Below are 115,343 nucleotides of genomic sequence, written 5' to 3'. Positions count from 1 at the left end.
GATATTTTGTAAAATAGGAAAGAAAACTGATCAATGTTAATTATTTTAAAAATTTATTAGCAAAATCAAAATTAAAAAAATATATAATAGAAAAGAGGAAAATGTAATGTACGATTATTTAGTAGTTGGTTCTGGTTTATATGGAGCAATATTCGCCCACGAGGCAAAGAAGGCAGGAAAGTCAGTGCTTGTAGTAGATAAAAGACCTAATATAGCAGGTAATATCTATACAGAGAAGCAGGAAGGCATTAATGTACATAAGTATGGTGCACATATATTCCATACCAATAATAAGAAGGTGTGGGAATATATCACACAGTTTGCTGAATTTAACAGATTTACTAACAGCCCGGTAGCTAATTATAAGGGTGAATTATATTCAATGCCTTTTAATATGTACACATTCAATAAAATGTGGGGCGTTGTTACTCCTGAGGAAGCTGCTGCAAAGATTGAAGAGCAGAAGAAAGAGATAACAGGCGAGCCTAAGAATCTTGAAGAACAGGCTATATCACTTGTTGGCCGTGACATATATGAAAAACTTGTAAAGGGTTATACAGAGAAGCAGTGGGGAAGGGACTGCAAGGATTTACCAGCATTTATTATTAAAAGACTTCCAGTAAGACTTACATTTGATAACAATTATTTTAATGCTTTATATCAGGGAATTCCAATGGGGGGATATACAAAGATGGTTGAGAATATACTTGATGGCATTGAAGTAAGATTAAATACAGATTATCTTGAGCATAAGGAAGAACTTGATGCACTTGCAGACAAGGTTGTATACACAGGTCCTATTGATGCTTATTTTGATTATAAGCTTGGAACACTTGAGTATCGCTCAGTAAGATTTGAAAATGAGACACTTGACAAGCCTAATTTCCAGGGAAATGCTGCTGTTAATTATACAGATAGAGAGACTCCTTGGACACGTATTATTGAGCATAAGTGGTTTGAGTTTGGTAAAGATGAAAATGGCAATGACCTGCCTAAGACTATTATAAGCCGTGAATATTCATCAGAGTGGAAGCCGGGTGATGAACCTTATTACCCAGTAAATGATGAGAAGAACGGAAAGCTATACGAGGAATATAAGAAGCTTGCGGATGCCGAGGATAAGGTTATATTCGGTGGAAGACTTGGCGAATATAAGTACTATGATATGGATGCTACAATTGCCTCTGTACTTGATAAGTGTGAGAGTATTTTTGGAAAGTAATGGTTACATTGTGAATGAAAAATAGAATTGTAAAGTTGGATATAGCTAGGACATTTGCGATACTATGTGTGATTTTATGTCATTGTAGTGAAATGACATATTTTAATGACATGGTAGTTCTTAAAAATTTAAAAATTACATCTAGAATATTTATGATGGGTACATTTACAATTGGCAGGTTTGGAGTTTCAATATTTTTATATCTTTCAGGTGTATTACTGCTTAGGAAAGTAATAGAAAAAGATGAAGATATATTTAAGTTCTATAAAAAAAATTTGCTGCCTTTAATTGCGGTTAATGAAGTCTGGCTTATTATATATAAAATATATGAAGTATTTGTATTAAAGCAGGTATTTAATTTTGTAGATTTTATAAAAGAATTATTGTTATTTAAAAATTCATCAATGACTAATATGTGGTATATGCCTATGATAATTGGAATATATATTGGTGTTCCATTTTTGGCTAAAATTGTAAAAACATTTTCTTTTAAATCAATTTTACCTATTATGACAGCTACATTCATTTTCTGTTATATAGAGCCGCTGTTAAATGTGATAGCCAGAATTTCTAATAATGGACAGACTTTCGGCTCCGAAATGAGCATACCATATATGGGAGCAATCTATGGATTATATTTACTGGTTGGATATTACATATATGATAATCAGGTAAAAATAAAAAAGATAAGAAATTGGCATTTAATTTTAACAGCTATATTGAGTTATGTTGTAATTATGTGCTTTGAGGTGTATTCATTAAGTGATAAATCACATTATATATATAAAGTGTGGTACGATTTTCCGTTTTTATTAATATGCACTGCTTGTTTATTTACTTTATTTACAAGGATTGATGATAATGTTATAAATGAGAGGATATCTAATATATTTACTTATATAAGTAGAATAAGTATGGGTATATATTTTGTACATATTATAGTCATTATGACTAAAATAAAATATATGGGACAAATATTTGCAAGCCTTTCATTAGAAACAGCATTTTTAACAATTATAACAATAGTACTATCTGCTGTTATTGTAGGGGTGTTGAGCAGAAATAAATATGTTGCCCGATATATATTTCTCATTAAGCATTAGATAAAGAATATTTAAGAATACTAGGTTGTCAAATGTTTAAATACGTTCTATAATTTGGAGGTGGATATGAATAGCAGACTGCTATATATGGATAATTTAAAAGGAATCTGCATATTATTAGTTGTATTTTGCCATTATACGTTATTATCAGGTAGTTCAGTAGTTGGTAATGCTATTATGACATTAGCGTGGGCAGCAGTACCTTGCTTTATGATGATTACAGGGGGATTGTTGTGCAGGAAGAAGTCTGATTTTGATTGGAAGAAATATATAAAAAGATTAATTACGTTATATGTTGTTATAATTTTATGGAGAATAGTATATATTCTAATTTATATTGTAATGAATGGAAATATATATACAGGTAAAGCTATAATAGCAGGAATATTCTTTATGTCGGATGTTAATGGAATTAATATGGACGTGTTTTGGTATATGAAGGCCTATCTGGTTACATATATGATATATCCTGTCATATGGTTCTTATTAATGAATTGTGGGAAAAAATATATGCTTAACATAATGGTGGTAACGGGATTTTCAGGTATATTTATTCCAACAATGAATATGATTGTAACACATTATATTAATTTTTCTATATATGATGCTGCTTACCTGACACCGTATTTGAATTATCCGTATATGATTTTCTATTTTGTTCTAGGTGCTTTTCTTTTAGAATATAGGGAAATGATACATATTAAAATTAAAAAGAATATGCCAATAATATTATTTGTTATTGGATTTATGTTGTTATTTATTGTTAAGTATAAGGAAACTGGTTCGTTTAGGTGGAATAATATTTATATTTCCAATGGTTATAATAGAATATCAACATTAATAATGTCGGTAGGACTTTATCTTTGCTTCGATTTCTATTGTGATATAAAGCTAGGGCTTGGTAAATTAATAGGACAATCAACGATGGGAATTTATTATATGCATTATATAATATTAGCTGTGTTTGATAAGTATTTATATTCTGGTATAGGGATTGAATATTATTCTACTATAGCCAATAGTTTAAAAACGATAATTATTACATTTATATGTATTGTATTAACAATAATCATAAAAAAGATTCCATTTATAAAAAAGATGGTTGTATAAATTTTTGTTTTAAGGGTTGTTAAATACTATATATATTTTTGCTAAGGAGGTTTTATTTTGAAAAAATTATTAATTGGTGTAGGGCTTGCCTGTGGTTTAATGTTGTTATGTAATATCAATGCTTTTGCATATGATGAAAATTCAGACATTATAGAGCAGGGGAATGAATGGGTATACGTTAAGAATGGCGTTGTTCAGTATGATTACACTGGCATAAGAGATAATTGTAATGGCTGGTGGAGAATAGAGAATGGTGTAGTTAATTTTAATTATACTGGTTTAGCAGACAATGAGAATGGCCGCTTTTATATAGAAGATGGCAAGGTTAATTTTGATTTTACAGGAATAATACAGGATGGAGGAAATCTTGTATATGTAGAAAATAGTAAAGTCAGATATGATTACACAGGAATAAAACAGTATTATAATGAATGGTTATACATAAAAAATGGAGTAGTTGATTATAGTTATACAGGAATAGCAGAGAATGAAAATGGCTGGTGGAGAGTTGAGAATGGAGTAGTCAATTTTGATTATACAGGATTGGCAGATAATGAAAATGGTCGTTTTTATATAGAAGATGGCAGGGTTAATTTTGATTATACTGGATTTATGCAGGATGGCAATGATTTAGTTTATCTCATAGAGAGCAAAGTCAGATATGATTATAACAGTATAGAAGATAATAATGGCGAATGGTTATATATTAATAACGGCAAAGTCGATTATAGTTATACAGGAATAGCTGAGAATGAGAATGGCTGGTGGCGAATAGAAGGCGGTAAGGTTAATTTTAATTATAATGGATTGGCAGATAATGAAAATGGCCGCTTTTATATAGTAAATGGACGAGTTAATTTTGATTATACAGATGTAATACAAGATGGTGCTGACTGGGTATATATAGAGAACAGCAAAGTCAGATATGATTACACAGGAATAAGAGAGAATATCAATGGCTGGTGGAGAATAGAGTCAGGTATAGTCAATTTTAAATTTACAGGTATTGCAGCGAATGAGAATGGTGAGTTCTTTATAAAAGATGGCAAGGTTGATTTTAGTTATACAGGAACAATTAATCAGGATGATTATATGTATAGTGTAAGAGAAGGCTGGGTTGTATCTAAAGACAATATATCTGAAAAGATTATGGGTGTAGATGTGTCACACCACAATAATGATAATAGCGAAGGTGTAATTAACTGGGCAGAAGTAGCTAATGCAGGTTATAAGTTCGCTATGGTTAAGGTTGCAGGAAGATCTACAGGTGCTGATGGTAACTTATACACTGATTCATATTATGAGGAGAACATACAGGGAGCACTTGCAGCTGGAATGCAGGTTGGAGCATATTTCTTTTCACAATCTATGTCAGTTGAAGAAGCTGTTGAAGAAGCTAACTATATTTGCGATTTAATTGCAGGTTATAATATTACATATCCTGTTGTATTTGACTGGGAGACAACATCAGGTTATAGAACAGAAGATTTACGCAGCAATAGTGAGCTTCGTACTGCTATGAGCATAGCATTTTGTGATACTGTTAAGAGCAGGGGGTATGACCCAATGATATACATTAACAAGTATGATTATCTTAACTATGTTGATACAGATAAGTTATCATCAAACTATGATATATGGCTTGCATGGTACTGGAATGATTATTATGAAACAGGCGAATTATGGCATGAAGGTGACGATGTGCCAGATATCGGTTATAAGTACAGAATATGGCAGTACACAAGTACAGCGAGTGTTCCTGGTATAGCAGGTGGTTGTGATGTTAATATTGCATATGGAACAAGATAAAAGAATTTTGAATAAATAGATTATAAACTGGTTTATGTTAACTTATTTTTAATAATCAGCATTTTTACTGAATGTTTAGTGGAAATGCTGGTTATTAAAAGTCAGTACATAGACCATTTTTTTTGTTTACTTATACTCTCGTATATAATATACTGTATATAAGATTAGACTTACCTGTATACGTGAATAAAAGTATAAGAATTTTACATAAAGATATTGATTTAATAAAATTTGGTGGAAATTAATATTGTTACATAAGACAATTATATGAAAATTAAAAAATAGAAACGGAGGAATTATATGGCTGATAGCAATATTAAAAGAATTGTTCAACAGCACTAAGTATTATGCTTATATTTGGGACAGTAAGCATCACACCGGCACAACAGGTGTCGGGCAGTGGAGTACAGGAGTTAGCTGTGTCAACACGTCATTATGCTAATTATGTAAGGGTTGATAAGTGGAATGGCAGAATATACACTATTCAGCCGATGATTCTTATGACATAGCATTAACAACAGATAATAATGGCTCATATGTATACAATGGTGTAAGATATAACATAGTAAATGGACGGGCATACAGAGTATAAAAGAAAAGAGGTACAATATGAACAAGAAATATGTAAGTAAAATATTAGCGGGTATTCTTGCGGTTAATATGATTGTCACATCATCATCATTAACATTTGCTACTGATAATGACAGCAAAGATGCGTATCTGAATTATCAGAATGAAACAGCAGATATTAATGAAAATTATCACGCAACAGGTTATAGGGAATTAGATGAAGAATATCAGATAATACCAGATGTCCTTAATGATAATTATTCTTATATAGATGGAACAGAGATTACAAAGGCAGCTGCATATCCAAGCACATATAAAACTGCTAATCTTCCTGATGTAAGAGATCAGGGGAGTTATGGCGTATGTTGGGCTTTTTCTACGATATCATTGATAGAAACTAATCTTATAAAGAAAGATCTTGTATCTAGTGATATAGATTTATCAGAATTACATCTTGTAAATTATACATATAATTGCGTTAATGACCCATTGGGTGGACTTGAAGGTGATATTAACAAGTTTGATACATCACATGGTTCGGTTATGCAGTATGGTGGTAATGTAGAGATGGCAGCTAATTCACTTCTCGATTGGGAAGGTGCTGTTAACGAGGATGTTGTTCCTTACACAACAGAGTATGTAAGACAGGTTGAAAATAATCAGTTGGATGATTCACTTGCATATGGAAAGGATGTTGCACACGTCCAGAATTTTTACAGAGTAAACACGACAAGTAAGGAAGATATTAAGAAAGCAGTTATGGATTATGGTGCTGTATCTATATCATACTGGTCAGATCAGAGTAGTAATTGGAGTACACAGTATTATAATAGTTTAACAGCAGCATATTATTGTCCAGAAGGCCACACAACCAATCATGCGGTGAATATTGTAGGCTGGGATGATGATTATTCATCAGATAATTTTGCAACTAAACCGGAAGGTAATGGTGCGTGGATAGTAAGAAATAGCTGGGGCAGTGAATATGGTAAAGATGGATATTTTTACTTATCTTACTATGATAAATCTATATATTCAGTAGGGTATACACTTGAGGCAGAGCTTTCAGATAATTATAATAATAATTATCAGTATGATGGTGCGATGCTTTATGGATATATGGGATACGCAGGTTCTAATAAATATTCTAATATATTTGAAGCCAAAGCCAATCTGGGTGGAAGTGAGAATATTAAGGCTGTTTCATTTATGACAGGAAGTTCTACTAATCTTAATTATACAGTTAGTGTATATACTAATCTGTCAGATGATGCTAATCCAGAAAGTGGAACGCTTGCGGCACAGAAAAGCGGTGTTACAACATATGACGGAATGTATACAGTTGTGCTTGACAGTTCTGTGAATATTAATGAAGGGAAAAAGTTCTCAGTTGTTGTAGAAGTTAATAGTAATTCAGGCAAGACATCATATTTAGCATATGAACGCAGTATGCAGTCTGGTGAGGCAGGATATTGGTGTACAGCATCAGTCAAGGCTAATCAGAGCTTTATAAATAGTCCTTATAATGGTTGGAATGATTTTAGTAATAAATCATATGGTGGTAACTTTATTATTAAGGCATTTACAGACAATGAAACAACAACTGTGGATGTTGAAAAAGTAAGCCTTAATAAGAGTGCAACAACATTGACAGAAGGTGAGAGCGAGACATTAACAGCTACAATAACACCATCAAATGCAACTGGTGATAAGACAGTAAAGTGGAGCAGTAGTAACGAGGCAGTAGCAACTGTGGACAGTAACGGAAAGGTAACGGCGAAGAAAGCTGGAACAGCAGTAATCACAGCAACAAGCAGTAATGGAAAGACAGCAGGCTGTACAGTAACAGTAAAGCAGAAAGAAATAGCCATAACAGGAATAAGTCTTAACAAGAGCACGACAAGCTTAACAGAAGGTGAGAGCGAGACATTAACAGCTACAATAACACCATCAAATGCAACTGGTGATAAGACAGTAAAGTGGAGCAGTAGTAACGAGGCAGTAGCAGCTGTGGACAGTAACGGAAAGGTAACAGCGAAGAAAGCTGGAACAGCAGTAATAACAGCAACAAGCAGTAATGGAAAGACAGCGGGCTGTACAGTAACAGTAAAGCAGAAAGAAATAGCCATAACAGGAATAAGTCTTAACAAGAGCACAACAAGTTTAACAGAAGGTGAGAGCGAGACATTAACAGCTACAATAACACCATTAAATGCAACTGGTGATAAGACAGTAAAGTGGAGCAGTAGTAACGAGGCAGTAGCAGCTGTGGACAGTAATGGAAAGGTAACGGCGAAGAAAGCTGGAACAGCGGTAATAACAGCAACAAGCAGTAATGGAAAGACAGCAGGCTGTACAGTAACAGTAAAGCAGAAAGATACATACACTGGTTTAAGAGATGTTAATGGAACGCTTACATATTTTAATAATGGACAGGCAGATAAGACATATACAGGCTTTGTAAGCTATGCAGGGAATAATTATTATGTAATAAACGGAGTAGTGGATACTTCATATACTAATGTTACATATGATGGAAAAGACTGGTTATATGTAGAAAATGGAAAAGTAAGATATGACTATACAGGTATAAGACCTAATGAAAATGGCTGGTGGCGAATCGAGAATGGTAAAGTTAATTTCAATTACACTGGAGTAGCCGAGAACGAGAATGGCTGGTGGCGAATTGAGGGCGGCAAAGTTAACTTTGATTATAACGGAATAGCTGAGAATGAAAACGGCTGGTGGAAAATCGAAGGGGGCAAAGTCAACTTTGATTATACAGGAGTAGCCGAGAATGAGAATGGCTGGTGGCGAATAGAAGGCGGCAAAGTCAACTTCGATTATTACGGGGTAGCTGAGAATGAAAACGGCTGGTGGAAAATCGAAGGGGGCAAAGTCAACTTTGATTACACAGGAATAGCTGAGAATGAGAATGGTTGGTGGCGAATAGAGAATGGTAAGGTCAATTTTAACTTTACAGGAGTAGCCAGCAATGAGAATGGAGAGTTTTATATAGAAAATGGTAAGGTAGATTTTTCAAAGAATGGTTCATATGTATACAGTGGTGTAAGATATAATATTATAAATGGCTGGGCATATAGAGCATAATTATAATATATTGTATTTTATATAATAAATAAGGTTGACAGTTGATTGTTAACCTTATTTTTATGAGATTTAATTAATCAATGTGTGTTATGAAAGTGTGTATACAAGTCGATATATTTAATGAAAGTTATTCAAGTTAGGTGAAAAACAGAAGAAAACGAGGTATAAGTATGAGAATTAAGAAACTATTAGCAGTGGTATTGGGTACTGTACTTGCCATAAGCTCATTTAGCTATACATCCTGGGCAGCTGGAGATGATAATAATAGTTCATCAGTGGAAAAATTCCAATTTGTTCCAGGGTATGTAGCAAGTGAACTTGATGGCAATACTCCTGTATATGAAGACTATGGTATGGCAAGAATGTTAAGCGAATTGCCTGCTAGCTATCCGTCAAGTGTTGAAGATATTAAAAGCAAATATCCTGACAATCGTAATCAGAATCCATATGGAACTTGTTGGGCATTCTCAAGTCTGGGACTTGCAGAATTCGATCTGATTAATGATGGAGCAGCTGATAAGAATATAGATTTAAGCGAATTGGCATTGGCATATTATACATACAATTCTGTAACTGACCCACTTGGTGGAACAGTGGGGGATACAGCTAAATATTATAATGAAAATTCAGATTATTCATATCTTAATAGAGGCGGCAATTATCAGTATTCATCAAGAAGACTGGCTCAATGGATAGGAGCAACAGAGAATACAGTTCCTTACAGCAAAGCGAACGACACAATTAAACAAGGACTAAGTGGTGAGTTCGCATATAGTTATAAAGATGCCCACCTTCACAATGTATATCAGATTAATATTAAAGAGAATACATCAGGTGTTAAAGAAGCAATTATGGAGCATGGTGCTGTAGGTGTTATGTATTATCATTCAGATTATAATATGTCATGGAGTAGAAAGAGTGACTGTTATACTTATTATGACACAGCTCGGGCAGGTGGTGGTCATGCTGTTATGATAGTTGGATGGAATGACAATTTTTCCAAAGATAATTTCGAGGGACTTAAACCTTCGAATGATGGAGCATGGCTTATAAGGAATAGCTGGGGTTCTTACTGTGATTATTTCTGGATGTCATATGATACGTTTTCTTTAGAGAATACAGCATGGGTATTTGATTTTGTTGCAAATGATGGCTTTGACAATAATTATCAGCTGGATGGAGGTATTGAGACTTATAGATCATCTAATGTATTATCTGGAGCTAATGTATTTACAACACAGAAAAAATCTGGAATTGATTATGAAGTATTAAAGGCTGTATCTGTATCAATGTCACAGGCAGCAGATGTAAAATATACTGTTGATATTTATACTAATCTGACTAATCTTAATAATCCACTTAGTGGAACTAAACAGGTTACAGCAACGACTACTGGTTATACACAATATGCTGGTATATATACAATAGAGTTGAGTAATCCAATTAAGCTTGCTCCGGGAACAACATATTCAGTTGTTGTAACGACAGATAAGGCAGCACTTGATAGAGAAGATGCTACAAGTATGGCTACAGGAGAAAAACTCGAAACTATAATATGGGACAGGAGAGTTAGTCAGTTTGATGGAAAGAGTTTTTATAAAGAAGGAAATGTATATAAATACTCTCCTAATAATTTTTGTATAAAAGCATTTACATCTAATGGTAAAGAAGCTGATACTAATGTGCCTATTGAAAGTATACATGTTAATAAGGATACTATGTCATTAACAGAAGGGGAAAGTGCGACATTAACAGCAACAATTAGTCCTTCTAATACAACATTAGATAAGACAGTAAAGTGGAGTAGTAGTAATACAGCTGTGGCATCAGTAGATAGTGCAGGAAAAGTGACAGCAAAAAAAGCAGGAACAGCAGTAATCACAGCTACCAGCAGCAATGAAAAGAGTGCGAGCTGCACAGTAACAGTAAAGCAGAAAGATACATACACTGGTTTAAGAGATGTTAATGGAACGCTTACATATTTTAATAATGGACAGGCAGATAAGACATATACAGGCTTTGTAAGCTATGCAGGGAATAATTATTATGTAATAAACGGAGTAGTGGATACTTCATATACCAATGTTACATATGATGGAAAAGACTGGTTATATGTAGAAAATGGAAAAGTAAGATATGACTATACAGGTATAAGACCTAATGAAAATGGCTGGTGGCGAATAGAGAATGGTAAAGTCAATTTCGATTACACTGGAGTAGCCGAGAACGAGAATGGCTGGTGGCGAATTGAGGGCGGCAAAGTTAACTTCGATTATAACGGAATAGCTGAGAATGAAAACGGCTGGTGGAAAATCGAAGGGGGCAAAGTCAACTTTGATTACACAGGAGTAGCCGAGAATGAGAATGGCTGGTGGCGAATAGAAGGCGGCAAAGTTAACTTTGATTACTACGGAGTAGCCGAGAATGAAAATGGCTGGTGGAAGATAGAAGGTGGCAGGGTCAACTTTGATTACACAGGAATAGCCGAGAATGAAAATGGCTGGTGGCGAATAGAGAATGGTAAGGTCAATTTTAACTTTACAGGAATAGCCAGCAATGAGAATGGAGAATTCTATATAGAGAATGGAAAAGTAGACTTCTCAAAGAATGGTTCATATGTATACAATGGTGTAAGATATAACATTGTAAATGGATGGGCATACAGGATTTAATGTTTATTTGCTTTACATTATAAAAAGTTGTATAATCAACAAGAATAACATTTGATAATATATGAGGAGAATTACAATGAATAAGCAGGAAGCAATTAATGCATTAAAAGAACACAATCAGGAGCAGGTAATTAAAAGACTTGAGGCTCTTGATGAAGTTTCAGCTAAGAAGCTTATTGCACAGGTTGCAAGCATAGACTGGAGTGTTGTTGAAAGCATTAATCACAAGGCAGAGGACAATTCATCTGATAGAAAAGTAGAGCCTTTGGAAGCTGTTGAGATAAAGGATATTAAAGCTAATAAGGATAAATATACTGCTAAAGGTATAGAGGCTATCAAGGCTGGCAAGGTTGCCGCAGTATTACTTGCAGGTGGACAGGGTACAAGACTTGGACTTGATAAGCCAAAGGGAACCCTTAATGTAGGTATTAATAAGGATTTATTCCTTTTCGAGCAGTTGATTAATAACTTATTAGATGTAGTTAACCAGTCAGGTGCATATGTGCCACTTTATATTATGACAAGTGATAAGAACAATAATGATACAGTAGCATTTTTTGAAGAACACAACTTCTTTGGATATGATAAAGACTATGTTAAGTTCTTTATTCAGAGTATGGCACCATCTGTTGATTATAATGGTAAGCTTTATATGGAAAGCACTGACAGTCTTGCAATGTCACCTAATGGCAATGGCGGCTGGTTTACATCACTTATTGATGCAGGACTTGATAAGGATATGGAAAGCAAGGGCATTGAATTGGTAAATGTATTTGCAGTAGATAATATTTTACAGAGAATTGCAGACCCATCATTTGTAGGTGCAACAATACTTTCAGGTGCAGATTGTGGTTCAAAGGTTGTTAGAAAATGTGCACCAGACGAGAAGGTAGGTGTAATGTGTAAGGTAAACGGACACCCTTCAATTATTGAGTATTATGAGATGTCAGAAGAACTTGCCAATATGAGAAGAGAAGATGGTGAGCTTACATATGGATTTGGAGTTATTCTTAATTATTTATTCAGCTTTAACAAGCTTGTTGAGATAGCGAACAGAAAGCTTCCATTACATATAGTAGAGAAGAAGATACCTTATATAGATGAGAATGATAACCTTGTTAAGCCAGAAACACCTAATGGCTATAAGTTTGAAAAGCTTGTTCTTGATATGGTTGAGATGATGGATAATTGTGTTCCATATGAAGTTGAGCGTAATTATGAATTCGCACCTATTAAGAATAAGACAGGTAAGGATTCACTTGAAAGTGCAAGGGAATTACTTAAGGTTAATGGAATAGAATTTTAAAAGGTTTCTATCTGTACATATAATAAATGAGGCTTCCGTATAATAGGGAGGCCTCATTTATTAATATTAACCTATACCCAGCTGACATTATTCTAATATAAGGGGAGATATATATGATATGTAGTAATTGCGGAGCTGATATAAGCAGTAAGGATATTAAGTGTCCGTATTGTGGTGCTATGCAGTATGAAGCCGCAGAGAAGAAATATATGAATGACTTATATAAGATTAACAGTGATATGGATAATCTTGATAAGAATGTGAGAAGATATGTATGGCATAGTATAGCCAAAAGTATTGGATATGTATTAATAGGAACGGCTATTGCACTTATGCTTGGAATATTAATAGGACGTAATGATTATATGCGCTACAATAATTCCAAGAAAGAGCGTGAAGACATACATAAAGCTATGGAGTGGTATGATGAGAATTCAGCCAGGCTGGATGAGTTGTATACTCTTCACAGATATTCAGAAGCCAAAGATATAATCAGCAATTATGAGGGTAATTCAAGCCTGTTAAGAAACTGGGAACATTATAATTTTATAGAGATATATGATTGGTATTATGATTCGTTTTCAGATATATATATAAGGGTAACACAGCAGGATAAAGATACAATAAAGGAATATGAGTTTAAAAGAGGTTACAGGTATGCACTTGACCTTGTATATATGAAAGAATGTAAAGGGGCATATTCTAACAGAAGTTATATGACGTGTTCTAAGGATGACAGACAGATAATAGATATGTGGGTAGATAATGCCAGAGATTACCTTATTAATTATGTCGGTATGTCAGAAGATGACATTAAACAGCAGTTAGATGACATATATGTTGATGGTTACTATGACTATACACTTGGACAGAAATATGAAGACAAATATTATGAGGATTGGAGTACAAGATGAAATGTAATAATTGCGGAGCACCACTTCAGTTAGACCAGAAGTTCTGTCCTAATTGCGGATCTCCTAATGAACAGGGGTTAAAGCACGCCAATGATATGGAGAACTATAATAAAAAGTTCAACAGGACAAGAAGCAAGGTAATAAGTAACAGCAAGTGGTTTGTAAAGAATATAACACCGATTGCGGTAGTGATGTTATCGGCAATAGTTCTTGCGGCAGCTCTTATTGCGAATAACTCAATGTTTGGCTATCGTGTTACTGAAAGAGATAATAAGAGATATAATAAAACCCACAATGATGAGATACAGGTACAGCTTAAAGAATTATTGGATAATGAAGATTATGGAACACTTTATGAATTGTATAATTCAGCAGACCGCCTGATTATGACTGATGATAATAAATATGGCTGGAGCAGCTTTTACACGGTTGTATATGACTATCTTGAAATAAGAAAGGCAATATGCGGTGTGAAAGAGGCAGATGATTCTTCTTCATCTTATTCGTGGGACGATAATCTTAACAGGGCAGCGAGAGCAGTGGTAGATTTAGAAGACACTATGAACAGGGTGTTATCGTATGATACAGGTAAAAGCAAGGAGAGTATTTCTTATATAGAAAATGTATATAACAAGGCACATTTGTTTATTAAAGCCTATTGTGATTTTACAGATGAAGACATTGCTGGATTGCCGGATATGAATCAGACAGAGGTGATTACACTTCTTACAAGGAGGTTGTACGGATAATGGCAAAGAAGAAATTTAATCCATTTGTGCTGTTGTATGTTATTTCAGGAATATTGCTTATAATATCAATAGCTCCAATAGCCGATACGGCACGTGATATATACAGTACCAAGGGAAGGTATTCTGGTTATGAAGAAGAGAGTCTGTTTAATGATTTTATGGAAAAAGATTATTCAGGACTTGTCAAAAAAATTAATTATAATAAAGGTATAGGTAAAAGCATATCAGATGATGAACAGGATTATTATACATTTGCTGAATGTTATGACTTTGCTGTTGATTATTATATGTACATAAAGCTTGGAGATACTGCTAAGGCGGATAGGCTTAAAGAACAGTATGAGGTTAAGGCACAGACACTTAACAGAAAAATATTTAAAGAAGCCATTGAAACAGTTAAGAATACATATATGGCTGTTTCTTGACATTGGATAGGGGCTTGGTTATTATATAATATATTAAAATTAGGAGGTACATATGGTTGTTTTATTAGCAGGTGGAGCTGGATATATAGGTTCACATACAGCAGTTGAATTACTTAATGCAGGACATGATGTTGTTATAGTTGATGATTACAGTAACAGTTGTCCTGAATCTATAAAGAGAGTGGAAGAGATAACTGGAAAAAGTATTGTATCTTATGAGGCTGATGTTAAAGACAAAGAAGCTATGACTAAGATATTTGCTGATAATAAGATTGATTGTGTAATACATTTTGCTGGACTTAAGGCAGTTGGTGAGTCAACAAGACTTCCAGCCAAGTATTACCGTAACAATATTGATACAACACTTACACTTCTTGAGTGTATGAAAGAAGCAGGAGTTAAGAAGATTGTATTCTCATCTTCAGCGACAGTATATGGAGAACAGAAGCCTCCATATGTTGAAACTATGCCAAGAGGTGCATGCTCTAATCCATATGGATGGACTAAGGCTATGATGGAGCAGATTCTTACAGATTGTGCTAATGCGGATTCAGAGCTTACAGTTATACTTCTTCGTTATTTCAATCCAATTGGAGCACATCCATCAGGTAAGATTGGAGAAGACCCACAGGGAATTCCTAATAATCTTATGCCTTATGTATCACAGGTTGCGGCAGGAAGAAGAGAGCAGCTTACAATATTTGGCGGAGATTACGATACACCAGACGGTACTTGTAGAAGAGATTATATACACGTTGTAGATCTTGCCTGCGGACATCTTAAGGCTGTTGAATATGCACAGTCACATAAGGGTGTTGAGATATTTAACTTAGGAACGGGAACTCCTTACAGTGTACTTGAGATAGTTAATGCGTTTGAAAGTTCAACAGGTGTTAAGATTAATTATGTGATTGGTGACAGAAGACCGGGAGATTTACCTGATTCGTGGGCTGATGCCTCTAAAGCGGCTAAGGTTCTAGGCTGGGAAGCTAAGAAGACACTTGAAGATATGTGTAAAGACAGTTGGAACTGGCAGAGCCATAATCCTAACGGATACAGACAGTAGAATATATAGCGGCGTAATATAGTGTTAATATTAATATTGCTATTACAATATCGCGATAGTTATATAATTATTGGATATTGGAGAGTGTTAATATATACTATGTGCCGGAGTTGATAGAGCATACATATTATAAAGTATAGTATGCTCTATTTTACTATAAAGGCAGGTGAGTGTATGAACTCGATTAATATTTATAATCTCACAAGAGTTAGTGATAATGAGGATTTTGCTGAGTATGAATATATTTTGTCGGGGAGAAAAGATTTTCAGAGGACAAGGATAAGAGAGAAAGAGTCACTTATTATTCTTGTAAGGGAATTGATTAAAGCTGGTGCAAGGTTAGAGGATCTGGATAACTATTTCTATTCATATACGATTGCACATATAAGCAAGGAATTTGATTTATTAAGGATTTCATCTAACAGAAAAAGTATTCTTAATATAGAACTTAAAAGTGAAGATGTAGGAGAGGATAGAATAAAGCAGCAGCTTGTAAGAAACAGATATTACCTTAGTCCAGTAACTACTAATATATATTCGTATACATTTATTCTAAATACCAATACATTATATAGATTAGAACTATGTGACGATACATATACACTTGTTATGGCTGATTTTACAGAGCTTGTGGCTGATATAAGAATGATAAAGAAGTGTATGAAATACAATATCGAAAGTCTGTTCAAAGCTAAAGACTATCTTATATCGCCAGTTAATGCACCAGAAAGGTTTGCAAGACACCAGTATTTTCTTACGAACCAGCAGGAGGCTATGAGCAGGAAGTTCCTTAACAGCCTTATTAATAATAGTGAAGTAAGATATTATTCAATAAAGGGTGAAGCTGGAACAGGAAAGACACTTCTTCTGTATGATACAGTGCGTAAGCTTCCAAAAGAACTATCTAAATGTATAATACACTTTGGCAGAAGGACACCTAATATAGATATATTGCAGAATACCATTAGTAACACTACAATAATAACCTCTAAAGAATTTGTCAATGAAGATAATATCAAAGATTATGATTATGTGCTTGTAGATGAAACACAGCGAATGCACGATGACCAGTTTGAGTGGCTTAAGGAATGTAATGCCAGCAGGATTATTATGTTCTATGACTGTGACCAGGTATTATCAAGACATGAACAGTTAAGGGCAATGGACAAAAGAATAGAAGAATTATCAGAAGTGAAATATTTTCTTTCAGATAAGATAAGAACCAATCCAGAACTTGCGGAATTTGTGCGTAATTTATTTGATCTTACCAAGCACGGCAGGGGCTATGAGTATGATTGTGTAACAATTGCCTATGCCAACAGTATTAATGAATTTAAAAAGCTTAAAGCATATTACAGGGCAAAGCAGTACATTTACATAGATTATGAGAAGTCATATAAAGATATTAATGAAAGATATAAGACAAGGCAGTTCAATGCCTACCGTTATATAGGAAAAGAATTCGATAAGGTGCTTACAGTTATAGATGGCAAATTCCGTTATAACGAGTACGGGGAATTAGTTGCTGATGTAGAAGACAATACTGATGATATATTAGAAAAGCTTCTGTATCAGGGGGTTACAAGAGCAAGAGATAAGCTGTGCATAATTGTACTTGATAATAAAGAAGTATTTGAGAAGCTGCTTGAGATAAAGAGTGGAATTAACAGAGAATATATAGACTGATTAACAGGCACGAAGCCTTCCTTTAAGAATAACATATATTAAGGATATATCTTGCTTAAAGATGTATTCTTACACAAGGTATATCCTTTATATGTATATAAAGGAGGTGGTATGTCTTATGATAAAAAGTCCGAAATTTACACATAGCAAGAAGGACAATAATAAAGCACAGGGCAGAAGTACACATTTAACAGCTATTGTTGTATCGCTTGTTCTTAGTATAATAATGATTACCATAAGCGTGTTTAATGTAAGTGCAGTTGTGATAGATGTAAGCAGTCACGATGGTCTGATAGACTGGAACAGGATAGAGGAGCATGTAGAAGGTGTCATAATAAGAATTGGTTATGGTAATGATATTGAAGGACAAGATGATAAGCAGGCAATCCGTAATATGAATGAATGTGAGCGGCTTGGAATACCTTATGGTGTATATATATACAGTTATGCACTTACAAGTGATGAAGTGACATCTGAGATTAATCATACACTAAGAATGTTGCAGGGGCGAAGTCCTGTCCGTGGCGTATGGTTTGATATGGAAGATGCAGACGGATACAAGGAGAGTAATGGACTTGATGTATACAAAGATGGTGAGCTTTTAACGGATTTTTGTATACAATTTATTGAAGCTATGGATAAAGAAGGCTATAAGACAGGCGTATATGCTAACTATAATTATTATAAAAATGTACTGAATTTGGAGCGGCTTGCGAATACCAGAGGTTTTAATATGTGGCTTGCACACTGGGGTATAGAAGAACCTGGTATGGATTGTATGATGTGGCAGTTTGGAGCATACTTAATAGATGGGCACGAATTTGATGGCAATATATTTTATGCAGATTACAGCTCACCATTTAAAGATAGACCAGATACAGACGATAACGGAGAGAATATAGAACGTATAGATAAAGCTGCTGGAAGTTCTGCAATTGAAGCAGTAAATGTTGATACCAATGTAAATGTAATCTACAGGGCACAGATTAGAGGCAGTTACTGGCTTCCTGAGGTAGTTAATGATGAAGATTATGCAGGAATACAGGGGACTGGAATAACTGGAATAACCTTATCAACTGATAAAGGTTATGCTGTATACAGAGTATATGCCGGTGGCAGGTGGCTTTCATATGTTGACAGCAGAAATTCAGATATTAATGACTATTATAATGGTTATGCAGGAAATGGAGCTGAGATTGAGGCGGTTGAAGTGTATTATTATACACCGGCATCATTGCTTATAAATGAAGCGACACCATATGCAACATTAAAAGACGGAAGATATCATTATGCGTACTACAGGGTAAGCAGAAAGAATATGGATTATTATTCTTATCAGACAGACAATGAAACAGACAATGGACAGGACGGTTATGCAGGCATTATAGGCAGGAAGATAGACCGGTTCCAGATAATTATAAAATAAATATTTATGGATACAGAATATTTGGCATAATATTTACAATATTGGCAATATTATAAGATGATAAGTCAGTACATTCTTTATAAGAAGTGTTCTGGGGTGTGCTGACATAGTATTGTATAGGCCAGGATTTTTATGAAAGGTCAGGAATATTGTAAAGGAGTCAGCACATATATGAGTGAAGATAGTGATAATAAAGATGGACAGGTTGTGCTTGAGGATAAAAATGGAAAGAAGATTAAGCTAATTACAATAATAGGTGAGATAGAAGGACACGATAATCTTCCAGCTGCAAGCAAGACAACCAAGTATGAACATCTGCTTCCACAGCTTGCTGCGGTGGAAAATGATGATGCAATAGGTGGAGTATTATTTTTAATGAATACGGTCGGAGGAGATGTAAGTGCAGGGCTTGCATTGTCCGAAATGATTGCGTCAATGCACAAGCCAACGGTATCTCTTGTTATAGGAGATTCCCACAGTATAGGTGTTCCTCTTGCTGTAAGCACAGATTATTCATTTATTGTTCCAACAGCTACAATGATAGTACATCCGGTGAGAATGAATGGAAATATAATAGGTGCAAGACAGACTTATGATTATTTTGAACGCATACAGAAAAGGATTGTCTCATTTATTGCAAGAAAAAGCGACACAAAAGAAAAAGAAGTAGAGAATATGATGATGAATACAGAAATGCTTACAAAGGATCTGGGAACAATTCTTGTAGGAGAAGATGCAGTGAAAGCCGGGCTTATTAATGAAGTAGGCGGAATAAGCCACGCATTCAATAAGATAAAAGAGCTTATGAACAAAGAAGAGTAAATAAAAGGCAATCAACATATGCGGAACAATAATAGAAGACAATGAACATATACAGAAGAATAAATAGAAGAACAATAAAGATATGCAGAATAGTAAACATATGCAGAAATGAGGATTATGATGACACAAAGCACACAGCCAGATAACAAATGTAATATATGCCCAAGGCGTTGTAATATTGACAGAACACATAATAAAGGTTATTGTCTTATGAATGATAAAATTATGGCGGCAAGGGCTGCACTTCATATGTGGGAAGAACCCTGCATATCAGGAGAGCGTGGAAGTGGTGCTATATTCTTTTCGGGCTGTACATTAAGATGTGTATTCTGTCAGAATCACGATATAGCTTCTGCAAAGGTTGGAAAGGAATTATCTGTAGATGAGCTGAGCGATGTTATGCTTCGTCTGCAGGATAATAAGGCTGATAATATTAATCTTGTAACGCCAACACATTTTACAATTCCAATAATAAAGGCAATAGAAAAGGCAAGAAATAAAGGACTTAGAATACCGGTTGTATACAATACAAGTGCATATGAAAATGTTGAAACATTAAGAATGTTAGATGGCATAGTGGATGTATATCTGCCGGATTTTAAATATATGGACAGCAGGCTTTCACAGCAGTATTCATATGCTGCAGATTATACAGAAACTGCGAAGAAAGCATTAGAAGAAATGATAAGACAGACAGGTAAGCCGGTATTCTTTACAGCAGAAGATGAACTCGTAAAAGAGGGGTATGTTGAAGAGCAGATTATGAAGAGAGGTGTCATAGTAAGACATCTTCTTCTGCCTGCGTGTGTGAAAGACTCCAAGGCTGTAATCAAGTACCTGTATGATACATATAAAGATGACATATACATAAGCATTATGAACCAGTACACACCGATAAACAGAATTAAGGAATACGATAATCTTAACAGGAGGGTCACTAAGAAAGAATATGATGAGGTTGTAGATTATGCCATTGAATTAGGTGTTGTCAACGGCTTTATACAAGAGGGCGGTACAGCAGATGAAAGCTTTATTCCAGAATTTGATTATACTGGATTATTATGATAAAGTATAAGACAGTTGAAATGGAGGCATATTATGCGATGTGAGAGTGGTAACCCTTGTATTATGGGGTGTAACAGGATAGAAAATGGATATAATTTTGCTTATGATTGTAGTACGGATACGGATATAAAACTATGCTTTTTTGATAGGGATACTCTTGAATTAAAAGAGGAAATTCCGTTAAAAAAAAGAATGGGGACAGTATATTCTGTATGTGTGTGTGATGATAATATAGAGAGAATGTTGTATTGTTACAAGGCTGATGATGAATATATTGTTGATCCTTATGCCAAGGCGGTTACAGGCTGTGAAGTATTTGGAGTTGAGCAAGAAAATACATTACATTTAAGTCCGGTAAAGCTTGAAAGCTTTAATTGGGAAGGTGATGTGCCACTGCATCTGCCATATAATGACTGTGTTTTTTATAAGCTTAATGTGCGTGGATTTACAAAAAGCAGGTCATCAAAGGTAAAGGCAAAGGGGACATTCAGGGGGATTGTAGAGAAAATACCATATCTTAAGGAACTTGGTATTACTACGCTTGAATTTATGCCGGCATATGAATTTGATGAGGCATACAGATTTCCTCAATTCATAGACAGCAGTGAATATTTAAGATATGGTGTGATAAAAGGAAGCATTTATAATAATACTGTTACTAAAAAGGCAGAAAAGCTTAACTGCTGGGGCTATACCAAGGCATTTTATTATGCACCTAAGGCATCTTACAGTATACCAGCAGAGGATAATATTAGTGAAAAGGCAGGTAAATATAATGATTACACGACAGAATTCAAGAATATGGTAAAATGCCTGCATAATAACGGAATTGAAGTTGTGATGGAATTCTTCTTTGACGGTGTTAAAACGGCATATATTCTTGAATGCGTGAGGTACTGGGTAAGGGAATACCATATAGACGGAGTGCACCTGTACTGTGATGAACATTCCCTAAATGTGCTGGCAGCAGATCCACAGCTTGCAGATACAAAGATAATTACTGTCGGCTGGAATTCAGACAGGGGTACATATAAGCATATGGCAAGCTGTAATAATGATGCACAGAATACGATAAGGCGTTATTTAAAAGGTGATGAGGATATGTTAAGGCCATTTATTAATATGGCAGGTGCTAATCCATATAATGCTGCGGTTATCAATTATGTGGCAAGTAATAATGGCTTTACACTGTATGATCTGGTGAGCTACGACCGCAAGCATAACGAGCTTAATGGCGAGAATAATAGAGATGGTGAGAATTATAATTTCAGCTGGAATTGCGGCGAAGAAGGCAGTACGAGAAAGCTTAAGGTAAGACAGTTAAGAATTAAGCAGATTAAAAATGCTCTTGTTATGGTTATATTATCGCAGGGTACGCCGCTTATTCTTGCGGGAGATGAATTTATGAACACCCAGCAGGGAAATAATAACCCTTATTGCATAGATAGTGAGCTTTCGTGGGTGAACTGGAGAACAAGCAATGATTCAATGCAGATATTGGAATGGACTAAGAAGCTTATTGGCTTAAGAAAGAAATATGGTATTCTTCACAGCAGGGAAAGTCTTTCGTTAAGTGACTCCAAATCATTAGGTTATCCGGATATGTCATATCACGGAGGCAATGCGTGGTATGCTGATATGGAGAATTATTGCAGGCAGATAGGAATTATGTATTGCAATTCCTACGCAGATGATAAGTCAAGAAGCCTTATATACATAGCTTATAATATGCATTGGGAAAAGCACAATCTTGCCCTGCCAAAGGTTGAGGGAAGCAGCAACTTTAAGATAATAGCAGCCACGAATGATGGGCAGGATAAAGCATTTATTGATAAAGAAGCAAGAAGCGTCTGTGTACCGGAAAGAAGCATAGCAATCCTTGTGGCAGAATATCAAGAAAAGAAAAAAGCCAGAATTATTAAGAAAAGATACTAAAAGTTATAATATCCGGAAAGGAAAAAGTTAAAATGGATTACACAAAGCTTAATGAATTAAAGAGCCAGTATGGAGATTATGAGGAAGTATTTAATTCAGGAGATTATGATAAAGCGGCAGATATACTTATGAAGGTGTTAGATGTCATAGAGCTTGAATACGAAGATAAAAGAAAAGCTGGTATGCTGGATAATGATCTTAATGTAAGAAAGTCAGAAGGTACGGATACAATATGGCTGTGTACTAATCATATTATGGAATATTATATATATGCGTGCTATTTTGAGCCACAGCAAGAAATACTTATGCCAGAGCTTCCAATTGCAGAATATTACAGGACTTATGCTGATTTATGCGTGAAGCTTCAAAAGTACAAGAGGGCAGAAGACGCCTATAAGAAAGCACTATGCTGGAATCCGGTTGATTTGGATTCATATCTTGGGCTTGCAGAATGTTACAAATACCTTAATATGATGTCAAGATACCTTGATGTCACTAAGCAGGCATATAGATTTTGCTGTACAAGGGCAACTATGGCAAGGTATTACAGAAATATGGGCTTTTATTATCTTTCATCATACAACACAGATATGGCAAAGGCGTGCTACACATACAGTAATATCTATTACCACACAGATAATGCAGATTCAGAGCTTAATTATATAGAAAATGCACTTAAGGAAGCCAAAGATAAGGGCGTAACTAAGGATGATAAAGAATATGATATCCGCACAATGCAGGCAATGTTTGATAAAGAAAATGTTGAGCCGGGCCCGGACTCTAAGACGATCGGTATTGTATACAGGGTTGGAGAGTTAATGCTTAAGGATAAGGAATATGCACTTGCAAAGGATTGTTTTTCTATTGTATATGATATAACTAATGAACAACAGCTTGAAGGAGTACTTGCAGAGTTAGACAGATGTCTTGAAAATGCGTAATTTATGAATTAAGCTTATGAATTAAAATCGTTATGTGCACAAAGCAGGAACAGAAATGATGATTAAAATGGAGAAGAATATGGATTTAAAAAACAAGTATGACAGCATAATATTTGACCTTGACGGAACATTATGGAACTCATCAAAGCCTATATGTGAAGCGTGGAATATTATATTAGACAGACATAAAGAGATAGTAAGAGAGCCTATAACAATAGAAGAACTGGGACAGTGTATGGGACTTCCTATGTATGATATTGCGGCAAAGCTGTTTCCTGATGAGAAGGAAGAAGTAAGAAATGCACTTATGGACGAGCTGTGCGAATTTGAAAATGGATATCTTGAAAAGATGGGTGGAGTGCTATTTCCAGAGCTTGAGGCAACACTTAAAGAGCTTAAGACAAAATATCCATTGTATATAGTAAGCAACTGTCAGGACGGATATATTGAAGCATTTATAAAGGCACATAAGCTTGAAAAATATTTTAGTGATACAGAGTGCTGGGGCAGAACAAGAGCACCAAAGGCAGTAAGCAACAGAACACTTATAGAAAGAAATAATCTTAGCAATCCGGTATATGTCGGTGATACAGCAGGTGATGCCAATGCGGCAAGGGAAGCTGAAATAGACTTTATATATGCCGAGTATGGTTTTGGTGAAGTTGAACCTTCTTTATATGTTGGGGTAATAGACAGCTTTAAAGAGCTTAAAGATATTCTTTTGTAATTATATTACCTGAAAAGTAACCTTGAGTGGCTAAAGACTATATTTAAAAAAATTCTGCTATAATTATTTTATGTATTAATATTAAGGTATTATATATTTTGTACGATATATTATTCGTAAATAATAAGCCGTAAGCTTATACGGCTGACCAATGAAATATATAATAACACGGATGTTAAATATACGCTACGGATGGCACTTTTTATCAGTGCCATCTTTTTTTGGAATGTCCAGGGAGGTAAGTATGAATACACAAGATAAACAGATTAACTCAGCAGTAAATAGCTGCCGTATGGCATTGTACAACAATAATAAATCCAAAGGCACGAGCAAAACTACAAGGCTTATCAATAATCTTTTTAAAAAGTATAGAAAAGATTATGCAGAAAATGAGGATAAGAGTGCTAAGATTGATACATTATCTATAGGTTTGCAGTTAAAGGAAGCGGTTGATTCTATATTTGACCCGACAACCGGAATGAGTGAAGAAGAAAAAAAGAAATTCGTACAGAAGCTGTACCGTAAGTTAGAGTCAGGTAAGAAGCTTAGTGCAGACGAAATGCAGTATTTAAGAAAGAACGACCCTGTGACTTATGCCAAGGCGGCAAAGGTTCAGGTATTAAGAGAGTCGTTAAAGAAACAACTTAAAAGTGCTACGTCAAAGGAAAAAGCGGCAGACATATATACACAGGCTATGTCAAGAATAAGTGAGGATGACCCAGCCAGGAAAGAAATTATGGCAGCATATGATGATGTATATAAGGAGTTCAGAAAGTCTGATGAGTATAAAGCACTTCCTAATACAGAGAAAGAGGCAAAGGAAAAGGCAGCTAATAATAAAAATAAAAATGCACAGGGCTGGGAAGAAAAAGAAGATAATGATACAGAAATGCCCATTGGAAATATTGATGAAGTGGAAAAATTGATGTAGTGGAAAAATTTGATTTTTGGGGTTGACGTATTGGTTAGTTAGTGCTATCATAACTTCAACATTTTAATACACTAAAGTCTGCGAACAAGATAGTACTTTATGAAGGAACATTACAGAGAGCCGGCGGTGATGGAAAGCTGGTATGGGAGTCATAAAGGAATGGGCTTGGGAGATGCACAGATTAACAGCGTAACAGCCTAGTAGTCTGTGACGTGTCCTCACGTTATAGAGGGAGGATATAATAGTATCCGATAATGAGATAAGTATATTTTAATAACATTATATGTATAACAGCTTATAGTTATATTATAATTATAACACTGTATATGATTGCCATATATGCTGTATATACATATAATGGTAATATGAATTATTCGGTTTCACTTAAAGGCTTGTAAAGCATTTGATGTGTATATAATATGCACAGCATAAGTGATATAATATATTATGATATGTAGTTGAATGTACTTGTGAATAAGGGTGGCACCACGAGATTTATCGTCCCTGACAGGAATGTCCTGTCGGGGACTTTTTTGTGTGATAGGAATCTCTTTACATAATAAATTTTAAGCGATAAGAAAAAGTCTGATATCTGACAGGAAGATTAATAAGAAGTGAGGATTGGTGTATGAGAAGATTAAAAGCATACAAAAAGACAGTAAGTATTGTTAATGAATCAGCTATTGAGCTTTATAAGGGGCTTGGAAGAGAAAAGAAGGGCTTTCTTATGGAGAGTAATGATAAGGAAAATGGCAGATACACATTTATGGGAGTTGACCCACAGGAGGTTATCCAGTCAGATAAGGACAGTCTTGTAATTACTAAATCAGACGGAAGCAGGGAAGTAAGAAAAGGTAATCCGCTTGTAAGATTAAAGGAATATTTCGATGAATTTGAAATAATAAAAGATGCAGAAGAACTTGAATTCATGGGAGGACTTGTTGGAAGTCTTGGATATGATTATATAAGATATACAGAGAATCTCCCAGATGATAATGAAGATGAGATAGGCATAGAAACAATACAGCTTATGTTAGCTTCAAAGTTCATAGCAATCGACCACGAGGCTGAAACATTTACAGCAGTAGTTCTTGATGAAGATAGCAAAGAAGGCAGAGCAAGAGCATTAAAGGAAGCTGAGGAACTTATAAAGACAGCAAGAGAAGGCGTTGGTAAATATCATAACGAAGAGATTGATATGGAGCTTGATGGCCAGATTGTGAAAAAATCGGACACGATAGATGAATACAGCCAGAAGGTTGAGAAGATTAAGAATTATATAAAAGAAGGACACATTTTCCAGACAGTATTATCACAGAGATGGACAGTCAAGACAAAACAGACAGGTTTTAATCTTTACGAGAAGTTAAGAAAGCTTAACCCATCACCATACCTTTATTATTATAATTTTGGGGATTTTGAAATAATAGGAAGCTCACCAGAGATGATAGTAAAGCAGACAGATTCTAAAGTATATACCTGTCCTATAGCTGGAACAAGAAGACGTGGGAGAACTAAGGAGGAAGATATAGCATTAGAAGATGAGCTTCTTAGTGATGAGAAGGAAAGAGCAGAACATGTAATGCTTGTTGATCTTGCAAGAAATGACTGTGGTAAGATAAGTGAGTTAGGTTCAGTGAGAGTTTCAAAGTTTATGAATGTGCAGAGATACTCACACGTAATGCATATAGTATCGTTGGTAGAGGGAAGAAGAAATGGAGAATATCATCCTCTTGACCTTGTATCATCATTCCTTCCAGCAGGTACATTAAGCGGAGCACCTAAGATAAGGGCTATGGAGATTATAGATGAATTGGAAACTGTAAGACGGGGTCTTTATGGAGGAGCAACAGGTTACCTTGATTTTGGCGGTAATATGAATTTCTGTATTACAATAAGAACTATGATAAAGAAAGGTGACTATGTATATCTTCAGGCAGGAGCTGGAATTGTAGCAGACTCTAAGCCAGAGCTTGAATATATGGAGTGCTGTAATAAAGTTATGGCACTTGCCAAGACACTTGTTAAGGAGGAACAGTTATGATTCTTTTAATTGATAATTACGATTCATTTACATATAATCTTTATCAGTTTATAGGTATATTTAACAATGATATAAAGGTAGTAAGAAATGACAAGATAACAATAGAGGAGATTGAAGCGTTAGATCCAGAGTCAATAGTTATATCTCCCGGACCTAAGAGCCCTTTAGAGGCAGGCATAAGTGTTGAGGTGATAAAGCATTTTACAGGTAAGAAACCTATACTTGGCATATGCCTTGGACATCAGAGCATAGGTGTTGCATTTGGTGCAACAGTTTCATATGCCAGGCAGTTAATGCACGGCAAGCAGTCAGAGGTTATTCATAATGGAAGCAGTATATTTGAAGGAATTCCATCGCCTGTAAAGGTTGCAAGATATCATTCACTTGCGATTATAGAGGGTACACTTCCAGATGAGCTTGAGGTAATTGCAAGAACTGATGACGGAGAGATTATGGCAGTTAAGCATAGGAAATATCCGGTTGTCGGTTTACAGTTCCACCCTGAATCAATATATACTGAACACGGAAAAAGAATGATAGAGAATTTTGTTAATGGCAATATCTGATTAATAAATGTGTAGAAATGGAGATAATATGATTCTTGACGTTATTGTAGAAGATAAGAAGAAAAGACTTGTAGAACATAAAAATGCTATAAGTGAAGAGGATATGAAGCAGGAAGCACTTAATTTAAAAAGACAGAGCATAAGTTTTTATGATGCCTTAAGAAAGCAGGGTTTATCAATAATAGGAGAGTTTAAAAAGGCTTCTCCAAGCCACGGAAAGATGGATAATAAGATAGACCTGACTGAAAGAATAAGACAATATAGTGAGAGTGCAGATGCTATATCGTGTCTTACAGAGGAAGATCATTTTAATGGAAGCACAGAATATCTTAAGCAGATCAGAAGCCTGACTAATCTTCCGATTATAAGAAAAGATTTTATAATTGATGAATACCAGGTATATGAAGCTAAAGTTATAGGTGCAGATGCAATTCTTTTGATAGCCGCAATACTTGATGATAAGACATTCAAGAAGTTATATGATCTGGCATACAGTCTTGGACTTGATGTGCTGTGTGAAGTTCACGATGCGGAAGAAATGCAGCGTATGATAAATCTTGATGTTAAGATTATTGGAATTAATAACCGTAATTTAAAGACATTTGAAGTTAATCTTAATACGACTAAGAAGCTTTCAGATATGGTGACACCTAAGATGAGAGAAGAAGGAAAGATTCTTGTATCTGAGAGCGGGGTGGAAGGCAGTGAAGATGTTAAGCCGCTTGCTGACAGCAGGGCAGATGCGTTGCTTTGCGGAACAGTGCTTATGGAAGCACTTAATCCTAAAGAGCTTATAAGAGAATTTAAAGATACATACGATAAGGAGCTTTTAAAGGCAAAAAAATAGCTTCTCCTGTTGAAGTGAAGATATGCGGGCTTACAAGTGAAGCAGACGCGGGACTTCTTATAAAATATGGTGCTGATTATGGCGGTGTTGTTGTATTTTATCCAAAGAGCAAAAGAGATGTAACAATAAAAGAAGCTAAGATAATAGTTGATATATTGAAAAAATCAGACATAAAAGCTGTAGCTGTTACAGTATCACCAACAGTGGAACAATTGTATAAAATACAGGAAGCAGGTTTTGATTATATTCAAATTCACGGCACACTTGAAAAGGCTGTATATGAGGCAGACACAATTCCGATTATAAGGGCAGTTAATATATCAGATAACAATAATGCAGATAAAACTGACGACATAATTAATACAGTTAAGGAACAGGTTGAAAAAAGTCAGAAGCTTGATAAAGTTGCTGGAATACTTCTTGATGCAGGTGTTCCGGGTTCGGGTAAGACGTTTGACTGGAACAGTATTAAAGAGCTTGAGATAACAGAAAAGAAGTTATTTCTTGCGGGGGGGCTTAACAGTGGCAATGTTGCGGCGGCAGTTAAATGCGTACAGCCTGATGTTGTTGATATAAGCTCTGGTGTTGAATATGAAGATGTGCTTATTAAAGGCAAAGATGAAAGTAAAGTCAAAGCATTTATAAATGCTGTTAATAATTAACAGTGTAGATTTATGGTATAAAGCCAGAAAAGCTTATCAAAGCTTGCTGGGTGTAATATTTAATTAAAGGAAAAGAGGAACAATTATGCAGGATAACAGATATTATGGAGAGTTTGGCGGACAGTATGTGTCTGAATCATTAATGAATACACTTAATGAGTTAGAGAAGGCATTTGATGAGGCTATTAAAGATCCTCAGTTCATAAAAGAATATATGTACTATCTTAAAGAGTATGTAGGAAGAGAAACACCTTTATATTATGCAGAGAGAATAAGCGAGAAGTATGGTGCTAAGATATATCTTAAAAGAGAAGATTTAAACCATACAGGAGCACATAAGATTAACAATGTTATAGGTCAGATACTTCTTGCTAAGAGAATGGGAAAGACTAAGGTTATAGCTGAGACAGGTGCTGGACAGCACGGCGTTGCAATAGCTACAGGAGCAGCACTTTTTGGAATGGAATGTACAGTATATATGGGTGCTGAAGATATAGAAAGGCAGTCACTTAATGTATTCAGAATGGAAATGCTTGGTGCAAAGGTTCAGGCAGTAACGACAGGAAGTGCAACACTTAAGGATGCAACTAACGAAGCTATAAGAACGTGGGCTGAGAGAGCGGAGGATACATTTTATATAATCGGTTCAGCTGTAGGTCCTCATCCATATCCTAAAATGGTTAAAGAGTTCCAAAGAATAATATCAACAGAGGCAAGAAAACAGATATTAGAAAAGGAAGGACGACTTCCTGATGCAGTAGTTGCCTGTGTTGGCGGCGGTTCTAATTCAATAGGAATGTTTGCTGATTTTATAGATGATAAAGATGTAAAGCTTATCGGTGTTGAGGCAGGTGGACTTGGAATAGATACAGGAAAGCACGCTTCTGCTATGGCACTTGGAGAACCGGGCGTTCTTCATGGAATGAAGTCATATTTATTACAGGATGAGGCTGGTAATATCAAGCTTGCCCACAGTATATCAGCAGGTCTTGATTATCCGGGTGTAGGTCCGGAACATGCATATTTAAGAGACTCAGGAAGAGCAGAATATGTATCAATTACAGATGCTGAGTGTATGGATGCGTTAATGGAACTCTGCCGGATGGAAGGTATTATTCCAGCAATAGAGAGTGCCCACGCACTTGCCCACGTATTTAAAATGGCACAGGGAGAATACAAGGGAAAGATTATAGTAATGTGTCTTTCAGGACGTGGCGATAAGGATGTTCACACAGTAAAGAAATATCTTAATGGAGAGGAGACTAATAAATAATGAATAGAATAGAAGAAAAAATGACAGCCTTAAAGAATGAAGGAAGAAAGGCATTTATCACATATACAACAGCAGGGCTTCCAGATATGGAAACAACTAAGAAGATTATGTTCGCACAGCAGGAGGCAGGCATAGATGTTATGGAGCTTGGAATACCATTTTCTGACCCTGTAGCAGACGGACCGGTTATTCAGGCAGCATCTTATGAAGCAATACAGAAGGGTGCAACCTTAACAAAGATATTTACACTTATGAAAGAGGTAAGAAAAGAAGGACTTACTACACCTGTAGTGTTTATGATGTACTATAATACAGTTTACCATTACGGACTTGAAGAATTTGTCGAAATGTGTGCAGATTGCGGAGTGGACGGTCTTATTATACCAGACCTTCCATATGAGGAGCAGAAAGAGATTAATGCAGTGCTTGCAGAAAATGAAGCTGCACCAATTCTTATACAGCTCGTATCACCGGTATCTAAGCAGCGTATACCTATGATTGTTAATAATGCAAGAGGCTTTGTATACTGTGTATCACAGATGGGTGTTACAGGTAATGGTGCTAATTTCCATAAGCAGATAAGAGAGTATCTTTTGGAAGTTAAGAAGAACAGCCCTGTTCCGGTTATGATGGGATTTGGAATAAGAACAGCCGGGGACGTAGAGCCGCTTGAGGATATTATTGATGGTGCAATTGTTGGTTCACATTTTATCACTCTTATGAAAGAGAATAATTATGATGAAAATGTTATCAAAGAATATATAAGCTCTTTCAAGAAGGAGATGAATGAGTAAATATGGTTGTTAGTCTTGTAAGAACAGCGATACAGACAAAATGCAGATATGATAATGCCAGAATGACAGGAAATTATGAATGTGCGTATGCACTTGGTATTTTAACAAGTCAGGAGGGTGTTGAACCAGAAGGCACAATAACTGAATTAAAAAGCGTGTATGATAAGGTTATAAGTGGTATTTCAGCTATCCAGACTGACGATAAGAAGATACAGCAGTTAATTGCAATAACGTCTGATTATGAGGTTACAGATAAGTTTGATGAGCAGATGAATGAACTATATCATATGGGATACAACGATAAGAATATTTAAGCAGGTCTTGACTTATTAGGGTATATGAGGTATATTCTACAAATGTAATTAATTTATGAAGGATAGGTGGATGTTAACGATGACAGAATTGGTTAAGGTTGCAGACATTAACAAAGCACATAAGAATCCAATAGCTGAATTAGTTCAGATAGCATGTAAGTTTGACAGTCATATTGAGATTGAGGGCGAAGGAAAAAACATTAATGCAAAAAGTCTTATGGGGATTATGGCATTTGGATTAAAGGAAGGCATCGAGGTTAAAGTTACAGCTACTGGCAGTGATGAGAGTAATGCCACCGATGCAATTAGGAACTTTTTAACTTGTAATGATTAATTTATGGAGGATTTGATCATGGAAACTAAGGACATTTTTGGTAACGAGGCTAAGACAGAAGTTAAGACAGCAAAGAGTGCAGATGTTAAGAAGACCACTACAAGAAAGACACCTGCAAAGGCAGCAGCAAAAGAAACTGTTAAGGAAACTAAGAAAGAAGCAGCTAAGACTGTTGAGACAGTAAAGAAGGCAGCCGGGGAAACTAAGGAAGCAGCCAAGAAGGTTGAAGCTGATGTAAAGGCAACAGCTAAGAGTGTAGAGGCAGAAGTTAAGACAGCAGTCACAGCTAAGAAGGCAGCAGTTAAAAAGACAGCTTCTAAAGCAGCAGCTAAGACAGCAGCTAAGGCTGTTAAGGAAGTAAAGGCAAAGAAGCCAGCCATTAGAAAGACAACTAAGGCAGCTAAGAATACTTTTGATAAGGAGTTATTCTTCCAGTATGCTAATAAACAGGTTGATGAGGAAACTCTTGTTGCAAGAATAGTTGAAGATGCTAAGGAACAGAATGTAGAGATTAAGGAACTGAAAATGTACTTAAAGCCAGAAGATAATGCATGTTACTATGTTGCTAACGGCAATGTTGCAGGACGTGTTAATCTCTATTAATTCCAATTGATACATAATGTTAAAGGACTGTGGTGTATGTATGATGCCACAGTTCTTTTTTGTTCTTTATAAAGAATTTTAAAAGAAAATATTTTGAAAAAATTGTCGAATTGATGTATAATAATACTCAAGTTGGTAAAGTACACAGAAATGAGGAGTTATATGTTTGAAGTTAATGAAAAAGTTGTTTATGGAGTTGTAGGTGTATGTGAGATTGAACAGATAGGCAGACCACCTATAAAGGGAATTGACAAAGATTATTATTTTCTTCAGCCTGTATATGACACTAAAGGTATTATATATTCGCCAGTTGAGAATAACAAAGTTATGATTAGGAGCATAATTGGCAAGGATACCTGTATCAAGCTTATTGACCGTGCTAAGAATTGTAAGAAGGATGAGGCACTCAATGAAAAGATTCACCCATCCAGGTATGACGAGATGGTTAAATCACAGGACGTTATACAGCTTATGCACCTTGTAAGAGCTTTGTTTAACATAAAGAATGACAGAGCAAAGGAGTTAAGGAGAATGAAGTCGGCAGATAACCGTATGCTTGCAACAGCAAGAAAGCTTCTTTACGGAGAGATAGCAGCGGCTATGAATGAGGACTACACTGCAATGTCAGAGCAGATGGACAATTATCTGTCAGTGCTTTGATTTTAATCAGAGAAATCCTGTTTGATTAAATAATATATTTTATCCAGTGTTTTAGATAAATGTAATTAATGGTAACATTCAATGATTGCATTTTATCAATAACACTGGTTTTTTTATTTTAAAACATATATAATAATATTATTATGATAAAGCTTGATTTCGTGAATTGATAATTGACATTTTTTTAACATATTGCTATCATAGTGCAATACGCATAAAAGCAGGGATTGATTACGGCATAATTTAGTCAGACTTTTATTGACAATTAAATATTCACATAGTATGTAATAAGCTATTGTTATGGCTTGGCATATGTGAACAGCTTTATTAGCTCATATTAAATCAGGGAGGTTAGCAGTGAAGGACGTTAGGGTTATTGAAGTGAAAAAAAGCGTGTTTGAAAGTAACGATGAACGTGCCGCTCTTTTAAGAAAAGATTTAAAAGATAAAGGTGTATTTCTTTTAAATCTTATGTCATCACCGGGGGCAGGAAAGACAACAACTCTTACAAGAACGATTGAACAGTTGAAAGATGACTTAAGAATAGGCGTTATGGAGGCTGATATTGATTCAGATGTTGATGCAATAACAATTGCTGATACAGGTGCTAAAGCAATACAGCTTCATACTGGTGGAATGTGTCATCTTGATGCTGATATGACAAGACAGGGAATTGATGAGCTTGACGATAGTGATATTGATCTGGTAGTTCTTGAGAATGTCGGAAATCTTGTCTGTCCGGCGGAGTTTGATACAGGTGCGGTAAAGAATGTTATGATTCTTTCGGTACCAGAGGGTGATGATAAACCGCTTAAATATCCCCTTATGTTTTCAGTGTGTGATGTTGTGCTTATCAATAAGATTGATGTTATGGAATATTTTGATTTTGATATTGAACAGTGCAGGGAATATATCAGAAGAAGAAATCCTGATGCTAAGGTAATACCTGTCAGTGCCAAGACAGGTGAAGGAATATTAGAATGGACAGACTGGTTAAAGAACCAGGTTATTGAATGGAAAGAAGCATAATCATAATGAGCATAATTATTTAACGTGAGCAACGAAGATAAAAGCCTTTATAAGGTGGAAAGGACAATTTATGGGTAAAGAAGAATTTAAAAATCCTCATCCGGAACTTCCGGTAAGAGAGCCAATACTTAAGCTTGGCAAGATGATAACAGACAGAGTGCCAATTAAGCTTGGCTTTGAAAAATTAACAGCAGATAGTCCGGAATACTGGGGACTTGCACCAATATGTACAGATGAACAGGCCAATATAGCATTAAAAATGGGTGTCCGTAAGCCTAAGACACTTAAGCAGATGGTGCAGATTACAGGAATGGACGAGAAAGAACTTGAAAAGCAGCTTGAGCAGATGTCTTTTAATGGTCTTTTGGAATATAACTGGGAAAACCCACAGCACGAGAAGCAGTATGTTCTTCCAATGTTCGTACCAGGAAGTGCTGAATTTACTAATATGAATTCCACAGTTCTTGAAGAACATCCAGAGATGGGACGTTTTTTTGAGAGAATGAGCCGTCTTCCATTGGAAAAGATTACTCCTATGGTGCCACCAGGGGGTGCAGGAATTGGTATGCACGTTATTCCGGTAGAGAAAGCTATTGATATGAATAACGAGGCAATATCTTTAGAGAAGATATCATACTGGCTTGATAAGTATGATGGCAAATATGCAGCAAGCCCATGTTCATGCCGTAAGTCAAGAAAGACTTATGATGAAGGCTGTGCAGATGATCCAGAGGATTGGTGTATAGCTGTTGGTGATATGGCTGATTATGTTGTTGAAACAGGCAAGGGCGGTCATTATATCACTAAGGAAGAAGCACTTGAGATATTCAAGAAGGCTGAAGACAATGGTTTTGTTCACCAGATTACTAATATTGACGGACAGGACAAGATATTTGCTATATGTAACTGTAATGTTAATGTCTGTTATGCACTTAGAACATCGCAGTTATTTAACACACCTAATATGTCACGTTCGGCATATGTTGCCAAGGTAACTAAAGAGAACTGTGTAGCCTGTGGCAAGTGTGTTGAATACTGTCCGGCAGGAGCTGTAAAGCTTGGACAGAAGTTATGTACTAAGGACGGAAGCGAGATTAAGTATCCTAAAATGCCACTTCCATCAGAGCAGAAGTGGGGACCACATATGTGGACAGAAGATTACAGGGATAAGAACCGTATCAATTGTTATGATACAGGTACAGCACCTTGTAAGACAGCCTGTCCAGCACATATAGCTGTTCAGGGTTACCTTAAGATGGCAGCTCAGGGAAGATACAAGGATGCACTTGCACTTATTAAGAAGGATAATCCATTCCCAGCAGTATGTGGACATGTATGTAACAGAAGATGTGAGGATGCCTGTACAAGAGGAACAATAGATGAAGCTATTGCAATAGATGAAGTTAAGAAGTTTATTGCAATGCAGGATTTAAAGGCAGATACACGTTATATACCAGAACCAGTAGTTCCGGCAACTAAGGGATATTTTGATGAGAAGATTGCTATTATTGGTGGTGGTCCTGCCGGACTTTCGTGTGCATTCTATCTTGCACAGAAGGGTTACAAGCCAACTGTATTTGAGAAGAATAAGAAGGCTGGTGGTATGCTTGTATATGGTATTCCATCATTTAAGCTTGAAAAAGATGTTGTTGAGGCTGAGATAGATGTTATGCGACAGATGGGCGTTGACATTAAGACAGGTGTTGAAGTTGGTAAGGACATCACTATTGATGAATTAAAGAAGCAGGGTTATAAAGCATTTTATATAGCAATAGGCTGTCAGGGTTCAAGAAAAGCAGGAGTTGCAGGCGAAGATGCCAAGGGCGTTATGTCAGCAGTTGACTTCTTAAAAGAGGCTGGAAGCACACACGAATTCCCACTTGAAGGTGATGTTGTTGTAATCGGTGGTGGTAATGTTGCTATTGACGTTGCAAGAACAAGCACAAGAGTTGGTGATTACAATGTATCTATGTTCTGTCTTGAGGACAGAGCTAATATGCCAGCTTCAGAAGAAGAAATAGAAGAGGCTGTAGAAGAAGGCGTTAAGCTTGACTGTGGCTGGGGTCCTAAGGAAATCCTTACAGAAAATGGAAAGGTTACAGGAATTGTCCTTAAGAGATGTACATCAGTTAAGGATGCAGATGGAAGATTTAATCCTCAGTATGATGAGAATGATACTAAGACAGTTAAGTGCAGTCACGTATTCTTAAGTATAGGCCAGACAACAATCTGGGGCGATTTATTAAAAGGCACAAAGGTTGAGATAGATGGCGTAAGAGTTAAAGCTGACAAGCTTACATACCAGACAACAGATCCAGATGTATTTATCGGTGGAGATGTATACACAGGACCAAGATTTGCTATTGATGCAATTGCGGCTGGTAAAGAAGCTGCTATATCAATCCACAGATATGTACAGCCACACAGCTCACTTACAATAGGACGTAACAGAAGGGATTTCATAGAACTTGACAAGAATAACATCAAGGTAGAAAGCTATGATAATTCTTCAAGACAGATACCTGGAACAGATAATTCATTTGACCATAAGAAGTCATTCAGAGATGCTAAGCTTACATTTACAGAAGAACAGGTTAAAGCAGAGACAGCAAGATGTTTAGGCTGTGGTGCTTCTGTAGTAGACCCTAACAAATGTATTGGCTGTGGTATATGCACAACTAAGTGTGAATTCGATGCAATACACCTTAACAGGGATTTACCAGAATGTAGTACAATGAGAAAGAGTGAAGACAAGCTTAAGTATATACTTCCTTATGGAGCTAAGCAGGCTATAAAGATTAAGTTTAAGAAGAAATAAACAACCTTATAGCTGGATAACAGATAATGATAATTAGTAATAATTATATTAAGCTATAGTAATAATGACATAAGGATAATTTCCTATGTAGATAAGAACAACTGCAATATAATCAGGCTGTACAGCCTTTGCGGCTTTTGGCAGCGATTGTATTGTGGTTGTTCTATTTCTATCCTATAGTGTATTATGGTATAGATAGAAAAATCACAGAGAAAGGAGCAATTACCTCAATGCACGAATTAGGCGTAGTATTTCACATAATAGACGATTTAAAAGAAGTAGCCGCGAATAATGAAATATCCGAGATAACTAAAGTTGTATTAGAACTTGGCGAAGTATCCACCGTAATAGACTCATACCTTACAGACTGCTGGAAATGGGCGGTAAAGAAGGAAGATTTATTAAAGAATTCTGAGCTTGTTATAGAGAAGATAAATGCAGTTACTTACTGTGAGGACTGCAAGGCTGAATATGAAACGGTAAAATATGGAAAGATATGTCCTGAATGTGGAAGTACACATACATATCTTTTGCAGGGAAGTGAATTTAACATCAAAGAAATAGAGGCGTGTTGACATTTTTAGCTGGTAATATTATGATTAAACAGATTGAGATTATAAGAAAATAATATATTATGCTATAATAAGATATGTTATGCTGATTAATGGCGGAATTTATATCGGTTAAATAGATTGTTTTCTTAGGATATAGAAAGGATTACTACTATGAGTAAGGAATTGGAAAAGAACTACAATCCCTCAGAGATAGAGGACAGATTGTACCAGAAGTGGCTCGATAAGAAATATTTTCACGCAGAAGTAAACAGGGATAAGAAACCATTTACTATTGTAATGCCACCACCTAATATTACAGGAAAGCTGCATATGGGTCACGCACTTGATAATACAATGCAGGATATTATTATTCGTTTTAAGAGAATGCAGGGATATGAAGCATTATGGGTGCCAGGAACTGACCACGCAAGTATTTCGACAGAAGTAAAGGTTACCAATGCCTTAAAAGAAGAAGGAATTGACAAGCACGAGCTTGGAAGAGAAGGCTTTCTTAAAAGAACATGGGAATGGAAGAAAGAATATGGCGGAACTATCACAAGCCAGTTAAAGAAGATTGGTTCATCTTGTGACTGGGACAGAGAAAGATTTACAATGGATGATGGCTGTTCTAAGGCGGTTCTTGAAGTATTCTGCAAGTTATATGAAAAAGGTCTTATATACAAGGGCTCAAGAATTGTAAACTGGTGTCCTGTATGTAACACATCTATATCAGATGCAGAGGTTGAACACGAGGAGCAGGCAGGACATTTCTGGCATATCAATTATCCTGTAGTTGGTGAAGAAGGAAGATATGTAGAGATAGCTACTACTCGTCCAGAGACACTTCTTGGTGATTCGGCACTTGCTGTTAATCCGGATGATGAAAGATATACAGATCTTATTGGAAAGGAAGTATACCTTCCACTTACAGATAGAAAGATACCTGTTATCGCAGACAGCTATGTTGATAAGGAATTCGGAACTGGTGTTGTTAAGATTACTCCGGCTCACGATCCTAACGATTTTGAGGTTGGTAAAAGACATAACCTTCCAGAGATTAACATACTTAATGATGATGCTACAATTAACAATCTTGGCGGAAAGTATGCCGGTATGGACAGATACGAAGCAAGAAAAGCTATGGTAGCTGACCTTGATGCACAGGGACTTTTGGTTAAGGTTGAAGACCACGTTCATAATGTTGGTACACACGATAGATGTAAGACAACAGTTGAGCCTATGATTAAACAGCAGTGGTTCGTTAAGATGGATGAGCTTATCAAGCCAGCAGTTGAAGGCGTTAAGAATGGTGATATTGAACTTGTTCCAGCTTCTATGGATAAGACATATTTTAACTGGACTGATAACATAAGAGACTGGTGTATATCAAGACAGTTATGGTGGGGACACAGAATACCTGCTTACTACTGTAAGGATTGTGGTGAGATGGTAGTATCTAAGGATAAGGTATGTACATGTCCTAAGTGTAAAAGCTCTAATATGGAACAGGATCCAGATACACTTGATACTTGGTTTTCATCAGCACTCTGGCCTTTCTCAACACTTGGCTGGCCGGATAATACACCTGAGCTTGATTACTTCTATCCTACAGATGTACTTGTAACAGGATATGACATTATATTCTTCTGGGTTATCAGAATGATATTCTCAGGATATGAGCAGATGGGTAAGAAGCCATTTGGCAAGGTATTATTCCACGGACTTGTAAGAGATTCACAGGGACGTAAGATGAGTAAGTCACTTGGAAATGGTATAGACCCACTTGAAGTTATTGATAAGTACGGTGCAGATGCTTTAAGATATACACTTATCACAGGTAATGCACCTGGTAATGATATGCGTTTCTACTGGGAAAGAGTTGAGGCAAGCCGTAACTTTGCCAATAAAGTATGGAATGCTTCAAGATTCATAATGATGAATGACCCAGACAACAAGATAAAGGCTACAGATGAGAAGCCGGCTAATCTTACAGCGGCAGATAAGTGGATATTATCAAAGATGAATTCACTTATTAAAGAAGTTACAGATAATATGGAAAAGTACGACCTTGGTATAGCAGTTGCCAAGCTTAACGACTTTATCTGGGAAGAATTCTGTGACTGGTATATAGAGATGGTTAAACCACGTCTTTACAATGACGAGGATACAACTAAGACAGCAGCTATATGGACATTAAAGAAGGTTCTTATAGATGCACTTAAGCTTCTTCATCCATATATGCCATTTATCACTGAAGAAATATTCTGTAATATTCAGGATGAGGAAGAGTCTATTATGATAAGTTCATGGCCTGTATACACAGAAGATAATAACTATTCACAAGATGAAAATGCCATCGAAACAATTAAGACAGCAGTCCGCAATATAAGAAATTTAAGAGCTGAAATGAATGTTGCACCAAGTCGTAAAGCACTTGTATATATTGTTTCAGAGAATGAGAATGTTAGAAATATATTCGCTAATGGTAAAGTATTCTTTGCGACATTAGGTTATGCGAGTGAAGTTGTAATCCAGTCTGATAAGTCTGGTATTCCAGAAGATGCAGTATCAACAGTTATTCCAGATGCAGTTATCTATATTCCATTTGCAGAGCTTGTTGATATTGATAAGGAAATCGAGAGATTAAAGAAAGAAGAAGATAAGCTTCATAAGGAAATCAGCCGTTGCAATGGTATGCTTAATAATGAGAAGTTCACATCTAAAGCACCACAGGCTAAGATAGATGAAGAAAAAGCTAAATTAGAGAAATATTCTAATATGCTTGCACAGGTTGAAGAAAGACTTGCAACACTTTCTAAATAGCTGATAGTTAAAGTTATATGTGTTTTCTGCTGGGAAAGATTAATGCAATACCCAGCTGGAAATACATAAAAGCAATAGACCAGAATATATAATTATGGAGGACAAAAGTTATGGCAGATAATTTAATGAGAAAACTCCCATTTACACGTTTTGCTATGGAGATGAGAAGTGGCAAGATAATTGAGATTGATGAAGGTTTTGTTAAAATGCTTGGCTACACAGAAGAAGATATGAAAAATGGTCTTGTGTTCAAGGATATTGTGCCGGATATTGACTATGAGGGCATAATAACAGAGCTTCGAGAGACATTTATTGATCAGAGATATGCCTGCTATGAGCATTATTTTCAGACTAAGACAGGTAAGAAGATAAGAGTTGTTGTATTCATAAGAATAGAGAATAAGCTTCTTGAAGGACACAGAGTATTACGTGTAAGTGTAGGTAATATTTCGGATCTTAAATAACTGTTGGTATATGTGTAAATATTATTTAAGAGTGGAGAACAATAATGAGTAACTTACTAGATGTCATTCGTAAGAATATTGAATTTGTAGGTATATCACTTCTTCTTATGATTATAGTATTTGTGATTGCAAGGGCAAGTGAAGTGCTTATTGAGAAAAGAAACGGAGTTAAATTCGCTTCAAAGAATACGAAAGTTAATAAAACAGTTATTATGGCTATGCTGTCAGCAATAGCAGTTATTCTTATGTACTTTGATTTTCCTATTCCAATTATAGCTCCGGGCTTTTATAAGATTGATTTCAGCGAAGTGCCTGTGCTTATAGGTTCATTTATGCTTGGACCTTGTGCAGGAGTCGTTATAGAAGCAGTTAAGGTAATACTTCATTTCTGTATGAAAGGAACTACAACAGCATTTGTTGGCGATTTTGCTAACTTCATACTTGGCTGTATGTATGTTGTGCCGGCTTCTATAATTTATCACATTAAAAAGACAAGAAAGATGGCTGTAGTATCACTTGCAATAGGTGGAATAATACTTGTAATAGCTGGTATGGCACTTAATGCGTGGTATCTGCTTCCTAAGTATTCAGAACTTTACGGTCTTCCTATGGATACATTGATTGCTATGGGAACAAAGGTTAATGCTTCAATTAAAGATGTATTCTCATTTGTCGCATTGGCGGTTGCACCATTTAATGTGATTAAAGCTGTTATTGACGGCGTTATAACAGTTGTGTTATACAAGTATTTAAGTCATCAGTTAAAAGCCTGATGATGAATAATAGATTTTAACAGGGACATAATATTATATGAATATAAGCGTATATACCATTATTAATGATACCATTATCAATGGCTGTATACGCTTATATTGGTTTATTTCATAAATATAATATTATGCGGCAGGCATAAGAATGGAGGATTTATGTCTAAGTTAAAATGGTTCATTATCGGAGCTATGATGGTTACAGTTATGGCAGTTCTTGTTGGCTGTGGAGCAAAGAATGACTCTGAAAGCGGGAGTAATTCTGGTTCAGGAAATAATAACAAGAGTACAGTAGAAAATCTTATGACAGAAGCAGCCACAGGAGCAAAAGAGATGATGACAGAAGCGGCAACTGGTGCAAAAGAGATGATGTCAACAGCAGAAAATGGAATGAAGGAAATCGCAACAGAGATTTCATCAGCATTCCACGAATAATAAATACGGTGTCAAAAAGTCCAGCAGACGTGTAATCAGCATTATAAATGTCGGTCTCTGGACTTTTTTGCGTTGTAAATAGTTGTTAGTTTTGATATACTAATTAAAAATTGTATAAGGGAGAATTATACCAGTGAAGGATGGATATATAAGAGCTGCGGCAATGACACCCAAGATAAAGGTTGCAGATTGCCGTTATAATACAGAGCAGATTAAAGAACTTATCACTAAAGCATATGATAATAAAGCTGCAATTGTAAGCTTTCCTGAATTGTGTATTACAGGATATACTTGCAATGATTTGTTCTTACAGGATACATTGATAGATGAAGCATATAATTCATTGATTGATTTAAAGAAATATACCGGACAGTATGAAGGAATGGCTGTTGTTGTCGGACTTCCATATATGTATATGGGAAAGCTTTATAATGTGGCGGCAGTGCTTATGAATGGACATATTATTGGACTTGTGCCTAAGATGAATATACCTAATTATGCGGAATTCTACGAGAGAAGACAATTTAAAGAAGGCTTTAAGGGCAATGTGTCTGTTAATATAGATGGAGAAGATGTTGATTTTGGTGGAAGCCTGATATGTCAGTTTGGAAGCAGTAATAAAGTTAAACTTGCAATTGAGATATGTGAAGATTTGTGGACACCAGCACCACCAAGCATAAGACACGCACTTAACGGAGCGACAATTATTGTCAATCTTTCTGCAAGCAATGAGACTATAGGAAAGTCAGCTTACAGAAGGGAGCTTGTTAAAGGACAGTCGGCAAGACTTGTATGCGGATACATTTATTCAACAGCAGGTGATGGAGAGTCGACACAGGATATAGTATTCGGTGCACATAATCTAATATGCGAGAATGGCACAGTGCTTGCAGAGGCTAAGAAGTTCACCAATGAAGCAGTGTATGCGGATATTGATGTTGACAGAATATGTTCGGAAAGAAGAAGAATGTCTACATTTGATGTGAATGTAGATGAAAATATGAAGGAAGCATATAAATATGTTACCTGCCCTGAATTAAAAAAACGTACTTTGGAATTAAAAAGATATTTTGATAAAGCACCATTTGTTCCAGATGATAAGAAGGAAAGAGATGCAAGATGTGAGGAAATACTTGACATACAGACATATGGACTAAAAAAAAGGTTAGAGCATACTAACTGTAAGAGTGCAGTTATAGGAATATCAGGGGGACTTGATTCAACACTTGCACTTCTTGTAACTGTAAGGGCATTTGATATTCTTAATCTTGACAGAAATGGAATTAACTGTATTACGATGCCTTGCTTTGGAACAACTGACAGAACATATAATAATGCAGTTAAGATGACAGAAAAGCTTGGCTGTACATTAAGAGAGATTAATATAAAGAAGTCTGTAAGACAGCATTTTGAAGATATCGGACATAATGAAGATGTTCATAATGTAACATATGAGAATGGACAGGCAAGAGAGAGAACACAGATCCTTATGGATATTGCCAACCAGACTAACGGAATGGTAATAGGAACAGGTGATATGTCAGAACTTGCATTAGGCTGGGCAACTTACAACGGCGACCATATGTCAATGTATGGAGTTAATGCTTCTGTTCCAAAGACACTTGTAAGACATCTTGTAAGATATTATGCTGATACCTGTGCTAATAAAGAATTATCAGAGGTGCTTATTGACGTATTAGATACACCTGTAAGTCCAGAGCTTCTTCCACCTAATGAAGATGGAACAATACATCAGAAGACAGAAGATCTTGTAGGTCCATACGAACTTCACGATTTTTTTATGTATCATATGTTAAGGTTTGGAGTCGGACCAGAAAAGTTATTCAGAATAGCTAATATTGCATTTGCAAATGATTATAGCCCTGCTGTAATATACAAATGGTTAAGAACATTTACCTGGAGATTTTTTGCACAGCAGTTCAAGCGTTCCTGCCTGCCAGACGGACCAAAGGTCGGTTCGGTTGCAGTATCTCCAAGAGGAGATTTAAGAATGCCAAGTGATGCAAGTCCTGCTGCATGGATGGAAAAGCTTGACAGAATTAAAGAAGCTAATGGCTTTGAATAATATTTAATAATATATATAAATATTAATAATCAAATAATCAGGAGGATTAAAAATGGCTGGCAATAACAATACAAAGAATGACAGCACACAGAAGATAGTTACAAAATACGATAAGAAGATGGCTAAAAGAAAGGCTGAACAAAGAAAACAGGAAAGAGAAAGCTTTATATTTAAGGTTGTAGGAATTGGCGTTCTTGCTGGAATAGTATTAGCTTTAGTAATAACATTGGGAACAAGATATTCAAGAATACATAACAAGTTTATAAAAGTTGATTCAGAGAATATAAGCCAGATAGAATTTGATATGTATTATAATATTTCTAAAAATGCACTGTTATCACAGACATTTTACGGAAATACGACAATGGCAGACTATTTCTCTTATATGGGATATAAAAGCTCTGAGAATGATAAGTCACAGACTAATTCACAGACAGGTGGAACATGGTATGCTTATTTTGCGGATAATGCAGTTAATACAATTAAGGAAACTAAGGCATTATTAAAGGATGCTGCTGACAATAATTACGAATACACAACAGCAGATGAGGATTACAACAAGCTTGTAGAACAGGCTGAAAGTGCCGCTGCCGCCGCATCATTAGATGAAAAGGCATATTATAAGCAGAACTTTGGTAATTATGCTACCAAGAAGAATATAAAGAGCTATTTAATGGAATATCTTAAGGCAGATGCTTATAGAACAGAACTTACAGACAGCTTAAAGGCTACAGATGATGAAGTTAAACAGTATTATGAAGAACATAAGGATACATATGATCAGGTTGATTATCGTGAATTTACAATAAAAGCTGTAGATACAACTGACGGTGAGATGCAGGCAGCCAAGGCAAAGGCAGATGAGTTTGCGGCAGGAGCTGTGAGCGAGCAGGCATTTAATGATTTATGTAAGAGATATGCAGATGATGGTGACACTAAATATGATGACATCAATGGTTCGCTCTTTAGCAAGGTAGTAAGTTCTAATATGGACACAGGAACATCAGACTGGCTTCTTTCAGATGACAGAAAGGCTGGAGATGTAACAGTTATAGAGAATTCATCATCAGGCTGTTATTATGTACTGTATTTTATTAATAAGTCATATGATGGTTCATCAGATGAAACAATTGCGTCAAATGTACTTAACAACAAATATTCAGAATATATTTCTAATATAACTGACAGTATGCAGGTGGATATATATAACAGATTTTAGTTAAGTATATCAGATTTTGATTAAGTATATTAGATTTTAATTAAATTGAATATGCGTAAGACAATATAAAATATAAGACAATGTAAAAGGTGTAATATCCTTGCATTTAAGAAATACTGTTGTAATCAGATGATTGGATTGACCTTATATGAGGGGAGGTTCTATGTTTAATACGATATGTATAGCGTGTATTATAATTGGAATTCTTATTCCATTTTGTAGTATAGTGCTTAATTTGTTTGATGGATTTGTTGATTTTATATCAATAGATATATTTCAGTTAGAATTCGGCTCTGATATGGTTCTTGATTTTCTGCCATTTTCAATTAACAGCCTGTGTTTATGGGCGTTAGTATTTGGTTGTACAGGAATGATATTTAATGGAAAGCTTTCTGAACCGGCTCTTATTGTGATTGGCATTGTGGCAGGCTACATATGTGCTGTTATATTACAGTCAATTATTAAAAGACTGAAAAAGGTTGAGAATTTTGCCGCAGAGAAGAGTGAAATATTGTTAAGCAGGGGAACAGTGAGTAATGCAATTCCCAAAGGTGGTGTCGGGGCTGTGAGCATATTATTAAGCACAGGCTCAAATGTCACATATCCTGCCAAGGCAGAAGATGGTGAGCCTATTAAGCAGGATAAAGAAGTTAATATCTTAAGATTTGATGGTGATTATATAATAGTAGAGAGCACATCACGTCTTGAAGATAAATATTCTGGCAGATAAGCCAGAAGCCGGAATGGCAGAATGGAGGTTTATATGGGATATGGCACAGAGTCAAGTCTATTTGGCATTGTAGCTGCAGTACTGGGAATTGTATTAATTCTCACAGTTGTACTTAGAATGTGGAAAAAAGTACCACAGGACAAGGCAGGAGTTGTAACTGGTATGAAGAAAAGGGTCATCACCGGTGGTGGTGGACTTGTAATTCCAGTATTTGAAAGAATTGATTATATTTCGCTTGGAAATATACCGCTCAGTGTTGCGACACGAAGCAGTCTTTCAAGCCAGGGTGTACCAATTAGTGTAATTACAACAGCGGTTATCAAAGTAAGAAATGAAAAGAACAGTATTCTTACAGCAATTGAACAGTTTACGGGACGTAACGAGAAAGAGATTATTGATAACATTCAGGGTACAGCAATAGCAGTTCTTGAAGGTAAGCTTCGAGAGATTATTGCAACTATGACAGTTGAGGAGCTTTATCAGAAGAGAGAAGAATTCTCTTCAAGGGTACAGGAAGTTGTAGGTACAGAGCTTGGCAATATGGGTCTTGAGGTTAAGAACTTCACTATCACAGATATATCTGATGAGAACGGATATATCAAGGCACTTGGTGATGGTATGATTGCCCAGAGAAAGAAAGATGCTGAAATCCAGAAGGCAGAAGCTGCAAGAGATATGCAGATTAAGACTTCACAGGCACGTCAGGAAGGTGAGTCAGCCAAGTTAAAGGCAGAGGCAGATATAGCTCAGGCGGCTAAGGATAAGGCAGTCCTTGAAGCCAATTATATGCAGGAACAGCAGACAGCACAGGCTAAAGCAGAATTAGCACACGATATCCAGTCTAATATTACACAGAAAGATGTAATACAGGCACAGATGGATGCAGAGCTTCTTAAACAGCAAAGACAAAAAGAGATTGCAGAAGCACAGATTCAGGTTCAGATTGCATCAGAGCAGAAGAATATAGAACTTGCACAGAAGCAGGCTGAAAGAACTAAAGAGAGTTTAAGGGTTACTATAGTTGAACCAGCTAATGCTGAGAAGGCAAAACAGATGGCAGATGCAGATGCAGAAAAGTACCGTCAGATTGCACAGGCACAGGCGAGAGCTGAGTCCAAGAAAGTTGAAGCACAGGCAGAAGCAGAAGCGATTGCAATTAAGGCACAAGCAGAAGCAGACGCTATTGCTAAGACAGGTATAGCAGAGGCTGAGGCAACTAAAGCCAAAGGTATAGCAGAAGCTGAAGCTATGGAGAAGAAGGCAGAAGCTTATGAGAAGTATGGTCAGGCAGCTATGATGGAAATGCTTGTAAAGGTACTTCCACAGATGGCAGAACAGGTAGCTAAGCCGCTTCAGAGCATAGATAAGGTTACAATTATTGACAGCACAGATAGTTCTAATGGCTCTGGTGTAGGACAGATGGGCGGTTATGTTCCATCGGTGCTTGCAAAGACAATAGAATCTATTAAAGAAACAACAGGCTTTGATATAACAGATGTTATGAAAGCTAATACAATACAGGCAAAGACAGACAGAAACATATCTGTTGATGGTGTAGACGGAGTTTCTAATATTACTATAAACAATGACAAATCAGAGTTGTCAAATTAATTTAAAATAGTATAATTGATTATCAAAAGAGGTGGACGTAAAAGGTGCACCTCTTTTGTATTTGTATAACATATAAAGAATTGAAAGGATAATCTATGAGAAAGAAATATATTTTATTTGATTTGGACGGAACACTTACAGATTCAAGTGAGGGAATAACAAAGAGTGTGCAGTATGCACTTGATAAGCTTGGGATAACAGAGAATGACGAGGCAGTGCTTAAAAGATATATAGGACCTCCGCTTGATGAAAGCTTTGCTAAATTTCACGGCTTAAGTAGAGAGGATGCGTTAAAGGCGGTTAATTATTACAGGGAAAGATATAAAGATACAGGAATATATGAGAACAGATTATTTGATGGAATAAAAGAACTGTTAAGCAGTTTAAAGAAAGAAGGTTACATAACAGCACTTGCAACATGTAAGCCTGAAATATATGTTCCTACGATACTTAAGTATTTTGATATAGAGCAATATTTTGATATAGCTGTAGGAAGTGAATTAGAGGGCGGTGCAAGAAGACATAAGGATGATGTGATTAATGAGGTATTTAACCAGATTATAAAGCTAAATAAAGCTGATAACGCGGATATTACTAATGCTTCGGATACAACAAATGTATCAGATACAGCAGATATTTTAAATGATATCAAGGCTGATTCAATTATGATTGGTGACAGAAAAGATGATATTCTTGGAGCTAAGAACTGCGGAATAGAGTCTATCGGTGTCAGATATGGATTTGCTGAAGAAAATGAGCTTGAGAATGCAGGAGCAGATTACATAGTTGAGAATGTGCAGGATATTATTACTACACTTGATGAAATGTAAATGATATATATAAATATATAAGTATATATAAAGGTAAGGCAATGAAGATGGAAGAACTTGTAAAGAACAGATTATCAGATAATAGTGATATAAGGGTAGGAATAGATGTAGGTTCAACAACAGTTAAGCTTGTAATAACAGATATTAATACCAATGATGTTGTGTATTCCAAATATGTAAGACATAACGCAAGGCAGATTGACACAGCAAGAACTCTTCTTAGTGAGGTAAAGGAGCTCCTTAGTGGGAAAAACTTTAAGGCAGCAGTATGCGGTTCAGGTGGAAAGCCGGTGAGCAGGGCATTGGGAATACATTATATTCAGGAAGTTGTTGCTAATGCGGCGGCAGTACAAAGACTGTATCCGGATATACGAACAGCGATTGAACTTGGTGGACAGGATGCTAAGGTAATCTTCTTTTATTTTGATGATAATACAGGCAGGCTTATGACATCTGATATGCGTATGAATGGAAGCTGTGCAGGCGGAACGGGTGCATTTATAGACGAGATAGCAACACTGCTTGGCGTTAAGACAGAAGAATTTGAGAGCCTTGCGGCAAAAGGTACAACTGTATATGACATATCAGGAAGATGTGGTGTATTTGCAAAGACAGATATACAGCCATTATTAATACAGGGAGCTGACAGGGCTGATATTGCTTTGTCAACATTTCACGCCATAGCCAAGCAGACAATAGGTGGATTGTCACAGGGACTTGAGTTAAAAGCACCTATAATATTCGAGGGAGGACCTCTTACATTTAATTCTACACTTATAAGGGTATTTGCAGAAAGGCTTGGACTATCAGATAAGGATTATATAGTTCCACAACATGCAGAAACAATAGTTGCATATGGAACAGCAGTTGCGATAGATAATTTATTTGATGATGATACATATGTCACTATTGACGAGCTTATTAATAGAATTGATACTTTTGACAGGTCTTTAATAAAAGAGCATAAAGCAGTCAGCAAGCCATTCTTTGCAGATGAGGCAGATTATAAAGAGTTTACCCAAAGACACGATAAAGAGCTTTATAAGCTGAGTGAGCCACATATTAAGAATGGTGTACTGAATGTATATCTTGGAATTGACTCAGGCAGTACAACATCTAAATTCGTGCTTATAGATGAAGAAGAAAAAGTTATAGATACATTTTACGCTAATAACCACGGTGACCCTATAAAAGTGGTTAAAGAGGGTATAACAAAGATATATGATAAATATGCTGATAAAGGAATTAAGCTTGTGTGCAGGGGAATGGGAACAACAGGTTATGGAGAACATCTTCTTGCCAAGGCATTCAGGGCTGATTACCATACAGTAGAAACTGTCGCACACACGACAGGTTGTCAGAAGTTCTATCCTGATACAACATTTGTGCTGGATATTGGCGGTCAGGATATGAAAGCAATATGGCTTAATGACGGCGTAATAACTAATATTATGCTCAATGAGGCCTGTTCATCAGGCTGTGGGTCATTCCTTGAGAACTTTGCATCCAATCTAAACATAGATGTTAAGGATATTGCTAAAAGGGCATTCAGCTCAGTTAGTCCAGCACATTTAGGAAGCAGATGCACAGTATTTATGAACAGTACAATAATTAATGAACAGAGAGATGGCAAGAACCCTGATGATATTATGGCAGGTCTGTGCCGTTCGATTATTGAAAATGTGTTCACTAAGGTTGTGCGAGTTGCCAATACAAAAGAGCTTGGTGAAAAAGTAGTAGTTCAGGGGGGGACTTTTAGAAACAGGGCTGTTCTTCGTGCCATAGAAGAATATCTTGATATGAATGTTACTCTCGCACCATTCCCAGGTGAGATGGGAGCACTTGGTGCGGCACTTGCAGCCAAGAAACATATAAAAGAAGAAGGCTATGCGAATGGTGAAAGCTCATCATTTATAGGCTTTGAGGCTGTGAAGAAATTTGAATACACAACACAATCGGGAGTACGTTGTGAGCATTGCGGCAATCACTGCTTAAGAAATGTTCTTACATTCCCTGACGGCGGCAGATGGGTTACAGGCAATAGGTGTGAAAATGGACTTATACTTGATGAAACAGCGGCGGTACTTGAGGATACTAAAGAAAACAGCAAAGAGAACGCCGTGCTCGATGTGTTTGCAATGCGTGAGAAAATGCTATTTAAGGCGTATGTTTACAAAGAAGTTTCAAAGCACAAGGATATAACAATCGGAATACCAAGAGTGCTTGAATTCTTTGACAGTATGCCGTTCTGGACAACATTTTTTAAGGCATTGGGTTATAATGTCAAGCTTTCTCATAAAAGCAACAGGAAAATGTATGAGAAAGGGCTTAAATATGTAGCTTCAGATACAATATGTTTTCCGGCAAAGCTTGTCCACGGACATATAGAGGATCTTGCCAGCCAGAATGTTGATAGAATATTTATGCCATATGTTATGCATATGCCACCAGAAGGAACTGATAAGCTGAGTCCTTATGTGTGTTCTGTTGTTATGGGATATCCTATGGTTGTAAGAAACTCACAGAACCCAGAGAAACAGTACGGGGTTAAGTTTGATACACCTATATTCCACTGGTTCTCAAAGAAAGACAGAAGACACCAGATAATAGAATATGCTGTCAATGAACTTTCAGTATCAAAGAGTGAGGCAGAGGAAGCTTATAGACAGGCAGCAGATGCAAGAAATGGATTTAAGGGTGAACTTATAAGACTTAGCAATATGGCTATTGATAATGCTAAGAAGAATAATACATTTGCTGTTGTGCTTGCAGGAAGACCATATCATACAGACCCATTTGTAAGCAAGAATATATCGAAAATGCTTGCAAAGAAAGGAATTGCTGTTATTCCTGTTGATGGTCTTGACAAGCTTAATGAGCAGGTGCTTTCTAATACAAGGGCAGAGATAACCAATAATTTCCATACAAGAATGTTGTCAGCGGCGATGATAGCAGCTAAGACACCAGAGCTTGAATATGTGCAGATTGTAAGTTTTGGCTGTGGACATGATGCAATACTTTCAGATGAGATTATAAGAATAATGAATGAGAGCGGACATAAGCCGCCCCTTATTCTAAAAGTTGATGAAAGTGATGCGACAGGAGCACTTGGAATAAGAATACAGTCGTTTATAAAGTCTGTACAGATAAGACGTGGGATTAAAGATGAAGAATTCATAAAGAAGCATATGTATGAGGAGCTTAAAGAGCCAAGTCCTGCCAAGTTCTATAGGAAAGATAAGAAGATAAGAACTATTCTTGTGCCTAATATATCAGTTGAGGTTTCTAAAATTCTTGAGGGTATATTGGAAAAAGAGAATTTCAAAGTTAAGAGAATACCAATAGGTTCAACAGAGCAGATTAAGCTTGGAAAGAAATATGTACATAATGATATATGTTTCCCAGCCCAGATGGTTATAGGAGAGCTTATAGGTGAATTAAAACGCGGCGGTTATAATCAGGACGAGGTTGCCGTTGGAATGGTTAAATTCCAGTGTGACTGTCGTATGTCACATTACGCAGGACTTCTTAGAAAAGGACTTGATTCTGCAGGCTTTAGTAATGTGCCAATTCTTACAACTGATGTTAATGATACTAAAAGAAATCACCCAGGTGTATTCTTACTTGGAGTTAGTGCGGTATTAGAGGCTGTATGGTCATTTATGATGCTTGATATGCTTACTGATGTATGCAGAAAGACACGTCCTTATGAGATTAATAAAGGCGAAACAGACAGGGTATACCAGCAGTGTGTTGATAATCTTTCACAGGCTATTAAATCTGGAATTGGAAGTGCAAGAAAAGCATTTGAACAGGGAATGAAGGATATGGCGGCGATACCTTATGACAGAAGCCATTTAAAGCCTAAAGTATTCATAACAGGAGAACTGCTTGTTACATATCATTCAGGCTCTAACTTTAATATTGAAAGATATATGGAAGAAAATGGAATGGAAACTATATTCCCAAGAATAACAGACCAGCTAAGAAAAGATTTTCTTGCATCTATGGCTGAGATAAAGGATTATAATGCAAATATATTCCCATATCCATTTGCTGTTGACTGGCTGTTTGACCACGTCCAGAAGTCGTTGGAGAAGACGGCTGTTCTTCATCCTTTGTACAAAAAGGCATTAAGACCAAGGGATATGTATCAGGGAGTTAAAAATATAATTCCTGAAACCCTAAGCTGTGGTGAGGGCTGGCTTATGGCAGCAGAGATTGTACATTATGCTAAGGAAGGCGTAAAGTCATTTATTATATTACAGCCTTTTGGCTGTCTGCCTAATCATATATGCGGAAGAGGGGTAATAAAGAGAATAAAAGAAGACTACCCAAATGTTACAATTCTGCCTCTTGATCTTGACCCTGATACAAGCTATGCTAACGTTGAAAACAGAATGCAGATGATGATTATGAATAGCTGATGTTGAGATACACAAACGATGATTTGTCAATGTTATTCAAAAAGAAATATAAAAAATAAATAAAATTTGTTAATAAATACTAAAATGTGCCAGGCTTTTTTGGCACATTTTTTTTATTTTCAAAGTTGAAATTTTTATTAATTATACTATAATAAAGCTAACGGAACAGTACTGTGATAAGTTAAATATTTTATTCTAAAGTAAAGGAGGACAAGGTTATGATTAGTTTTTTCATTTGCTTGTTTCTTTTAATTGGCGGTTACTTTGTGTATGGTAAAGTTGTAGAGAATACATTTGCACCAGACGACAGAGAAACTCCAGCAGTTAAGATTAATGATGGCGTTGACTATGTAGTAATGCCACAATGGAAACTGTTTTTAGTACAGCTTTTGAATATTGCAGGTTTAGGACCAATATTCGGAGCTATGCAGGGTGCTTTATGGGGCCCGGTTGTATTCTTATGGATTACATTTGGTACTATCTTCGCTGGTGGTGTACACGATTATTTCTCAGGTATGTTATCAGAACGTAATGATGGTGCATCAATCTCAGAGGTATGTGGTATATACCTTGGCGGATTTATGAAGAATGTAATGAGAGTATTCAGTGTTGTACTTCTTGTTATGGTTGGTACAGTATTCGCAGTAGGTCCTGCTGGACTTATTGTAACTCTTTTCAAGAATGGTAACGTATCAGGAATTGTTACCAGTACAGAATTCTGGTTATGGATAATTCTTGCATACTATTTCATTGCAACATTTATTTCAATTGATAAGATTATCGGACGTATTTATCCATTATTTGGTATATGTCTTATCATTATGGCACTTGGTGTTGCACTTGGTATATTTACTCACTCACAGTACCAGATACCAGAGATATGGTCACACTTCACTAATATGCATCCTAAGGCAACTCCAATATGGAGTGTAATGTTCATAACAGTTGCCTGTGGTGCTATATCAGGTTTCCACGCAACACAGTCACCTCTTATGGCTCGTTGTATGAAGTCAGAGAAGCAGGGACATTTCGTATTCTATGGTGCAATGGTTGCCGAAGGTATTATCGCTTTAATATGGGCAGCAGCAGGCTGTTCAATCTATGAAGTAACAGATGGTTTAAGCACAGGCTTAAGTGCAATACTTGCCAATGGACAGTCAGCAGCTATATATGATGTATGCTCAAAGACAATGGGTGGTGTTGGTGTTGCACTTGCTATGATAGGTGTTATTGTATGCCCTATCACATCTGGTGATACAGCTTTCAGAAGTGCAAGACTTGTACTTGCAGACTGGTTCAAGATTGATCAGGGTAAGTACGCTAAGAGACTTATGCTTTGTGTTCCATTACTTGCAGTTGGTGCATTTGTTGGACACCTTGATTACACAATTATATGGAGATACTTCAGCTGGACTAACCAGACACTTGCTATGATAGTTCTCTGGACAGCTAGTATGTTCTTATTCAAGGAAAAGAAGAATTACTGGATTACAGCAGTTCCTGCAACATTTATGAGTGCTGTTTCAATGACATATTTCTTCTATGCAAAAGAGTGTCTTAACCTTGGTACAAAGGTAGCTTACCCAGCCGGTATTATAATTGCCGCAATATTCTTTGGAATATTTATGTATGCAACAAGAAAGCATACAAAGGAAGCTGCTTAATACATAACAGTAGTAATAGAATATAATGATAAGCAGCCATATGAAGCAGGTTAGCTTATTAGAATAAAAGGAGGGAAGTCCTCAGGATATATTCCCTCCTTTTATATATTATGATATGAGTGCAGAAGATGAAGTGAATTATTATTAAATATGAATTGTATTATAATGTATTTGTATCATAATTATAATGATATTGTTGAAAAGGAGTTGATTGCTATGTTTTTTAAGCCGCATTGTTTATCCAGAACAACACTTAGCAAGGAAGAGCTTGTAAAAGACAGAAAGAATTGCAGAAAGTTTGGTCCCTGTGGTGTTGGCGAAAAGGCTATATATCTTAATAGCTTTTATTTTGACAGGAGATATTATATTCCGCTGTCCAATGTTAAAAGAATATTTAAGAGAGTTGCTATGAGTAAAGGAGGATTTACTGGCAAAGGATTATTTGCAACAATTCCTTATCTTGTTGTTGAGTATGATAACGGAGAAGAGAAGCAGTGTAATTTCAAGTTTGAAGAAAATGTAGATTCTCTTCTTGCATATATTAAACAGACACACCCGTATATAAGACTTCACAGTGAAGAAGCTGAGAAACGTCTTAAACAAAAAGAAAGACTTAAAGAACAGAAGAAAGCAGTAGCAATCAGTAAAGAAGCTAAGGCAAATGTAGCAGTGCTTAATAACTGTATGGAATATCTTAACCGTAATGAGGAGTTAAGCATACAGTTAAGTGCAGGAGCTAAGAGAAAGAGAGTATATGACAGAAGCAATCCTGCTTACAAATGGGTTGCACTCAGTATAACACTTCTTGGGGCAGCAGCTCTTATATATGGAATATTTGCTCTTATAACACACGCCGGTTTTGCTGTATATTTCTTATTATTTGGACTTGCGGCAATATTCCTTTTTTCAAGTGCCAATGTACTTCCAACAGCGAAGAATAATAAGAAATACATAGAGAGCCACCTTATGAGTGCGGTTGAGGATATGGAAGAATATATACACAATTATCCAGACTTCCCAATTCCAGCGTGGTATGCTCATCCAGTTGTTCTTAAGAGAATGATTGATATTATAGAGGAAGGCAGAGCGGTGAAAGCAGATGAAGCACTTGAAGTATTAAAGAGCGATTTAAAGGCACTTAATTCAAGCGTTGCAGTTGAACAGGAAGAATATGATGAGATAATGGCTATAAAGCCAATGTTCTTAGTAAGGGAGTATCAGTAACTGACCTTATAAATTAATATTAAATTGACACTTTTAATAATGCCTATAAAAGATTATTCTTTCATAATAACAATTAATACATACAAGATATGTATGTTTTAGCTGTTAATTATTACTAATGACTCGTATGCAGATTAATATATATTGCATACCAGATTGGAGGACTTTATGAAAGAAAAATCAAAAAGTATTATTCAGGCTGTTATCGGTGCAGTTATTATGATTATCGGTATTGTGCTTTGTGTTAATACATATGTTGTAAAGGGTAATAAAGCATATGCATTTTCATTACTCGTCACAATAATTGGTGCAGTAGTATTAATCTCGGGCTTATATAATACATTCTGCAAGTCAGAGAAAAAGCCGGTTGATGCCAAAGTTATAGCACAGGCAGCACTTTGTGCAGCATTATGTTATGTTGGTGCAACATTTATTAAGATTGATATTCCGGTAGGAACAGAGAGAACTATGTTTCATTTTGGTAATGTATTCTGCGTTCTTGCAGCATTACTTATAGGCGGTACATGGGGCGGTCTTGCAGGAGCTGTGGGTATGACAATAAGTGATCTTACAACAGCCTATGTTACAAGTGCACCTAAGACATTTATATTAAAATTATGCATTGGTCTTATTGTAGGATTTGTAGCACATAAGTTATTCAAGATATCAAAGGAGCATTCTGCTAAGTATATTACTGTAGCAACAATAGTTTCAAGCATATGCGGTATGGCTTTCAATATTGTGGCAGACCCGGTGGTTGGTTATTTCTACAAGACATATCTTCTTGGAGTACCTCAGGATTTAGCTAAGGCACTTGCAAAGATTGGTGCGATAACAACAACAGTTAATGCTATTATAGCAGTAATTGTAGCTTCAATACTTTATATTGCCTTAAGACCAGTTATGAAGAAGACAGATATGTTAAGAGATTTATAAAATGTTGACAACAGATAATAATTCTGTTATTCTTTCGTATGAATAATAAAAGACAGTTCGTTTGTACCATCCTGTCTTAAAATAAAACCAGGGCTTCAAAACTTAAAATCTGTATAATATGCAATGTATGATAATATGCGTTGTGATCAGATAGAACCATTAAAATGGCGTGTCAGTTGTGAGGTAACTGGCACGCCATTTTGTTTAATAGGAAATTTTGATAGAAAATCTAAGGAGCAGATATGTACACATTAAAAACAGAACACAGCTTCGATGCCGCACATTTCTTATACGGCTATGAGGGCAAATGCAGTAACATACACGGACACCGCTGGAGAGTTGTAGCAGAGGTATCAAGTGATGAACTTGAAACAACAGGACAGAACAGAGGAATGTATGTTGACTTTGGAGATTTAAAGAAAGATTTAAAGGAAATCGTAGATTACTTAGACCATTGCCTTATTATAGAAACCGGCAGTTTAAAGGAAACAACACTGAAGGCTTTACAGGATGAGAATTTCAGGATAATACAGTTTGCTTTCAGACCAACAGCAGAGAATATGGCGAAATATTTTTATGATAAAATGATCGGCAGAGGATACAGGGTGAAACAGATAACTGTTTATGAGACACCAAATAATGCTGCCTCTTATACACAGGATTAGACGTATATACATAAATGCAAGGTACGCAGAAATAGGATTAGATTTATATACATAAATATAATGTATATAGAAATAGGATTAGATGTATATACATAAATATAATATACACAGAAATGAGGAATATATGAGCAAACAGATATTTAATGTTGTAGAACATTTTGCCAGTATTAACGGAGAAGGTGTAAGAGCAGGAGAACTTGCTGTATTTGTGAGGTTCAGAGGCTGCAATCTTGACTGCAGTTACTGTGATACCAGATGGGCAAATGATGTTAATGCTAAGGCAGCTAAGATGAGTGTGTCTGATATTGTTAAGGCAGTGGAAGATGTTAAGATTGACAATGTTACACTTACAGGTGGAGAACCGCTTATTCAGGCAGGGATAGACAAGCTTATAGCACAGCTTCTGATTAGTGGCAGAAATGTTGAGATAGAAACCAATGGAAGCATTGATATTAATAAGGTAAGAGAAAATGTTAAGGATAACCTTACTACAGCTATGAATGGTCAGGTCATAAACGATATTTATGATAAGGTTAACGATGAAATGGAAAGATTATCAATGACAGCAGATTACAAGCTTGCTGGAAGCAATATGGAACAATATATGAAGCTTGATAATTTTAACAACCTTCAAAGTCAGGACACTGTTAAATTTGTTGTAAGCAGTGAAGAAGATTTAAAGAGAGCATTAGAAATAATAAGACAATATAATCTTACAGAAAAATGCTATGTATATTTTAGTCCTGTATTTGGAAAGATTGAACCTGTAACAATCGTGGATTTTATGAAGGATAATTTGATTAATGGGGCAAGAGTACAGCTCCAGCTCCACAAATTCATCTGGTCGCCAGATAAGAAAGGAGTATAAATTGAAACAAATAGATTCAGAAGCTATAAGATTTCATATAAGAGGAATTCTTGAGGCATTAGGAGATGATCCGGACAGAGAAGGACTGAAAGAAACACCTGACAGAGTTGCAAGAATGTATGAAGAAGTCTTTGAAGGAATGAAGTATTCTAATGATGAAATAGCGGATATGTTTGATAAGACATTTGCAGAAGATGTGGATGACGAGGGCACATCAAGATACGGTGATATGGTAGTTGTAAAAGATATAGATATATTCAGCTATTGCGAACATCATATTGCACTTATGTACGATATGAAAGTGACAGTAGCATATGTTCCTAAAGGCAGGGTTATAGGTCTTAGCAAGATAGCTAGAATAGCTGATATGGTAGGAAAGAGATTGCAGTTACAGGAACGTATAGGTTCAGACATAGCAGATGTAATATGCAAAGTAACAGGTTCAGAAGATGTTGCTGTATTCATAGAGGGCTGTCACAGCTGTATGACAGCAAGAGGAATAAAAAAGACCAACACAAAAACATATACACAGACATTAAGAGGGAGGTTTTATAATGAAAGCAATGGTTTTATGCAGTGGTGGCGTTGATAGTACAACGTGCCTTGGAATAGCAGTCGATAAGTATGGTGCAGAAAATGTTGTGGCACTGTCAATATATTATGGACAAAGGCACACAAAGGAAATTGAGTCAGCTGATAAGGTAACTGAATATTATGGTGTTGAGCATATATCATTGGATCTTGAAAAGATATTCCAGTACAGTGATTGTTCATTGCTTGCACATTCTGATAAAGAGATACCAGAGGAGTCGTATGCAGAACAGATTAAAAAGACTAACGGAAGTCCTGTGTCAACTTATGTTCCGTTTCGCAATGGCTTGTTCCTTTCGAGTGCGGCAAGCATAGCACTTTCTAAAGGGTGTGAGGTTATATATTATGGGGCACACAGCGATGACGCGGCAGGAAGCGCATATCCTGATTGTAGTGATGAATTTAACAAGGCAATGAATGAAGCGATATATCTTGGAAGTGGTAAGCAGTTAAAGATAGAAGCTCCATTTATTAATAAGACAAAAGCACAAGTTGTAAAAATCGGACTAGATTTAAAAGTTCCTTATGAATATACATGGAGCTGTTATGAAGGAGCAGATAAGCCTTGCGGCGTGTGTGGAACGTGTATAGACAGAGCTAAGGCATTTGAGGCTAATGGAGTAAAAGACCCTGCGTTATAAAAAACGCAGGGTTTATATATTTTTTATAAAATAATTAGCACTCACCTGTTGACAGTGCTAACAACAAGTGATATAACCTGTAATAGGAAATGAGAAAAGAGCATTTTAGAAGAAAAGTAATGAAAAATTGTTCAAAGAATTACAATTGGTCTTTAAAGTGTTATCTGATAATCTTTATTTCCAAGGGAACAATAATTGGGGTTAAGAAAGAGGTGAATTGTATGAATATTCAGAAGTTTACACAGAAATCAATCGAAGCGATTAATAACTGCGAGAAGATAGCTTATGATTATGGTAATCAGGAGATTGACCAGGAACATTTTCTTTATAGTCTTATGACTATTGAAGATAGTCTTATAGCTAACCTTATAGAGAAGATGAATATTGATAAAGATATTTTCTTAAAGAATATTGAACAACTTCTTAATCAGAAGAATAAGGTATCAGGTGATGTTAAGTTATATATAAGCAATGACCTTAATAAGGTACTTGTCAATGCAGAAGATGAAGCCAAGAGAATGGGCGACTCTTATGTGTCAGTTGAGCATTTGATGCTTGCACTTATAGCAGCACCTAACAGAGCAATAAAGCAGCTCTTTAAGACATATGGAATTAACAGGGAGAGCTTTCTTTCAGTACTTGCTACTGTAAGAGGCAACCAGACAGTTACATCAGACAATCCAGAGGCAACTTACGATACACTCAATAAGTACGCTACGGATCTGGTACAAAGAGCAGCCGACGGCAAGCTTGATCCAGTAATCGGACGAGATCAGGAAATAAGGAATGTAATAAGAATTCTTTCAAGAAAGACTAAGAACAATCCGGTTCTTATCGGTGAACCAGGTGTAGGTAAGACAGCAGTTGTTGAAGGACTTGCACAAAGAATTGTAAAAGGTGATGTGCCAGAGAGCCTTAAAGACAAGAAGTTATTTGCTCTTGATATGGGTGCACTTGTGGCTGGTGCTAAATACAGAGGTGAATTTGAGGAAAGATTAAAAGCTGTGCTTGATGAGGTTAAAAAGTCAGAAGGCCAGATTATATTATTTATCGATGAAATTCACACAATTGTAGGTGCTGGTAAGACAGAGGGTTCTATGGATGCTGGTAATATGCTTAAACCAATGCTCGCAAGAGGTGAGCTGCATTGTATAGGTGCGACAACACTTGATGAACACAGACAGTATATTGAAAAAGACCCAGCACTTGAACGTCGTTTCCAGCCTGTAATGGTTGATGAGCCAACAGTTGAAGATACAATATCTATATTAAGGGGGCTTAAGGACAGATACGAAGTATTCCACGGTGTTAAGATTAATGATGGTGCTTTGGTAAGTGCGGCTGTGTTATCAGACAGATATATAACAGACAGATTTCTTCCAGATAAGGCAATTGATCTTGTAGATGAAGCGTGTGCAATGATTAAGACAGAACTTGATTCAATGCCGGCAGAACTTGATGAAATGCAGCGTAAGATTATGCAGCTTGAAATTGAGGAGGCAGCCTTAAAGAAGGAAACTGATAATCTTAGTAAGGAAAGACTTGAAGCTTTAAGAAAAGAGTTATCAGAACTTAAGGAAGAATTTGGCATACAGAAGGCTAAATGGGATTCTGACAAGACAAAGGTTGATAATATCAGCAAGTTAAAAGAAGAACTTGAAAATGTTAATAACCAGATTGCACAGGCAAAGAGAGAATACAATCTTGAGAAAGCAGCAGAGCTTCAGTATGGCAGGCTGCCACAGATAGAAAAGCAGATTGAAGAAGCAGAAGCCAAGGCCAAGAAAGATGGAAGCGATGATTCTTTAGTACACGAGAATGTAACAGAAGAAGAAATAGCTAAGATTATATCAAGATGGACAGGTATTCCAGTGGCCAAGTTAAGTGAGTCAGAAAGGCAGAAGACACTTAATCTTGATGAAACTCTTCATAAGAGAGTTGTTGGACAGGACGAGGCTGTAACCAAGGTTACAGAAGCTATTATCAGGTCTAAAGCTGGTATTAAAGATCCAAGCAAGCCAATTGGCTCATTCTTATTCTTAGGACCAACTGGTGTAGGTAAGACAGAGCTTGCAAAGACACTTGCAGAGAGTCTGTTTGATGATGAGAATAATATAATAAGGCTTGATATGTCGGAGTATATGGAGAAATATTCAGTATCCAGACTTATCGGAGCTCCTCCAGGATATGTAGGATATGATGAAGGTGGACAGCTTACAGAGGCAGTCCGCAGGAAACCATATTCAGTAGTATTGTTTGATGAGGTTGAAAAAGCCCACCCTGATGTATTTAATGTGCTTCTTCAGGTTCTCGATGATGGACGTATAACAGATTCACAAGGTAGGACAGTAGATTTTAAGAATACGATCATAATTCTTACAAGTAATATCGGTTCAACCTACCTTCTTGATGGAATTGATGAGAATGGTAATATTAAAGAGGGGGTTGAGGAACTTGTTATGGGAGATCTGCGTAACAGCTTCAGACCAGAATTCCTGAACCGTCTTGATGAGATTATTATGTTCAAACCTCTTAATAAGGATAATATAGGAAGTATTATTAACCTTCTTATTAATGATGTCAACAGAAGACTCGAAGATAAGGAACTTAAGGTTGTATTATCTGATACAGCTAAAGATTATATCGTTGACCATGGTTTTGACCCAATGTATGGTGCAAGACCTCTTAAGAGATATGTCCAGAAGAGCGTTGAGACACTTGCCGCTAAGCTTATACTTGCCGGCGATGTATCGACAGGGGACAAGATTCTTATAGATTGTGAAAATGGTACTTTAGTTGCTAAAGATATGAAATCATAATTTACTTCATTAGGTAACTTAAAGCGGTATATTTAATATATATACTTAAAGAAAGCTATATGTAAGGTTGTAATAAATGTTTTGAATAAATCGGACATTTGTTATAGCCTTCATATAGCTTTTTTAATAATTATACAAATTGGTTAGTCTTAGGATTGTATACATAATTGATAGCGGTGAGTTTGTCTGTGATACTGCTCTCGTCAACCATATAAGTCTTACATAATTCTGTGAGTGAGCTGTAATTATCCCTTAACTGCATGTTAACAAAGCTAAGAAGCATAACCGGGTCTTTAGGTAAATTATTCATAAAATCCTCATTTCTATACATTTTATATGTCTATATTGGTAACAAGAATTATAATACGACGCTCTAAAGGCATATGCAAATTGTAATTGAAATGTATGTTAATAAATACACAATTAGTTTACAAGTAATAAAAAACGTGCTATTATTCATATAAATAGAGTGCAAAATTACTAATATAATATTAGCGGATTTAATACAATATTTATATCAGGATTGTATGGTTTATATGCTGTATGGTCTTAGGTTGTATAAAGAGGTGGATTTCTATAGGGTGCAGTGGTTTTATAGGAATTTACGGATGGGGGACATATGTTAATATCAGAGGATATTTATAATAACAAATCATCAATGATGTATTGTATGGCATCATTTAATTCTTCATATCTTGTGCTTTTTGCAGATGACTATTTTTATAATTATGCAGGAAAGCTTGTTAATATTATTATCACAGAGATGATACATCCTGATTATGTGGGTGAATTTAAAAATGTATGTGAGAGTCTGAAAGAATCAGGTCAGTCCCAGAGAATTATAACGTGTATAAAAGGTGGTGACGGACAGTATTTTCTTGTTCATATGAGCCTTGCCAATCATGGGAATATCATTAATGAAGAGGCGGTTATAGATATGAATGTAGTTAACATTTTTATGATGGAGAAGAAATATACAAGGCTTCATAATGATGTGAACAAATACAGGACATATTTGTCAATGTATAATGATTATATGTTTGATTATGATACCGTAACAGATATGTTTTCCCTATATATATACAGAAGCTTCAAGGCAACGATAATATGCAAGATGACACTGGATAAATTCGAAAAGGTGTATATGGAATATCTAAATAATGCAAGACAAAAGCAGGATTTTACAGATTTTGTTAATAAAGTCCGTAATGCTAATGAGGGGTTTAATGGTGAGATTACAGGACCGCTTATTACAGATATGTCCAAGCTTGTTGTATATAACATTGATTGTAAGCTTACATATAAGAATAACAGAGACAGGGTTGTAATTGGGATTATCAAGTCAATTGATAAGCAGAATGAGGTCAGTTATTATGCCACACAGGAGGGGAAGGATTTCTTTACAGGGCTTCTTAATAAAAGAGCCTGCAAGGAATATGTGCAGGACTCAATTGCAACTAATAAAGATATACATTATATGGCTATGATAGATATAGATAATTTTAAAAATGTCAACGATACATATGGGCATCTGTATGGGGATAAAGTTATATTAAAAGTTGCCGCTATTATTAACAGCGCACTTAATGGAAGAGGTATTGTTGGAAGATTTGGAGGAGATGAGTTCTTTATATTTACGAATTGGATAACTAAGGAAAGCCAGCTGCGTTCTATACTTACATTTATCAAGCAGAAAGTAAGGGCGGAGTTAGGGCAGGGAGAGAACAGCTGTGATGTTACTCTTTCTATGGGTGTGTGTAAATATCCAGACAATGGAAGTGATTATGACTCATTATTTAATAAGGCTGATAAATGCCTTTATATTGCCAAGAATAAAGGAAAGAACAGATATATTATATATGATGCACAGAAACACGGCGATTTTCTTGATGATATGGGAAGAAAAGGATTTTCTATGGCACCTATTAAAAAAGGTGAAACACTGGCACAGGAAGTTGCTGATATGTCTATTGATCTTATAAAGAATGGAAGCAGTGTACTTGATAATGTATTACAGAGAGCCTGTAAAGCATTTGAGATTGATGGCATAAGGATATATAATGGAACAACTGGCAGGCTTATTGAATATTATGGTAATTATGTGAAGCTTCCAGACATTAATGATATAGTTAATACTAAAGAATTCTTAGGAATGTTTGATAAGAACCACTATATGACAATTGTGTACACATCGAATATAGAGTCATTTAACAAGAAGCTGTATGATGAAACAATTCAAAGTAATATCGGTGGAATGATATATAGTTACTTTACCAATCAGGCAGGAGATAATATAATTGCATCGTATGATACATTCAATAAAGGTTTTCGATGGAATGAATCAGACAAGAACTATATAATGACACTTACTAAGGTTATTGCAAGTGTGTTGTAATGTAAGAATGGAGGATTAATATGTCAGTACAGGATTATATGAGTGCTCTTAAGCTTGGAAAAAGAGAATATAATGCGTGTGTCAATAAGGGTAAATATCCATATCTTCCAGTTATGGAAAGTATGATGGATGAAGAACAGATAGATTCAGAAGTAAGTCTTGGAATAGACCAGATACCTTTAAGGCTTGTTGTTGGTACATGTACAGCAGGCAGAACTAATGCATTTGCAGATAACTGGATGCCTATTCTTGAATGGGGAAGTGAGTTCTCAGCTAAATGGGCATCACTTAGTGACAGTCAGGTTAATGAGGGAATAAGAGACCCTATTAAAGTATATGAATATATGAATAAATTCTACGTTCTTGAGGGTAACAAGAGAGTTAGTGTTCTTAAATATTTTAATGCGGTGACGGTAAATGCACAGGTTATCCGTAAAGTGCCTAGGAAGTCTGACAATCCTGATGTTAAGATATATTATGAATTTATGGATTTTTATAAATCTACCAAGATTAATGATATATATTTTAGCAAAGAGGGCAGCTTCATAACATTTATGGAGCTTGTTGGAATTACTCCGGGACAGCCAATGGATGAAGATGACAAGAGGGATTTGGTATCAAGTTATCTTAACTTTAGAACAGCTTATGAATCAAGAGGCGGTGACAGATTTGATTATCCGGTTGGAGATGCTTTTTTAAGATTTATTCATATTCACGGATATGATACAGTACGCCATATGACACCGGAGCAGATGGATAAAAATGTAGCTAAGACCTGGGCTGAATTTGAATTATTATCAGATAACAGCGAAGTAGATTTAAGAATGGATCCGGTTACAACACAGCCAGCCAAGAAGAATATATTAAGTTATCTTCTCCCAAGGTCAGGAGGAGAGGCTAATAAAAGGCTTAAGGTTGGATTTATATACGAGAATACACCACAGACATCTGAGTGGTGTTATGCCCACGAATTGGGAAGACAGTATATTGATGAAACCTTTGGAAGCCAGATAGAAACAGTCAGTATTACTAATGTAAGACCAAAGGAAGATGATTATAATGCCATCCAGAGGCTTATTGATGATAATACGGATCTTATATTTGTAACATCGCCATCTATGATGTATGCAAGTCTTAAACAGGCAATAGCACATCCAAAGGCTAAGATACTTAACTGTTCGCTTAATATATCGCATAAGTATATAAGAACTTATTATGCAAGAATGTATGAGGCTAAGTATCTGACGGGGGTTATAGCTGGGGTTATGGCAAAGAGTGACAAGATTGGTTATGTTGCAAGCTGTCCGTTGTATGGTGTTATGGCTAATGTTAATGCTTTTGCTATGGGGGCAAGGGCGGTAAATCCTGATGTTAAGGTATATGTTGAATGGAGTGGCATTAAAGACAATGACATAGAAGCAAGATTTGCAGAACAGGGTATTAACTGTATTTCAGATCAGGATATGATAACACCTAAGAAGACATCAAGAAAGTTCGGTCTTTATGTAACGGACTCAGGTATGGTAAAGCATCTGGCAATGCCTGTATGGCACTGGGGTGTGTTCTACGAGAAGCTTATACAGAGCATATTAAGTGGTTCGTGGAAGAAGGAAGAAGAAGGAGATAAGGTATCAGCACTTAATTACTGGTGGGGTATGTCTGCTGGTGCAATTGACATAATATATGGCGGTGCAGTTCCTGATGAAACGAAAAAGGTTACATCGCTTATAAGGGAAGCAATAGTAAAAGGTGAGTTCAAGCCATTTACGGGTGAATTAAAGGATCAGGATGGAAAGGTGCACAATAAGCCAGACGAAGAACTTGATCCTGATGAGATTATTGAAATGGATTGGCTTCTTGATAATGTTGTTGGCAGAGTACCAGAATATGAAGAACTTGATGATAATTCAAAAATGCTTGTTATCAATCAGGGAATTATAGATGTGAACGATTAGTGAGGAAAGTTAAAAGGTTATGAAGATACTAGTATTAGCTGATGTTGAGTCAAAGTACCTGTGGGATTATTTTGAAAAAGAGAAGCTTGAAGGAATAGACCTTATATTGTCTTGTGGAGATTTAAAAGCAGATTATCTGTCATTTCTTGCTTCATTTTCTAAAGTGCCTATATTATATGTGCGAGGCAATCACGATGATGGCTATGCAGATAAAGAGCCAGAAGGCTGTATATGTATAGAAGATAAGATATATGTATACAATGGAATAAGAATTATGGGACTTGGCGGTTCAATCAGATACAAGAAGGGTATTAACCAGTATACACAGAATCAGATGAAGAAAAGGGCTGCTATGATGTGGCCTAAGATAAAGGTAAAGAAAGGCATTGATATACTGCTTACACATTCTCCGGCGGCAGGGCTTGGTGATGGTGAGGATAATCCACATAAGGGGTTTGAAGCATTTGTTGATATACTTGACAAATACAGTCCCAAATATTTCATACACGGGCATGTACATTTGAATTATTCAAGGGAATTCCAAAGAGAGGAGCAGTATAATAACACAACTATAATTAACGGATATGACAGGTATATATTTGAATATTGATTTTTATACAATTTATCATTAAAAAGCCCTTGCAATATAATTACAGTTATGATAGTATTGTCAAAGCAATGAAAAACAAATGTACGTCACAGAAAGACAAAACGCGCAAATTGTTTTCAGGCAATTAGAATAACAATAATTGGAGGACTATAATGAGCGAGAAGTTAAGAGTTGGTATCCTTGGTGGTACAGGCATGGTAGGTCAGAGATTTATAACATTACTTGAAAATCATCCTTGGTTTGATGTAGTGTTAGTTGCAGCAAGTGGACGTTCAGCAGGAAAGCTTTACGAAGATGCTGTTGAGGGACGCTGGAAGATGCAGACAGCAATGCCAGAATTCGTTAAGAAGATGCCTGTATATGATATGGATAAAGACTTTGATGAGATAGTATCTAAGGTTGATTTCGTATTCTGTGCAGTTAATATGCCAAAAGCAGAGATTAAGGCATTAGAAGAAAGATATGCAAAGGCAGAAGTTCCGGTTGTATCTAACAATAGTGCTAATCGTTGGACACCAGATGTTCCTATGATTCTTCCAGAGGTTAACCCAGAACATACTAAGGTTATAGAGGCACAGAAGAAGAGACTTGGAACTACAAGAGGATTTATAGCTGTAAAGCCTAACTGCTCAATCCAGAGTTATGCACCAGCATTAGCAGCTCTTAAGGAATTCGAGCCAAAGCTTGTTGTAGCTACTACATATCAGGCTATTTCTGGAGCTGGTAAGACATTTGAACAGTGGCCAGAGATGGTTGAAAATATAATTCCATATATCGGTGGAGAAGAAGAAAAGTCAGAAAAAGAACCTCTTAGAATTCTTGGTACAGTTGAGAATGGTGAAATCGTTCCTGCTGCTGAGCCAGTTATTACTTGCCAGTGCTTAAGAGTTCCAGTTCTTGATGGACATACAGCGGCAGTATTTGTTAACTTTGGTAAGAAGCCTACTAAGGAACAGATTATCGAAAAATGGAGAAACTTCAAGGGAGCACCACAGGAGCTTGATCTTCCATCAGCACCAAAGCAGTTTATCCAGTATCTTGAAGAAGATGACCGTCCACAGGTTAAGCTTGATGTTAATTATGAGCATGGAATGGGAATTTCACTTGGCAGATTAAGAGAAGACAGTGTATTTGATTACAAGTTTGTAGGTCTTTCACATAATACATTAAGAGGAGCAGCAGGTGGAGCTGTATTATGTGCAGAACTTCTTAAGGCTCAGGGTTACATTACAGCTAAATAAGATATCAGAATAATTAGTATATAATAGCTATAATATTGACAGGCGGTTTAGTGTGAGCCATCAATTAATAGTTATTAAGATTAATAAATATATAAGGAAGATGAAAAGGCGTTGAGCCTGATTATCTTCCTTATTTATTTGGAAAATTATACGGAATTTGCAAAAACTTACAATATATCTTATAATATTACAAATATATGGAAGCGTGGAGATGTATGGAATATGAAGAATAATTATTTTTACGCAATGCTGTCAAGAATGAAATATATCAACAGATGGGGGCTTATGAGAAATACACGCAATGAGAACTTGTCCGAGCATAGTCTTGAAGTTGCGTTTATTGCACATGCACTTGGTGTTATTAATAATGAAGTGTTCGGCGGGGATATTAATGCAGAACGTCTTGCGGTACTTGGAATGTATCATGACGTGACAGAGATAATTACAGGGGATATGCCAACGCCTGTTAAGTATTACAGTCCATATATAAGAAATGCGTATAAAGAAGTCGAGCAGGTGGCTAATGAGCAGATGTTATCAGGACTTCCAGAAGTTCTAAGGGCAAGATATGAAGGGCTTCTTTTAGAAACAGAAAATGAAGCAGGATTATGGGAGTATGTTAAAGCAGCTGACAGAATTTCAGCTTATATAAAGTGTATAGAGGAAAAGAAAATGGGGAATTGCGATTTTCTTGAGGCAGAAAAGACAATATATAATTCTATTAGGGATATGAAGATAAAAGAAGCTGATTATTATATGAAAGAATATATACCAGCATTTTTTAAGACTTTAGATGAGTCGAAATAGCTATGGTTTATAAATGATAGCGTTAATATCAAAAATCTATCTGTCAGATAGTGAAAAATAGTATAAAGAATGGAGTGATGATATGGGAAAATCCGTATATATAGCGGAAAAACCGAGTGTTGCGCAGGAATTTGCCAAGGCACTGCATACGGATTTTAAAAGAAAAGATGGTTATCTTGAGGCGGATAATCATATAGTTACATGGTGTGTTGGACATCTTGTTACAATGAGTTATCCGGATGCCTATGATGAGAAATTGAAAAGGTGGAGTTTTGATACACTTCCATTTATTCCACAGACTTTTAAATATGAAGTTATTCCAGCTGTTCAGAAGCAGTTTGATATAGTAAAAGGCATTTTAAACAGAGCTGATGTAGATACAATATATGTATGTACCGATTCGGGACGTGAGGGAGAATATATATACAGGCTTGTAAGGCAGGAAGCCAAGGTAAAGGACAAGCAGGAAAGGCGGGTATGGATTGATTCCCAGACAGAAGAAGAGATTCTTAAAGGTATTAATACCGCTAAAGATATATCAGAATATGATAATCTAAGTGATGCTGCATACTTAAGAGCAAAAGAAGATTATCTTATGGGTATCAATTTTTCGAGGGTTCTTACATTAAAATATGGAAGAAATATTGCCAATTATCTTCATCTTGACAGGGCAGTTGTGTCTGTTGGGCGTGTTATGACCTGTGTTCTGGGAATGGTTGTAAGAAGGGAAAGAGAGATAAGAAGCTTTGTCAAGACACCATTCTACAGGGTTATAGGAACAGCGGATATTAATGAGCATACATTTGACGCCGAGTGGAGAGTGTGTGAGGCAAGCAGATATTATAATACACCATATCTATATAAGGATAATGGGTTTAAGGATAAGGATAAAGCAAGGGAGCTTGTGGATATTTTATCAGAACCACTCCCTGCAGAGGGCGTTGTAAAGGAAGCTTCAAGGAAAAAGGAAACAAAAAATCCTCCGTTATTGTATAATCTTGCAGAAATACAGAACGAATGTAGTAAATTATTCAAGATAAGTCCTGACCAGACACTTAATATAATTCAGGAGTTATATGAAAAAAAGCTTGTTACATATCCAAGAACAGATGCGAGAGTGCTATCAACTGCTGTCTGTAAGGAAATATACAAGAATATAGGAGGCCTAAGAAATTATGCACCAGCCAGAGAGTATGCACAGCAGATATTAGATAGTAATATGTACAAAGGAATAGAGAAGACGAGATATTGCAATGATAAAGCAATAACTGACCATTATGCCATTATTCCTACAGGACAGGGATTTGGAAGTTTATCATCATTATCATCAACTGCACAGAAGACATATGAGATAATTGTCAGAAGATTTCTGAGCATATTCTATCCAGCGGCTATATACCAGAAGGTGAGCATTACCTCAGTTGTAAAAGATGAACAGCTTTATGCTACATTTAAAGTGCTTGTAGACGAGGGCTACCTTAAGGTTGCGAAGAATTCATTCGGAAAGAATAAGATGGCAGATACAGATAAAAATCAGGATGAGCAGGAAAATGCAGATACATCACTGATAGAAAGTCTTAAAAGCTTAAAAAAAGGTTCGCCGATATCATTTAAGGAATTTAATATAAAGGAAGGTGAAACATCGCCACCTAAGCGTTACAATTCGGGTTCAATTATTCTTGCTATGGAAAATGCAGGGCAGTTAATAGAAGATGAAGAATTGAGGGCACAGATAAAGGGTAGTGGAATTGGTACGAGTGCAACAAGAGCAGAGATACTTAAAAAGCTTAACTCCAACCAATACATTTTTACTAATACCAAGACCCAGATAATAACACCTACCCTGCTTGGTGAAATAATATATGATGTTGTCGATAATTCTATTAAGCAGTTGTTAAATCCTGAACTTACAGCAAGCTGGGAAAAGGGGCTTACATATGTTGCTGAGGGAAGTATAACCGCCGACGAATATATGCAGAAGCTGTCAGGCTTTGTTGGAAGAAGAACATTAGCGGTTAAAGACCTGCGTAATCAGGCACAGCTTGTTACGTTATTTAATGAGACCGCAAAAAATTATAAATAAGGAGGAAAGTTATGAACGAACAGATTACAATCAAAGAGTTGTTTAGTCTTGATAAGACTATAGCCGCAGGAATATTTGAAGGTGCTGTGTATCCTTGGGAGGTATTATCAAAGATTGGTGATTATATTGTTGGACTTGGTAATTCACTTCCACAAAAGGAATATTATAAGAGAGGTGATAACATATGGATACATAAGGAAGCAACAGTATTTGACTCGGCGTATATAGCAGGTCCTGCTATTATATGCAAAGGTGCAGAAGTAAGGCATTGTGCATTTATAAGAGGAAAGGCTGTTGTAGGAGAAAATGCAGTCGTTGGTAATTCAACAGAGTTAAAAAATGTCATATTGTTCGATAATGTGCAGGTTCCTCATTATAATTACGTGGGAGATTCAATATTAGGCTATAAGGCACATATGGGTGCAGGTTCAATTACATCTAATGTAAAGTCTGACAAGAAGCTTATTACAATAAAAGGACCAGATGGAAATATAGACACTGGAATTAAGAAAATAGGAGCATTTCTTGGTGATAATGTTGAGATAGGATGTGGCAGTGTACTTAATCCAGGTACTATAATTGGAAGGAATAGTAATATATATCCGCTTTCAAGTGTCAGAGGTTGTATTAAATCGGGTTCAATCTATAAAAATAGGGCTGAAGTGGTTGAAAAATATTAAGAGTATATGTTATTATGTCGAAAGTATAAATGTGAACACAATGTGAACATTTATAAAATAATAAAAAAATAAGGTGAGGTAAAGATATGAAAGCTTTTAAGGGAATTGGTTCTCAATTGGTATTATCGTTTGCCGTTGCAGTATGCGTTGCAATAATTCTTGTATCGCTTGGTTCTATCAGGATAACTAAGACATCGATAAATGCAAACACAGAAGTGACAAGTGAGCAGACATTGGATAATGTTCAAGAGGGATTTACAACATATTTAAAGACTCTGTCACAGCCAGTCGATCTTCTTACACGTAAGAATGAGATTAAGCATTTGGAAGATCAGGGGGAGCTTGATGATAATGTTAAGGCAATAAAAGATTCATTAGTTGCATCTGTTAAGGTAACTAATGGAGCAGAACTTGCTTTCTTTACAACTAAGACAGGTTTAAGAGTTGATGGATGGGCAGAGATTAACCCAGAGACAGGTAAGACAGCTAATAAGGGAGGTCTTACAAGAGGTGTTAACGATACAAGCAAGAGCTGGTATCAGAACTGTATAGGCTCTAAGGCAAGAAATACTATATATTCACAGTTCTCAGATCCATATGTAGATTCATCATCAGGAAAGACTATATTCACAGTTTCACAGGAAATTAAATATACAGATGGTGCTAACTATGGTGCTGTAGGTCTTAATATTGATTTCGCAGAAGTTGAGGATTATGTAAAAAATATAGGACTTCTTAATACAGGATATGTAATACTTGTTAATAAAGATGGAAAGATTCTTGTAGATAATGATAAGAATACTAATGTCCAGGATAATGTAACATCGCTTGAGTGCTGGAATACAATTAAGAATCTTTCGGAAGACCAGTATGACACAACATTTTCTTTTGATGAAAAGATTAATGGGGAGTCAGTACATATTGTAACTTCAAAGGATGCTGTTACAGGCTGGACACTTATGGGATTTATCAGCGAATCAGAGACACAGGCAGTTGTTAATAAGATTGCAAAGACAACAATTGAACTTGCTATTATTGCACTTATAATTGGTATTGTTATAGCTTTAATTATAACAAGAGCGGTTACTAAGGAACTTAAGACACTTAATAATGCTATGAATATGATGGCTAATGGTAAGCTTACATATAGAATTAATGTAAAGAGCAAGAATGAGCTTGGTCAGGCAGAGGCTAACTACAATGTTATGGCAGACCAGATATCATCACTTATTAAGGGTGTTGAAGAAAAGTCTGGTGTACTTATAACTGCTTCACAGAAGATTTCAAATGTAAGTGAATCAACAACAGAGACAGTGAATCAGGTATCAGAGGCTATCCAGAGCGTATCAATCGGAGCTTCAGGACAGGCAGAGAGTACACAGAAGGCAACTTCTGAGGTTGAATTACTTGCTTCTAAGCTTCACGAAACAAAGGCTTATGTAAGTGATATTAATGATATGTCAGTTGAAACTAAGCAGCTTAGTGATCAGGGTCTTACAATTGTTGATGATCTTATTGAAAAGGGCGAAAAGTCAAAGGATAATTCAAGATTTTCTAAGAACGTAGTTAATGAGATGATTGAAAGTATCAATAAGATTAATTTTATATCAGATGCTATTACTGAGATCACAGAACAGACTAACTTGCTTTCTCTTAATGCAAGTATTGAAGCTGCAAGAGCAGGTGAGAGTGGAAGAGGTTTTGCAGTAGTTGCTGACGAGATCAGAAAGCTTGCAGAACAGTCACAGTCATCTACAGATGAGATTAAGCAGATTGTTAAGGAAATAAGTGCTAAATCAGTAGTTGCAGAAAAGACTATGGACGAAAGCGTTGATATAATTGATGAACAGAATAAGTCAATTAATGATGCCAAAGAATTATTTGGACATATATCAGATGCTGTCAATGCATTAAAGGAAGGTCTTGATAATATAGCCTCTCTTAATGAGCAGATGGATGCAAGCCGTGAAAATGTTGTTAAGAGTATGGAAGACGTAGCTTCTGTATCTACAGAAACAGCAGCTGCTTCAGAAGAAGTATCTGCATCGGCAGAAGAAGTTAATGCAACTATGCATACACTTAACCAGTTTACAGTTGAACTTGATGAAATTGCTACTCATTTAACAGAAGCAATTAACAGATTTGAGCTTTAATTACATTTTCCGATAAATTTTGATATTTTTTACACAATCATAATTGACTTACGCAGTATGATGTGAGAAAATAATGCAAGGATAAAGGGGTTCGGTTATGTCCGGATCCCTTATATAACGAAAGGAGTAATAAGATGATTTATACACAGGAAGTTGAAAACATGTGTCCAGTAGCACAGGGCGTTCATCATGGCGCTGCTCCAGTTCCTACAGAAGGAAAGTGGGTACAGAATAAGGAAGTTAAGAATATTTCAGGTTTTACACATGGTGTTGGCTGGTGTGCTCCTCAGCAGGGTGCATGTAAGCTTACATTAAATGTTAAGGAAGGTATTATTCAGGAAGCTTTAGTTGAAACAATCGGATGTTCAGGTATGACACATTCAGCAGCTATGGCCGCTGAAATCTTACCAGGCTTAACAGTTATGGAAGCTTTAAATACAGACTTAGTATGTGATGCTATTAATACAGCTATGAGAGAATTATTCTTACAGATTGTATATGGCAGAACACAGAGTGCTTTCTCAGAAGGCGGTTTAGCAGTTGGTGCTGGTCTTGAGGATCTTGGTAAGGGACTTCGTTCACAGGTTGGTACTATGTATGGTACTCTTGCAAAGGGACCACGTTACTTAGAGATGGCAGAGGGATATGTAACAGGTATCGCTCTTGATAAGGATGATCAGATTATTGGTTATAAGTTCGTTAACCTTGGTAAGATGACAGACTTCATTAAGAAGGGTGATGATCCTAACACAGCATATGAGAAGGCAGCTGGACAGTATGGCCGTGTTGCTGATGCAGTTAAGATTATTGATCCTAGAACAGATGAAGAGGTTAAGTAAGGAGGACGAATATAATGGCATTATTTGAATCATATGAGAGAAGAATTGACCAGATCAACGCTGTACTTAACAGCTATGGTATCTCATCTATAGAAGAAGCTGAGAAGATTACTAAAGATGCTGGTTTAGATGTATACAACATGGTAAAGGGCATTCAGCCTATCTGTTTCGAGAACGCTTGCTGGGCTTATATCGTAGGTGCAGCTATCGCAATCAAGAAGGGTGCCAGAAAGGCTTCAGAAGCTGCTGCAGCTATCGGTGAAGGTCTTCAGGCATTCTGTATTCCAGGTTCAGTTGCTGACCAGAGAAAGGTTGGTCTTGGACATGGTAACCTTGGTAAGATGCTTCTTGAAGAAGATACAGAATGTTTCGCTTTCTTAGCAGGTCACGAATCATTCGCTGCTGCTGAAGGTGCTATTGGTATCGCAGAGAAGGCTAACAAGGTTAGACAGAAACCTCTTAGAGTTATTCTTAACGGTCTTGGTAAGGATGCTGCTAAGATTATCTCAAGAATTAACGGATTCACATTCGTTGAGACAGAGATGGATTATGCTACAGGCGAAGTTAAGGAAATCGAAAGAATCGCATATTCTGACGGACTTCGTTCTAAGGTTAACTGCTACGGTGCTAATGACGTAACAGAAGGTGTTGCAATTATGTGGAAGGAGAATGTTGATATCTCTATCACAGGTAACTCAACTAACCCTACAAGATTCCAGCATCCAGTTGCAGGTACATACAAGAAGGAAAGACTTGAAGCTGGCAAGAAGTACTTCTCAGTAGCTTCAGGTGGTGGTACAGGTCGTACACTTCACCCAGATAATATGGCAGCAGGTCCTGCTTCTTATGGTATGACAGATACTATGGGACGTATGCACTCAGATGCACAGTTCGCTGGTTCATCTTCAGTTCCTGCCCATGTAGAAATGATGGGTCTTATCGGTATGGGTAACAACCCAATGGTTGGTGCTACAGTTGCTGTTGCTGTTTCTGTACAGCAGGCTGCTGATGAAGGTAAGTTCTAATTAATCTAATATAGAATAAGCGTTAAACCGCTGTAATCACTGGGATTGCGGCGGTTTTTGCATTATATACGATTAAAATAAATATATTCTGAAAATGTATAAAATAACGTGAATTTATAGACGTAACTAACAAGTAACTAACAGGTAACTAACAGACGTAACTAACACATAACTAACAAAAAACAGACTGCAGTATGTGATAATCAGCAGTCTGTTTTGATATTATATTATGGATTAGGAAGGTCGATTTTAATAAGTTCTTCACGAAGTTGATCTACAGTTCTGTGGGTATATACAGCTTCTGTAACATCTTCTATAACGTGGCCAACGATTATCTTTAATACATATTCGTTCATATTAGCTGCTTTAGCAGCATTGATAAATGTATGTCTTGTATCATGTGGTTTATGCTTCAGGTTAAGCTTCATCATAACTTTATTAAAGCGACCACGATATTTGTCATAAGTAAGATACGTACCTTGTTGTCCATTTTGATCATTAAACAGATAAGCACTATGCATTTGTATGGCTTTATCATAATTCTGTTTAACAAGCTTCTGGATGGCTGGATGAATAGGTATAGTACGATTACGGCCAGCATCAGTTTTCAGACCGCCGGTGAAGGACCAGTTATCTAAATCTATATCAGCTATCTTAAGAATAGCCAGCTCCTGAGGCCTCCAACCGCTGTATATGCCTATTAAAACCATATCAGTGAATGGATATGTTATGTTATCCCACAGCTTCATTATCTCCTCATCAGAGAATGGTACACGCTTTATTTTGGTTTCTCCACGTGATACACTTTCACAAAGGGCTGCATAATCTTTATCAACGATATCATTTTTCAGACAATATCGATACATAAGATTATATAAGCTTTTCATACGTTGTTTGGTAGCTTCACCAACATTAGCATTATGTATTGTTCCTTCAAGATGATTAGCCCGGATATCTTTCATACGCATCTTGTGAAGCGGTTTGGAATGATTAAAAGCACTTATCCAACTTCTTACACCACTTTGAGATATTTTTAAAAAATGTTCAGAGCTCCATTTGTCGTATACTTCTTCAAATGTTATGTTATTGATTTCTATATCATATGGATTTTCATTGTAATTAATAAGAGCAGTAAGAGCTTCCTGTCTTGTGGGAAAATATCCAATAGTCATGTAGAGCTGTTTGGTTTTTCCAGTTTTTTCATCAATATCCCAGCCTTTTGTTTTACGAGCAACCCATGGTTTACGTCTTCTTCCAGATAGCTTATATACGCTACCCATTCCATTAGCTAATTTCATATTATCATTCCTTTCGTTAATCGAAGTTGCACCGGTGTAACTTATTAATTGGTTAAATTAGAGTATAAAAATAACACCTACTTGCAAAAGTGGTGTCAGGAATGATATAATACAGCTTGTTCAGGGCGGTATTATATCATAGGCACAGCTAACTTATGTAAGTATCGTGGTAAAGGCTCTTGTGTTGGTAGCACAAGGGTTTTTATTAACATTATTAAATGTAGAAAAAAGTTATATTTTATCGACTAAAAAGTTGTAAAAAAAGTGAAAAAAAATTGACATTCAACAACCATAATGTTATTATTTGATTGTGGTTCACGTTATGGAATTTAATGCTATAATAGGGTTTACCTAACGGCCAAAAATTCTTGTGAATTGATTAGTTGTAAAGAACATATTTAAATGTTCGTATATATTTTATGAGTTTAGCTAGTGATGTTTTTGGTGTGTACCAAAAAAGGTTCACTAGCTATTCTTCTTTTAATTGAGATTGATAATTTTCCCAATAATCTAGACACATTACACATCGTTTGAAGTAAGTGTTATCTTTAAGTAGTTCAGGTGTTGATTTCAAAAACATATCTTTGCAAAGAGTACGCATAGTATTAATATCAAGTAAATCTATATTGGCTAATATTAAAGCAGGAACTTTCTTAATGTCTTCTTGTTCTTCAATGCCAGCCTTAAGTTCATTAAAATTAGTATAGTGTGGCAATTTGCTAATTGTTTTCTTTACAGATGTGCCAAGTATTAAATCAATTGTGCTGTGCTTATCTACATATACTTTTAAGTGAGAATCTGGTATTAATGTGTAATTTGCTTTTTTAATATATTTATATACAGGCATAAGCAGATTGCAAGGTATAGATTTGAATCGCACAGTACACATTTCTTTAGCAGAAAAATTTTTGTTATCATAAATAATATCCTCAAATATAAGTGCAGTATCAACTAGACCATATCCGTATTTGTTTAGAATGTTATCTCGGTATCCGACAGCAATAGCTAATGGTTTTGAAGATAAATCCATATTATCAAGGTCATCTAATCCAACAATTATTGATTCTGCATTAGCTGAATCAAGGTTTTCATCAACAATTTTTCGAACAATGCGCTTAGTGTCACGAATTCTAATTGGAGATATTCCAGGAACAACTTTGTTAAGTGTACTAAATACTTTTAGATAATTATCTGTTTGTATTTCAGTAACGGGTATTTTTTGCCCGTTAGGAAGAATAATAGTATTTTTGGTTTCAATTAATTTACGTTCCCCTTTTTTAAATGATATAAATACAAAATGTTCGTCAATATTGTCTAGTTGTTCATTTGTAAGACAAGATAAGAAATCTGCTACAATGTTACGAATATTTTCATCGGTGAAAGAATATCCTAAAAATACTATTGGTGACTCAGAAAATAGAGTAAGCATTTTAGCAATAACTAGCTTTCTTGAATCAGTAAATTCTTTATAGTCTTTTTCAGTAATAATGATAGAATCGGCATCAGTGACACATCCATGTATTTTATAAATTTCTGCTGAATTATAACTGTCAGCGGAAAATAATTCATACTGGTGTCTGAAAACAGTGTAATCATTATTAAAAATCTCCTTTTCCAGAAATTGATCATAATTAGTGGTTATGACAGCAGAAACTTTATTTTTTAGGTTTTGGAATAATTCTTTTTCTTTGTTAAGATAATTCGCTGATTTTAATGTTCTTCTTGAGCATTATGGAATAGGATATGTTAGATATAAGCTTGTAAATGGAGACAAGGAATGCCCTCTGGATACAGTGCCTGAGCTTGCAGGGCTTTCAGATGTAGTATGGAATGACAATTTTATTATGGCAGTTCCTATGATGTTTTATAAATCAGCCAGATATAAAGGAAGAGGCAAGAGCATATTTGATGCCAAAATAGATAATTTTGATGCACTAGATGAGGCTTGGTCACAGTGGATGGATGCCTTAAGGAAAAACAGAACAAAGGAATACATTCCAGAAAATATGCTCCCAAGAAATCCGTACACAGGAAAGGTTTTAAAGCCCAATGCCTTTGATAATGCTTATATAAGTACAGAGGCAAGTATGAAAGAGGGACAAACTAATAAAATAGACCTAGTACAGGGGAATATTCCCCACGAAAGCTACCTTGCAACATATATAACAGCATTAGATCTCTGTTTACAAGGTATTATGAGTCCATCAACGCTGGGTATAGATGTTAAGAAGCTGGATAATGCGGAAGCACAGAGAGAAAAGGAAAAAGCAACATTATATAGCAGAAATAACATTGTAGGACAGTTGCAGAAGGTGCTTCCAAAGCTTGTAGATATAGTATTTAAGGCTATGGATACATTTCATAAGACACCAATTAAGGATATAGATATTGATGTGACATTTGGCGAGTATGCGAATCCTAGTTTTGAGAGCCAGGTTGAGACAGTCAGCAAGGCTAAGCAGGGCGGTATTATGAGCATAGAGGCATCTGTTGATGAGCTGTATGGAGATACCAAGGATGATGAATGGAAGCAGGAAGAGATTGCAAGGCTTAAGGCTGAACAGGGTATATCTGATATGGAAGAGCCGGCACTTAATATGCAGGCAGATGACTTCACAGTTGATGGCGCTGATAACAGTTTCACAGGTTTTGATAACAAGTGAGGTAACTTATGGCACTTAACACAGATTATGACATAGAGAAAGCCTTTAGAGCTATAGAAGATGAGCTGATAGCTTCAATGATACGGAATCTTGACGGCCACAGGGCAGAAGAGACTAAAGAGGGATTTAACTGGACACAATGGCAGGTGGAACAGATAAAGGCGTTGGAGAGATATAAGGCTGAAAACAAAAAGAAGTTTAAAAAGTCATTCAGTAATATCAATGATTCGATAGATGCAATGATATACGCTGCCAGGCAGGCAGGCGGTACAGAGCAGGAACAGAAGATATTAAGGGCAATTAAAAAAGGGCTTAAAGCATCCAAAGTGTCACAGGGCACTGAGGGTGCTTTTTTTAAATTAAATACCAGGAAGTTAGATGCACTTATAAAAGCCACAAAGGCGGATTTTACTAGAGCTGAACATTCTATGTTAAGAATGTCGGAGGATAAATACCGGCAGATAATATTCAATGCTCAGGTGTATGCGAATACGGGTGCAGGAACATATGAGAAAGCAGTTGATATGGCTACAAGAGATTTTCTTAAAGCTGGTATTAACTGTATTGAATATGCGAATGGCAGCAGGCATACAGTAAAAGATTATGCCAGAATGGCTATTCAGACAGCCAGCAAGCGTGCATATCTAACTGGAGAGGGAGAAATGAGACAGTCTTGGGGAATTAGTACAGTTATTATGAATAAGCGTGCTAATGCCTGTCCTAAGTGACTTCCATTTGTTGGAAAGGTGCTGATAGATGATGTGTGGAGTGGAGGTGATGCAAGTGATGGTAATTATCCGTTAATGTCTTCGGCAATAGCAGCGGGTCTTTACCATCCTTGACGACCTAATTGCAAAGACGTACATACAACATATTTCCCTGAGCTGGATGAAGAGCCAGACAGTAAGTTTACCAAGGAAGAGTTAGAAAAGGTCAATGAAGATTACAAGCAGGATCAGAAGCAGCAATATGCAGGCAGGATGGTTGAGAAGTTTGACAGGTTGGCTAAGTACTCATTAGACCCGGATAATCAGAAAATGTATGCGGCTAGAAAGGAACAGTGGGAGCAAAGTATATTATTTAATGGTAGTTCTGAAAAACATATTGAGGAATTACATAAGAATGATATAATGAATTTATCAGATAAAGAATTACAAGCAGTTACACAATATAAGAGCTTTGAAGCATATATTATAAATGATGTTTTAAGAAATGCAAATGATTTATCAAATTTAAAATCAGAACATAAACAACTTGTAAACAATTTAGATGCAGCACTGTCAAAAATATCAAAATTCAATGGGAATTTAATAAGAACTGTTGATTTTTCTGACAGTAAGGATGAGGAAGATAGAATTAAAGAATTTGTAAGTGAATATGTTGAAGGAACAATAATAACAATTAAACAATACTGGAGTACATCAAAGACAGAAGGATATAATGATTTAGCAAAAATAAAAATTTATATACAAAATACCAAAAATGGGCGAGATATAAGTTCTATTGGCTTAAATGAAAATGAAGTCCTTTATGAGCGAAATAGTAAATTTAAAGTTATTTCAAAAATATTAGTCGGGGAGATTTGGCATATTCTTTTAGAGGAGGCGGATTAAATGAAGTTAACAGCAAGAGAATGGCTTTTACTACCAGAAGCAGAGCAAATGCAAAGAGGAAAAGAACTTTCTCCAGAAGAATGTTTTAAACTTAGGATGGAACTTAGTGAAGTTAATTTTACGGAGGAGGAAAAACAAAAATTAACAAAAGAAGAACGTGAGAGATTTATAAATCCACCGAAGAGAACTGATGAGGAAATAGAAAAAAATAATAGAACAACATTTAAAGTTTTACAGAATTGGAAAATTTTACCTAAAGATATAACATTTGAAGAATGGATAAAAGCAGGTAAACCTCTTAATTATTAATATAGGTGTATTTATATATCAAGTGACGCACTTGGTATAAATGAATATAATGTGGGTAAGATAAGTGATTATGCAGAAATTAAGTATTTACGAGAAAGATATGATAAAGTTGAAGCAGAATATATTACGTTAATAAAAAGAAATGGAGGTAAATTATGCCAGTAAAATATCCAGAAGCCACAGCTGGCTCAATGAATATATGAATGTAGATGAACTTATAGAGCACGGCGCCCTCATCTGGGAAGCTCATTGGAATAATGATGGAAAGATATGTGAAGATAAATTTGCTATATCACAGGAAAGCAGTGATTATTATCTTAATGATGGGACAAGGGTAGATTTTGACATTATGCGTGATGACGTCTTTGACAGACTTATAAAAGCAAATGAATATGATCACAGAGATGACATTGATGGCAATGATAATTCAATCTCAGATAATAATGCTGAAACTGATGTAGTTGATACAGAGCAGTTACAGTATCAGATTGGAGATTGCGTTGAGTATAATACAATATATGCTTCATCAACATCAGAATCCGGACTTACACCATCAGAGGGATTTAATAGTGGAACAATTACAAGGGTTATTCCTTGGGCGGTCAATCCTTACTTAATAAATAATGGAACAGGTTGGGTCAACGATTGCTGTATTATATCAAGCGACAATTCAAATGATGAAGGCTGCGATAATGCAGATATAAAAGTTGGTGATAAAGTAAGAGTTATTCTTAATGTCGATTATGACACTGACCGAGCATTTAACCTTTACTATGATGAATATGATGTTATTCAGATTAATGGTGATCGTGCAGTAATTGGTATTGGTAATACAGTAACAAGTGCAATTAATATCCGTAACATTGAAAGAGTTTAATATTATAATGTGATAAGAATTCTATAAAATAAGGTAGAAACTCCTACTCATCCATTTCTGTTTCTATCAGTTCCCTGCTGGCATATAAAAACACACGCATTATGCGCATAAAATATTGACATTATGCGTATAATGTGTATAATATAATTATAGATAAGATACCAAGGAAGGAGATGAGTTGATGACTGTCAGAGAGCTTGATAAGCTTATAAGAAATGACGGTTGGTATCTCGTTAAGCAAGTTGGTTCGCATATGCAGTATAAGCATCCAACTAAAGCAGGAAAAGTAACGATACCTAACCATAGAGGAGATGTCGATATACGAACGGCTAACTCAGTACTTAAGCAGGCAGGACTTAAATAGTCCTGCACAGCTTATAATAATGGTTAGAGAATATAGATTATAGAAAGAAGGTTGTTAATTATGAAACTAGTATATCCAGCAGTTTTTACACCTTGTATAGAAAAAGAAGGTTACACAGTAGAAGTTCCAGACCTTCCAGGATGTGTTACAGAAGGAAAAGACTTAGTAGATGCTATTGAAATGGGAGTAGATGCGGCTAGTGGTTGGGTACTAGGTGAATTAGAAGAAGGAAATAATATTCCAGCTCCATCATTACGGAAGGAAAATATAAAACTTGAAGACCCAGAAAGCTTTGTAAGTATGCTTGTATTAGATATGGATGCTTATGCTGAAAAGTATGGTGATAAAACAGTAAGAAAAAATATAACCATACCAGCTTGGTTAAACACATATGGAGAAAAGAATAATATTAATTTTTCACGTGTTCTTCAAGATGCACTTTTAAAAAGAGCAAGTAACTAAATATGTGAAAAACAGTGTACAATAATACAAGAATTAGTGTGTAAGTAACAGGTAACTTACAAATAGGGCTTTAACCCTGATAAATAGCGGGTTCACAGTTTCTGTACAGCAGGCTGCTGATGAAGGTAAGTTCTAATAGAAAGCTAGCATTTATGCTGTTTAGAGAGCTTTTAGAGAAATCTAAAGGCTCTCTTTTTGATATTCATTGTGGGATGTGGACATCGATAAATGATTAAATGTCCACATCTTTTTTATTAAATAAATGTCTTGTCTTGCTAATGAAAATGTAGTATATTAACAATAGTTTCTTGAACGACAACTAAATATTTTTGCGTGATAAGCAGCTTATAATGGAATGTGTGCTGCTTTTATCAGATGAATGGAGGAATTGTTATGAAGAGTATATATTTGCTCAAAGAAGATTTTAAGAATTTTCCAATAGGAGAGTTCCCATATGATAAGAATCATTCTGCAATGGGAGAGTATCATTTTGTGCAATATCCAGGGTATTATGGAAAATGGTATGACCCTGTGTGCAATTACAGATATAATGGTCAAGGTGCTTCGTGGGTTATTACGGAGTATTGTGGGAAGCATTATATGGAGCAGATGAGACTTCATAATACAGAGCCACATAGAACTTTTCCGACACTTGAAACAGGGGACAGATTTTGGAAAGATTATGATATAGAGGCAAGTGTCAGAATGTTTAACACTAAATGGGGAAATGCCGGTATTGGTTTCTGTGCACAGAATTCGCTTAATATGCTTGTATTTATGTTTGAAGATAAGCAGGTAAAGCTTGTTTACCGCCATAAAGAAAATGTTGAAGAGCTTGAAAGTAAAGCATTTGATTATAATAGTGACGATACATATACATTAAATGTAAGTGTTAACGGCAGTCATGTTGAGTGCTATGTTAATGGCACTAAATATATAGATATTGATACAGTTTATGCTGTACAGGGAGGAAAGGCAGCAATTACGGCTACTATACCAGCGGCATTTGGCTACATCAATGTCAATGTAGATGAGGATACAGATGCAGGCATTAAAGCCGACAGGGAAGCATATAAGAATAAGTGCAAAGAAGCACAGAGCAGGTATCCTCATATGAAGCTTGTTAAGAAAATAGACCTTAAAGGCTGTGGAACAGGAAGACAGGTACGTTTCGGACATCTGCTTGGTAATGGAGAGTATCAGATGGTGCTTGCCCAGTGTCAGAAAAGAGTCAACAGAGATGCATATGGAACTATAAGCTGTCTTACTGCTATGGATTTGGATGGTAATATATTATGGCAGTATGGTGAACCTACAGATAATATGGAGATAGGAAATATATCTGCTGATATGCCAATGCAGATATATGATATTGATGGTGATGGATACGATGAGGTTATAACTGCCAAGAATTTCGAGGTGCTTATACTTGACGGAAAGACAGGAAATGTTAAGAAAAGAGCAAAGACACCATTATCGACAATGGAAGAAGATGGCACAATTATAGGTGTTCCTGATGGAGAATATGCATTTGACAGAATTAACCCTGATGGAATGAGGATATGCAATTTCAGAGGACTTGACAAGCCAAGGGATATTCTTATTAAGGACAGATATTGCAGGGTATATGCGTTAAATGATGACCTTGAAGTTATGTGGCATTTTCAGAGTGATAAGAATACAGGACATTTTCCATTTGCAATTGACATTAATGGTGATGGCTATGATGAACTGCTGGTTGGATATAATATGCTTGATTGTAATGGAAAGAAAATGTGGACTATGCCGTTTAAGGTAGACCACATTGATGAAATTGTACCAGGAAGATTTGAAACAGGTCCTAATAAAGGGAAAAAATTCTTTGCGTGTGTTGCAGGTACACAAGGTTTTATTCTTTGTGACTTTGAAGGTAATATTTTAAAACAGGACGGAATTGGACACGCACAGAGAGTGAGTCTTGCTAATTACTGTCCGGATAAAGAAGGATATGAGATGGCTGTAGTTAATTTCTGGGGACATCAGGGCATTATATATTTCTACGACAGTGAAGGCAATGATATGTGGGAAATGGAGAATGAGCTTAATGGTAATCTTCTTACACCGGTTAACTGGACAGGTGATGGACAGGATTTCATACTTCTTAATGCAGATGTTAAGAGAGGTGGAATGATAGATGGTAATGGAATACAGGTTGTAAAGTTCCCTGATGACGGACACCCAACTCTTTGCACGGAGGCGGTTAATCTTTTAGGTGATGCAAGAGATGAAATTGTAACGTGGGATTATAATTATATGTATATATACACGCAGGATGATGAGCCGATGGAAAATGCTTATAAGCCATATAAGTATCCGGACTACAATGCTTCTAATTACAGAGGTGAGTATTCATATAGGGAATTATTCTGGTAGAAAGATGATAAATAAACAAGATATCATATATTGATTATAATAGCTGATAGAATATTAATGATGTAAGGGTTAAAAGAAATTTTAACACTTATTGCGGTGTTCGGATTGCTGCATTGCTATGTAATCCGAACAATCCGCTAACACCCCAGACTTCAATAAAAAACATATTCTACGACTTTTTATTCCGGAATATTGCATATATTTAATAATATGTTATAATACTAAAAGAATATATGATTATTTAATATTGGGGAGGTTGATATAAGTGCTTGCAACAAAGATTGTGAGTGAGGATGGTATAAGTTATAATCTTACACCACTGGGATATGTAGTGCTGATAGCAGTAGTTATTGTTGTGCTGGCTGTTGGTTTTATAGTAAAGGATAAGAAGACACACAGCGTAAAGAGGCTTGTGACATCAGCTATGGCTATTGCACTCGCTACACTAACTTCGTTTATTACTATATTTAAGATGCCTATGGGAGGTTCAGTAACACTTTTTAGTATGCTGTTTATCGTGCTTATAGGATACTGGTATGGAATAAGTGCAGGTATGACAGCTTCAATAGCGTATGGAGTATTACAGCTTATTGTTAATCCATATATTATCAGTCTGCCACAGATGTTTCTTGACTATATCTTTGCATTTGGTGCATTAGGATTATCAGGAATATTTGCTAATTCCAAGAATGGGTTGGTTAAAGGTTATATAGCAGGAATTGCTGGAAGATTCTTCTTCTCATTCTTATCAGGCTGGATATTCTTTGCGGTGTATACACCGGAATTCTTTAATAGTGCTGTATTATATTCGTTAGCATATAATGCGGCATATATAGGTGCAGAAGGAATTATTACAATAATTGTAATTATGCTTCCACCGGTAAAGAAAGCTATTTTATATGTTAAACAGACAAGCAATGAATAGCCTTTTTATAGTAATGGTATGTTTATATTAAGGAGATGTTGTAATCGTGAATAATGAACTTACTCCAAGTGATATCAAGAAAATGGAAGATGAGATCGAATACAGGGTTCACATTGTGAGGAAAAAAGCTCTTGATGATGTTAAAGAAGCAAGGGCACAGGGCGATTTGAGTGAGAATTTTGAGTATTATGCCGCCAAGAAGTTCAAAAATCAGAATGAGAGCAGAATAAGATATCTTCAGCGAATGATTAAGACAGCAACGGTAATATCAGAAGAGTCGGCAGATGATGAGGCTGGTGTTAATAATACAGTTGAAGTTAAATATGAGGACGATGGTTCTACAGAGAAGATTAAGCTTGTGACAACGGTAAGAGGTGACTCTCTTGAAGGACTTATAAGTATTGAATCGCCTCTTGGCAAGGCAATACTTGGACACAAGGCTGGAGATAGGGTAGAAGTGGTCGTCAACAGTAATATAAGCTATTGGATTGAGATTTTATCTATTGAGAACACAGATGATTCAGGGGATAAGATTATGAGCTTCTAAGAAAGGTGGATAATCATTAGCAGAACAGATATACATTTAAGTGAAGCACAGAATAGAGCAATACATTTTAAAGATGGACCTGCACTTGTTATTGCAGGTCCGGGTTCGGGAAAGACCACAGTTATAGTTAACAGAGTATATAACCTTATTATTAAGCATAATATCAAGCCGTCATCAATACTGGTTATAACTTTTACCAAAGCGGCGGCGGTGTCTATGAAAGAAAGGTTTATGTCTTTAGAAGGAAGTCTTAATGTGCCAGTTACATTTGGTACATTTCATGCGGTGTTTTTTACGATACTGCGTCACGCATATAATTATTCAGTTAATTCCATTATTACGAGAGATTTACAATATAATTTTATCAGGGACAAGCTTATAAGCTTTGAACTTGAATATTCAGATGAAAATGAAATGGTAAACAGCATTTTATCACAGATAAGCAAGGTAAAGAATGATTGTCTTAATATAGATGAGTATATCAGTACAGCCTGTCCCGACAAAACATTCAGGATAATATATAAAGAATATGGGAAAATGCTTATATCAAGAAGGCTTATAGATTATGATGATATGGTAGTTCTGTGCAATGAGCTTCTTACACAGAGGGCTGATTATAAAGCTGCGTGGCAGGATAAATACAAGTATATTCTTATTGATGAATTTCAGGATATTAATAAAATGCAGTTTGACACAATTAAATTGATTGCAGGGGAAAGTGCGAATATATTTGCTGTTGGAGATGATGATCAGAGTATATATGGATTTAGAGGCTCTAAGCCTGATATTATGCTTGCATTTAAAGATTATTATAGTAATGCAGAAATAATAAATCTGAATGTCAATTACAGGTGTACTGATAATATTGTTAAAGCAGCACGAAGTCTTATTGGTAATAATTCTCTACGCTATTACAAAAATATCAAATCAGCAGGTATGGTAGGAGAATGTATACAGGTACAGGAAGCAAAAGATATACATAGTCTTAAGAAAATGCTTTCGGATAGTATAAAGAAGCTGATAGAAGATGGCATTGAACCATCAGATATTGCTGTTATATCAAGAACCAACAGTATTAATGGTATATATTATTCCAGACTTATTGATGATGGAATTCCCTGCATTTCGGTGATGAAACAGGAGAATATATATGATTACTGGGCTGTTAAGGATATGCTTGCATATATTAAGGTGTCAAAGGGAAAATGTAAAAGAGAGGATATCTTAAGGATTGTCAATAAACCATTAAGATATATAAAAAGGACATTTATAAAAGAACCTTTTAGTTATGAACAGCTAAGAGCTTCTTATGAGAATAATGCTGAAATGATAAATATAATCAATGATTGGCAGTTTGATATGAATATAATTAAAAATATGTCGCCATATGCGGCGGTTAATTATATAATTAAAGGTATTGGTTATGAAGAATATTATAAGGAATATATATTAACGCATAGGATTAACGGGACAGAAGCTTACGATAAGATTGAAGAATTCAAAGAAATGGCAAAGCAGTTTGACACAATAGATAACTGGCTGGAATATATTAATAACAATAATATAAGTATGAATAATTCTAAAAATGCAGCATTAGTTGAGAATATAAAGGCTTCTAAAAATTCTTATCCGCAAGATAACGATAATGCAGTACATTTTCATACAATGCATAGTTGTAAAGGACTTGAGTACAAAGTGGTATTTATTATGGACGTGGTTGAGGGGATAATTCCTTATAATAAAGCTGTGCTTGATTATGAGATAGAAGAGGAGAGAAGGCTTATGTATGTTGCGATGACAAGGGCAAAAGAAAAGTTGTATCTGTTATATGCTAAAAGCAGATATAACAAGGATACAACCATTTCAAGATTTGTTACTGAGATAGATGACCATTATGTTGATTATTCGTTCTCAGAGTCTTCCTGTTCGTAGAGTTCTTCATATTCCATAGCATCAAGTTCTTCGTCAAATGCATCTGATACGATTTCATATTCTTCATCAGAGTCGATATTTTCAAGAACTGGCTCGTTGTTGCTGTCAAGAGAAAATCTGTATAAGTATACTTCACTTTCTTCTTCATCAATATCTGCAATAGGTAAAAGTGCAATATAGTTCTTATCTCCTGCTGGGAAAGTACGGATTATTGCACACTCTAACTCAGTGCCATCATCTAATGATAATGTTACTGTTGAATATTCAGAGTTGTTATTAAAATCTTTATTATCTGACATAAGTGCCTCCATTAAATATAGTCATTAACATACAATAAGAACTTTACCATATAAGTAGTATAAAAAGCAAACATTATAAAAGAAAAATTAAGAAGACACACGAAAAAAAGTTAAGAAAAATAATAAAGAACTATAAAAAAACATAAAATTAGGGGTTGTCAATTTATAAAAAAAGGTGTATATTACATATAAATTAATATGTTAAGTCAAAGGGGACAATTCAGGCATACAAGGCTCGGGTTGTCTCTTTTTTGATGTTAAGAAAGCAATGCCACAGATTAATGGAGGACAACTATGGACAAAATTGATAAGAAATTAATTACATTACTTCAGAATAATGCGAGAATGCCACTTAAGGCATTGGCTGAAAATGTGTTTTTATCATCACCAGCAGTTTCAGCAAGAATAGAAAGACTTGAGAAAGAAGAAATAATAGAAGGCTATGGGGTTAAGATTAACCAGATTAAATTAGGCTATCATATAACAGCATTTATTAATCTTGAGGTTGCACCTGTACAGAAGCCGGAGTTCTATCCATTTATCAAAACCTGCCCTAATGTAGTTGAATGTAACTGTGTTACAGGTAATTATTCAATGCTTCTTAAGGTTGTATTTCCAAGTACAATGGAGCTTGATACATTTATCGGACAGTTACAGAAGTTCGGAAGGACAAGTACACAGATAGTATTCTCAACTCCTGTTGCACCAAGAGGAATTGATGTTAATCAGGAGCTTCCGGGAGAAGAACCACAGGCATAAGTATAATAAAATTTGGTAAAATTCTATGTGAGAAAGCCGCAGATGTTATTGATACATCTGTGGTTTTTTGGTACTATATTAATATGTGAAATGAGGTAAGGCACAGAATATATAATTAAAGAAAAGGCGGGGTAATTAAATGCAGATAACAGACATATTAGATAATGTTTCAAAGGTTATAGTCGGTAAAGAGGAAGTTACAAAAAAAGTAATTACAAGCATACTTGCAGGTGGACATATTCTTTTGGAAGATGTTCCGGGTATGGGTAAGACAATGCTTGCCAAGACATTAGCAAAAAGTATTGACTGCGATTTTGGAAGAGTGCAGTTTACACCGGATCTGCTTCCATCAGATATAACAGGAATACATATATATAACCAGAAGAGTGAAGATTTTGTATTAAAGAAAGGACCTGTATTTGCGAATATCATTCTTGCTGATGAAATTAACAGGGCTACACCAAGAACACAGTCAGCATTGCTTGAGTGTATGGAAGAACATCAGGTTACTATAGATGGTGATACATTACAGTTAGATGAACCATTTATTGTAATAGCCACAGAGAATCCAATAGAAACAGCAGGAACATATCCGCTTCCAGAAGCACAGCTTGACAGATTTCTTATGAAGCTTGAAATGGGATATCCGGATAAGGAAGAGGAGATTACAATACTTAACCGTTTTCTTAAGGATAATCCAATAGAAGATATTTCTAATGTATGTTCCAAAGAAGATATTAAAGCTATGAAGAATGAGGTTAAGAATATATATATTCATCCTTCGCTTATAGAATATATTGTAAAGCTTGCAGAAGTTACACGTAATATGGGAAGTGTTGCAATAGGAATAAGCCCAAGAGGTTCAATAGCTATGGTTAATGCAGCAAGAGCATACGCTTATGTTAATGGACGTAATTATGTTGTTCCATCAGATATTAAAGAGCTTGCTTTATGCGTATGGGGACACAGACTTGTATTTAATACAGGAATAGTTGTTAAGGAGAACAGGGAACAGGCAATAAATGAGGCATTATCACAGGTAGAGGTGCCTACTGAAGAATGGAGCAATAGATGAATATAATATTAATGCTTATAGGTGTTGTTATTGTATACAACATATTGAGGATTACCTACAGGGATAACTGGAGCAGGAATTTATCGGTTGATGTTACATTTTCCAGCAATACAGCTACAAAAGGTGATACTATCAAGATGGTGGAGACAGTAACTAATGCTAAGAGAATGCCACTGCCTTGTGTTAATATTAAATTCAGCATAGACAAGAATCTGGTGTTTGGGCAGGAGGATAATAATTCCAGAATTACAGATAAGACTTACCGCAACGATGTATTTTCACTTCTTTCTAACCAGAGGGTAACACGAAAGATAGATGTATTGTGTGCCAGAAGGGGTGTATATAGATTAGAAGCCATTGAAACTGTATTTGCAGGTGCTTTTATGAACGATATTATGATTAATAATAAAAATGTTAATCATATGATTACAGTATATCCCAAGCCAGAAAATGTTAATAATCTTTTACAGGTCAATAACAGTATTTTAGGTGAGCTTGAAAGAAGAAAATATCTGTTAGAGGATAAGTTCGTATTTGCAGGAATAAGGGATTACCAGTCTTATGACAGCATAAGGGATGTTAATTGGAATGCCAGTGCAAGAACGGGAAAGCTTATGGTTAATCAGTATAATGAAACAGTGAGCCGTAATGTATGTATCCTGCTTAATCTTGAAAGCGAGGGCGTTCTTATGCAGGAAGATGTTATTGAACAGGCAATATCAATAGCGGCAGGTCTGGCCCAGCTTCTTATAGGAAAGGGCATCAATGTATCTGTAACATCTAATGGCTGTGATATTGATACTAAGGAGCAGACAGTGATAGAGGCTGGAAGCGGACTGTCACATTTTGGACGTATCAACACGGCATTTGCAAGAATAGATCTGAAGCTTCCTATGCAGGAATTCAGCATTATTCTTGATAATATGCAGGAATATAATAATAAGAACCAAAGGCAGGATTCGGTGTATGTTCTTATATCAGCTAACAAGCACGGAAAATTAAAGCTTTCAGCAGAAAGACTTATGTCTAAACAACAGAATAAAATATGGATTGTTCCGTGTGTTGTATCAGGCAATGGAAGCCTGTATCTGGAAAAGCTTGATTAGAATGTATAAGCAGTGTGGGAATGGAGAGTAAGATGCAGATAAGACATCTAAGAAATAGTAAAATCATAACGGAAATACTTATATTGTGTGTTGCGTACATATCAATGGCGGCGGGAGTGTATATAGGAATTGCCGGTAATGACACATCTAAGGCATATTATAGCCTTATTGTAATAATTCCAGCTATAGTTACATATTTTTCAAGAAAATATATTAAAAGTTATCCATTATTTATGGTGATTAATCTTGTGTTCGTTGTTATAGCGGCATTGCTTGCGGACACAGATCTGGAGTTTGCAGGTTATGTGATATGCGCAGCGGCAATATCTGGACACTCAATAAGGTTAAAGAATCTATATGTAAACAAGAAGCAATATGAGCGAGTTCAGGAAAATATATATGATGAAACTGGTAAGAGCAAGGATGATATGCTGATTGCTGTTAATGCGAGTGAGAAGCTTCATATAGCATATGGAATATTTATGATAGGCTTTTATATATTAGGAGGTATTGAAGGTAATTCTGTGCTTATGGAAATACAGGCATTTTTATTTGTTATGTTTGTATTATGCCAGTTCGTATATAATCAGGTAAGCAGGCTGTATGAGGTGTTCGTATTTAATGAAGGTAAATCAGAATTCCCGGCCAGAAGAATTATGGGAATTAATGTGCTTATAATGATTGTGTTCGGACTGCTTCTGGTATTTGGCATGCTTATATTCTATCACGGAAGATATGGCAATATATTCTCTATGATTGGAATGGCATTGCTTGCAATTATTAAATGGATATTAAAACTGTTATTAATGCTCCGCGGAGATGATGATACAGTAATGGACGATTATATAGAAGAAACGACAACTTCCCCTGAACCAGTAGAGGATGAGATGGATGTTATGGTTAATAATGCGGCTGGTAATGCTCTTATGGAGGTGGTTGCAATATTCCTTATAATCGGAGTGATTATATTAATAATAGTGACAATAGTCAGATATGCTTCCAGGTTCAGAAAGTCATTAGATAATGATAAAGATGAAGTGGAATATATTAATAATGACGAGGAAAAGGAATATAAAGTAAAGAAAAGTGTTAAGGTTAAGGATACTAAAGATAAAGCCAATATACGGTACAGAAAGCTTTATAAGAAATATGCCAAGTCCAAAAAGGTTGTCACAAAGTCTAAGTTGGCAGGTGCAAAGGTTGATTCGCATATGATGCCGGAAGAGATTACGAGCAAACTGATAACTGATGATGAAGCAAAAGCACGAAGAATAACAGATGACTATGAGAAAGCGAGATATTCTAATGGTGAAGTATCAGAGGAAGATATAAGTTTTCTTAAGAACTTCAAATGATTTTAATACATAGCTCAAATATATAACTGGACTTAATATTGTAATACATAATTTGATTTAATATTGCAATACATAATTTGATTTAATATTGCATTTAATATTGCAATACATAATTGAAAATGCTATTGACATTTTAAATTATATGCGTTATCATTTCAATAATTGATAATAAGTAAATGCAATGAAGAGGAATATTAGATAAGGACCAGCTTCAGAGAACTGTCGGAAGGTGCGAGACAGTGAAAGGAACTTATTGAACTCACCTTGGAGCTGCTACCCGAAATTATATCAGCAGGATATAAGAGTAGACGTAGACGGAAGCCAACCGTTATAGTGGACAGAATATAATGCAATATGCACGTATTCGGTGAGAGCGCAATTATTAATTGCGAATAAGAGTGGTAACGCGTGAGATTATATCTTTCGTCTCTTAGAGGTTAAGGCCTTTGGAGATGAAAGATTTTTTTTGTATAATTTACTTATTATGCTAATATAATTAATATATCAGGAGGATAATGCAATGTTTGATTACAGACAGTATAAGAGAGGTTATTTTATGCCACCGGTTGAGTGTAACGACTGGGTAAAGAAGGAGTATATTGACAAAGCACCAGTATGGTGTTCAGTGGATTTAAGAGATGGTAATCAGGCTTTAGTTGAGCCTATGAGTCTTGATGAAAAGCTTGAATTCTTTAATAAGCTTATTAAGGTTGGATTTAAGGAAATTGAGATTGGTTTCCCGGCAGCATCAGAGACAGAGTATGAGCTTTGCCGTACACTTATTGAGAAGAATATGATTCCTGATGATGTTACAATTCAGGTGCTTACACAGGCAAGACCGCATATTATTAAGAAGACTTTTGAAGCTGTAAAGGGTGCACCAAGAGCGATTGTACATGTATACAATTCGACATCTCTTGCACAAAGAGAGCAGGTATTCAGAAAATCTAAAGAAGAAATCAAACAGATTGCAATTGAGGGTGCTAAGCTTCTTAAAGAACTTGCAGAAGCAGATGGCGGTAATTTCCTTTTTGAATATAGTCCTGAAAGCTTTACAGGAACAGAGCCAGAATACGCACTTGAAGTGTGTAATGCAGTTATAGATATATGGCAGCCAACACCCGATAAGAAGTGTATAATTAATCTTCCTGCTACAGTAGAGATGTCACTTCCACATGTATTTGCAAGTCAGGTTGAATATATGAGCAAGAATCTTCATAATCGAGAAAATGTAGTTGTATCACTTCATCCACATAATGACAGAGGAACAGGCGTTGCAGATGCAGAGCTTGGTATGCTTGCAGGTGCAGACAGAATAGAAGGTACATTATTTGGCAATGGTGAGAGAACTGGTAATGTGGATATTGTTAATCTTGCTATGAATATGTACGCACAGGGCGTTGACCCGGAATTGGATTTTTCTAATATGCCAGAGCTTGCAGAGATGTTTGAACGTCTTACACAGATGAAGATAGATGACAGACACCCATACTGTGGTAAGCTTGTATTTGCAGCATTCTCTGGTTCACATCAGGATGCCATATCTAAAGGTATGCACTATAGAATTGAACAGGATCCATCTAAGTGGACAGTTCCATATCTTCCAATTAATCCAGAAGATGTTGGACGTACATATGACTCAGACGTAATCAGAATTAACAGCCAGTCAGGTAAGGGCGGAGTTGCTTATGTTCTTGAGCATAATTATGGAATGATTATTCCAAAGGCTATGAGAGAAGACCTAGGTTATGCTGTTAAAGATGTATCGGATGTTAACCATAAGGAACTTGCAGCAGATGAGGTTCTTGAGATATTTGAGAGGCGTTATAAGAAGTTCACACCGGTATTCAAGATTTCAGAAGTCCATTTCAAGCAGATTGATGGTATCCAGACAGAAGTTACAATTGAGGCTGATGGAAAGACAACAGTAGTAGAAGCGGGTGGTAATGGTCGTCTTGATGCTGTAAGTAATGCACTTTCAAAGCATTTTGGAAAGCCTTGTGATGTAATATGCTATGAGGAACATTCATTAAAGCAGGGTTCTGATTCAAGTGCTATTGCATATGTAGGAATTAAGGGTGATGATGGTAAAGAATACTTTGGCATAGGTATCGACCACGATATCATAAGAGCTTCAATTGATGCGGTAGAATCAGCAATGAACAGAAGTATGACTGAGTAGAGAATAATATCAGTATAAATATTGTATCTGCGTATATGAACATATTTGCAGAGATATAATTATGTGCTTCCTTTAAACAGACAGGAGATATAGTAATATTTCCTTCTGTTTAGAAAGGAAGCCTTTTTATGTAATGGATAATTTTATCGGAATTTACTATTACATAAAAGGAACTATGTGCTGGTGATATGTACCCATATGAAGCTGTAGTCAGTTGCAGGCGACCGCGTCCGGTTAGGGAATGTGCTTTGCATATTCTTTTCTATTTTATATTCTTTTTTAGTAATAACTGGATTTTTGACTTACCAGCTGTTATAATCTTATAGTTAATGAATTAATTCTGAAAGGAATGAATATATGAGTAAGATTATTCTTGCATCTGGTTCACCAAGACGCAAAGAACTGCTGGAACAGATAGGAATAGAATTTGATATAATTACGAGTGATGTTGATGAGACAACTTTAATTACACAGCCGGATGAATATGTGAAATATCTATCAAGGATTAAGGCACAGGCTGTATGGGATATGGTAAAAGATGATGATGATTACAGGAATGAAGATGTTGTAGTTATAGGTGCAGATACAATCGTAAGCCATAAGGGACATATTCTTACAAAACCTAAGGATACGGGTAATGCTTTTGATATACTTAAGGAACTGGCTGGTGATTGTCATCAGGTGTATACAGGTGTTACACTTATCAAGAATAATAATGTTGTAAGTAACTTTGCAGAAAAGACAGATGTATACTGTAATGATATTAGTGATAATGAGATAAGAGAATATATAAGTACAGGTGAGCCAATGGATAAAGCAGGGGCTTACGGAATTCAGGGGAGATTTGCAGCATTTATTGGAAAGATAGACGGTGACTATAATAATGTTGTCGGACTTCCGGTTGCAAGGGTATATCAGGAGTTAAAGTTATGGTTAAATTAATTGCAAGTGATCTTGATGGTACAATACTAAGAAAAGGTGCCCAGAGTGTAGAACCATCTACAATTAAAGCGATTGAACAGCTTGTTAATAAAGGAATGTACTTTGCACCTGCCAGCGGAAGACAGATAGTAAGCCTGAAAAGGCTTTTTGAGCCTGTAAGCGATAAGCTTGTATACATTGCTGAGAATGGAGCATTATGTGAATATAAGGGTGAGGTTATTGCCAAGACACCAATGGATAGAAAGCTTGCTCTTGAGATAATAGAAGATGTATATGAACAGCCTGATTGCGAGGTGCTTATATCAGGTCAGCATACAGCATATATCAAGCCTAAGACAGAAGAATATCATTATAGAATGACCAAGGTTGTTAATTATAAGACTACGCTTATTGATAAATTCACAGATGTAGATGAAGATATATTAAAGATTGCGGTATGTGATTTAAGCGGAATTGATAATTCCAAGGAACATTTCTTTAGCAAATGGAATGGCAAAGCTTCAATTACAGTTTCAGGAGATTTATATCTTGATTTTATGGAGAGCAGCGTTACCAAAGGAAAAGCAATGCATCAGCTTCAGCAGTACTTTGGATTGTCAGAAGATGAATGTATGGCATTTGGCGACAATTATAATGATATTGATATGCTTAAGTCAGTAAAATATGCGTATGTTATGGATACAGCATGTGAGGATATCAAGAAATATGCATATGACACAACTGAATGGGTTGAAGGCACACTAAGAAAAGAGTTTAATATATAAGATAATGTTTGTAGAAATGAGGAGTATTATTATGGAAAAACATATGAAAGAATGTGCAAAGGTATTTTTAAGAGATCAGAAGAAGCTTTTTGATGAGCCGGTTGTATATGATTTAGAGGAGGCAGAAGATTTTCTTGAGGAATGCTTTGCACAGTATTGCAGTAATATTAAAGAATTAAGACAGATTATGGACGATGAGGGAATGGATGTATCAGAACTTTCTGATGCAGAGCTTGAGGAACAGCTTGAAGTGTTCAAGCTTGATAATAACGGCGGATATTTCTTCGTAGAGGCATAGTTGGGCTGATATGAGAATAACAATATGCTGTGTAGGCAAAGTAAAGGAAAAGTTCTATTGTCAGGCAATAGATGAGTACAGTAAAAGGTTGTCAAGATACTGCAAGCTTGAGGTAAAAGAGGTGGCAGATGAGAAGACACCTGATAATGCAAGTGATACTGTTAATGATATAATAAAGGCTAAAGAGGGAGAAAGACTTCTTTCGTGCATAAAAGATGAAGCATATGTGATAGCTCTGGCAATTGATGGTAAAATGCTTGATTCTGTACAGTTATCACAGAAAATAGATAATCTTGGAATATCAGGAAAGAGTGATATTGTCTTTGTTATAGGAGGTTCATTAGGGCTTGATAAAAGGGTTCTTGACAGGGCTGATTTCAAGCTTAGTTTTTCGCCTATGACATTTCCACATCAGCTTATGAGAGTAATTCTTCTTGAACAGATATATAGAAGCTACAGAATTATGAAGAATGAACCTTATCACAAATAACCAGAATGGAGAAGTTATGAAAAGAAATAAGAAAAGATTAATAACAGCACTTATCATTATTGTAGCTGTGGCTGCGGTATTAGTATTTATGAAGTTCTTTAATGGTAATTTATTATATATTTCAACTGGTATGGGAAAATCTGTTGTTATGAAGGTTGATGGACAGAAGACTTATACATTTGAGGCAGAAGTATTAATGTCAGATGCTAAGAAACAATATGAAGATATGTTTGGAAGCAGTATATGGACAGAAGATATTGACGGACAGCCGTTTGAGGAATATATAAAAGAACAGATAAGAGTAAAGCTTATAAGAGTAAGATGTATGAATTCTATGGCTAAAGAAAGAGGAGTAGTTCTTGGAAGAGAAGAAAAGAATGAAACAGCTAAGGCAGCAGAACAGTATTTTGATGGTCTTACAGAAGAACAGAAGAGCCAGTATGATATCACAGAGGATAAGGTTAATCAGATGTTTACTGAATTTGCAATCGCTTCAAAGCTTTACAATGATGTAACTTCACTTATGGATATTGAAGTGAGTTCAGATGATGCAAGAGTAATAAATATACAATATATTGTAACAGACTCAAAGGAAGAAATTGACAAAGCTTATGCAGAATTAAATGAGGGCAATTCATTCTTTGCAATTGCCAAGAAATATAATGCTGACGGCGAATATGAATATGAACTTAGAAGAGGCGAGATGGCTAAAGCATTTGAAGATACAGCTTATTCACTTTCAACAGGCCAGACAAGCGGAATCGTAGAAGCTGACGGAAGATTTTATATAATAAGATGTACGTCAGATAATGATAAAGCGAAGACAGAGGTTAATAAGTCATCAATTCTTGAAAAGAAGAAGTTAGAGGCATTTAATGATAAATTTGAACAATATGAGTCTTCAAAGTATGTTGAAATTAACAAAGATGAATGGAATAAGTTAAAAGTTTCTTCTGCACCATCTTTTAATGTAAGATTTGAGGATTTATTTAATTCAATAACAATTAATTAGAGTAGTACAGGAGTGTAGAATATAATGGCAGCAAAATATGATGCAAATAGTATATCAATTCTTGAAGGTCTTGAAGCTGTAAGAAAAAGACCAGGAATGTATATAGGAAGTGTTGGAACTAAAGGACTTAACCACCTTATATATGAGATAGCTGATAATGCAGTTGATGAACACCTTGCGGGTTACTGTAGCGAGATTACAGTAACCCTTAATAATGATGGAACTGCTACTATTATAGATAATGGACGAGGTATTCCTATAGGAATTCATCCAAAGGCAGGCATACCTGCAGTTGAGGTAGTATTTACAGTGCTTCACGCAGGTGGTAAGTTCGGTGATGGCGGGTATAAGATATCAGGCGGACTTCACGGTGTAGGTGCGTCAGTAGTTAATGCACTCTCAGTTTGGCTTGAAGTAGAGATAAAGGTTGATGGTGGTGTATACAGGCAGCGTTATGAAAGAGGAAAGGCAGTAGCACCACTTGAAAAAGTGGGAACATGCAGAAAGAATGATACAGGAACTAAAGTAACATTTCTTCCTGATGGTGAGATATTTGAAAAGACAAGATTTAAGTCAGATGCAATAAAGAGCAGAATGCACGAGACAACTTATCTTAATCCGGGACTTACAATACATTTTGAGGATAAGAGAAGTGGAAGCGAGGAAAAGATTACATATTCAGAACCAGATGGTATCAAGGCATATGTAAAGGAACTTAACAATGGCAAGGAAGCTGTGACGGATATTATCTATTTTAAGAAGAGTGAAGACGGCATAGAGGTAGAGTGTGCTTTCCAGTATGTTAATGAGTTTGAGGAAAATATTCTTGGTTTTTGTAATAACATATACACTCAGGAGGGGGGAACTCATATTACAGGATTTAAGTCTAAGTTCACTATGATTATTAATCAGTATGCAAGGGAGTTAGGTGTTCTTAAAGAAAAGGATAATAACTTTACCGGTCTTGATGTAAGAAATGGTATGACAGCAATTGTGGCTATCAAGCACCCTGCACCAAGATTTGAAGGCCAGACTAAGACTAAGCTTGATAATCCGGATGCGGGAACAGTTGTAAGTGCGGTTACAAGTGATGAGGTACAGTTATATTTTGATAGAAATCTTGAACAGTTAAAGTCAGTAATAGCCTGTGCCGAAAAGTCTGCAAAGATAAGAAAGGCAGAGGAGAGAACGAAGACTAATCTTTTATCTAAGTCTAAGTTCTCAATAGATTCCAATGGTAAGCTTGCTAACTGTGAGAGCAAGAAGTCAGAGGAATGTGAGGTGTTTATAGTCGAGGGAGATTCTGCGGGTGGTTCAGCCAAGACAGCAAGAAACAGACGTACTCAGGCTATACTTCCAATAAGAGGTAAGATACTTAATGTAGAGAAGGCTTCTATTGATAAGGTGCTTGCTAATGCCGAGATTAAGACTATGATTAACTCATTTGGCTGTGGCTTCCTTGAAGGTTACGGCAATGATTTTGATATAAGCAAGTTAAGATACGATAAGATTATCATTATGACAGATGCCGATGTTGATGGTGCACATATTGATACACTTCTGCTTACATTTTTCTATAGATTTATGCCTGAACTTATTAATCAGGGACATGTGTACATAGCTACACCACCGCTTTACAGGGCTGAACTTAAGAAAGTACCTAAGGCAGACAAAGCTTCTAAGAAGGCAGAAGGAACTAAGACGAAGGTAGATAAGAGCAGGACAGTACAGTATCTTTATGATGATAAAGCACTGGAAAGGTATAAAGAGCTTCACGCAAGTGGAACATTTACTCTGCAAAGATATAAGGGGCTTGGCGAGATGGACCCTGAACAGTTATGGGAAACTACACTTAATCCAGAGACAAGAATATTAAAGCAGGTAGAGATAGAGGATGCAAGAATGGCAACAGAGGTTACTTCTATGCTTATGGGAAGTGATGTGCCACCAAGAAGAGCATTTATACATGCACATGCTAATGAAGCGGAGATTGATGCATAAAAATGATATGATGTTGGGGTCAAAAGCCCACAACTATGATACCTACGGATTGTTCCGTGCTACGCACTCCCACAATCCTCCCTAATATTCGCATATCGTGGGACTATCATTCCACTTTTATGCTCATATTGGGGCGGGTCCCAAGGTCATTCACCCACATATGAGCAAGCTCATATGGGTTTAGACCTTTTGACCCTGGTATTATGATATATATTAATAAAAGTATTATACGGAGATAATAATGGCAGAGAATATTATTAAAACTGAATATTCTGAGCTGATGCAGAAGTCCTATATAGATTACTCAATGAGTGTTATAACAGCAAGAGCACTTCCGGATGTAAGGGATGGACTTAAGCCAGTACAAAGAAGAGTGCTGTATGCTATGGATCAGCTTGGTTTAAATTATGATAAACCTCATAGAAAGTCAGCGCGTATCGTAGGTGATGCAATGGGTAAATATCATCCACACGGCGACAGTTCTATATATGAAACACTTGTTGTGCTTTCACAGGATTTTAAAAAGGGAATGGCACTTGTTGACGGTCACGGCAATTTTGGTTCTATAGAAGGTGACGGTGCTGCGGCTATGCGATATACAGAAGCCAAGCTTAAGAAGTTCACACAGGATGTATATTTATCAGACTTGGATAAAGATGTAGTTGATTTTGTGCCTAACTTTGATGAAACAGAGAAAGAACCAGCAGTTCTTCCGGTAAGAATACCTAATCTGTTAGTAAATGGTGCTGACGGTATCGCAGTTGGTATGACAACTAATATTCCAACACATAATCTTTCAGAAGTTGTCGATGCAGTATGCGCATATATGGATAATGAAGATATAACTACAACTGAGCTTATGCAGTATATACCCGGACCTGACTTTCCTACAGGTGGACTTGTTATTAATAAGTCAGAGCTTGCAGGTATATATGAGACTGGTACAGGAAAGATAAAGTTAAGAGGAAAGGTTGTATATGAGCCAGCGGCAAGAAAAGGCGAGAAGGACAGGCTTGTAATAACAGAAATTCCTTATACAATGATAGGTGCTAATATTGGAAAGTTCATATCAGATATAGTGGATTTGGTTGAAACCAAGAAGACAACTGATATTGTTGATGTGTCAAATGAGTCATCAAAAGAAGGTATAAGAATAGTTCTTGAATTAAAGAAGAACACAGATATTGAAAATCTTAAGAACCTTTTATATAAGAAGACTAAGCTTGAAGATACATTTGGTGTAAATATGCTTGCTATAGTTGACGGCCGACCGGAAACTCTTGGGTTACGCCAGATAATAAAGCATCATATTGACTTCCAGTATGAGATAAATACAAGAAAATACACAACACTTCTTAATAAGGAGCTTGCCAATAAGGAGATTAAAGAAGGACTTATAAGAGCCTGCGATATAATCGATCTTATAATAGAAATTCTTCGTGGAAGCTCTAATCTTAAAATGGCAAAAGACTGCCTTATTAATGGTAATGTTGATAATATCAAATTCAAGTCAGAAGCTTCTAAGAATCAGGCGGCTAAGCTTGATTTTACAGAAAAGCAGGCTTCAGCCATACTTGAAATGCGCCTGTACAAGCTTATAGGTCTTGAGATACTTGCACTCCAGAAGGAATATGACGAATGTCTTTCAAAGATTGCAAAGTATGAAAAGATACTTGGCAGTAAGAAGGCTATGGCAAAAGTAATAAAGGACGACCTTGTAAGAATTAAGAAGGAATATGGTGTTGAACGAAAGACCGTAATAACTGATGCAAAGGTTGCAGTATTTGTTGAAAAAGAAGTTCCAGCACAGGAAGTTGTATTTATTATGGATAGATTTGGCTATGCAAAGACTATAGATACAGCTTCTTATGAACGTAATAAGGAAGCTATCTACAACGATTTTAAGTATGTATTTACCTGTATGAATACTGATAAAATATGTATATTTACGGATAACGGACAGCTTCACCAGATTAAAGTAAAGGATATTCCTTTCCTCACTAAGTTCAGGGACAAAGGTACTCCAATAGATAATCTTGGAAATTATGACAGCAGCGGTGAGCTTATTATATACCTGTGTGCATATGAAACTATCAAAAATCAGAAGCTGCTCTTTGTTACAAGTCAGGGCATGATGAAGATAGTTGACACGGTAGAATTTGATGTAGCCAAGAGAACGGTAGCTTCGACAAAGCTTCAGGATGATGACAAGATAGTAAGCATTGAAAAGGCTGACGTTCAGGTTGAAACGCTTTCTAAGTTTAATCTTGATGGCAGCAGAAGTGAAGTTGAAGAAATTGTAAGTAATAAAAATGTAATTGTACAGACAGCTAATGGTGTGTTCTTAAAGTTCCCTCTTTCTGAAATACCAGTTAAGAAGAAGAGTGCAGTAGGTGTCAGAGGTATTAAGCTTGGCAAAGACGATTATATAGAAGATATATTCATTATGGATGACGGAATGGAATTCACGATGGAATATAAAGGAAAGAAGATAGACTTTGCTAAGATGAAAATGGCACATAGAGACACAAAAGGCATAAAAGTCAGAGTGTAAATTATAATTTTGCTATTCATCGTATATAAATAACATTTCAACGCTATATAAGCGTAATAAAATCAGGACAATACAGCGTGGCGTATTCTGCTGCATTGTCCTGATTTTTATTTTTGAATAGAGCTATTTTATAGTTGATAAGAAATATTCGTGTATGCGTGTGTCGCCTGTTAATTCAGGGTGGAAAGAAAGTCCAATCTGATTATTGTATTTAGCGGCAACGATATGATTATCAACACTTGCAAGCACTTCAACACCATCGCTGACATTTTCGATATAAGGTGCTCTTATAAATGTCATAGGATAATTGCCGATATGCTTAATATCAGCGTTAGTTACAAAGCTTGAAAGCTGTCTTCCGTAAGCGTTACGTTTAATGGTGACAGGAAGCGTTCCTATATGGACTGTGTCATCGTCTGCTATATGTTCAGAGAGAAGTATAAGTCCAGCACAGGTTGCAAGTGTTGGAAGACCATTACTAATCATATTCTTAATGTCCTTCATCATATCAAGCTTGTTAAGTAACTGTCCCTGAACAGTACTTTCACCGCCAGGCAGTATCAGACCGTCTAATCCCTCTAAATCATCCCGTTGTCTTATTTCTATTGCTGTATGTCCGATTTCTTCAATCATATGCTCGTGTTCAATAAAAGCACCTTGGACAGCAAGTACACCTATCTTCATAGTAAGCCTCATTTCTATGTGCGATTATATTATTAACGTCCACGTTCTTCCATAATTATCTGTATTTCACTAGGATTGATACCTACCATAGCTTCGCCAAGGTCTTCTGATAACTTGGCAATAAGTGCTGCATCCTGATAGTTAGTAACAGCCTGAACGATAGCAGAAGCACGTTTTGCAGGATTACCAGACTTGAATATACCAGAACCTACGAACACACCCTCAGCACCAAGCTGCATCATAAGAGCAGCATCAGCAGGGGTTGCAACACCACCAGCGGCAAAGTTAACAACAGGAAGCTTTCCATTATCGTGCACATAAAGTACAAGGTCGTAAGGAACCTGTAACTGCTTAGCTTCCTCAAAGAGTTCATCTTTCTGCATAGATGTAATCTTGCGGATTTCAGAATTCATTTTTCTCATATGGCGTACAGCCTGAACAACATCACCAGTACCAGGTTCACCCTTAGTTCTAATCATAGAAGCCCCTTCGTTAATTCTTCTTAAAGCTTCGCCTAAGTCCCTTGCACCGCATACAAATGGTACATTGAACTGTGTCTTATCAATATGATAAATGTCATCAGCAGGAGAAAGTACTTCTGATTCATCAATATAATCAATCTCAATAGCCTGTAAAATCTGGGCTTCAACAAAATGACCGATACGGCACTTAGCCATAACAGGGATACTTACAGCTTCCTGAATTCCTTTAATCATCTTAGGGTCACTCATACGTGATACACCGCCAGCGGCTCTGATGTCAGCAGGTATTCTTTCAAGTGCCATAACAGCACAGGCACCAGCCGCCTCAGCAATCTTAGCCTGTTCAGGAGTTGTTACGTCCATAATAACTCCGCCCTTTAACATCTGTGCAAGTCCTTTGTTTAATTCATACTGAGAAGTAGTTGTCATAATTATTAACCTCATTTCTTTATATTTAAATGCTTTTTGTTAAATTGTTAAAATGCTCTGCCAGAACTACAAATATATTACATAGCAGTAACTTAATTAACTTGCGACTATAATAAGACTTATCTGATTATATTAAAATGTTCAATGTAAAGAAGTTTGATAATGTCAGGTGGTATTAAACTGACATTTAATTATAAGGGAGAAGATGAATGTGTAATAAGGTCAGATGTAATTATTGAATAAAAATATATAATTTTATATTTGACAATACAACATTTATGTTGTGCTCTAATAAAGTAAGAGGAAAATATTACGCAAAAATAATTAGCTGCATTGACAGGAAACAAACAGCAGGATATTTCCAGAATTGAGAAAAAGAAAAGTAATCCAACAATACGCACATTTAGTCATATACTTGAGGCTTTAGGTTATAAATTACAAATTGTAAAAAAGAAATCAATATAATATAATAATATATAAAGTTAAGATAGTATCTAATAAAGGAGGAGTATATGTATACATACAAAACAGAGATTTTAACGGTTGGCACTAAATGGCTTTCAGATAAGGCAGATGCTAATGATATTGCTATGTTAGACAATCTGATTAATGAGAGAGCAGCTGACGGCTGGGAGTTAGTCACTTATGATTATATGGCAACATCTATGCAGATTAAAGGAGCATTTGTTGTTACATTCAGAAAAGAAAAAGATGATATCTTTACCCAGTCATCAACTAATTTATTTGAAACCTTAGATGTGAGATACAGCATAACAGATAAGAAAGAATTAGAGAATTCTAATGGATTTGGCAATTATAGTATAAGAGCCGAGGAAGACAATTCTTATGTTATAAGTATAGGCGATTGCCGTTTTATTACAATCAGATTTAATATTGAAGAAGCTAAAGGCAGGCTTCACGGTGGCTGTGGTGCGGCAAGTATGCGTGAATATCTGGAGAATGAAGCGATGGCAGAAGAAACAGCCCCTCACCTTTTTGCTTATATAGGCAATAACAGGATAGATCTGGAAGAAGATATATATCCAAGTGAATTAACTATCAGGAATACACAGATGTCAGGCGGCTCTGGTGAAGATGCGGAGTTAATATTTGAACTGCATATCGTATTTACAAGACGTGGAATGGATTGGGATAAGACTTTGACATTTACTGTTCCTATGCACGGTGAAGCAAGATATAGATTTGATTATCTTACATCAACTTATGATAGTAAAGATGGTAAGGTTGAGAAATTCACATTTTAAAAATATTTAAAAATACCCTGTCATTATTGGCATATACTGGAAGTCCCAATATATAGTGGGTAGTGACAGGGCTTTTTATATTATTATGTTTGTTTATTAATTCTGAACTGTAGTTATTTAGGTTTTATTTTAAATGAGCTTTAAGTGAGTATATTTTATAGTGGTATATTTTATAATTTCTGGTTGTCCTTCATATACTCATCATAAAGTCCGATAACTTTATTCATAACCTCAGGGCCAGGTGCTCCGAGAGTAAGACGTTTTTCAACGCAGGTCTTTAAGCTGATAGCTTCGTATACATCTTCTTCAAATACAGGGCTTATCTTCTTGTATTCATCAAGTGAAAGGTCATCAAGTGCAATACCCTTGTCAATACACATAAGAACAAGCTGTCCTACAATACCATGTGCATCCCTGAAAGGAACCCCTTTCTTAACAAGGTAGTCAGCGGCATCAGTAGCATTAGTGAAGCCTTTTTTAGCTGAGTCTTCCATACGTGTATTATTGAATTTCATAGTATCAATCATACCCTTGAATAAGCTTACACAGCCCTTAACAGTATCTATAGCATCAAATGTAAGCTCTTTATCTTCCTGCATATCTTTATTATAGGCAAGAGGAATTCCCTTCATAGTTGTGAGGATACTCATAAGAGCACCATATACACGTCCAGTCTTACCACGGACAAGCTCAGCTATATCAGGGTTCTTCTTCTGTGGCATAATGCTTGAACCTGTACTGAAAGCATCATCTAATTCGATGAATTTGTATTCGTTAGAATTCCATATACATATTTCTTCAGAAAATCTGCTTAAATGCATCATAATAGTAGAGAGTGCACTTAAGAATTCAATAACATAATCTCTGTCTGATACAGAGTCCATACTATTAAGAGTAGGACCAGCAAATCCAAGAAGCTCGGCTGTCATCTCTCTGTTAAGGGGATATGTAGTTCCTGCAAGAGCACCAGCACCAAGAGGGCAGTAGTTCATTCTGTTATATATATCGTGAAGTCGGCTTCTGTCACGTCTGAACATTTCAAAGTAAGCAGAAAAATGATGAGCAACAGTTACAGGCTGTGCTTTCTGAAGATGAGTAAAGCCTGGCATATAAGTGTCAACATTTTCTTTGATTATTCTTAAGATAACTTCCATAAGCTCTCTTACTTCTTCATCAACATTTTTAACTTCATCGCGTGTATAAAGTCTCATATCAAGTGCAACCTGGTCATTACGGCTTCTGCCTGTGTGAAGCTTCTTTCCTGCATCACCGATACGCTCAATAAGGGTAGCTTCCATAAATGTGTGAATATCTTCATATTCATCAGTGATTTCAAGCTTTCCAGATTCTATGTCAGAAAGAATACCTTTTAAGCCGTCAGTAATCTGCTTTCCTTCATCTTCTGAGATAATACCCTGAGCAGCAAGCATTGTAGCGTGTGCAATGCTTCCCTGAATATCCTGCTTGTAGAACTTCTGGTCAAAGGAGATAGAAGCGTTAAAATTATTAACAAGCTCATTAGTTTCTTTAGTGAAGCGTCCGCCCCAAAGTTTCATATTGTACCTCTTTCCTGCACTTCGTTAGTGCTTATAATTAATTGTTAATAGAATGCCTGATTATTCTTCTGATGAATTAATCTCATCACTGTCAAGATTGTCGAAGTCATCAAGACTATCTAGCATATTTATATCATTATCACCCACGATATTTATATCCATAGCAGATGAAACATCTAAATCTGTGAGAGTATTATCAGCTAAATCATCAGATAATGCGTTGTAAGTATCATCAGCTTCAACAGCTTTATTTGTACTGGCGGCTTTTAATATATTTATTGTTATATTTTTCTTCTTTAATATATAAATACCGATTAATATAATAATACATAATGCTGTAATTAAGCAACCCTTAATAAGGTTCACAGGTGTATATTTTAATGTTATTTCGTGGCTGCCCTCACTTATCTGTACGCTTAAGAGAGCATCATAAAGGGCAGAGGTCTCTACTTTTCTGCCATCAATATATACCTTCCAGCCTTTATCGTAAGGAATGGAGAATATAAGGGTTGCGGCTTTATTAGCTGTTATAGTTCCCTTTATCTTGGTGTCTTTAAATGAAGTGATAGAAAGGGAACTGCCATTTAATATATTGTAAGCTTCTGTAAATCTTGAAGTTTCAAGTGTATACACGCTGGCATTCATTGCTGAATCGCCAGATATGACAACGGTATCTGCTGGAACGGCGTAGCCTAGGTCAATTATGTGATTGCCATTTTTAAGTCCTGAATAAGTATATTCAGAATTGTTAATAGTGGCAGTTACGTTGTCGCAGGTCGTATTTCTTACAACCATATACAGATGTCCTGCTTTTACAGGCTTAACTTCAAAGCTTGAGTCGGTGGCATTTTCATAAGTAAGTGTAAATACATTGGCAATGCCTGTAAGTGTCTGTATAAGCGAGTTCTGGTTCTCAATTCCTGTTCCATTGGCTTCTGATGGATTCCATTCGCCTGCATTATTATAGGTTATAAATCCAAGTGGAAGTGTATATTTATTCTCATAGACGAATTCGCCGTCATCTCCAACGTAATACTCGCGAAGAGAACTGCTTGTAAGTATACGGTTGGTAATTGTATATTTAACCGAGAATAAGCTTTCTGTAACAAGTGTAGCACCATTGTAGCCATAGGCATTCATTGAATGTTCAAAGCCAAGCTTTCCGAACAATTCTGACATTCCAGCACTTGAAGTTGATGAAAATGTTGATATTGAGTGGTAATTATGCCAAGCTCCGTCATTTTTTGAACGCGCACCAAACTTCTTATCCATTCGGTAAAATGATGTATCTTCATCTCTTACGGTCTGTGTCACAGATTTAATAGCATCATAATCTAAAAGATAAGAGGTTCTGTTAGTAGTTCCAATTCCTGTTGAATCCATATTGATAGTACATTCTATTATACAGACTATAAATGCAAGAAATACTGTTACAGGCAGCTTCCAGTTGGTCTTGTTATAGACAATCATAAGTCCTGCATACACAAGAATAAAAGCACCGCTTAAGTAAATTGCCTTAAAATCATAAGTTTCATCAACTGCAAATACCTGTTCAATAAGCACAAGAAGTCCTAAGCTTATCCATACGGCAATTCCTAACTGTCTGCTTGTCATCCGCTTTATATGGCTTAATGCCTCATAACACATTGTAAGCAGGAAGAAAATGTATATAAATGATTGTCTGCAAGGCAGGCTGTTAGGATAATGAAATCCGTGCCATATAAAATTAGGTATATTAAGGTTAAATGCTGTAAGGAAGACAAGCAGTAATACGGATTTGCCTATCTTTTCGCATAAATTGATGTCTTTGTCCATAACATAGAGAGGATAAAGAAGGAATACAGCAACGCCGCAGTATATGTTAGGGTAGTGTTCAAGTCCAAGGTGGACAGGAACATTTATTAATTGTCTAGTGAGCATATTTAATATGCTGAAATAAAGACTTAATTTCTTAGGAAATGCAATGTCACTTGAAGCTGATAAAGAAAATGTGTAGAACTCAGGCAGTAAAAGGCATGCCGCAAGCCCACCGGCAATCAGTGAGTAAAATGCAAATTTTAGAAATGTCTTAAAATAATTCTTGAAAGTACGTTCTTTTTTGTAGGCAGTTACAAGCACAATAAAATAAAGAACAACTGATAAACATACCATAATTGCAATATAGTAGTTAGTGAATATACATAATCCAAGACTTATGCAGTATAGAAAGCATTTATCTTCATTAACAAGTCTTTCAAGGCCAAGCATAATAAGAGGAACAAGTATAAGACAGTCAAGCCACATAATGTTCCAGCTATAAGCAGCTACATATCCGGAAAATGCGTAGAATAACCCGAATAAAGCTATACATATATTCTTGTTGGAAAAATGCCTGCTTATATAGTGGGTCATAGAAACGCTTGATAAAGATAACTTAAGGATTATGAGAGTATTCATAATCTCAATCATATATTTCTGTGGGAATAATACAATAATCCAGTTAGCAGGGCTTGCCAGATAGTACGCATATAAAGATGTGAAATTAGTTCCCATACCGATATCCCAGCTATAAGTAAGGCTTTCTGCGTTGCGGATTTTATACCATAGCTCAGAGAAAAATGGAGCGTACTGGTGATACATATCAGAACGCAGATAACAGTTATTGCCAAATGGAAATATTTCTCTTGCAAAATACAAGGCTGTAAATATTATAACTGGAATAAAAAATGCAATTATATATACGATATTTCCACACGGAATATTACCTGTATGTTCGTCAAATAAACTGAATTTGTGTCGATGCTTAGTCTGTTGGTTCAAAATTGCTTCCCCCTATGGATAATAATGCTTACATTTTACCAAAAACGGTATTTTATGTAAATGATATATGGTAATTATAATGATTATTTGTACAGTAATTTATATAGTAATATTTGAGGTTTTGCTTGTAATATGGATATTAATTAGGTACAATAAAAATGTATGCGAAGGGAACTTTATATCTTATAATAATGTATTATAGATATAAGGAGTATACATGGACTTGATTAAATTATATAAAAAGCGTAGATATATTATTAAAACAGTTGTATTAGTATTAATTATTATAATTGCAGGCATATTTTATATAAACCCAACCAAAGAAGATGGCAGTGTTATAATTAATAAAGATAATATTTCAGATAAGGAAAGTGATAGCAAGAGTATTATCGGTGGAGTTACCAGCGGCGGTGCTGCTGATGTTAACAATAGTAATGGTATTAATGGTAGCGAAGCAGGCAATGACGGACTGGATGAGAATAACAGTAAGATATATGTATATATATGTGGTGCAGTTGTTAATGCAGGAGTTGTCAGTGGTGGTGCAGATATGAGACTGTATCAGGCGGTGGAACTTTGCGGAGGTTTTATTGATGAGGCAGACGGCACCAGAGTTAATCTTGCAATGCAGTTAAAGGATGGAGATAAAATATATATCCCATATGCTTACGATGATATAAGCCTGACAGATGAAATGAACAACGGCTGTAATCCTAATGCCACGGGAATATCGGGCAGTAATACAGAGAATTCAGACGGTAATAGCGAAAGTTATGGTGGTAACACAGGGGGAGCAGGCAGTAGTAATCTTATTGATATTAATAAAGCTTCCAAGTCTGAACTTATGCAGTTATCCGGCATAGGTGAGGCGAGGGCATTAGATATAATAAGTTATAGGGAAAAGCATGGTGCTTTTAAAAGGATAGAAGATATAAAGAATGTATCAGGAATAAAAGATGCAGCATTTAACAAGATAAAAGATTATATATGTGTTTGAACAAGGAGTAATTATTAAAGATGGCGGGTAAAGTATTAGTTGTTGATGATGAAAAGATGATTGTTAAAGGAATTAAATTCAGCCTTATACAGGACTACAGTGTGGTTGACTGTGCCTATGATGGTGAAGAAGCACTTGATATGGCGAAGAACAATGATTACGATATAATACTTCTGGATATAATGCTTCCTAAGATGAATGGACTTGAGGTATGCCAGCAGATAAGAGAGTTCTCTAATGTTCCTATAATTATGCTTACGGCCAAGGGCGATGATATGGATAAGATTATGGGACTTGAATATGGTGCGGATGATTATATAACAAAGCCATTTAATATTCTTGAAGTTAAAGCAAGAATGAAAGCAATCTTAAGAAGAAATAATAAGCCTGAGAAAGAACAGGCTAAGAGTAATGTATTAAATATCGGGGATATGAGAATTGACTGTGACAGCAGAAGTCTTTTTATCAGAGGCAAAGAGATTTACCTTACAGCTAAGGAATTTGACCTTTTAGAGCTGCTTGCATTTAATCCTAACAGAGTATATAGCAGAGATGTACTTTTAAAGACAGTGTGGGGAGCGGATTACCCGGGTGATGGACGTACAGTAGATGTTCATATAAGAAGATTAAGAGAGAAGATAGAAGATAATTCAAGTGAACCTAAGTATGTTCATACTAAGTGGGGAGTAGGTTATTATTTTAATGTTTAATATTAATAAAGGAACGCGGGGACAATCGGCTAAATCCAGGATGAATCATAAGAAATTAATAACAGATATATTAAGTTTTTTCTTAAGCACAAGATTCAGACTCGTATTTATAATAGCAGTAATGTCTATTATATCGACAATCTCAGCAGTCAAGGCTGTTAAATATTCATATACGACATCACTTGTTGAAGCAAGGAAAGCATACGTTAATAATGAGGCTGTGCTTATTGCGGCTGAATTTACGAAGTACGGAAGCATTGATGAAGCACATAATGATGGGGTATATGAAAATCTTATGAATTATTCATCGCTTAATGCAATAAGAATAAGGCTTGTAGATAAGAAATATAACATAAGCGTGGATACATATGCTGTTGACACTGGAAAGACTATGATTAATTCCAAGGTTATAACTGTGTATGATAGTCCTAAGACAATAACTGATTACAGCAAAAAGACCGGCAATATAGAAGCAGCTTCTCCTGTATACAACAGCGAGGGACAGCTTATAGCTGTTCTAGTAGTTAATCTTGATATATCAGATATAAGCCAGATAGCAGGGAATGCTTTTGACAGGATATGGGTTATTGAATTTGTGATAATTACTATTATTCTTGTTGTTTCGATTATTGTGACATATTTTTATTTTAAGCCGTATAAGAAAGCACTTCATATTGTTGAAGAAGTTGATTTTGGATATATAGACAAGAGAATGGACGTTAAAGGTTCTACAGAACTTAGACAGTTTGCAAAGCATTTTAACAGTATTATGGACAAGAACAGTGAGCTTGATAATTCAAGGTCTGAGTTTGTGTCAAATGTATCACACGAGTTAAAGACACCTATAACTTCAATTAAGGTTCTTGCCGATTCGCTTAATACGCAGGAAGATGTTCCTGTGGAAGTATATAAGGAATTTATGGTTGATATTGTAAGTGAAATTGACAGGGAGAATAAGATTATTGAGGATCTTTTATGTATGGTAAGGCTTGATAGAGCTTCAGCTACCCTTAATATTTCATCAGTTAATCTTAATGAACTGTTAGAGCTTGTGTTAAAGCGGTTAAAGCCACTTGCACAAAAGAAGAATATAGAATTGCTATTTGAGAGTTTCAGACCGGTTGTGGCACAGATTGATGAGGTTAAGATAACACAGGTAATATCTAATCTTGTTGAAAATGCTATCAAATATAATGATATGGACGGCTGGGTGCATGTTTCACTTAATGCAGATCATCAGTTCTTCTTTGTAAGGGTTGAAGATTCTGGAATTGGAATACCTAAAGAGAGCCAGAGCAGGGTTTTTGAGAGATTTTACAGGGTTGACAAGGCAAGGTCAAGGCAGACAGGTGGAACAGGTCTTGGACTTTCTATAGTTAAGAATATTATATTAATGCACCACGGAACAATTAAGCTGTATAGTGAGGAGGGGATGGGAACAACATTTACTTTCAGAATACCGCTTAATTATGTGGAGTCAGATGATGAGGATAAGAATGAGAATTA

The 115,343-nt window shown here is 35.9% G+C and carries 98 protein-coding genes and 1 other annotated feature (3 of these 99 running past the window's edge); of the genes, 90 read left to right on the top strand and 8 right to left on the bottom strand.

Features of this window, described 5'->3' with window-relative positions:
• From WMO14_RS03175 to clpB, 51 genes are all read left to right on the top strand, one after another.
• Positions 1-40, top strand: partial view of a flippase gene (locus WMO14_RS03175; RefSeq protein WP_349153256.1) — the 3' portion only. The gene continues 1,427 nt to the left of window position 1, outside the view; the window shows 40 of its 1,467 coding nt (coding positions 1,428-1,467); the start codon falls outside the window, past its left edge; its stop codon occupies positions 38-40.
• A gap of 66 nt (positions 41-106) precedes the next feature.
• Positions 107-1,222, top strand: a complete 1,116-nt coding sequence (gene glf / locus WMO14_RS03170; RefSeq protein WP_055306104.1) for a UDP-galactopyranose mutase — start codon at positions 107-109, stop codon at positions 1,220-1,222.
• Positions 1,223-1,236: 14 nt separating this feature from the next.
• Positions 1,237-2,325, top strand: coding sequence for an acyltransferase (locus WMO14_RS03165; RefSeq protein ID WP_116443799.1), 1,089 nt, complete (start codon positions 1,237-1,239; stop codon positions 2,323-2,325).
• Between the two features lie 66 nt (positions 2,326-2,391).
• Entirely contained in the window at positions 2,392-3,435 is a 1,044-nt protein-coding gene (locus WMO14_RS03160) for an acyltransferase (protein ID WP_349153255.1), read from the top strand.
• Positions 3,436-3,492: 57 nt separating this feature from the next.
• Positions 3,493-5,244: a glycoside hydrolase family 25 protein gene (locus WMO14_RS03155; protein WP_116443801.1), complete on the top strand. Its 1,752-nt coding sequence runs from the start codon at positions 3,493-3,495 to the stop codon at positions 5,242-5,244.
• 609 nt (positions 5,245-5,853) lie between these two features.
• Positions 5,854-8,925: an Ig-like domain-containing protein gene (locus WMO14_RS03150; protein WP_349153254.1), complete on the top strand. Its 3,072-nt coding sequence runs from the start codon at positions 5,854-5,856 to the stop codon at positions 8,923-8,925.
• Between the two features lie 170 nt (positions 8,926-9,095).
• Positions 9,096-11,597 carry a lectin like domain-containing protein gene (locus WMO14_RS03145; RefSeq protein ID WP_349153253.1) on the top strand — a complete coding sequence of 834 codons (2,502 nt, stop codon included), beginning with the start codon at positions 9,096-9,098 and terminating at the stop codon, positions 11,595-11,597.
• A gap of 76 nt (positions 11,598-11,673) precedes the next feature.
• A complete protein-coding gene (locus tag WMO14_RS03140) occupies positions 11,674-12,903 on the top strand; it encodes a UTP--glucose-1-phosphate uridylyltransferase (RefSeq protein ID WP_349153252.1) in 1,230 nt (409 codons plus the stop codon).
• 113 nt (positions 12,904-13,016) lie between these two features.
• Positions 13,017-13,817: a zinc ribbon domain-containing protein gene (locus WMO14_RS03135; RefSeq protein WP_055174179.1), complete on the top strand. Its 801-nt coding sequence runs from the start codon at positions 13,017-13,019 to the stop codon at positions 13,815-13,817.
• Complete coding sequence (locus WMO14_RS03130; protein ID WP_349153251.1) at positions 13,814-14,566, top strand: zinc ribbon domain-containing protein; 753 nt, start codon at positions 13,814-13,816, stop codon at positions 14,564-14,566. The genes WMO14_RS03135 and WMO14_RS03130 overlap by 4 nt, the downstream gene beginning before the upstream one ends.
• Positions 14,566-14,991, top strand: a complete 426-nt coding sequence (locus WMO14_RS03125) for a hypothetical protein (protein ID WP_349153250.1) — start codon at positions 14,566-14,568, stop codon at positions 14,989-14,991. Before WMO14_RS03130 ends, WMO14_RS03125 begins: the two co-directional genes overlap by 1 nt.
• A gap of 52 nt (positions 14,992-15,043) precedes the next feature.
• Complete coding sequence (galE, locus tag WMO14_RS03120) at positions 15,044-16,057, top strand: UDP-glucose 4-epimerase GalE (RefSeq protein ID WP_055306095.1); 1,014 nt, start codon at positions 15,044-15,046, stop codon at positions 16,055-16,057.
• 174 nt (positions 16,058-16,231) lie between these two features.
• Positions 16,232-17,743 (top strand): DNA/RNA helicase domain-containing protein, encoded by a 1,512-nt coding sequence (locus WMO14_RS03115; RefSeq protein ID WP_349153249.1) that lies wholly within the window; start codon positions 16,232-16,234, stop codon positions 17,741-17,743.
• A 118-nt stretch (positions 17,744-17,861) separates the two neighbouring features.
• Positions 17,862-19,169 (top strand): GH25 family lysozyme, encoded by a 1,308-nt coding sequence (locus WMO14_RS03110; protein ID WP_349153248.1) that lies wholly within the window; start codon positions 17,862-17,864, stop codon positions 19,167-19,169.
• A gap of 132 nt (positions 19,170-19,301) precedes the next feature.
• Positions 19,302-19,991: a ClpP family protease gene (locus tag WMO14_RS03105; protein ID WP_090139801.1), complete on the top strand. Its 690-nt coding sequence runs from the start codon at positions 19,302-19,304 to the stop codon at positions 19,989-19,991.
• A 120-nt stretch (positions 19,992-20,111) separates the two neighbouring features.
• A complete protein-coding gene (locus WMO14_RS03100; protein WP_055174184.1) occupies positions 20,112-21,056 on the top strand; it encodes a radical SAM protein in 945 nt (314 codons plus the stop codon).
• A 33-nt stretch (positions 21,057-21,089) separates the two neighbouring features.
• The gene (locus WMO14_RS03095; protein WP_349153247.1) at positions 21,090-22,991 is read left to right on the top strand and encodes an alpha-amylase; all 1,902 of its coding nucleotides are present in this window, start codon (positions 21,090-21,092) and stop codon (positions 22,989-22,991) included.
• A gap of 32 nt (positions 22,992-23,023) precedes the next feature.
• Positions 23,024-23,932, top strand: a complete 909-nt coding sequence (locus tag WMO14_RS03090) for a hypothetical protein (RefSeq protein ID WP_349153246.1) — start codon at positions 23,024-23,026, stop codon at positions 23,930-23,932.
• Positions 23,933-23,987: 55 nt separating this feature from the next.
• Entirely contained in the window at positions 23,988-24,659 is a 672-nt protein-coding gene (locus tag WMO14_RS03085; protein WP_022502148.1) for an HAD family hydrolase, read from the top strand.
• 244 nt (positions 24,660-24,903) lie between these two features.
• Entirely contained in the window at positions 24,904-25,590 is a 687-nt protein-coding gene (locus tag WMO14_RS03080) for a hypothetical protein (protein ID WP_349153245.1), read from the top strand.
• A gap of 628 nt (positions 25,591-26,218) precedes the next feature.
• On the top strand, positions 26,219-27,634 hold the full coding sequence (gene trpE, locus WMO14_RS03075; protein WP_349153244.1) for an anthranilate synthase component I: 1,416 nt from the start codon (positions 26,219-26,221) through the stop codon (positions 27,632-27,634).
• Positions 27,631-28,200: an anthranilate synthase component II gene (locus tag WMO14_RS03070; protein ID WP_022502145.1), complete on the top strand. Its 570-nt coding sequence runs from the start codon at positions 27,631-27,633 to the stop codon at positions 28,198-28,200. The genes trpE and WMO14_RS03070 overlap by 4 nt, the downstream gene beginning before the upstream one ends.
• Positions 28,201-28,228: 28 nt before the next feature.
• Positions 28,229-29,047 carry an indole-3-glycerol phosphate synthase TrpC gene (gene trpC / locus WMO14_RS03065; protein ID WP_090139793.1) on the top strand — a complete coding sequence of 273 codons (819 nt, stop codon included), beginning with the start codon at positions 28,229-28,231 and terminating at the stop codon, positions 29,045-29,047.
• Positions 29,048-29,061: 14 nt separating this feature from the next.
• A complete protein-coding gene (locus WMO14_RS03060; protein ID WP_349153243.1) occupies positions 29,062-29,709 on the top strand; it encodes a phosphoribosylanthranilate isomerase in 648 nt (215 codons plus the stop codon).
• Positions 29,710-29,794: 85 nt separating this feature from the next.
• Positions 29,795-30,982 (top strand): tryptophan synthase subunit beta, encoded by a 1,188-nt coding sequence (gene trpB / locus WMO14_RS03055; RefSeq protein WP_349153242.1) that lies wholly within the window; start codon positions 29,795-29,797, stop codon positions 30,980-30,982.
• Positions 30,982-31,776 (top strand): tryptophan synthase subunit alpha, encoded by a 795-nt coding sequence (trpA, locus tag WMO14_RS03050; RefSeq protein WP_349153241.1) that lies wholly within the window; start codon positions 30,982-30,984, stop codon positions 31,774-31,776. Before trpB ends, trpA begins: the two co-directional genes overlap by 1 nt.
• A 2-nt stretch (positions 31,777-31,778) precedes the next feature.
• A complete protein-coding gene (locus WMO14_RS03045; protein WP_055174192.1) occupies positions 31,779-32,090 on the top strand; it encodes a DUF3837 family protein in 312 nt (103 codons plus the stop codon).
• A gap of 79 nt (positions 32,091-32,169) precedes the next feature.
• Entirely contained in the window at positions 32,170-32,424 is a 255-nt protein-coding gene (locus tag WMO14_RS03040; protein WP_090139820.1) for an HPr family phosphocarrier protein, read from the top strand.
• 18 nt (positions 32,425-32,442) lie between these two features.
• Positions 32,443-33,027 carry a DUF6465 family protein gene (locus WMO14_RS03035; RefSeq protein ID WP_349153240.1) on the top strand — a complete coding sequence of 195 codons (585 nt, stop codon included), beginning with the start codon at positions 32,443-32,445 and terminating at the stop codon, positions 33,025-33,027.
• A 162-nt stretch (positions 33,028-33,189) separates the two neighbouring features.
• Complete coding sequence (locus tag WMO14_RS03030; protein ID WP_022502137.1) at positions 33,190-33,687, top strand: CarD family transcriptional regulator; 498 nt, start codon at positions 33,190-33,192, stop codon at positions 33,685-33,687.
• A 357-nt stretch (positions 33,688-34,044) separates the two neighbouring features.
• Positions 34,045-34,716 (top strand): hydrogenase nickel incorporation protein HypB, encoded by a 672-nt coding sequence (gene hypB, locus WMO14_RS03025; protein ID WP_349153239.1) that lies wholly within the window; start codon positions 34,045-34,047, stop codon positions 34,714-34,716.
• A 70-nt stretch (positions 34,717-34,786) separates the two neighbouring features.
• Positions 34,787-37,534, top strand: a complete 2,748-nt coding sequence (locus WMO14_RS03020; RefSeq protein ID WP_022502135.1) for an FAD-dependent oxidoreductase — start codon at positions 34,787-34,789, stop codon at positions 37,532-37,534.
• A gap of 230 nt (positions 37,535-37,764) precedes the next feature.
• Entirely contained in the window at positions 37,765-38,109 is a 345-nt protein-coding gene (locus WMO14_RS03015) for a hydrogenase maturation nickel metallochaperone HypA (protein ID WP_055306085.1), read from the top strand.
• A gap of 150 nt (positions 38,110-38,259) precedes the next feature.
• Positions 38,260-40,911, top strand: coding sequence for a valine--tRNA ligase (locus WMO14_RS03010; RefSeq protein WP_055174197.1), 2,652 nt, complete (start codon positions 38,260-38,262; stop codon positions 40,909-40,911).
• Positions 40,912-41,021: 110 nt separating this feature from the next.
• Entirely contained in the window at positions 41,022-41,375 is a 354-nt protein-coding gene (locus WMO14_RS03005) for a PAS domain-containing protein (protein WP_022502132.1), read from the top strand.
• 44 nt (positions 41,376-41,419) lie between these two features.
• Positions 41,420-42,148 (top strand): ECF transporter S component, encoded by a 729-nt coding sequence (locus tag WMO14_RS03000; RefSeq protein WP_022502131.1) that lies wholly within the window; start codon positions 41,420-41,422, stop codon positions 42,146-42,148.
• Between the two features lie 153 nt (positions 42,149-42,301).
• On the top strand, positions 42,302-42,577 hold the full coding sequence (locus tag WMO14_RS02995) for a hypothetical protein (protein ID WP_022502130.1): 276 nt from the start codon (positions 42,302-42,304) through the stop codon (positions 42,575-42,577).
• A 133-nt stretch (positions 42,578-42,710) separates the two neighbouring features.
• Positions 42,711-44,663, top strand: coding sequence for an NAD(+) synthase (locus WMO14_RS02990; RefSeq protein ID WP_055174199.1), 1,953 nt, complete (start codon positions 42,711-42,713; stop codon positions 44,661-44,663).
• Positions 44,664-44,715: 52 nt separating this feature from the next.
• Positions 44,716-45,882, top strand: a complete 1,167-nt coding sequence (locus WMO14_RS02985) for a peptidylprolyl isomerase (protein WP_055306082.1) — start codon at positions 44,716-44,718, stop codon at positions 45,880-45,882.
• Between the two features lie 163 nt (positions 45,883-46,045).
• On the top strand, positions 46,046-46,612 hold the full coding sequence (locus WMO14_RS02980; RefSeq protein ID WP_022502127.1) for a hypothetical protein: 567 nt from the start codon (positions 46,046-46,048) through the stop codon (positions 46,610-46,612).
• 33 nt (positions 46,613-46,645) lie between these two features.
• Positions 46,646-48,223: a flotillin family protein gene (locus WMO14_RS02975; protein ID WP_022502126.1), complete on the top strand. Its 1,578-nt coding sequence runs from the start codon at positions 46,646-46,648 to the stop codon at positions 48,221-48,223.
• Between the two features lie 95 nt (positions 48,224-48,318).
• Positions 48,319-49,053 carry an HAD hydrolase-like protein gene (locus tag WMO14_RS02970; protein WP_055174202.1) on the top strand — a complete coding sequence of 245 codons (735 nt, stop codon included), beginning with the start codon at positions 48,319-48,321 and terminating at the stop codon, positions 49,051-49,053.
• Positions 49,054-49,094: 41 nt separating this feature from the next.
• Entirely contained in the window at positions 49,095-53,480 is a 4,386-nt protein-coding gene (locus tag WMO14_RS02965; protein WP_349153238.1) for an acyl-CoA dehydratase activase, read from the top strand.
• A gap of 218 nt (positions 53,481-53,698) precedes the next feature.
• Positions 53,699-55,144: a carbon starvation CstA family protein gene (locus tag WMO14_RS02960; RefSeq protein WP_349153237.1), complete on the top strand. Its 1,446-nt coding sequence runs from the start codon at positions 53,699-53,701 to the stop codon at positions 55,142-55,144.
• Positions 55,145-55,360: 216 nt separating this feature from the next.
• Positions 55,361-56,368: a hypothetical protein gene (locus WMO14_RS02955; RefSeq protein WP_022502122.1), complete on the top strand. Its 1,008-nt coding sequence runs from the start codon at positions 55,361-55,363 to the stop codon at positions 56,366-56,368.
• A 168-nt stretch (positions 56,369-56,536) separates the two neighbouring features.
• Positions 56,537-57,304 carry an ECF transporter S component gene (locus tag WMO14_RS02950; RefSeq protein ID WP_022502121.1) on the top strand — a complete coding sequence of 256 codons (768 nt, stop codon included), beginning with the start codon at positions 56,537-56,539 and terminating at the stop codon, positions 57,302-57,304.
• Between the two features lie 242 nt (positions 57,305-57,546).
• Positions 57,547-57,969 carry a 6-carboxytetrahydropterin synthase QueD gene (queD, locus tag WMO14_RS02945; protein ID WP_022502120.1) on the top strand — a complete coding sequence of 141 codons (423 nt, stop codon included), beginning with the start codon at positions 57,547-57,549 and terminating at the stop codon, positions 57,967-57,969.
• Between the two features lie 124 nt (positions 57,970-58,093).
• The gene (locus WMO14_RS02940; protein WP_022502119.1) at positions 58,094-58,837 is read left to right on the top strand and encodes a radical SAM protein; all 744 of its coding nucleotides are present in this window, start codon (positions 58,094-58,096) and stop codon (positions 58,835-58,837) included.
• Between the two features lies 1 nt (position 58,838).
• On the top strand, positions 58,839-59,426 hold the full coding sequence (folE, locus tag WMO14_RS02935; protein WP_022502118.1) for a GTP cyclohydrolase I FolE: 588 nt from the start codon (positions 58,839-58,841) through the stop codon (positions 59,424-59,426).
• Positions 59,392-60,069 (top strand): 7-cyano-7-deazaguanine synthase QueC, encoded by a 678-nt coding sequence (gene queC / locus WMO14_RS02930; RefSeq protein ID WP_022502117.1) that lies wholly within the window; start codon positions 59,392-59,394, stop codon positions 60,067-60,069. Before folE ends, queC begins: the two co-directional genes overlap by 35 nt.
• A 221-nt stretch (positions 60,070-60,290) precedes the next feature.
• A complete protein-coding gene (gene clpB / locus WMO14_RS02925; RefSeq protein ID WP_022502116.1) occupies positions 60,291-62,888 on the top strand; it encodes an ATP-dependent chaperone ClpB in 2,598 nt (865 codons plus the stop codon).
• A gap of 130 nt (positions 62,889-63,018) precedes the next feature.
• Here the strand turns inward: clpB and WMO14_RS02920 are convergent, their stop codons facing one another.
• Entirely contained in the window at positions 63,019-63,198 is a 180-nt protein-coding gene (locus tag WMO14_RS02920; protein WP_022502115.1) for a DUF4250 domain-containing protein, read from the bottom strand.
• 309 nt (positions 63,199-63,507) lie between these two features.
• Between WMO14_RS02920 and WMO14_RS02915 the strand changes: the two genes are divergently transcribed.
• The 10 genes from WMO14_RS02915 (at position 63,508) to WMO14_RS02870 (ending at position 76,676) form a co-directional block, all read left to right on the top strand.
• Entirely contained in the window at positions 63,508-65,283 is a 1,776-nt protein-coding gene (locus tag WMO14_RS02915) for a GGDEF domain-containing protein (protein ID WP_022502114.1), read from the top strand.
• 20 nt (positions 65,284-65,303) lie between these two features.
• A complete protein-coding gene (locus WMO14_RS02910) occupies positions 65,304-67,238 on the top strand; it encodes a BMP family ABC transporter substrate-binding protein (RefSeq protein WP_022502113.1) in 1,935 nt (644 codons plus the stop codon).
• A 19-nt stretch (positions 67,239-67,257) separates the two neighbouring features.
• On the top strand, positions 67,258-67,848 hold the full coding sequence (locus WMO14_RS02905; RefSeq protein WP_022502112.1) for a metallophosphoesterase family protein: 591 nt from the start codon (positions 67,258-67,260) through the stop codon (positions 67,846-67,848).
• Between the two features lie 152 nt (positions 67,849-68,000).
• The gene (gene asd / locus WMO14_RS02900; RefSeq protein WP_055174209.1) at positions 68,001-69,089 is read left to right on the top strand and encodes an aspartate-semialdehyde dehydrogenase; all 1,089 of its coding nucleotides are present in this window, start codon (positions 68,001-68,003) and stop codon (positions 69,087-69,089) included.
• A gap of 222 nt (positions 69,090-69,311) precedes the next feature.
• Positions 69,312-69,896, top strand: coding sequence for a 5'-deoxynucleotidase (yfbR, locus tag WMO14_RS02895; RefSeq protein WP_055306078.1), 585 nt, complete (start codon positions 69,312-69,314; stop codon positions 69,894-69,896).
• A gap of 82 nt (positions 69,897-69,978) precedes the next feature.
• Complete coding sequence (locus WMO14_RS02890; protein WP_055174210.1) at positions 69,979-71,979, top strand: DNA topoisomerase; 2,001 nt, start codon at positions 69,979-69,981, stop codon at positions 71,977-71,979.
• An 11-nt stretch (positions 71,980-71,990) separates the two neighbouring features.
• A complete protein-coding gene (locus tag WMO14_RS02885; RefSeq protein WP_055174211.1) occupies positions 71,991-72,659 on the top strand; it encodes an LbetaH domain-containing protein in 669 nt (222 codons plus the stop codon).
• Positions 72,660-72,745: 86 nt separating this feature from the next.
• On the top strand, positions 72,746-74,812 hold the full coding sequence (locus WMO14_RS02880; protein WP_055174212.1) for a methyl-accepting chemotaxis protein: 2,067 nt from the start codon (positions 72,746-72,748) through the stop codon (positions 74,810-74,812).
• Between the two features lie 134 nt (positions 74,813-74,946).
• The gene (locus WMO14_RS02875) at positions 74,947-75,651 is read left to right on the top strand and encodes an iron-sulfur cluster assembly scaffold protein (RefSeq protein ID WP_022203704.1); all 705 of its coding nucleotides are present in this window, start codon (positions 74,947-74,949) and stop codon (positions 75,649-75,651) included.
• Positions 75,652-75,665: 14 nt separating this feature from the next.
• Positions 75,666-76,676: a GGGtGRT protein gene (locus WMO14_RS02870; protein ID WP_022203705.1), complete on the top strand. Its 1,011-nt coding sequence runs from the start codon at positions 75,666-75,668 to the stop codon at positions 76,674-76,676.
• Positions 76,677-76,903: 227 nt separating this feature from the next.
• Here the strand turns inward: WMO14_RS02870 and WMO14_RS02865 are convergent, their stop codons facing one another.
• A complete protein-coding gene (locus tag WMO14_RS02865; protein WP_349153236.1) occupies positions 76,904-77,974 on the bottom strand; it encodes a tyrosine-type recombinase/integrase in 1,071 nt (356 codons plus the stop codon).
• A 469-nt stretch (positions 77,975-78,443) separates the two neighbouring features.
• Positions 78,444-79,616, bottom strand: a complete 1,173-nt coding sequence (locus WMO14_RS02860; RefSeq protein ID WP_349153326.1) for an SIR2 family NAD-dependent protein deacylase — start codon at positions 79,614-79,616, stop codon at positions 78,444-78,446.
• Between the two features lie 151 nt (positions 79,617-79,767).
• Between WMO14_RS02860 and WMO14_RS02855 the strand changes: the two genes are divergently transcribed.
• The 11 genes from WMO14_RS02855 to WMO14_RS02805 all read left to right on the top strand — a co-directional run bounded on the left by WMO14_RS02855 (position 79,768) and on the right by WMO14_RS02805 (position 90,078).
• A complete protein-coding gene (locus WMO14_RS02855; RefSeq protein WP_349153235.1) occupies positions 79,768-80,637 on the top strand; it encodes a hypothetical protein in 870 nt (289 codons plus the stop codon).
• 8 nt (positions 80,638-80,645) lie between these two features.
• The gene (locus tag WMO14_RS02850) at positions 80,646-81,365 is read left to right on the top strand and encodes a phage minor capsid protein (protein ID WP_349153234.1); all 720 of its coding nucleotides are present in this window, start codon (positions 80,646-80,648) and stop codon (positions 81,363-81,365) included.
• Between the two features lie 252 nt (positions 81,366-81,617).
• The gene (locus tag WMO14_RS02845) at positions 81,618-82,250 is read left to right on the top strand and encodes an ADP-ribosyltransferase (protein ID WP_349153233.1); all 633 of its coding nucleotides are present in this window, start codon (positions 81,618-81,620) and stop codon (positions 82,248-82,250) included.
• On the top strand, positions 82,251-82,559 hold the full coding sequence (locus WMO14_RS02840) for a hypothetical protein (RefSeq protein ID WP_055307171.1): 309 nt from the start codon (positions 82,251-82,253) through the stop codon (positions 82,557-82,559).
• A gap of 199 nt (positions 82,560-82,758) precedes the next feature.
• Positions 82,759-83,436: a hypothetical protein gene (locus tag WMO14_RS02835; protein WP_349153232.1), complete on the top strand. Its 678-nt coding sequence runs from the start codon at positions 82,759-82,761 to the stop codon at positions 83,434-83,436.
• Between the two features lie 181 nt (positions 83,437-83,617).
• Positions 83,618-83,800: a type II toxin-antitoxin system HicA family toxin gene (locus tag WMO14_RS02830; RefSeq protein ID WP_349153231.1), complete on the top strand. Its 183-nt coding sequence runs from the start codon at positions 83,618-83,620 to the stop codon at positions 83,798-83,800.
• Between the two features lie 60 nt (positions 83,801-83,860).
• Complete coding sequence (locus tag WMO14_RS02825) at positions 83,861-84,262, top strand: type II toxin-antitoxin system HicB family antitoxin (RefSeq protein WP_349153230.1); 402 nt, start codon at positions 83,861-83,863, stop codon at positions 84,260-84,262.
• Between the two features lie 393 nt (positions 84,263-84,655).
• The gene (locus WMO14_RS02820) at positions 84,656-86,674 is read left to right on the top strand and encodes a hypothetical protein (protein ID WP_349153229.1); all 2,019 of its coding nucleotides are present in this window, start codon (positions 84,656-84,658) and stop codon (positions 86,672-86,674) included.
• A 265-nt stretch (positions 86,675-86,939) separates the two neighbouring features.
• Positions 86,940-87,599, top strand: coding sequence for an energy-coupled thiamine transporter ThiT (locus tag WMO14_RS02815; protein ID WP_055307162.1), 660 nt, complete (start codon positions 86,940-86,942; stop codon positions 87,597-87,599).
• Between the two features lie 46 nt (positions 87,600-87,645).
• Complete coding sequence (locus WMO14_RS02810) at positions 87,646-88,146, top strand: GreA/GreB family elongation factor (RefSeq protein ID WP_055174242.1); 501 nt, start codon at positions 87,646-87,648, stop codon at positions 88,144-88,146.
• 9 nt (positions 88,147-88,155) lie between these two features.
• Entirely contained in the window at positions 88,156-90,078 is a 1,923-nt protein-coding gene (locus tag WMO14_RS02805; RefSeq protein ID WP_349153325.1) for an ATP-dependent helicase, read from the top strand.
• Here the strand turns inward: WMO14_RS02805 and WMO14_RS02800 are convergent.
• Positions 90,048-90,377 carry a DUF1292 domain-containing protein gene (locus tag WMO14_RS02800; protein WP_055174244.1) on the bottom strand — a complete coding sequence of 110 codons (330 nt, stop codon included), beginning with the start codon at positions 90,375-90,377 and terminating at the stop codon, positions 90,048-90,050. The genes WMO14_RS02805 and WMO14_RS02800 overlap by 31 nt on opposite strands.
• A 294-nt stretch (positions 90,378-90,671) precedes the next feature.
• Here WMO14_RS02800 and WMO14_RS02795 point away from each other — a divergent pair, with 294 nt between their 5' ends.
• The 12 genes from WMO14_RS02795 to WMO14_RS02740 all read left to right on the top strand — a co-directional run bounded on the left by WMO14_RS02795 (position 90,672) and on the right by WMO14_RS02740 (position 104,915).
• Positions 90,672-91,136, top strand: coding sequence for an Lrp/AsnC family transcriptional regulator (locus WMO14_RS02795; protein ID WP_055174245.1), 465 nt, complete (start codon positions 90,672-90,674; stop codon positions 91,134-91,136).
• A gap of 139 nt (positions 91,137-91,275) precedes the next feature.
• Positions 91,276-92,211, top strand: a complete 936-nt coding sequence (locus tag WMO14_RS02790) for an AAA family ATPase (RefSeq protein ID WP_022502100.1) — start codon at positions 91,276-91,278, stop codon at positions 92,209-92,211.
• On the top strand, positions 92,208-93,317 hold the full coding sequence (locus WMO14_RS02785) for a DUF58 domain-containing protein (RefSeq protein WP_055174247.1): 1,110 nt from the start codon (positions 92,208-92,210) through the stop codon (positions 93,315-93,317). The genes WMO14_RS02790 and WMO14_RS02785 overlap by 4 nt, the downstream gene beginning before the upstream one ends.
• A 32-nt stretch (positions 93,318-93,349) precedes the next feature.
• Positions 93,350-94,672 (top strand): hypothetical protein, encoded by a 1,323-nt coding sequence (locus WMO14_RS02780; RefSeq protein WP_055174248.1) that lies wholly within the window; start codon positions 93,350-93,352, stop codon positions 94,670-94,672.
• Between the two features lie 172 nt (positions 94,673-94,844).
• Positions 94,845-95,106: a binding site (T-box leader), on the top strand.
• 86 nt (positions 95,107-95,192) lie between these two features.
• Positions 95,193-96,854 (top strand): 2-isopropylmalate synthase, encoded by a 1,662-nt coding sequence (locus WMO14_RS02775; RefSeq protein ID WP_090139763.1) that lies wholly within the window; start codon positions 95,193-95,195, stop codon positions 96,852-96,854.
• Positions 96,855-97,211: 357 nt separating this feature from the next.
• Positions 97,212-97,796, top strand: coding sequence for a Maf family protein (locus WMO14_RS02770; protein WP_055174250.1), 585 nt, complete (start codon positions 97,212-97,214; stop codon positions 97,794-97,796).
• Positions 97,784-98,560: a Cof-type HAD-IIB family hydrolase gene (locus tag WMO14_RS02765; protein WP_055174251.1), complete on the top strand. Its 777-nt coding sequence runs from the start codon at positions 97,784-97,786 to the stop codon at positions 98,558-98,560. Before WMO14_RS02770 ends, WMO14_RS02765 begins: the two co-directional genes overlap by 13 nt.
• A 31-nt stretch (positions 98,561-98,591) precedes the next feature.
• On the top strand, positions 98,592-98,858 hold the full coding sequence (locus WMO14_RS02760; protein ID WP_022502094.1) for a hypothetical protein: 267 nt from the start codon (positions 98,592-98,594) through the stop codon (positions 98,856-98,858).
• A 10-nt stretch (positions 98,859-98,868) separates the two neighbouring features.
• Positions 98,869-99,348 (top strand): 23S rRNA (pseudouridine(1915)-N(3))-methyltransferase RlmH, encoded by a 480-nt coding sequence (gene rlmH, locus WMO14_RS02755; protein ID WP_055174252.1) that lies wholly within the window; start codon positions 98,869-98,871, stop codon positions 99,346-99,348.
• Between the two features lie 16 nt (positions 99,349-99,364).
• On the top strand, positions 99,365-100,360 hold the full coding sequence (locus WMO14_RS02750; protein WP_172677769.1) for a peptidylprolyl isomerase: 996 nt from the start codon (positions 99,365-99,367) through the stop codon (positions 100,358-100,360).
• A 24-nt stretch (positions 100,361-100,384) separates the two neighbouring features.
• Positions 100,385-102,361 carry a DNA gyrase/topoisomerase IV subunit B gene (locus tag WMO14_RS02745; RefSeq protein ID WP_022502092.1) on the top strand — a complete coding sequence of 659 codons (1,977 nt, stop codon included), beginning with the start codon at positions 100,385-100,387 and terminating at the stop codon, positions 102,359-102,361.
• Positions 102,362-102,602: 241 nt separating this feature from the next.
• Positions 102,603-104,915 carry a DNA gyrase/topoisomerase IV subunit A gene (locus WMO14_RS02740; protein ID WP_349153228.1) on the top strand — a complete coding sequence of 771 codons (2,313 nt, stop codon included), beginning with the start codon at positions 102,603-102,605 and terminating at the stop codon, positions 104,913-104,915.
• A gap of 123 nt (positions 104,916-105,038) precedes the next feature.
• On the opposite strand, the gene pdxT is transcribed toward WMO14_RS02740, so the two are convergent.
• Both pdxT and pdxS read right to left on the bottom strand, forming a co-directional pair.
• Entirely contained in the window at positions 105,039-105,599 is a 561-nt protein-coding gene (gene pdxT, locus WMO14_RS02735; RefSeq protein ID WP_022502090.1) for a pyridoxal 5'-phosphate synthase glutaminase subunit PdxT, read from the bottom strand.
• A 32-nt stretch (positions 105,600-105,631) separates the two neighbouring features.
• Entirely contained in the window at positions 105,632-106,510 is an 879-nt protein-coding gene (gene pdxS / locus WMO14_RS02730) for a pyridoxal 5'-phosphate synthase lyase subunit PdxS (RefSeq protein WP_022502089.1), read from the bottom strand.
• 333 nt (positions 106,511-106,843) lie between these two features.
• On the opposite strand from pdxS, the gene WMO14_RS12905 reads away from it, so the two are divergent.
• Positions 106,844-106,975 carry a helix-turn-helix domain-containing protein gene (locus tag WMO14_RS12905; protein ID WP_116443826.1) on the top strand — a complete coding sequence of 44 codons (132 nt, stop codon included), beginning with the start codon at positions 106,844-106,846 and terminating at the stop codon, positions 106,973-106,975.
• Positions 106,976-107,022: 47 nt separating this feature from the next.
• A complete protein-coding gene (locus WMO14_RS02725; RefSeq protein ID WP_242858674.1) occupies positions 107,023-107,775 on the top strand; it encodes a DUF4177 domain-containing protein in 753 nt (250 codons plus the stop codon).
• Between the two features lie 170 nt (positions 107,776-107,945).
• Here WMO14_RS02725 and argH read toward each other — a convergent pair whose 3' ends face one another.
• On the bottom strand, positions 107,946-109,331 hold the full coding sequence (gene argH / locus WMO14_RS02720; RefSeq protein WP_055307157.1) for an argininosuccinate lyase: 1,386 nt from the start codon (positions 109,329-109,331) through the stop codon (positions 107,946-107,948).
• A gap of 60 nt (positions 109,332-109,391) precedes the next feature.
• Positions 109,392-112,130: a YfhO family protein gene (locus WMO14_RS02715; protein ID WP_349153227.1), complete on the bottom strand. Its 2,739-nt coding sequence runs from the start codon at positions 112,128-112,130 to the stop codon at positions 109,392-109,394.
• A 223-nt stretch (positions 112,131-112,353) separates the two neighbouring features.
• Here WMO14_RS02715 and WMO14_RS02710 point away from each other — a divergent pair, with 223 nt between their 5' ends.
• Positions 112,354-113,127: a helix-hairpin-helix domain-containing protein gene (locus tag WMO14_RS02710; protein ID WP_349153226.1), complete on the top strand. Its 774-nt coding sequence runs from the start codon at positions 112,354-112,356 to the stop codon at positions 113,125-113,127.
• 20 nt (positions 113,128-113,147) lie between these two features.
• Positions 113,148-113,837 (top strand): response regulator transcription factor, encoded by a 690-nt coding sequence (locus WMO14_RS02705; RefSeq protein ID WP_055307154.1) that lies wholly within the window; start codon positions 113,148-113,150, stop codon positions 113,835-113,837.
• A protein-coding gene (locus WMO14_RS02700; protein ID WP_349153225.1) for a sensor histidine kinase crosses the window boundary here: on the top strand, positions 113,830-115,343 show its 5' portion. 1 nt of this gene lie beyond the right edge of the window; the window shows 1,514 of its 1,515 coding nt (coding positions 1-1,514); it begins with the start codon at positions 113,830-113,832; only part of the stop codon is in view: it crosses the right edge, with 2 bases visible at positions 115,342-115,343. The genes WMO14_RS02705 and WMO14_RS02700 overlap by 8 nt, the downstream gene beginning before the upstream one ends.
• Positions 115,334-115,343 carry the start of a GerMN domain-containing protein gene (locus tag WMO14_RS02695; protein WP_349153224.1) on the top strand. Its footprint extends 914 nt past the window's final position, so 10 of the gene's 924 nt are visible here — the first part of the coding sequence; it begins with the start codon at positions 115,334-115,336; its stop codon lies off the right edge, out of view. Before WMO14_RS02700 ends, WMO14_RS02695 begins: the two co-directional genes overlap by 11 nt.

Origin of the sequence: Lachnospira rogosae (ex Hitch et al. 2025), assembly GCF_040096455.1 — a bacterium.
In the GTDB taxonomy this organism is placed as follows: Bacteria; Bacillota; Clostridia; order Lachnospirales; family Lachnospiraceae; genus Lachnospira; species Lachnospira rogosae.
The sequence above is the reverse complement of the archived record's forward strand: the minus strand, read 5'-3'. Positions and strand labels throughout refer to the sequence as shown.

What these genes read in the sequence shown, in the direction of transcription:
- WMO14_RS02885 (WP_055174211.1), top strand. Translation starts at nt 71,991, where the DNA reads ATGAACGAACAGATTACAATCAAAGAGTTGTTTAGTCTTGATAAGACT.
- trpB (WP_349153242.1), top strand. Translation starts at nt 29,795, where the DNA reads ATGCAGGATAACAGATATTATGGAGAGTTTGGCGGACAGTATGTGTCT.
- WMO14_RS03090 (WP_349153246.1), top strand. Translation starts at nt 23,024, where the DNA reads ATGGATTACACAAAGCTTAATGAATTAAAGAGCCAGTATGGAGATTAT.
- trpC (WP_090139793.1), top strand. Translation starts at nt 28,229, where the DNA reads ATGATTCTTGACGTTATTGTAGAAGATAAGAAGAAAAGACTTGTAGAA.
- WMO14_RS02725 (WP_242858674.1), top strand. Translation starts at nt 107,023, where the DNA reads ATGTATACATACAAAACAGAGATTTTAACGGTTGGCACTAAATGGCTT.
- WMO14_RS02740 (WP_349153228.1), top strand. Translation starts at nt 102,603, where the DNA reads ATGGCAGAGAATATTATTAAAACTGAATATTCTGAGCTGATGCAGAAG.
- WMO14_RS02940 (WP_022502119.1), top strand. Translation starts at nt 58,094, where the DNA reads ATGAGCAAACAGATATTTAATGTTGTAGAACATTTTGCCAGTATTAAC.
- WMO14_RS02865 (WP_349153236.1), bottom strand. Translation starts at nt 77,974, where the DNA reads ATGAAATTAGCTAATGGAATGGGTAGCGTATATAAGCTATCTGGAAGA.
- WMO14_RS02915 (WP_022502114.1), top strand. Translation starts at nt 63,508, where the DNA reads ATGTTAATATCAGAGGATATTTATAATAACAAATCATCAATGATGTAT.
- trpE (WP_349153244.1), top strand. Translation starts at nt 26,219, where the DNA reads ATGAGAAGATTAAAAGCATACAAAAAGACAGTAAGTATTGTTAATGAA.
- WMO14_RS02980 (WP_022502127.1), top strand. Translation starts at nt 46,046, where the DNA reads ATGTTTAATACGATATGTATAGCGTGTATTATAATTGGAATTCTTATT.
- WMO14_RS02780 (WP_055174248.1), top strand. Translation starts at nt 93,350, where the DNA reads ATGCAGATAAGACATCTAAGAAATAGTAAAATCATAACGGAAATACTT.
- WMO14_RS03160 (WP_349153255.1), top strand. Translation starts at nt 2,392, where the DNA reads ATGAATAGCAGACTGCTATATATGGATAATTTAAAAGGAATCTGCATA.
- WMO14_RS03135 (WP_055174179.1), top strand. Translation starts at nt 13,017, where the DNA reads ATGATATGTAGTAATTGCGGAGCTGATATAAGCAGTAAGGATATTAAG.
- WMO14_RS03080 (WP_349153245.1), top strand. Translation starts at nt 24,904, where the DNA reads ATGAATACACAAGATAAACAGATTAACTCAGCAGTAAATAGCTGCCGT.
- WMO14_RS03010 (WP_055174197.1), top strand. Translation starts at nt 38,260, where the DNA reads ATGAGTAAGGAATTGGAAAAGAACTACAATCCCTCAGAGATAGAGGAC.
- WMO14_RS02785 (WP_055174247.1), top strand. Translation starts at nt 92,208, where the DNA reads ATGAATATAATATTAATGCTTATAGGTGTTGTTATTGTATACAACATA.
- WMO14_RS02955 (WP_022502122.1), top strand. Translation starts at nt 55,361, where the DNA reads ATGTTTTTTAAGCCGCATTGTTTATCCAGAACAACACTTAGCAAGGAA.
- WMO14_RS02920 (WP_022502115.1), bottom strand. Translation starts at nt 63,198, where the DNA reads ATGAATAATTTACCTAAAGACCCGGTTATGCTTCTTAGCTTTGTTAAC.
- WMO14_RS03000 (WP_022502131.1), top strand. Translation starts at nt 41,420, where the DNA reads ATGAGTAACTTACTAGATGTCATTCGTAAGAATATTGAATTTGTAGGT.
- WMO14_RS02960 (WP_349153237.1), top strand. Translation starts at nt 53,699, where the DNA reads ATGATTAGTTTTTTCATTTGCTTGTTTCTTTTAATTGGCGGTTACTTT.
- argH (WP_055307157.1), bottom strand. Translation starts at nt 109,331, where the DNA reads ATGAAACTTTGGGGCGGACGCTTCACTAAAGAAACTAATGAGCTTGTT.
- WMO14_RS02875 (WP_022203704.1), top strand. Translation starts at nt 74,947, where the DNA reads ATGATTTATACACAGGAAGTTGAAAACATGTGTCCAGTAGCACAGGGC.
- rlmH (WP_055174252.1), top strand. Translation starts at nt 98,869, where the DNA reads ATGAGAATAACAATATGCTGTGTAGGCAAAGTAAAGGAAAAGTTCTAT.
- WMO14_RS03030 (WP_022502137.1), top strand. Translation starts at nt 33,190, where the DNA reads ATGTTTGAAGTTAATGAAAAAGTTGTTTATGGAGTTGTAGGTGTATGT.
- WMO14_RS03105 (WP_090139801.1), top strand. Translation starts at nt 19,302, where the DNA reads ATGAAAGGTCAGGAATATTGTAAAGGAGTCAGCACATATATGAGTGAA.
- WMO14_RS03070 (WP_022502145.1), top strand. Translation starts at nt 27,631, where the DNA reads ATGATTCTTTTAATTGATAATTACGATTCATTTACATATAATCTTTAT.
- WMO14_RS02890 (WP_055174210.1), top strand. Translation starts at nt 69,979, where the DNA reads ATGGGAAAATCCGTATATATAGCGGAAAAACCGAGTGTTGCGCAGGAA.
- WMO14_RS02965 (WP_349153238.1), top strand. Translation starts at nt 49,095, where the DNA reads ATGAAGATGGAAGAACTTGTAAAGAACAGATTATCAGATAATAGTGAT.
- WMO14_RS03145 (WP_349153253.1), top strand. Translation starts at nt 9,096, where the DNA reads ATGAGAATTAAGAAACTATTAGCAGTGGTATTGGGTACTGTACTTGCC.
- WMO14_RS03140 (WP_349153252.1), top strand. Translation starts at nt 11,674, where the DNA reads ATGAATAAGCAGGAAGCAATTAATGCATTAAAAGAACACAATCAGGAG.
- WMO14_RS02830 (WP_349153231.1), top strand. Translation starts at nt 83,618, where the DNA reads ATGACTGTCAGAGAGCTTGATAAGCTTATAAGAAATGACGGTTGGTAT.
- WMO14_RS02770 (WP_055174250.1), top strand. Translation starts at nt 97,212, where the DNA reads ATGAGTAAGATTATTCTTGCATCTGGTTCACCAAGACGCAAAGAACTG.
- WMO14_RS02840 (WP_055307171.1), top strand. Translation starts at nt 82,251, where the DNA reads ATGAAGTTAACAGCAAGAGAATGGCTTTTACTACCAGAAGCAGAGCAA.
- WMO14_RS02705 (WP_055307154.1), top strand. Translation starts at nt 113,148, where the DNA reads ATGGCGGGTAAAGTATTAGTTGTTGATGATGAAAAGATGATTGTTAAA.
- WMO14_RS03095 (WP_349153247.1), top strand. Translation starts at nt 21,090, where the DNA reads ATGCGATGTGAGAGTGGTAACCCTTGTATTATGGGGTGTAACAGGATA.
- WMO14_RS02835 (WP_349153232.1), top strand. Translation starts at nt 82,759, where the DNA reads ATGAATGTAGATGAACTTATAGAGCACGGCGCCCTCATCTGGGAAGCT.
- WMO14_RS02750 (WP_172677769.1), top strand. Translation starts at nt 99,365, where the DNA reads ATGAAAAGAAATAAGAAAAGATTAATAACAGCACTTATCATTATTGTA.
- galE (WP_055306095.1), top strand. Translation starts at nt 15,044, where the DNA reads ATGGTTGTTTTATTAGCAGGTGGAGCTGGATATATAGGTTCACATACA.
- queD (WP_022502120.1), top strand. Translation starts at nt 57,547, where the DNA reads ATGTACACATTAAAAACAGAACACAGCTTCGATGCCGCACATTTCTTA.
- WMO14_RS02820 (WP_349153229.1), top strand. Translation starts at nt 84,656, where the DNA reads ATGAAGAGTATATATTTGCTCAAAGAAGATTTTAAGAATTTTCCAATA.
- queC (WP_022502117.1), top strand. Translation starts at nt 59,392, where the DNA reads ATGAAAGCAATGGTTTTATGCAGTGGTGGCGTTGATAGTACAACGTGC.
- WMO14_RS02910 (WP_022502113.1), top strand. Translation starts at nt 65,304, where the DNA reads ATGTCAGTACAGGATTATATGAGTGCTCTTAAGCTTGGAAAAAGAGAA.
- WMO14_RS02845 (WP_349153233.1), top strand. Translation starts at nt 81,618, where the DNA reads ATGGTTGAGAAGTTTGACAGGTTGGCTAAGTACTCATTAGACCCGGAT.
- WMO14_RS03150 (WP_349153254.1), top strand. Translation starts at nt 5,854, where the DNA reads ATGAACAAGAAATATGTAAGTAAAATATTAGCGGGTATTCTTGCGGTT.
- WMO14_RS02825 (WP_349153230.1), top strand. Translation starts at nt 83,861, where the DNA reads ATGAAACTAGTATATCCAGCAGTTTTTACACCTTGTATAGAAAAAGAA.
- pdxS (WP_022502089.1), bottom strand. Translation starts at nt 106,510, where the DNA reads ATGACAACTACTTCTCAGTATGAATTAAACAAAGGACTTGCACAGATG.
- WMO14_RS03125 (WP_349153250.1), top strand. Translation starts at nt 14,566, where the DNA reads ATGGCAAAGAAGAAATTTAATCCATTTGTGCTGTTGTATGTTATTTCA.
- WMO14_RS02975 (WP_022502126.1), top strand. Translation starts at nt 46,646, where the DNA reads ATGGGATATGGCACAGAGTCAAGTCTATTTGGCATTGTAGCTGCAGTA.
- yfbR (WP_055306078.1), top strand. Translation starts at nt 69,312, where the DNA reads ATGAAGAATAATTATTTTTACGCAATGCTGTCAAGAATGAAATATATC.
- WMO14_RS02905 (WP_022502112.1), top strand. Translation starts at nt 67,258, where the DNA reads ATGAAGATACTAGTATTAGCTGATGTTGAGTCAAAGTACCTGTGGGAT.
- WMO14_RS02790 (WP_022502100.1), top strand. Translation starts at nt 91,276, where the DNA reads ATGCAGATAACAGACATATTAGATAATGTTTCAAAGGTTATAGTCGGT.
- glf (WP_055306104.1), top strand. Translation starts at nt 107, where the DNA reads ATGTACGATTATTTAGTAGTTGGTTCTGGTTTATATGGAGCAATATTC.
- WMO14_RS02760 (WP_022502094.1), top strand. Translation starts at nt 98,592, where the DNA reads ATGGAAAAACATATGAAAGAATGTGCAAAGGTATTTTTAAGAGATCAG.
- WMO14_RS03005 (WP_022502132.1), top strand. Translation starts at nt 41,022, where the DNA reads ATGGCAGATAATTTAATGAGAAAACTCCCATTTACACGTTTTGCTATG.
- WMO14_RS03165 (WP_116443799.1), top strand. Translation starts at nt 1,237, where the DNA reads ATGAAAAATAGAATTGTAAAGTTGGATATAGCTAGGACATTTGCGATA.
- WMO14_RS03100 (WP_055174184.1), top strand. Translation starts at nt 20,112, where the DNA reads ATGACACAAAGCACACAGCCAGATAACAAATGTAATATATGCCCAAGG.
- WMO14_RS02985 (WP_055306082.1), top strand. Translation starts at nt 44,716, where the DNA reads ATGGCTGGCAATAACAATACAAAGAATGACAGCACACAGAAGATAGTT.
- WMO14_RS03110 (WP_349153248.1), top strand. Translation starts at nt 17,862, where the DNA reads ATGATAAAAAGTCCGAAATTTACACATAGCAAGAAGGACAATAATAAA.
- WMO14_RS02850 (WP_349153234.1), top strand. Translation starts at nt 80,646, where the DNA reads ATGGCACTTAACACAGATTATGACATAGAGAAAGCCTTTAGAGCTATA.
- WMO14_RS03045 (WP_055174192.1), top strand. Translation starts at nt 31,779, where the DNA reads ATGGTTGTTAGTCTTGTAAGAACAGCGATACAGACAAAATGCAGATAT.
- pdxT (WP_022502090.1), bottom strand. Translation starts at nt 105,599, where the DNA reads ATGAAGATAGGTGTACTTGCTGTCCAAGGTGCTTTTATTGAACACGAG.
- WMO14_RS03040 (WP_090139820.1), top strand. Translation starts at nt 32,170, where the DNA reads ATGACAGAATTGGTTAAGGTTGCAGACATTAACAAAGCACATAAGAAT.
- WMO14_RS02795 (WP_055174245.1), top strand. Translation starts at nt 90,672, where the DNA reads ATGGACAAAATTGATAAGAAATTAATTACATTACTTCAGAATAATGCG.
- WMO14_RS02970 (WP_055174202.1), top strand. Translation starts at nt 48,319, where the DNA reads ATGAGAAAGAAATATATTTTATTTGATTTGGACGGAACACTTACAGAT.
- trpA (WP_349153241.1), top strand. Translation starts at nt 30,982, where the DNA reads ATGAATAGAATAGAAGAAAAAATGACAGCCTTAAAGAATGAAGGAAGA.
- WMO14_RS03015 (WP_055306085.1), top strand. Translation starts at nt 37,765, where the DNA reads ATGCACGAATTAGGCGTAGTATTTCACATAATAGACGATTTAAAAGAA.
- WMO14_RS02995 (WP_022502130.1), top strand. Translation starts at nt 42,302, where the DNA reads ATGTCTAAGTTAAAATGGTTCATTATCGGAGCTATGATGGTTACAGTT.
- asd (WP_055174209.1), top strand. Translation starts at nt 68,001, where the DNA reads ATGAGCGAGAAGTTAAGAGTTGGTATCCTTGGTGGTACAGGCATGGTA.
- clpB (WP_022502116.1), top strand. Translation starts at nt 60,291, where the DNA reads ATGAATATTCAGAAGTTTACACAGAAATCAATCGAAGCGATTAATAAC.
- WMO14_RS03035 (WP_349153240.1), top strand. Translation starts at nt 32,443, where the DNA reads ATGGAAACTAAGGACATTTTTGGTAACGAGGCTAAGACAGAAGTTAAG.
- WMO14_RS02775 (WP_090139763.1), top strand. Translation starts at nt 95,193, where the DNA reads ATGTTTGATTACAGACAGTATAAGAGAGGTTATTTTATGCCACCGGTT.
- WMO14_RS02880 (WP_055174212.1), top strand. Translation starts at nt 72,746, where the DNA reads ATGAAAGCTTTTAAGGGAATTGGTTCTCAATTGGTATTATCGTTTGCC.
- WMO14_RS03020 (WP_022502135.1), top strand. Translation starts at nt 34,787, where the DNA reads ATGGGTAAAGAAGAATTTAAAAATCCTCATCCGGAACTTCCGGTAAGA.
- WMO14_RS03130 (WP_349153251.1), top strand. Translation starts at nt 13,814, where the DNA reads ATGAAATGTAATAATTGCGGAGCACCACTTCAGTTAGACCAGAAGTTC.
- WMO14_RS02800 (WP_055174244.1), bottom strand. Translation starts at nt 90,377, where the DNA reads ATGTCAGATAATAAAGATTTTAATAACAACTCTGAATATTCAACAGTA.
- WMO14_RS02745 (WP_022502092.1), top strand. Translation starts at nt 100,385, where the DNA reads ATGGCAGCAAAATATGATGCAAATAGTATATCAATTCTTGAAGGTCTT.
- WMO14_RS02765 (WP_055174251.1), top strand. Translation starts at nt 97,784, where the DNA reads ATGGTTAAATTAATTGCAAGTGATCTTGATGGTACAATACTAAGAAAA.
- WMO14_RS02870 (WP_022203705.1), top strand. Translation starts at nt 75,666, where the DNA reads ATGGCATTATTTGAATCATATGAGAGAAGAATTGACCAGATCAACGCT.
- WMO14_RS02950 (WP_022502121.1), top strand. Translation starts at nt 56,537, where the DNA reads ATGAAAGAAAAATCAAAAAGTATTATTCAGGCTGTTATCGGTGCAGTT.
- WMO14_RS03115 (WP_349153249.1), top strand. Translation starts at nt 16,232, where the DNA reads ATGAACTCGATTAATATTTATAATCTCACAAGAGTTAGTGATAATGAG.
- WMO14_RS03085 (WP_022502148.1), top strand. Translation starts at nt 23,988, where the DNA reads ATGATGATTAAAATGGAGAAGAATATGGATTTAAAAAACAAGTATGAC.